Raw genomic sequence first — 115,343 nt, 5'->3', positions numbered from 1 at the left:
TACCGGATCCGTAAATACATCGGTGCCTATGCGGCGGTGCTGGGCCATGTCGACGCCATTGTCTTTACCGGTGGGATTGGCGAGCACTCGGCTTACCTGCGTGAGCGCATTTGTGTTGGCCTGGCAGAGAGTCTGGGCTTGCTGGTGGATATGGAAAAAGATAACTGGGATCAGCAGAGCATTCGTTCGGTGCATCTGCCGGAAAGCAAGATCCAGCTGTTGGTGGTGCCAACCTATGAGGAGCTGGAGATTGCCGAGCAGACGCTGGGGGTGATTCAGGGCCAGCTGCTCTAACAGGCTGTTAATGTGTAGTTTGTAAGCAGGCAATAGTAATAATGTGTCAGATATCGTACTTATATCTGACACATTAACGTCACCGACAGCTCCTAAGCTCGCCACCGTTTGACTCTTTTTTGTCCAGGCAGGGATGCCTGACCAGGGTATTCGTTGTCGGGAATCTGTTTTCTCTGCGCTACCGGTTGGGCTTCCCGCCCTTCCATAATAAGCAAGGAAACATGATGTCCCCGCAAAAGAGCCTGCTGGCTACCCTGATGACTGCTGCCATCCTGACTGGTTGTGGCAGCGACGATAATAACAAGTCTGCAACACAGCACTTTGTTGAAGACTTCCCCGCCGAAGGCGTATTCCTGCCTTACAGCGTGCTGAGCAATGATCTGATCGATCATAATACCGGTTCGACCTTTGAAGTTCGCAATGGCGGTTATGGCTCAGCGATGTTCCGTGATCCAAAGAATCCCAACCGTTTTTACGCCATCACTGACCGTGGCCCGAATGCGGTTTTCAGCGGCGATTATGGTTCCGGCAAAAAATTCCCGGTGCCGGATTACACCCCTCGACTGGGTCTGTTTGAAATCAGCTCCGCAGGTGCCATTACGCTGGTGAGTGAAACCCTGATGAAACGCCCGGACGGCACTGCCATCACGGGTTTGCCAAACAGTTCCGACCTGGGTGGCACTGGTGAAACCCCATACCATGCAGACGGCAGCCCGATTCTGGAAGATGATAGCCTGCCCTATGACGCTGACACTAACCCGCTCAAACTGGATGACTATGGCCTCGACCCTGAAGGTCTGGTGGTATTGAGCGACGGCAGTTTCTGGGTATCGGACGAATACGGCCCGCACATGGTGCACTTCAACTCCGAAGGCGTTGAAATTGGCCGTATCAACCCATTCGCCAACGACGACCGCAATAGCTACACCCTGCCAGCCGAGTTTGCCTATCGCCGTGCCAACCGTGGTATGGAAGGCCTGGCCATTACACCGGATGAAAAGACCCTGTTCGGTATCATGCAGTCGACCATGGACCTGCCAACCAAAGCGGTTCGCAGCCTCGACATCACCCGGATTGTCAGCGTTAACCTGGAAACCGGTGCGGTCAGCCAGTATCTCTACCAGCAGGAAAAGAACGCCAACTCCAACTCCGAGCTGATGGCGTTAAGCGCTCATGAATTTATCCTGATCGAACGTGATGGCAGCTTCCTCTATGGCGGCCCGAACGGCACTGAAGGCGCCACTCCGGATGCCATGAAACATGTCTACCGGATTGATATCAGCGCGGCGACCGACCTTGAAGCAATAGATACCAGTGATGCGGCGCTGACTCAGGATGCTGACCTCGGTCTGCTGATTAACGGCAACACCCTGGAACAGCAGGTACTGGCCGATGGCGACTGGAGCACGCTGACCGGGTACGGCATTGTGCCGGTAACCAAGTCACTGGTGGTGGATATGGTCGCTGAGGTGAACTACCCGCACGACAAGATGGAAGGTCTGTGGGTGATTGATGAAAACACCCTCGGCGTACTCAACGACGATGACTTTGCTACCTGGTCAACCGATGGTGAGCTGGAGCAGAAGATGCTCGACAGCAACACCATTGACGGCGACCGCCTGTACGTGGTGCCTGCGGATCTGTCTGTGACTGAATAAGCTGGAGTCTGGACACAAAAAAGCCCGGTTATTACCGGGCTTTTTCAGTCATCCAACAGCGTGGGGCGATCAGGCCTTTTTCGGCTTGGAACGCTTACGCTCGTTTTCAGTCAGCAGTTTCTTGCGCAGACGGATGCTGGTAGGTGTTACTTCCACCAGTTCGTCGTCTTCGATGAATTCCAGTGCCTGTTCCAGCGTGTGACGTACTGGCGGAGTCAGTACGATCGCTTCGTCAGTACCGGAAGCACGTACGTTGGTCAGCTGCTTGGCCTTGGTTGGGTTTACCACCAGGTCGTTGTCGCGGCTGTGCAGACCGACGATCATGCCTTCGTACACTTCAGTCTGAGGACCGATAAACAGACGACCACGTTCCTGCAGGGTGAACAGGGCGTAGCCCAGTGCCTTGCCAGCCACCATGGAAACCAGTACGCCGTTGTGGCGGGTTGCGCCCAGGCTGGTCTGGATTGGACCGTAGTGGTCGAACACGTTGGTCAGGATGCCGGAACCGGAAGTCAGGGTCAGGAACAGGCCACGGAAGCCGATCAGACCACGTGCAGGAGCGATAAACTCCAGACGTACACGGCCTTTGCCATCCGGTACCATGTTGGTCATCTCGGCGCGACGGTTACCCATCTCTTCCATGATGGAACCCTGGTGCTCTTCTTCAACGTCGATCACCACCTGCTCGTAAGGTTCTTGCAGCACGCCGTCGATTTCACGCTGAACAACTTCAGGCTTGCCGATGGCCATTTCGAAGCCTTCGCGACGCATGGTCTCGATCAGCACAGACAAGTGCAGTTCACCACGACCGGAAACCTTGAATTTCTCAGGGCTGTCACCTGGCTCAACACGCAGGGCCACGTTGTGGATCAGTTCCTGATCCAGACGGTCCTTGATGTTGCGGGAAGTAACGTACTTGCCTTCCTTACCAGCGAATGGCGAGTCGTTGACCTGGAAGGTCATGGAAACGGTTGGCTCATCCACAGACAGTGGTGGCAGGGCTTCAACATTACCAACAGCACACAGGGTGTCAGAGATGTTCAGGCCGTCAACACCGGAGATACAAACGATGTCACCAGCAGTCGCTTCTTCTACATCCACACGGTTGAGGCCGTGGAAGCCCTTAACCTGCTGGATACGACCCTTGCGAATCTTGCCTTCGAGGTCGATCAGCTGGATATCAGTACCTGGCTTCAGCTTGCCGCGGGTGATACGGCCAACACCGATAACACCAACGAAGCTGTCGTAGTCCAGTGCCGAAACCTGCATCTGGAACGGGCCGTCCAGCTCAACGGCTGGTGGCTGAACGTGATCAACGATCATCTGGAACAGCGGTGACATGTCGTCAGCCATGGCTTCAGGATCCAGACCGGCAATACCGTTCAGGGCAGAAGCGTAAACAACCGGGAAGTCGAGCTGTTCTTCAGTGGCACCAAGGCGGTCGAACAGGTCGAAAATTTCGTCCATTACCCAGTCTGGACGAGCACCCGGACGGTCGATCTTGTTGATAACAACGATCGGACGCAGGCCGCGCTCAAAGGCTTTCTGGGTTACGAAACGGGTTTGTGGCATTGGGCCATCAACCGCATCAACCAACAGACAAACCGAGTCAACCATGGACATTACACGTTCAACTTCGCCACCGAAGTCAGCGTGTCCAGGGGTGTCGACGATGTTGATACGGTAGTCGTTCCATTTGATGGCGGTGTTTTTCGCCAGAATGGTAATACCACGTTCTTTTTCCTGGTCGTTCGAGTCCATGACTCGCTCGCCACCCTGGTTGCGCTCAAGCGTACCGGACTGTTCCAGCAGCTTGTCGACCAGGGTAGTTTTACCATGGTCAACGTGGGCAATGATGGCGATGTTTCTGAGATTGTCGATCACACTGAATGCCTTGGTTAAAGTTTGTACAAATTGGCGGGCGATTATACCTGAAGTATCGTGAATGGGGGATGTCAATTTGGCATACCTGTCGGCGCTATTTTTGTGCTGGCCCATTCCTGAAATGAAGCACTTGAACCTATAATGGGCACGCTGCCTAACGGTAGTCGGATAGCAAGGAATTGACGCACTAATATGGCGCCTTTTTAGCGATCTGGCACTATTATTGTGCAAATTGATGATTGGGGCCGCTTTTATAGCTTGATTTTCCTAGGCTGCAAGGCGGTGCACTGCTGGCACAGCTCTTGCTCCCTTTTCGGGCAAGGTAAGCCGGGGTAGGACCCCATTTATCGGAATTGAACCTGCATCTGGAGAAAATACAATGTCAGAGAACACTCTGAACCTGATCAAAGAAAATGATGTGAAGTGGGTTGACCTGCGCTTCACTGACACCAAGGGTAAAGAACAGCACGTTACCATTCCTGCTTCTTACGTGAATGAAGACTTCTTCGAAACCGGACAAATGTTCGACGGTTCTTCTATCGCTGGTTGGAAAGGCATTAACGAGTCTGACATGATCCTGATGCCAGATGACACCACCGCTTTCCTGGATCCGTTCACTGAAGACGCTACCCTGATTTTGCGTTGTGACATCATCGAACCTAGCACCATGCAGGGTTACGAGCGTGACCCACGTTCTGTTGCCAAGCGTGCTGAAGCGTTCCTGCAGTCCACTGGTCTGGGCGACACTGCTTTCTTCGGTCCTGAGCCAGAATTCTTCATGTTCGACGACGTACGTTGGGGTCAGGACATGCAGGGTTCTTTCAGCAAGATCAACTCTTCAGAAGGTGCCTGGGCAACTGAAGAAGTGATGGAAGGTGGCAACCTGGGTCACCGTCCACGCGTTAAAGGCGGTTACTTCCCGGTTCCACCAGTTGACTCTCACCACGACATCCGTGCTGCCATGTGTAACACCCTGATGGCAATCGGTCTGGATGTTGAAGTTCACCACCACGAAGTGGCTAACGCTGGTCAGAACGAAATCGGCGTCAAGTTCAACACTCTGGTCAAGAAGGCTGACGAAGTGCAGATGCTGAAGTACGTTGTTCACAACGTTGCTGCTGCCTACGGCAAAACTGCTACCTTCATGCCTAAGCCAATCGTTGGTGACAACGGTTCTGGTATGCACGTTCACCAGTCTTTCTGGAAAGACGGCGAAAACCAGTTCGCTGGCGATGGCTATGCTGGTCTGTCTGAAACTGCCCTGTACTACATTGGCGGTATCATCAAGCACGCTAAAGCTCTGAACGCGTTCACCAACCCATCCACTAACAGCTACAAGCGTCTGATCCCAGGCTTCGAAGCTCCAGTGATGCTGGCATACTCTGCCCGTAACCGTTCTGCTTCTATCCGTATTCCTTACGTTGCTTCTCCTAAGGGCAAGCGTATCGAAGCTCGCTTCCCGGATCCAATGGCCAACCCATACCTGGCTTTCGCAGCAATGCTGATGGCTGGTATCGACGGCGTTAAGAACAAGATCCACCCTGGCGATGCAGCTGATAAAGACCTGTACGATCTGGAGCCAGAAGAAGCTGCGCTGATTCCACAGGTTTGTGGTTCTCTGCGTGAAGCTCTGGACAGCCTGAAAGCTGATAGCGCCTTCCTGACCGAAGGTGGCGTGTTCACTCAGGACATGATCGATGCTTACATCGATCTGAAGATGGAAGACGTTTATCGCATGGAACACACTACTTGCCCAGTAGAGTTCGACATGTACTACTCTCTGTAATCTCCGGATTACTCAAGAGTATGGAAAAGGACGCTTCGGCGTCCTTTTTTATTGCTCTGGCTTTAACCGGGTTGTGTGTTCCAGGAACACAGCAGCTCTGGCCCAGTAGAGTTCGAGATGGTCTACTCTCTGTAATCTTTGGATTTTTCGTAGGGACAAGGCATGCCTTGCCAGCGGCACTAGGTGGTAATTCCGGTCCTGTTCAGTTCGATGGTGTTAGATGATAAAGCTGCTTCGGTCGGCCGCCGGTATTGTAGTCCAGCGTCATTCTGACCATGCCTTGCTGTTCCAGATATTCCAGATAACGGCGGGCGGTAATGCGGCTGAGTTCCAGCTGATCACCGATTTCCTGGGCTGAAAATGGTGCACGGCGTTGCTGGATATCGTCGATCAGGCGTTGCAAGGTGTTGGCGTCGATGCCTTTGGGAGTGCTGCGCTGCTTCTCCTGTGACCTGTTTTTGCGCATCAATTCATCAATTTGCAGCTGGTCAACCTGACTGGCGGAGCCCAGCTGTGACCTGAAATCGGCCAGATCATCGAGGGCCTGATGTACCCGCGACAGTCGCAGCGGCTTGACCAGATAGTCATTGACGCCAAACTGGATGGCCTGGGCGACGGTGGCAGAATCCCGTTCGGCGGTCGTGATAATCACGGCTGTATTCAAATCGAGCTGGCGAATCTCACGCAAAAAAGTCATGCCACTGCCATCCGGCAGGCTGATATCGAGAAACACCAGATCCGGTTGAAGGCTCAGCAATTGCTGCGCTTCGGTGACGGATTCAGCCGCTGCTACCACCCGAAAGAGCGGATGCTGATTGATGGTTTGCTCAAGGGTGTAGCTCGCTTGCGAGTCGTCTTCAACGATCAGTACGGAATATTGGCTCATAGCGGTAGCTCGTGCTTGTCCAGATACACGCTGAAGACCGTGGTGTTGTCACCACGCTCCCAGTCGATGCTGCCATTGTAGCTATGGACGACACGGCTCACCAAATAGAGGCCGACGCCGTGTTCGGCGGCGGCGCTTTTGGCGCTGACACCAAGGTCGTAGATACGGTTGGCGATTTTTTCATCAACGCCGCTGCCGCTGTCTTCAACGGTTATCATGATGAAGTTGGTGCGGTCGCTGATAAACACACCGATATGCGGCTTGCAGGCAGGGTTGTTGAGCGCGGCGTCGAAGGCATTGTCGATCAGGTTGCCTAACAGAGTGATCAGGTCATCGTTGATGCTTTGGCTGTAGTGGCCGAGCTGGCTGTCTTCATCCAGAACAAAACCGATTTGCTGCTCTTGCGCGGTGTTGTACTTGGCCAGCAACATGGCTGCCACCGGACTGTTTTCAATGCTTTTGACCAGCGCACCAAGCAGATGCTGGTGCTGGTCACTTTCGCGTTGCAGGTACTCAATTGCCGCTGTGGTGTTATCCGCTTGCAACAGCCCGGACAACACATTGAGCTTGTTGATATGTTCGTGGGTACGGGTGCGTAACTGGCGGGCGTACGCCGTGGTGGTGGCCAGCTTGTGCTCGAGTTCGGACATATCCTGCTGGTGATTCAGCACAATCAGAAAGCCGGAGCCAGCGGCCTGGCGCTTGAGCGGATACAGGGTCACGGCAAAGCTCTGGTCGCCCAGTGAGATGGCATGTTTGTGCTGGTTGCTGAGGCTGGCGACCAATAACAACGACAAGCCTTGCGACAGCTCCTGCAGCGGTTTGCCAATCAGTTGCGGGTGACTTTGCTCCGGTGCCAGCCAATAACCGGCAGCATCGTTAATGGCGGTAATCCGGTGCTCACGGTCGATCGCGATAATGCCTTCACGAATGCTGTTAAGCAGCAGGCTGTATTCCTTGAAGCGCTGAACAATGTCCTCTGGTTCGTATTGCAGAAAGGTGCGTTTGAGCTTGCTCAGCAGCAGCAGGGTCAGCATGACCGCCAACAGGTAGACCAGCCCGAGCCAGATAACGGCTTCAAGGTAATAGTTGAACAACAGCTCGGCCACGGACTGTTCAAGGTAACCAATACTGACCGCGCCAATAATATCGGCCGGCAAGCGGGCCGAGTCCGCAGCGTAGACAGGAGCGAAGTTGCGAATCGCCGAGCCCAGTGAGCCGGTGGCTTCGGTGGTGCGGGTCAGGCCCTGTTGCAGCGTTGGCCAGATGTCGGCGCCGATAAATTGTCGGCCGATCCGTTCCGGCATGGGATGGCTGAGGCGGATGCCCTGGCGATTGGTCACCACAATATAGGAAGCGTTGGTCGTTGCACGAATGGCTTCGATGTAGTCCTGCAGGGAGACCGGTTTACTGGTCTTGCTGCTGTCGGATGTCTTGCCGGACAAGGCGTTGGACGCGGTGATGGCATTAATCACCTGACGATCATTAGCCAGAACTTGGGCCAACTCGATACCGCGTTGACTGACGCCGTCGAGATAGGTCTGCTTGGTAACCACCACCAGCAACCCGCCAGAGATCAGCATCACCAGGGTGATGGTGAGCAGGATAATGGCTGTCAGATAGGATTTCAGGGTCATGGTATTGGCGGCCACGGGCGAATACCAGCCAGTATAGAGGAGCTGGGCTCTCAGCGAGAGCCCACGGCGCCAGCAGGGGCTGAATCAGGCCAGCAACTGGATTGCGAAGGTGGCCAGAATCAGCATAAAGGCCCCGCCGATACGCGAGGAAATCTGGGCGAAAGGCATCAGCTTCATGCGCTTGCTGGCAGCCAGTACGGCAACGTCGCCAGTGCCGCCCATATTGGCCATGCAGAGGCCACCGGTAATAGCCGATTCAATCGGGTAGAACCCCATCAGGCGGCCAACAATACCGGCTCCCAGTGCAGCACCAATCACAGTGGCAAATACCATCACAAAATACATTGGCGACAGTGCATCCATGATCTGGTTGAGGTCGGTGTAGGCGACGCCAATACCAACCAGCAGTGCCGGAGTCAGGTTGCCAACCACAAAGCTGTACCAGGCATGGGCCGCTTGCTCCAGTCGCTCAGGCATCAGGCCGGAAACCTTGATCAGCGCAATCGACAGAATCATCAGCGCATAAGCGTGCATGCTGATCACGTTGGACAGCAGGGTGCCGAGGAAAAACATGCTGATAGCAATCAGGGCACCAATGCCCAGCTTGTTGACGTCGAGACGATCCTTGTGGGCATCTTCGGTTGCAACCGCGGCTTCACCACGAATCAGGTCACCGTTACCGGTCCATTCTGGTTTCAGCTGTCCCAGTTTGTGCAGCAAACCGGCGACCACAATGGCAATGGCGTTGGCTATCGCCAGGGCTGGCACCATCTGCGACATCAGGCTGGCTGCGTCCATACCGGTGCGACCCGACATGATCTCGACCAATGGCACTGCACCGGCACCCATGCCGCCACCCATGATTGGCAGGGCAATCAGCATCAGGGATTCAAACAGGTTCTTGCCGAAAAACAGGCCGATGACACCGGCAAACAGGAATGAAATAGCGACGGCACCAAGGATAACCGGGATGTACTTCAGCGCCGCTTTTTTCAGCGTGGCCGTGCTCATTCCCAGAATTGAGCCAGTGACCAGGCTGGCGACATAGAACGACAGGAAACCACCGCTTTTGGTGAAGGTCGTGATCTGCTTTTCGATACCGCCTTCGATCAGGCCGCTGTGGAATAACCAGGACGAACCAAAAATAACCACGATGGCACCACCGCCAAAGAACTGGTTGATGATCGGCGTACGGTCACCGAGATAATTCAGAATAAAACCCACAATAACCATGGCACCCAGAGCGCCAATCATGCCGCCTGGCAGCTGGTTAAAGAAAGTCGCCATCAGGATAACGAACGCAGCCATCAAAAGAACGATTTTGACTTCGCGTTGATCGTGCAGGACTACGGCTTCGGAAGTATTCATAAAGACGCTCGACAGGTTGTGATTATTATGGGCCGGGCAGTCTATCAATCTGTTGGCTGTGCTGAAGTCTTGCGCCGGTTATGAAACTAAACGCTGCTTTTGAAACTTTTGTAATCGGGGTTTTTATGGCTTGAATTATGTAAAGCGGAATACTGATATAACGAATTTGGTCTCTGACCGCCGAATTCTATCAAGTGTTCGATCTTGGTGAAGAAACCAGATTTGAATTTTACGATCTATATCAGAGCCATTCCTGTGCGGCTTTGCTGCTGCATTCAGGTTGAGTTCACCGCGGCCCGGCCGCACAATTATTTCGTCCCCCTGATTCTGGATGTTGGCTGGTGTCTGATTCTTCTGTTGGCTGGATGGCCACTTCACTCAAAAACAGTCTGCTGGCATTGGCTGATCCGGTGACCGCCGATTCAGCCAGCTTGCTGGCAGAATATCGCCGATTTTATCGCTTGCCAGAAATCACAGCCGGGCGGCAGCATCAGATGTATCGACTGGATGTTGAAGGCTATCAACTGGCGGTTCAGCAGTGGCGCGTTGAGGGTGCCAGAGGCAACCTGTTAATGGTGCATGGCTATTACGATCACGTCGGGCTGTATGGCAGTCTGATCGACTTTGCCCTGCAGCAGCGCCTGAATGTGCTGGCGTTTGATTTGCCTGGCCATGGCCTGTCATCCGGTGAGCAGGCTTCGATTGATGATTTTGATACCTACCGCAAGGTCTTCGTACAGCTGTTCGAACACGGCCAGCAGCAACTTCCTGAATTGCCCTGGATCGTTGTCGGGCAAAGTACTGGTGGTGCGACACTGGCGACCTGGTTGCTGCATGACCGTCCTCAGGCGAACAGCTGTCCGGTGAAGGATGTCTGGTTATTGGCGCCACTGCTGAGGCCGCGTGGCTGGAGTACCGGCCGCTGGCTACACACGGTGGCGCATCCGTTTCTGAAACGACTGAAGCGGCATTTTTCTCTCAATGGTAATAACCCGGAATTTTCCCGCTTTCTGGCGACCATGGATCCATTGCAGGCTAGATATCTGAGCGTCCGTTGGGTAACGGCTCTGAAACGCTGGATCGGCTGGATTGAACGCCAGCCACCGATGGCATTTCCGGTTTTGCTGGTGCAGGGCAGCGCTGATGAAACCGTCGACTGGCAACACAATCTGCCGTGTTATCAATCCCTGTTCAGAGACCTGGAAGTCATGATGCTGGAAGGCGGCCATCATCATTTGGTCAATGAAGAACCGGTCAAGCGCCAGCGTCTGTATCAACATCTGGCCAAACGCCTGACGACCATATTGGCGCCTGCTTCTTCAGAGAAGTGATTCAGAATGGTGCTATGTAAAGAACTTTAAATCGGCACCAAAGCAGCGCGCAGACCTCCATATTTATTGATCTGTGACCCGAAATTGCACTTGTAGCAATGGGTTAGGATATTTAATCTGGCCTGCGTCAGATATTTGTCTGGCTTCTCTGTGAGACGATGGATCGAAGTTGCGGTTTAGTGGTCTCAATTGAGGCGTATACGCGGCTGTTTTCGTCCCGCTTTGGTGCGATTGGCAAGGTTTAATCCAGCTGTCACGAATTGTGATCAGGATGGCAGAAAACTTGCTCAGGCTGAGTACACAATAAGCCTCGTTGGCTATGAGCCACGAAAGCAAGAGTAGAGCCTAGCTGGAGTCACTTTTAGAATGAAAAAGCCGGATTTACTGGTCTTTGTTAGTTTGATTGTTATTTTGGGTGCCGCGATTACCGGCATGACAGTCAACGAGAATCCAAGACCATCAACATCACTGGCTTCCGAGAATACAATTCGCTGAATCTGATTAATGCTCCTGCTGGAGCATCAGAATATTCGCAGGGTTACATCGGTAGCAATTGCGGATAAAGGAATATCCCAGCTCTCTGCAGGAATCGCAGATAACTTTTGAAATTCATGAGCACAACCTGTCAGTCGTGGTTTATGACCGGCGTTACGGGTGAATGCCAGGGTTCGGTCGTAAAAACCGCCACCCATGCCAAGACGGTGTCCGGCTTCATCAAAGGCTACCAGTGGCATAAAGATATGACTGATAAAAGCCGCTGACAGGCGTTTGCCATAACGGAAATCCGGTTCCGGAATACCAAAACGGTTTTGCCGCATACGGGTATTGCGGTGATATTCGATAAATACCAGATGACCGGCTTTTAACGGGTGTAAGACAGGCAGGTAAACACGTTTACCCATCGACTGAATTTGTCGGATCAGTGGGCGGGTATCGATTTCGCCGTCATTGACCAGATACAGGGCAGCACTGTTGCCACGCAACAGCAGACCGGAACGCAGCACGCTGTTACGCAAACCGCTGGCTGCCTGAAGTCGTTGCCGACGGCTTAGCTGCCGACGTTGTTGGCGCATTTGCTGACGGATTTGCTGTTTGTTCATGTCAGGTTCCGGGAAGGAGCCCCGCTGCACCGCTGTCGGAGAAAGCCCTTGAACCCAATGGTTCAAGGTGGAGCACCTGTCACTGAATAAGGCTTTCCGTAAACGGACATGCGCACATCAGCGAGAGGAGTGCCCCTGGGTAAAATGCATCGGCTCGAGGTCTTTATCGACTGGCTAATGCAGCAGGGAGTTTGGCTATAGTAACAAAGTTATAGGCAAGTTGAAAAACTCAAAGCTCTCTTTGCATGGTTTCATTGAGCGCTTGTTCAATTAACTGGTTGAGCTGACTGACAACCTGCTCCTGTTTTTGCAGGTCACTCTGCAGTTCCAGCAACTGGTGAGCGATGTTGAGCGCTGCAATCACCGCAATCCGGTCGATACCCGGAACCTTGCCCGACGCCGTACTGGCATTCTTTATTTCCGTCATCTTTTCATCCAGCAAGCGGGCAGCCGCTTTCAGTTGCGGTTCGGCACCGGCTGGACAATTGATACGGTAATCCCGCTCCAGAATGTTGAGGTTCAGGGTTGTGGATTCATTGGCCACAGTTGCGCTCCAGGACTTGCAGTTTCTGAATCATTTCATGAACCTTGCGGCGAGCAATCTCATTTTGCTGGACGAGCTGGGCCCGTTCAGCCTGCCACTCGGCCTCTTCGGCGCGCATTCGCTGATTTTCTTCCCTGAGTTCTTTCTGAACTTCAAGCAACTTCAGAATCTTGTTCTGAAGGCTGAGCAAGTCATTTGCAGCCATGATGAGACAGTCAGGTACGTCTATAAGGGACGCCTACTATAAAAGTCTGCTATCAGCATGGTCAATTGGCTACCGCACAAGTTTTAAACGCAGCCAGGACAGGTTGGACGATGTTAGACTAGCGGTTCAGATTATCTTGGGGTTGCTATGAAAATTGATTTTGCCAATACGGCAGATCTCTGGCTGGAAAGCCGTTGCTATCAGTCACCGTCGGCCTTGCACGGCTGGCTCAGTGGTTATCTGTCGAGTGGTGCTCGACTGACCCAGAACCAGTGGATGAACGAAGCGCTGGATTATCTGGAGCTGGAAGAAGAGCCATCCGAGCAACTGGTGCAAACCTTGCGTTATTTTTACGACGACGTGCTGGCAACGATTTCAGCTGAAGAAATGGCTTATGCGCCATTGCTGCCAAAAGACGACGAGTCTGACGTGGTTGAACAGGTCGAATGTCTGGCCGAGTGGAGCAAGGGCTTCCTCGATGGCTTTGGTGCTTCTGAACGTGCTGCTGGCCAGTTGCCAAAAGACGTGTTGGAAGTGCTCAACGATCTGGATGCTTTCTCGCAGGCGCAGCTGGAAGACGAAAATGATCCGTCTAACGAAGCCATGTATCTGGAACTGGCTGAGCATGCCCGCATTGCTGCACTGACCGTGTTCTACAGCATGAATCGTTCTGCCTCAGGCACCAACACCACCCTGCATTGAGTTTACGCTGGAGACAGCCATGAAACTGGACCCGTCCGAATATCCGCGTCGCCGTCAACAACTGATGGCACAGCTGAATGACAACAGCATTGCCATTATTCCGTCGTCGCCGACCCATGTGCGTAACCGCGACGTGGAATACCTCTACCGTCAGGATAGCGACTTCTATTACCTCACCGGCTTTGATGAAGAGCACGCGGTGCTGGTACTGATCCCTGGTCGTGAGCACGGCGAATACGTGCTGTTCTGTCAGGAAAAGATCAAGGAACAGGAAATCTGGACGGGCCGTCGGGTGGGGCCGGAAGCCGCACCGGCAGTGCTGGGTTGTGACGATGCTTTCCCGATTACCGACATCGACGACATTCTGCCAGGGTTAATCGAAGGCAAGGATCGCATCTACGCCAATCTCGGCACCAGCCCGGAATTTGATGGCCAGCTGATGGGCTGGGTGAACCACATCCGCAAGCAGGTACGTAATGGCTCGCAGCCACCACGGGAATTCTGTGGTCTCGACCATATTCTGCATGAAATGCGGCTGATCAAGTCCGATGCTGAAATCGACGTAATGCAACGGGCGGCAGACATCAGTGCTGAAGCCCATTGTCGCGCCATGCAGCTGGTCAAACCCGGCATGTATGAATATCAGCTCGACGCCGAACTGACCCGCACCTTTATGGCCGCAGGCAGCCGCTGGCCTGCCTATCCGTCGATTGTGGGGGCCGGTGAAAACGCCTGTATTTTGCATTACACCCGCAACGATGCGCAGATTCAGGACGGTGACCTGATTCTGATCGACGCCGGTTGTGAGCTCGACTTCTACGCCTCTGACATTACCCGGACTTTCCCGGCTAACGGCCGCTTCAGCCCGGAACAGAAGGCGCTCTATCAGCTGGTGCTGGATTCCCAATATGCCGCCATGGAGCATATCTATGCTGGCAAACACTGGAATGAATTCCACGACGCGGCGCTGAAAGTACTGGTTACCGGTCTGGTTGAACTGGGCCTGTTGCAAGGTGAAGTGGATGCCATCATTGAAGCCGGTGACTATCGTCGCTTCTATATGCACAAGACCGGTCACTGGCTCGGTATGGACGTCCATGACGTCGGTGAATACCGCGTTGATGGCCAGCCGCGCATGCTGGAATGTGGCATGGTGCTGACAGTTGAGCCGGGTCTGTACGTCGCACCGGACGATGAAACGGTGGAAGCCCGCTGGCGTGGCATTGGTATTCGTATCGAAGATGACGTCGTGGTGCGCGAAGACGGCTGTGAAGTGTTGACCCGAGCGGTACCCAAAAGCGTCGAGGAAATCGAAGCCCTCTGTCAGCAGCAGCTGTAGGCAGGAAACTTGATCCAGAGCGCTGGCGGTTGCAGCTGCAGCGTCCTCTGGCTTGACCCGGCCGCCATTGGAATTCACATTGGCGGCCTTGTTCGATAAAAGCTGTAACCCACGCTGTTGTAGTGAGCCGCATGTCAGAATCTGAATCCCTCTTTGATGTAGTCATTATTGGTGCCGGTATGGCCGGTGCCAGTCTGGTGCACATGCTGCTGCCAGCCATGCAGGCTGGCATGAAAGTCGCTCTGCTTGACCGTCAGCAAATTGCCTGGGATGCCGAAGCCCATACCCGTCCGCCCAGTTTTGATGGCCGTGCCACCGCGCTGGCGTGGGGCTCGCGTTTGTTGCTGGAACAAATGGGGTGTTGGGACGCTCTGGCTGAGCGGGCTTGCGCGATTGAACATATCCAGGTGTCTGATCGTGGCCGTTTTGGCCAGACTCATTTGCATCATCATGAACAGGGCACCGTAGCGCTTGGCTATATCGTCGAAAATGCCGTGCTTGGGCGCGCCTTGCTGCAGCAGCTCGGCAGTTTTGAAGGACTGACCCTGTTGCCGGAAACGGATGTGACCAGTGTCAAAATGACCACTGAAGGCAGTTGCCTGACTCTGGCGGACGGCACTGTGTTACACAGCCGTTTACTGGTGATGGCCGATGGTGCCCGCTCCGGTCTGGCCGAACAGCTGGGCATTCGTCATATCCGTAAAGATTACGGCAGCCATGCCATTGTCACCCAGGTCGAGATGGATCGTGACCACGGCCACTGGGCTTACGAGCGTTTCAGTGACCATGGTCCGGTGGCGTTTCTGCCCTTGCATCAACGCCACTTTGCGGTGGTTTGGACGCTTGATCCTGAACGCGCCGACGCCATGCTGAATGCCCCTGACGAGGTTTTCATGCAGCAGTTGCAGTCGCAGATTGGTTACCGTTGTGGCCGTATTCAGCGAGTCGGCAGCCGTCAGAGTTATCCACTGGCACTGGTTCGCAGTACTGAACAGGTGCGGCGTGGGCTGGTACTGCTGGGCAATGCAGCCCACAGCTTGCATCCGGTTGCCGGTCAGGGCTTTAACCTGGCGCTGCGTGACACTGCAGCGCTGGCCGAACGACTGTTGGACAGCTGGTTTGCGGCACGGCCGTTAGGTGATATTGCCACGCTCAGCCGTTATCTGGAGCACCAGCAAGGTGACCAGAGCAATACCGTGGTGGCGAGTGACTTACTGCCACGGATTTTTGCCGGACAGGGTCATCTGGTGGCTGCCGGACGTGCGTTTGGCTTGCTGGGACTGGCGACCCTGACTATGCCGCGGCGGTTATTGACCCTTCATGCGATGGGACTGGGCCAGCGCGCTGCGCGTCTGGGTACTCGCAAGCAGGAGAAGATTGATGCAGTTTGATATTGCAATTGTTGGTGCTGGTCTGGTTGGTCAGGCGCTGGCAGCGACGTTGGCGGTGGCTGATTCGCAGCTGCGAATTGCGCTGATTGATCCGGCGCTGGCCTGTTCGCTGGATTTACCGGATGGCGGGCAAACGGCGGTGGCTGACTATGATCTGCGTGTCAGTGCCCTGACCGCCCGCAGTCAGGCGTTGCTGGAGCGGGCCGGAGCCTGGTCTGGCATTCGTCCACAACGCTTGCAGCCCTATCAGCATATGACGGTATGGGATGGCGAAGGCACTGGTCAGGTGGAGTTTGATGCCGCCGATCTGCATGCTCCCTGTCTGGGTCATATCGTTGAGAATCGCGAAACCCTCGCCGGCCTGGCTGCGGCGGTTGCCCTGCACCGCAACATCCAGCCGTTTGCGTTGGCACTGCAGTCGATTGATCATCGCGATGCCAATGGTTGGCTGCCGTTGCAACTGGCCGATGGTCAGCAGCTGCAGGCGCAATTAGTGGTCGGGGCCGATGGCGCTCATTCCCGCGTGCGTCAGTGGGTGGGCATTCCAACCCGTGAATGGGATTATCAGCATCACGCCATTGTGGCGACGATTCGTACTGAACAGCCAATGCAGCAAACGGCCTGGCAGCGTTTCCGCTCTGAGGGGCCGCTGGCATTGCTGCCGCTGGCCGGAGATGATCATCTGGCCTCCATTGTCTGGTCGACGGTGCCGGCGGAAGCCGAAGCCATGATGGCCTTGCCGGATGATCAATTCTGTCAGGCGTTAGGGGACGCATTTGAGCGGCGGCTGGGACAGATTCTTGAGGTGTCTGAACGTCAGTGCATTCCGTTGCGTCAGCGTCACGCCAAACACTACTGGAATGCCGGAGTGGTATTGGCGGGTGATGCCGCCCATACCATTCACCCGTTAGCGGGTCAGGGGGTGAATCTGGGCTTCAAGGATGTCGAAGTACTGGCGGAAGAAATTCTCAAAGCCGTGGCTCGTGGTATTTCACCGGGCCACGATCAGGTGTTGGCGCGTTACCAGCGTCGGCGTCAGAGCGATAACCTCACCACCATGGCGGCGATGGAAAGCTTCAAGCGTTTGTTCGCTTCCGATCTGCCAGCCGTGCGCTTACTGCGTAATATCGGCATGAGCCAGTTCGATCGCCTGCTGCCGGTCAAGCAACACGCGATGATGGCAGCGATGGGGCTCTAACCCAGCTGAGGGCAGAGTTACCAGCGATAGTTGCGGAAGCCGATGCCCATTTCCTCAAAGTTGGCTTCCATCTGTTCGAGGTCGTAGCTGCCCAGTCCCAGGTAGGTCAGCACTTCCTCGCCAATCATTTCCCATTCCCGATCTTCCTGCTGCTTGCCCAGAATCCGGTAGTTACCGCACACGTGTTCGGCCATTTTCAGGATTGCCAGCAGGGTCTTGGCTTCGGAATCTTTCTGGTGGCCAGCGTTAAAGTAGCGGCTGGCACTGTGGTGCTCGGCGATGACATCACAGAGTATTTTCGGCAGATGCCACGACTTGGCGGTGTAATAGCCGATCACCGCATGGTTGGTGTCGAGTTCGGCATTTTCAACATCAACGACCCGATGGTCCGGGTGGGCGTAGGAACGCTCCATAATGTCGAGGTAGTTGTCGAAGCGGCTCATCAGCAGCGGGATACCGGCGTTGTGGAACAGTCCCAGCAAATAAGCCATATCCGGGTTTGGGTAACCGACCTGCTTGGCAATCTGGGTGGCGACCTGGGCGATGTCGGTGGCGGTGTCCCAGAAGCGGTTCATGTTAACGATGGTTTCATCCGACATCTGGCTTTTGATCGACAGGCCGTTAACCAGGTTAATAACGCTGGACATGCCGATCAGATTAACCGCCTGGTTGATTGAGGTGATGCGGTTTTTGAGACCAAAAAACGATGAGTTAACAACTTTCAGAATGGTGCCGGAGAGTCCCACGTCTTGTTGAATCAGCTCGGCGATACGCTGCAGATCAGGCTCTGGCATGATCTGTTCTATTTGCAAATCCACCAGAATCTGTGGCTGTGGTGGAATCTTGATACCTTGAAGGATCCGCTGAATCTGATCATCAGTCAGGGGTTGGGACATGGGTCTTACCTTAATACGTGGAAGATAATCTGACAATTCACTCAGTCTAGTTAAGAATCTGTAACTGGTAGCCGATAACGTCCAATTTGTTGGTCAGCGTCGCCGACCCCGGCGGATGTCGATATAATCGCCGGTTTGCAGTGTTATCCGCTGTTTCTATTTGCCCACCCGAGGTTGCCCATGTCTGCCACTCTTTCCACCATCCGGCTCAAGGCCAAGTGCGAGCGCCGTCTCAAGTCCGGCCATTTATGGGTTTACAGCAATGAAGTTGATATTGCCCAGACACCACTGAAGCAGCTGACGGCCGGTCAGCAAGTGGTGGTCGAGGCGGCTAATGGCAAGGCGCTGGGGACTGCCGTCGTGAGCCCGGAACAACTGATCTGCGCACGTCTGATCAGCCGTGACAGCAGCCAGTTGCTGGATTCCTCGCTGATTGTGCATCGTCTCAAGGTTGCCATGGGCGGCCGTGAAGCCTGGTATCCGCACAGCTGTTACCGTTGGGTGTATGGCGACAGCGATGGTCTGCCAGGGCTGGTGGTTGATCGTTTTGGTGCCATTGTGGTGGTGCAGATTTCCAGTGTGCTGATGGAAACCCTCAAGCAGGAAATCGTTGATGCTATTCTCAAGGTCGCCAAGCCGGATTGTGTGGTACTGAAAAACGACGGCAAGTTGCGGGCGGTTGAAGGTCTGCCGGAATACGTTGAAGTGGTTCATGGTGGTCTGGAAGACAACTGCGCGCCGCTGGTGGAAAACGATACCCGTTTTATGGCGCCAGTGATTGAAGGCCAGAAAACCGGCTGGTTCTACGACCACCGGGAAAACCGTGCGGTGCTGAATCGTTTGGTTGCAGGCAAGCGAGTGCTTGACGTGTTCAGCTACATCGGTGGCTGGGGCGTGCAGGCTGCCCGTCATGGTGCCGCCGAAGTGCATTGTATTGATGCCTCGGCGCAGGCGCTCGACTGGGTTGAGCAGAACGCGGCCTTGAACGGTGTGGCCGACAAGATGCATTGCTGGGAAGGCGATGCCTTCCAGGCGCTGCGTAATCTCAAGGACGAAGGTGAAAAATTCGATATCGTGGTGGTTGATCCGCCAGCGCTGATTCCGCGTCGCAAGGACATCAAGGCTGGTGAACAGGCCTATCACCGCCTCAACCAGCTGGCGATGCGCTTGCTCAATCGTGAAGGTTTGCTGGTGGCCGGTTCCTGCTCCATGCATCTGGGCGAAGACCGCTTGCCGGACATCCTGCGTTCACTGGGCCGCGAGCTGGACCGTGATGTGGTGATCCAGCACGTTGGTGGCCAGGGCGCTGACCACCCTGTGGTGCCAGCGATTCCGGAAACCCGTTATCTCAAGGCGGTGTTTGGCCGGGTGCTGCCAACCCGCTGATAAGCCGCGCCAATCCCGTTAATGCGGCAGTTGCAACTTCAGTTGGGCTGCCGTCTGTCGCATCAGTTGCAGCAGCTCATCGAGCTGCTGCAGCGAGGCATTGGTGATCGCCTCATCGGCCAGTTGCTGTTGCCACTGCGCCAGTAATTCCGGCTGCTGCTGCAAGATCGTTGGCAGCACGCCCTGATCCTGTGGTTCTCCCAGCAGCCACAACTGCAAACCTTGTAACAGCGCCTGACGGTCGCTTTCCGAACTGTGGCTGAACTCGCTGCGCTGATTGCCGACACTGTCTTTTTCGCGTTCGTTATGCAGCAGCTGATATGCGGCGATCAGCCCGGCATTGACGGCGGCAGTGGAACTGGTGTCGGCCAGCAGGCGGGCGTAATAACCATCGCTGGTTTGCCAGCGTTGCTGTAATTCACCCAGTTGCTGACGCAGAATCTCGACTACCAGTTGCAGGTATTGGCGGCGGCGTTGCTGGTTGCGCACCAGGGTGGTGTCGGTGGTGGCTGCGGCTGGTTGGCTCAGTGTCAGGAAGTCACTGGCCTGACGACTGTCGTCAGCGCCCCACAGCAGGAACTCAACCACGTGAAAACCGAGGCTGGCGGCCGATGGATCCGACAAGCCGTGCTGATCGAGCAAGGTCTGACGACTGATATTGATGGTCAGGTCGTTGACGATACCGGTATTGGGATAGTCTGGCAGGTAGTCGATGTAACCACCTTCGATGGGCCAGCTGTCGATCTGCATCAGCAGGGTCTGGTAGCCCTGTCCTGCGCGTTGCCATTCAACCGGATCGGTAATCGGCAGATAGCCGTAAAGGCGACTGCGGAGCCAGGCAGAATAGGCTTCGCGCCAGGCCTGACGGGCATTTGCCAGGGCAATCGGATCCGGGCTGTCGAGCAACTGATTGACCGAACCGGCCAGTACTTCGAGGCTGGCATCGGCCTGGGAATAGCTGTCGGCAGCACTGTGCAGCAGGTGATCGTTCAACTGCTCCAGCTGGCTGTCCAGCCTGGCCAACGCCGGGCTGACCTCGGTCGGAGCCACCAGTTTGGGAGGTTCCGGCTGGTCTTCTCCACAGCTGGCCAGCGTGACTGACAGCACCAGCAATCCGGCAATACGCAACGACATAGGAACTCCGCAATCAGCCCTGCAGCGAAATAACCGGCCAGCCCAGCCGTTTGGCTTCCGCCGCCAGTTTGGGGTCCGGATCAACGGCCACCGGGTTGCTGACCAGTCGCAGCAGCGGCAGGTCGTTGTGGGAGTCGCTGTAGAACCAAGCGTTTTTCATGCCGATGCCGTGTTCGCCGAGCCACTCGATCAGGCGGGTTACCTTGCCTTCCTGGAAGCTCGGGATGCCAACAATACCGCCCGTATACTGGCCGTTGATGACTTCCGGATGGGGTGCAATGATGTGCTCAATACCCAGTTCTTCGGCAATCGGATAGGTGATAAAACCGTTGGTGGCGGTGATGATCAGCAAGGTGTCGCCCTGATCCTTGTGCAGTTGCACCAGCTCTCGGGCTTGCTGGGAAATCAGCGGCCGGATGCGTTCTGACAGGAAACGTTCACGGTGCTCCAGCATCTGTTCGAGTGAGTTGTCGAGCAGTGGCTGCAGGGCAAATTTCAGGTACTCATGAATGTTCAGCGTACCGGCCTTGTACTGCTCGTAGAAAACGTCGTTGCGGTACTTGTGGGTCTGCGGATCAACGATGCCCTGATCGACAAGATACTGACCCCAGGCGTGGTCACTGTCGTCAGACAAGAGGGTGTGATCCAGGTCGAAGATTGCCAGTGCCAAGTGATTCTCCCGAGCGGTTTACAGAAAAGAACAGTATTCTATGCTGAATAAAATCGCCTTTCCTTATAAATTCAGGATCAGTTGGGCGCTTTCCGTCGGCTTGTGGTCCAGTGCCGGTTGCGGCCTCCAGAAAGCACCAGCGGCGACCATGGTATTCCAGCACCAGCGTGCTGGCAGAAGAGCGGGCCGATGCGTTGCCGACGCTTGACGTTTGCAGCGAAATGGGCAAGTTTTGCACTTCTGTAATATTTCTCGGAAAACGTTGTGATTGATGATCAGGGTTACCGCCCAAATGTCGGTATCATTCTCTGTAATGATCTGGGCCAGGTGCTGTGGGCCAGACGCATAGGACAGGATGCCTGGCAGTTTCCCCAAGGGGGAATCAAGCAGGGTGAATCCCCGGAGCATGCGTTGTACCGTGAGCTGATGGAAGAAGTCGGGCTGGCCGCCAGCGACGTTCAGATCCTCGGCTGTACCCGTGGCTGGCTGCGTTATCGCTTGCCCAAGCGCATGATCCGGCAAGGCAAACAGCCGGTCTGTGTCGGCCAGAAACAGAAATGGTATCTGTTGAAACTTGTGTCTGAAGATCACCGGATCAATCTGGGAATGTCAGACAAACCGGAATTTGATGGCTGGAACTGGGTCAGTTACTGGTTCCCGCTGGGTGAAGTGGTAGCCTTTAAACGGGATGTCTATCGCCGCGCCATGACCGAGCTGGCACCGAAAATTGCCCGCTTGCAACGCAAACTCAACGTTTGAGGTTATATGCTCGACATACTTCGCCGCATCGTCCAGGAAGTCAGTATTGCTACCGACCTGTCGCACGCACTGCGGGTGGTGGTTGCTCGCATCCGCGAAGCCATGGCGACCGAAGTATGTTCAGTTTATCTGCTTGATGCCGATTCCGGCCGTTATGTGCTGATGGCTACCGAAGGTCTGAAGCAGGAAGCGGTTGGCCGCGTCAGCCTCAGTTCTTCCCAGGGTCTGGTTGGCCTGGTGGGTTCGCGTGCCGAGCCCATCAACATCAACGATGCCCCCTCGCACCCGAAATTCCATTTTCTCTCCGAGACGGGCGAAGACCCGTTTCAGTCGTTTCTGGGCGTGCCGATTATCCACAACAAGCGTCTGATGGGCGTATTGGTGGTGCAGCAGCGTGACAGCCGGCAATTTGATGCCGGTGAAGAAGCTTTTCTGGTGACCATGTCGGCGCAGCTGGCCGGGGTAATTGCCCATGCCGAAGCCACCGGCAATATTCTCGAACTGTCGCCGGCTAAAACCGAGCGCAAGACCACCCGCTTTAATGGTGCCCCTGGTGCCGCCGGGGTGGGTTTGGGTACCGGTTACGTGATGATGCCGGCGGCTGATCTGGCGTCGGTGGTCGACAAGCAAATTGACGATATTGACGCCGAATTGGAGCGTTTCGAGTGCGCGCTGGAAGGAGCACGCACGGAAATCCGCCGCCTGGGCGCCCAGCTCAGCAGTGAACTGCGGCCCGAGGAAATGGCGCTGTTCGACGTCTATATCAACATGCTCGATGACAACGCCCTCGGCGCTGAAGTGTCGGCGCGCATTCGTGACGGCCAGTGGGCACCGGGTGCATTGCGTCAGGTGGTGATGCAGTACGTTGGCCACTTCCAGCTGATGGAAGATGTTTACCTGCGCGAGCGGGCAACCGACATCCTGGATCTTGGCGCCCGTATTCTGGCGCAGCTGCAGGGCGTTGGTGAACGTTCGGAAGATGATATTCCGGACGACTGTATTCTGGTCAGCGAAGAGCTGACGCCGGGCATGCTTGGCGAAGTGCCGCCGAACAAGTTGCGCGGCCTGGTATCGGTGAAAGGTTCTTCCAACTCCCACGTAGCGATTCTGGCCCGTGCCATGGGCATTCCTACGGTGATGGGGGTGGTTGATCTGCCTTACACCCAGGTCAACGGCAAGGATTTGATTGTTGATGGATATCGGGGCCTGCTGATATCCAGCCCGGATCAGGAAATCCGCGAGCAGTATCAGGACATCTACGAAGAAGAACTGGCGTTGCAAGAAGACCTGGAAGTGTTGCGGGATGAACCGGCAGTGACCACTGATGGCCACCGCATTCCGCTATGGGTTAATACCGGTTTGTTGACCGATGCCCTGCGCAGCCTCGATCGTGGTGCTGAAGGGGTTGGTCTGTATCGTACCGAAGTGCCCTTCATGATGAAGGATCGCTTCCCCAGTGAAAGCGAGCAGCAGCAGATTTATCGTCAGCAGCTGGAAATGTTTGCCCCGGCGCCGGTGACCATGCGCACCCTCGACGTCGGTGGTGACAAGGCGCTGACCTACTTCCCGATTAACGAAGCCAACCCGTTTCTGGGCTGGCGCGGCGTGCGGGTAACCCTCGACCACCCGGAAATCTTCCTGGTGCAGGTGCGGGCCATGATGAAGGCCAGCCAGGGTCTGAATAACCTTCGCATCATGCTGCCGATGATCAGCAGCGTGAACGAAGTCGATGAAGCCCTGCATCTGATCTATCGGGCTCATGCCGAAGTGATCGAAGAAGGTTTCGACGTTGAAATGCCGCAGGTCGGGGTGATGATCGAAGTGCCGTCGGCGGTGTTCCAGATCCGCGATCTGGGACTGCGGGTCGATTTCCTGTCTGTCGGCAGTAACGACCTGACCCAATATCTGCTGGCGGTCGATCGTAACAACCCGCGTGTTGCCGAGTTGTATCAGGCGTTCCATCCAGCGGTGCTGACCGCTCTCAAGCTGATTGCTGACGGAGCCCACGAAGTTGGCAAGCCAGTCAGTGTCTGTGGTGAGCTGGCCGGTAACCCGCTTGGCAGCGTGCTGCTGATGGCGATGGGGTACGACATGCTGTCGATGAACGCCACCAACCTGCCGAAGGTAAAGTCGATTATCCGTGGTGTCAGCCGCGAATGGGCCCAGCGCTTGCTGGATCAGGTGATGCAGATCGAAAGTGCCCATGTGATAGCTGCGATGGTACAGCTGGCACTGGAAAAAGAAGGTTTTGGCCGGATCATTGGTCCGGCTTCCGGTCGCGGCTGAGGTCTCAGCCGCTGTTCCACAGCAACAGGTGCTGCCTGTCCTTACGCTGTCCAGCGCCGGGTACGGCCCGTATCCAGATGAATAAAACCACTGTTCGGATAATAGCCGACACCGCCCTCACCAATCGCCAGCGCCGCTTCGTGTAAATCCCGGTGCGAGACGCCGGGAATACGAATATCCACGGCACGTCCCTGCATATGCAAGCTGCCACGGGCGACGCCGTTGCTGGTCTGCCGCAATTGCTGGTTGCTGGCGGCTGAACGATAGCCGGAAATAATGTACACCGGCTCGCGGGCGTTGAAGGTTTGTTGCAGATGGTGGATGCGATCATAAAGCGAACGATGAATGGCATTGACGCCGCCGCTGCGATGGTCACGCAGCAGGTAGTCCAGTCGCTGCAGCTCATCAGCCTGATAATGGCCATCGACCCAATAAGTGGATTTCAGCCGCTCGCCGGTATGGATGTTGTACAGACGCAGCGTTCGCTCGGCTGCGGCGCTTTGGGCTGCCAGAAGCTGTTGGCTGGTGCCTGCCAACATAAGCCCCGAAGTCATCTGTACTGCTGAACGCAGAAAACCCCGTCGCTGCATGATCAATGATGTCCTGAAACCTGTAACAAAATGTATCGCCAGTATGCACGGTTCGTTGGCAGGATTAAGGAAGTGGTTTGATCAAAAGACTGGAGTGGCATGCAAGACAGTTTCGCCAAAGCCGCCGAAATGGCTTTTTACACAGCTTTGCAGGGTGGTGTGCGTTTGATCGGGATCAGAAGCTCAGATCACGCGGGCCGGTGGCTATCCCGGCAACACTGTCGCGGCGGTAGATATCATCACGGATTTGCAGCTTGCCGGAGTGATCCACCCAGGCGGTCCAGTACATCAGGTAGACAGGCACCGGATTGCTCAACGACAGCCGGGTCGTACGGTTCTGGGCGATGGTTTCCTCGACCCGGGCGCGGCTCCAACCGAGCTGACCCTTGAGCAGGACTTCAGCCAGTTCCATCGGTTTTTCGACTCGTACACAGCCAGAACTGAGCGCCCGTTTGTCGAGCGCAAACAGTTGCGGCTGGGAGGTATCGTGCAGATAAATTGATTGCGGGTTCGGGAACAGGAACTTCACCGAACCCAGCGCGTTGTCATCGCCGGAACGCTGGATAATGCGGTAGGGGAAATTACGTGAAGAAACCTGTTTCCAGTCAATCTCATCCGGGTTGATAAAGCGGTCTTCACCGTCCACCCGTTCGACAATCTGGAAGCCGTGTTCCCGGGCGTAGCCCGGCTTGCGGCGGAATTTCGGCAGCAGATACTGGGTCGCGATGCGGTAAGGCACTACCCAGGTCGGTGCCAGCTCTATCTGACTGATCTTGTGGGTCATTACCGGGGTGCGGCGACTGAGTTTGCCGATGATGACTTTCATCTCCAGCTCAACATCGCCGTCATCAACGTATTCGAGTTTGTAGTCGGCCATGTTAACCATCACATAACGCTTGCCAAGATCACCGGGCAGATGGCGCCAGCGTTTCATATTGAGGGCGATTTTCTGTGCCACCTGATACGGCGTCAGGTTCAGCCAGCTGAGGGTTTCAGCATCAACCACACCGCTGGGTTTGAGACCATAACGACGCTGGAAGTTTTTCAGGCCTTCTGCCAGCTGGTCATCAAACACCTGTGCCTGTTTGTTATCGGGTTGCGGCTGAGCCTGGGGGTTATCACTTTTGAACAGCCATTTGAAGGCAGATTCCGGCAGGTCGCCATACTGCGCCAGCATCTGTCGCAAGCGTGGTACGGCTGCATGATGGTCACCGGGTTGCAGGCTGAGGTCATTGGGCAATGGCTGCCAGTCGCCACGGTTGGCCAGCTCCAGGTAATGATTGAGCTCCTTGCGCATCGCCAGATAGCCTGGCTGACGTGGCACCAACTCAGCCATCAGGTCATTGAGCTGGTGTTGCTGCAAAGCGTTGTCGAGCAGCGCCAGAATGGATTCGTCGGTGATCAGTGGCGCTGGATCGGTAGCCGCGACCTTCACCACCGGGTGATCGTTTTCATTGGTATCGGGCAGCAGCTGATGATTCAGCACCTGACGGGCGTAAGTCAGGAAGGCATCGGTCAGCAGCACTTCGATGGCGGTTGCCTGTTCCGGCAGATTGCCGAGTTGCGCCACTTCGCGGCTTAGTGCACTGAGAGCGTAATCATAGCGTTGCCAGTCGTCGGCCGAGGTTTCCTTGAGTGCCTGCATCAGCTCTTTGGCGGCCGGAGTCAGCTCGTAGTTATGCATCCATAACGGCTGATAGTCGCGCTGCAGGTAGAAGGGTTCAAGACTGCGAATATGTTTGAGCGAGACATCACCGGCAACCCGGCGAGCGTCCTCGATCAGCCAGCGTTCCATATGCTCGCGCGCAACCGCCGGTGGCATTACCGGTTTGGTATAACTACTGGCCAGCAAGGCAGCAAACAGCAATACCACACAGACGCCGCCGATCAGGGCGGCGGTCATGGCCGGATTGTGTTTGGGGCGCTGCCTGGGCGCGCGACGGGGAAGGTCAGGCTGTCTCATGCATGCAGTATGGACAGCGATTGGCGATTGGCCTGGCCAGCGTTCAGGCATTTTTGTAACGGCTTTGGGGCTGGAAATCAGCGTCAGAAAAAAACTTCAGCCAAATCGAGTGGCTAGCGGATCTGTTCTGTAACTGTCAGAAATATGACGAAAAAAATCAGCGATTCAAACAAGCTGTCATTTGTGACTCTGGTGCTGGCAAGCGCTCATTCCTCATCCTCATCGGGAGGTGGCTTGGCCTGCTCCTGGCCAGCCAGGAACCGGGGTTATCTGTCCCTGCTGAATCTGCCAGTGACTCACACCCTCTATCTGGCCATCGGCTTGCCAGCTGATTTCCATCAGCTGCAAATCCTGCTGTCTGGCAATCAGGCCGCTGCTGCAACGACTGCCGTAGTGTTCTGAATGAATCCGCTGGGCTGACAACAGCCGTTCCCATTCCAGCGGCACCTGGGTATCCGGCAGTTCGGCGTCTGGCCAGGGACTGGTGCGGTCGAGCAATTGGCTCAGGTGTTCGATATTGTTGGGCTCGTTCTCCAACCAACGCTGCAACTGTTGTAACGCCAGCTGGGCTTTCGGCCAGGGCGTATTGAGGCTGGCATTGCTGAGCACGTGCCTGCCTGCGGGTACCGCAAAGGCTTGCAGCGTTGGACTGTTGCTGAGAAACCAGAGTGACTCTGGTGTCGCGACCAGCAGGTTAAAGGGACCGTAGTCTCTGGCCTGTGGCAGCAACTGCTGGCAGAAATCCTCTGGTGTCAGGTCGCTGTTGAGAAAGGCACTGACCAGTTCGCCACGGCTGCGTTTATCGGTTACCGGGATGCCGCGGCGGACATTGGTGACGGCGGCAATGCGCAGCCTGGCGCTGGCACCGAGCCAGCTACCGCCTTGCAGCAGATCACGACCGGCCAGAATGTGCGGCTGGTCTTGCCAGGGCTGTAGCGGGCTGGCTGGACGCTCGAAAAATTCATCACGGTTGGCACTGAGGCTGAGCCAGCGCGGCTGGTCAGGCTGCCAGTCGAATACGATCAGACACATAAGCGTTTGCATTCCTGCTGCGGTAAGGTCAGCTGCCAGCCTAACGGCTTTGCTGGCAAATAGCTGCCAATACCAGCTCGGGCAGGGCGGTCGCGTATCGGTCGCGGCTGGTTCATAATGCCGCCCGGTTAAATTGATTGAGAGGACGCCTGTGGCCTCACTGTTATTGTATCTGGTGGTTGGCGCTGTGGCCGGCACCCTGGCGGGTCTGTTCGGCATTGGTGGCGGTACCGTGATTGTGCCTGCGCTGCTGTTCACGCTGGCGGCCCAGGGCGTCAGCCCGGAAGTGATGACCCATATGGCGGTGGCGACTTCGCTGGCGACCATTACTTTCACGTCGCTCAGCTCGATCCGTACGCATCATCAGAAAGGTGCTGTACTGTGGCCGGTGGTCGGCCGCATGACCATGGGCATTGTGGTTGGCACCACCGCTGGCGCGATGCTGATTTCGTCGATCCCGGGGCCGATACTGCTGAAGATTATCGGCGTGTTTACGGCACTGCTTGGCATCCAGATGTTTTTTGGCTTGCAGCCGAAAGCCAGTGATACCCGCCCGGGAGCAAAAGAGCTGATGGGTTCGGGGGCCGCGATTGGTTTTGCGTCGTCCTGGTTCGGGATTGGCGGCGGCAGTTTTGCGGTGCCCTATCTGACCTGGCGTAATCTGGAAATGCGCCAGGCTGTCGCCGTTGCCGCTGCCTGTGGTTTTCCGATCGCGCTGACTGCGGCGCTGACCAATATTTTTGAAGGCTGGGGCCATGATGATTTGCCTGCCTGGAGTACTGGCTATGTGTATTGGCCTGCGGTGCTGGGGATTGTGCTGACCAGTGTGCCGTTCGCCCGGATCGGGGCCAAACTGGCGCATCAGCTGGATCAGAAGAAACTCAAGAAAGCCTTTGCGGTGATGCTGTTGCTGGTGGCGGCCAAGTTTCTCACTACCTGATCCGGCACTGTCATTGAGGTGTCCTGAACGCGAGCCAGAATGGTCCGCCAATGAACTTGTGGTAATAACCCGGCTCTGACCGGCACTGTTGCTTCCAGATAATCTGCAAGGATGTTTGCATGCTGTCCTATCCTGATATTGATCCGATTGCGGTGGCGATTGGCCCATTAAAAGTCCACTGGTACGGGCTGATGTATCTGCTGGCGTTTGGTACTGCCTATGCCTTGTCGACCTATCGGGCCCGCAAGCCGAATTCCGGCTGGACCGATCAGCAGGTATCGGATCTGGTGTTTTTCGGCGCCATGGGGGTGATTCTTGGTGGCCGCTTCGGCTATGTGCTGTTCTACAACTTTGGCCAGTTCCTTGATGATCCGTTGTGGCTGTTTCGGGTCTGGGAAGGTGGCATGTCTTTCCACGGCGGTTTGCTCGGTGTGATGACGGCGATGGGCTGGTTCGGCATCAAGTACAAGAAGAACTACTTCGACGTCGCCGATTTTGTCGCGCCGTTTGTTCCCATCGGCCTGATGTTCGGCCGCATCGGCAACTTTATTGGTGGCGAGCTGTGGGGCAGGGTAGCGGACCCGGCGGTGGTGCCGTGGGCGATGGTGTTCCCGCGGGCCGACGATCTGCCACGCCATCCGTCGCAGCTGTATCAGGCCGGTCTGGAAGGCCTGCTGCTGTTTGTGGTGCTGTGGTTCTATTCCAGCAAGCCGCGTCCGCGGATGGCAGTAGGGGCTGCATTCCTGCTCGGATACGGTATCCTGCGCACCTTTGCCGAGTTCTTCCGCGAACCGGATGCGCAGATCGGTTTTGACCTGTTCGGCTGGATGAGCCGTGGTCAGCTGCTGAGTATTCCGATGATTGTGGTGGGGCTGGTGCTGCTGGTAGTGGCCTACCGGCGTAATAAAATGGCTCCGACCAGCGCCTGAGCCGGTGGTTGGAGCGTTCGAGTGAATGATTAAAGGTAAGTTATGAAACAGTATCTGGATCTGATGCGTCATGTACGCGCAAACGGGGTTTTCAAGGAAGACCGCACAGGCACAGGTACCTACAGCTGTTTTGGTTACCAGATGCGCTTCGATCTCAGCGAAGGCTTTCCGCTGGTCACCACCAAAAAGCTGCATCTGCGTTCAATCATTCACGAGCTGCTGTGGTTCCTCAGTGGCGACACCAACATCCGTTATCTGAAAGAAAACGGCGTATCGATCTGGGACGAGTGGGCTGACGAAGACGGTAATCTGGGCCCGGTTTATGGTTCCCAATGGCGCTCCTGGCCAACCGCCAGCGGTGAACACGTTGACCAGATCACCCAGCTGGTGCAACAGATCAAAAACAACCCGGATTCCCGCCGGCTGATCGTCAGCGCCTGGAACGTTGGTGAAATCCAGAACATGGCACTGCCGCCGTGTCATGCGTTTTTCCAGTTCTACGTCGCCGATGGCAAGCTGTCCTGTCAGCTGTATCAGCGCAGTGCCGATATTTTCCTGGGCGTGCCGTTCAACATCGCCAGCTACGCATTGCTGGTGCATATGATGGCGCAGCAGTGTGACCTGCAAGTGGGCGATTTCGTCTGGACCGGTGGCGACGTGCATTTGTACGCCAACCACCTGGAACAGACCGACGAACAGCTGTCGCGTGAGCCACTGCCGTTGCCGCAGCTGGTGATCAAACGCAAGCCGGAAAGCATCTTCGACTACCGCTTTGACGACTTCGAAATTGAAGGCTATCAGAGCCATGCGCACATCAAGGCGCCGGTCGCCATCTGATCCCCGTTCTCCACGCCAGCGGCCAGCGCTGGCCTTCTGAATAATTTTGTCAGTCTGCCGGTGAAATATTCGCCAGTGTCTATACTCAGTTTTCATGAGCTATTTGAAATCGAGAGTTATGGATTCAGGCGCGCCGTTTCCCCAATGCACGACGCTGCTGGTGTTCTCGACAGGTTCCGAGGAAGGAATCCCTGTGAACAACCTGCGGCTCGAAACCATGCACCATCTGGAGCAGATCTGCGATCGCTGGCGCAGTGCCAGCGAGGTGGTGTGCCTGCTTGGCAAACAGTTCGACGATAGCCTCAGGAACACTCTTGAACGGCTGCGGCTGAAGCTGCCGTCGGCACCCTTGATGGTTGGTTTGCAGGACGTCGGCGATGAAGTCCAGCTGTTGGAACTGGGCGTGCAGGAAGTCTTTGCGCTGGGGCGCGCGAGCCCGGATGCCCGCCAGCTGGAACGGCTGGCCAATATCACTATTGCCCGCATGGATTATGAGCTGGCATTGCGCAGTCTGACCCATTTTGATCCGCTTACCGGGTTGGCCAATCGCAGCCTGTTCCAGGATCGCCTCGAACAAAGCCTGATTCAGGCCCGTCGTAATTCCCTCAACGTTGGACTGCTGTTTATTGATGTCGACCGCTTCCGGGTGGTTAACGATATTTATGGCCATTCGCTTGGCGACCAGCTGTTGCTGGCCTGTTCCCATCGCTTGCAAAAATCCTTACGACGCTCTGATACGGTGGCCCGGCTGGGCGGTAACACCTTCGCGGTGATTCTGGATTCGGTGCGGGGAACCGAGGTGGTGACAGCGGTGGCACAGAAGCTGGCGGATGCACTGAAAGCCCCGTTCAAGCTTGAAAGCCATGAGATTTTTGTCACTGTCAGTATTGGTATCGAGATTTCCTGCGAGGCCAATTACGATGCCGGCCAGATGGTGCGGCGAGCCGAACTGGCGCTGCATCAGGTCAAACGCGATGGCCGCAATGACTGCCAGATTTATTCGCCGCAGTCGGCACCCATCGACAAGATCCGGGTGGGGCTGGAAAGCGCGCTCCATCATGCGATGGAGCGAGACGAGCTGCGGCTGGTGTATCAGCCACAGATTTCTGTGGTGGGTAACCATTTTGTGGGTGCTGAAGTGCTGCTGCGCTGGCAGCACCCGGTGCTGGGACTGGTGTCGCCAGCGGTGTTTATTCCGGTATTGGAAGATACCGGTCTGATCGAGCCCTTCGGAGAATGGGTGTTACGGCAGGCCTGCAAACAATACAAGTACTGGCTCGACCAAAAGCTGGTGACGGCCAATTCGAAGATCTCGGTGAACCTGTCACCACGGCAGTTCCGCCAGCGTGATCTGGGCGAACGAATCCAGCAGATCCTGCAGGAAACCGGCTTGCCAACCGCCAACCTGACGCTGGAAATTACCGAAAGCACACTGATGTATAACCTCGAGCAGGGCGCTGCCATGCTCAGTGAACTGCGCGCGCTGGGCGTGCGGGTGGCGATTGACGACTTCGGTACCGGCTATTCCTCACTGGCCTATCTGAAAGATTTGCCAATCGACTTTCTCAAGATTGACCGCAGCTTCGTCAAGGACATCGTTGATGATCGTAACGACGCCGCGATTGCCAACTCCATCATCGCGCTGGCCCATAACCTTGGCTTGCAGGTCATCGCCGAAGGGGTTGAAAGCAGCGATATTCTGGCGGCGCTGGAAAGTTTTGGCTGCGATCATTATCAGGGCTTTTTCTTTGCCAAACCGGTGGAGGCTGAGGATATTCCTGAACTGGTCAGCCGCTGTGCCTGATACGGTCATCCAGTTCAGCTTTTGTCGTTGCTGCTATCACCGCTAGCCTCTTGGGAGAGAACTTCTCTCTCCCGGCGGCGGCCATCCCTCTCTGCTTTGCGCTACCGATTCGCGGATCGATTTTCGCTGCGAACTCATCACGAGCATGCCCGCTCTTTACCATGAAAAAGGGCATCCATGCCTCAGTCCGGCTACCTGGCCATCCATGGCCGCAGTGCTCTGTTCGTTCTTGCTTAAATCGGCTCATCTTGATGCGCAGAAAGCGGACGCGACTCCGTATTCCATACGTAATACGAACAGACACAAATAGTCTACAAGCCCATCGCTAGAGTGAATCCGGCCGCAGGGGTATGATCGGGGTTTTGATTGCCGAAGTTCCCACCATGAAGCTTGCTCTGATTGTTGCCATGGCGCGCAACCACACGATTGGAATCAACAACCAACTGCCCTGGCATTTGCCCGGCGACCTCAAATTCTTCCGTGACACTACCATGGGCAAGCCGGTGGTGATGGGTCGTAAAACCCATCAGAGCATTGGCCGCCCGCTGCCTGGCCGCCCCAATATCGTGATTACCCGACAGGTCGATTTTGAAGCCGAAGGCGTGGCTGTGGTTGCCAGTCTGGAGCAGGCAATCGAACAGGCGGCGCGGTTGGCGCTACAGTCTGGTGTTGATGAAGCCATGATCATGGGTGGTGAAGATATTTACCGGCAGGTGCTGCCGCTGGTGGATCGGATGTACATCACCGAAGTGGCTGCCGACGTCGAAGGCGATGCCTTTTTCCCCGAATTCGATGTTGCCCAATGGCGTGAAGTTTCGCGTGAATCCCACCAGCCATGCGACAAGAATCCGTATCCCTACAGCTTTGTGGTGTACGAGCGGATTCGTTCCTGAATCTGTAAACGCGAGGGAATTGCAACACAGAGTGCCAGCCGCTGAACCTGCCTTGCATATAGATTGGTCATCCGAGTCTGGTATATCTGTGGCGGAATGACGATAGGGAAGTAATACGGATGGCGAATTTGCCGCTGAAAGTCTTTGCCGGGGCGGAAGCCCTGCAACACATTCGTGATCACGGCCTGCAGCCGGATGACATCAAGATGATCCTGGGAGCTTCCGGTGGGCCCAAGTGGCTCAGTCTGGCGTCGATGGACCGTTATCTGTTGTCGGAATGGTTTGCCGACCGCACGGAACCGCTGCACTTGCTCGGCACATCCGCCGGCGGCTGGCGCATGTCCTGCTATGCCCAGCAAGATCCGCTGGCGGCTCATGCGCGCTTTCAGGAAGCCTATGTCGAGCAGCAATATTCCGCCAAACCGACCCCGGGTGAAGTTGCCGCTGAATGTCGCCGGATACTGGAAATCCTGCTTGGCGACACCGGCCTCGATGAAATCCTGCATAACCCGGTGATGCGCTACAACACGCTGGTGACCCGTTGTCGGGGTCTGACCGGCAGTGATACCAAATGGGTTCAAACCGCCGGTTGGCTGGGTGCGATTGGCGCTAACCTGATTTCCCGCAAGGCAATGCGGCCTTGGGTTGACCGGGTGTTATTCCATCATCCGCACAAGCCACCGATTGATCATTTCCCGCATTTACCGGCCCAGCATGTGGCGCTGACCAAAGAGAACCTGCATCAGGCGATTCTGGCGACGGGGGCAATTCCGCTGGTGATTTCCGGCATTCGCGATATTCACGGCGCGCCGCAGGGCACTTATCGTGATGGTGGTATTACCGACTACCAGTTCGACCTGCCAGTGCTGCCGGAAGACGGTTTTGTGCTGTACCCGCACTATTTTGCCAAGGCCCCGAAAGGCGGCTGGTTCGACAAAAAACTGCATTGGCGGACGGTATCGCGCGAGCATTACCGCAAGACCATCATCATTGCACCTTCCTGGGAGTTTGCGGCCACCTTGCCGGGCGGGCGCATTCCTGATCTCGACGACTTCTACGATTTTGATACCCAGACCCGTAAGCAACGCTGGCGTACCGCACTGGCCAGTTGTGAAGTGCTGGGCGACGCCCTCGATCATATCCACAGCCAGCAGCGCTGGGCGGATGTCGCTGAACCTCTGCCCTGGTAAGCGGTCGTTTATAGCGTCAAAGCAGCCGCTGGTCGGATCGCCAGTGGCTGACCTGATTCTTTCACTGTCACAGCCTACAATCCGTCCATTCAAGATCAGCCACGGGAAACACGCATGCACAAGCTATGGGAAGTCTGGCGCGCCTTCTGGATTCTGGGGCTGACCTCCTTTGGTGGGCCGGTCGCGCACCTTGGTTATTTTCGAGCTGAATTCGTGGAAAAACGCCGCTGGCTGTCGGATCAGGCCTATGCCGAGCTGGTGACCCTGTGTCAGTTTTTACCAGGCCCGGCCAGCTCCCAGGTCGGTTTTGGGCTGGGTTTTCTGCGTGCCGGTTTGCCCGGAGCGCTGCTGGCCTGGCTGGCGTTTACCGCACCGTCCGCGATCGTCCTGATACTCTTTGCTGGCTGGCTACAAAGCAGTGACTCAGCCTTGTTGGGCGACCTGTTGCACGGCCTCAAGGTGGTGGCGGTCGCGATTGTTGCCCATGCAGTGATGGGCATGGCGAAAAACCTTTGCCCGGATCGCCAGCGCGCTTCGCTGGCAATACTGGCATTGGCGCTGGTGTTGCTGCTGGGCGGTATTGAAGGTCAGTTGCTGGCGATACTGGCCGGTGCGGTGGGAGGCTGGTGGTGGTGCCAACAGCCGCTGGATCAGAGTACTGGCAAGGATGGTCTGGCGTTTGAAATTTCCCGCTCGCAGGGACTGGTGATCCTGGCACTGTTTCTGGCCTTGCTGTTGTTGTTGCCGCTGCTGGCAGCTGGCGCTGACGCCGCCCCGGGTTTGCAGGTGCTCGACAGTTTCTACCGTGCCGGAGCGCTGGTGTTTGGCGGTGGCCATGTGGTGCTGCCGTTGCTGGATGCCGAAACCGTGCAGATGGGGCGGGTAACAGCTGATAGTTTCCTGGCCGGTTATGGCGCGACGCAGGCGATGCCGGGGCCGGTGTTTACCTTTGCCGGTTTCCTGGGCGCCGAGTGGGCCCAGAGTCTGGCGGGTAATGGTCTGCTGGTGATCCAGCTGGCTATCCTGGCTTTGATTGCAGTGTTCCTTCCGGGCTTTTTGCTGCTGCTGGGCGTATTGCCATTCTGGCAGGCGTTAGGTCAGCGGCCGGGGATTCGGGCCGCGATGGCGGGTGCCAATGCGGCAGTGGTGGGGTTGCTGGGGGCGGCGCTGTATCAGCCGGTGTTTGTCAGCAGCGTGACTTCTGTTCATGAACTGGTGCTGGCATTGCTGTGTCTGTTGTTGCTGACGAGCTGGAAGGCACCGTCCTGGCTGGTGGTGCTGGTTGGCGCTGCTGGCGGCCTGTTATTGGGTCAACTTGCCTGAGCCTGATACACGAGCCTGATACAAGATCCTGGTACCAGGGCATCGGACAGCCATTCCCTGCTGCAATATTGGCTGACATTGGTTGACGATCTGGCGGACAATCCAGAGTCAAATCGTCGGATCTGGGCCGGTTCGTTAACCGTTTGTTAACCCGCTGATCGGGATAATCTGGTTATATTCGTGGTCATTGGCTCATTCCCGCGTTTAGCCATACCGTGTTATCGCCTCCCCTGACAGTGTTCAGCCACCTTCCATCGAGGACAATCCGTTGATCAAGTCTTCTGCCCGTACGCTCGGCCATCTTTGTGCCAGTCTTGCTGTTGTTGTGCTGCTTGCCGGTTGCCAGTCTGAATCAGACGGCAATGCTTCTGCTGCTGGCCAGCAGCGCCCTGCTCCTGAAGTCAGTTATATCGAAGTGCAGCCACAGGCCGTCACTCTGACCAGTGAATTAAAAGGCCGTACCGTGGCTTCCATGAGTTCGGAAATTCGTCCGCAAGTTGGCGGTATCGTGCGCAAGCGGTTGTTTGAAGAAGGTTCGGCCGTGAAAGCAGGAGAGGTGCTGTATCAGATTGATCCAGCCAGTTATGAAGCGGCTGTTCGACAGGCCAAAGCCGATTTGAACAGTGCTGAGGCCTCGGTGCAATCAACCCGCCTGACGGCTGAACGCTACGCCGAGCTGGTGAAAATTGAAGGTGTTTCACAACAGGACGCTGACGATGCCAAAGCCGCCTGGCTGCAAGCCAGGGCCAGTGTCGAAAGTGCCAAAGCCGCGCTGGAAACCGCCCGCATCAACCTCGGTTACACCAGGGTCACAGCACCGATTGCTGGTCGAATCGGGCTGTCATCGGTGACCCCGGGGGCGCTGGTCTCCGCTTCGCAGGATACGGCGCTGGCGACCATCAATACCCTTGATCCCATGTATGTCGATATGACCCAGAGCAGCAGCGATTTGCTCAAGCTGCGCAAGATGATCGACCGCAATGGTCTTAGCATGGGCGGTGCTGACGTCAGCCTGCTGCTGGAAGATGGTTCTACCTATGAGCAAACCGGTACGCTGAAAGTCCGCGAAGTGGCGGTTGATTCTGACACGGGTTCAGTCACCCTGCGGGCGGAATTCCCCAACCCGGATGGCATCTTGCTGCCAGGCATGTTTGTGCGGGCAGTGATCAGTGATGCCGAAGATGATCAGGCGATTGTGGTGCCGCAGCAAGGCATTGCCCGCGACATCAAAGGCAATGCGGTGGCCATGGTGCTGAGCGCCGACAACAAGGTGGAGCAGCGTATTGTCACCACCGAACGGGCGATCAAAAACCAGTGGCTGGTGAGTAACGGCCTGCAGGCTGGTGATCGGCTGATCGTTGAAGGTACCAGCAAAATCAGTGTTGGTATGGCGGTGCGGCCGGTGGCGGCAACCGTGAAAGACGATGGTTCTGTGCAGCTGGGTCTGAGTGGCAAGCAGCCATCGAACGGCAACACTGACGACCACAACGCCGAACTGGCCAGCGAATAACCCGGAGGCCGGTTCATCATGATTGCGCAGTTTTTTATCAATCGCCCGGTGTTTGCCTGGGTGATTTCCATCATCATCATGCTGTTTGGCTTGCAGTCGATTGTGTCGCTGCCGATTGCCCAGTATCCCGACGTTGCGCCACCGACCGTGCGTATCAGTGCCACTTATACCGGTGCTTCGGCGGAAACCGTTGAAAACAGTGTGACCCAGATTATCGAGCAGCAACTCACAGGTCTTGATGGCCTGCTGTATTTCAGCTCATCCAGTTCTTCCTCTGGTTCTGCCAGCATCAATGTCACCTTTGAGCAGGGCACCGACCCGGATATCGCTCAGGTACAGGTACAGAACAAGGTCTCGCAGATCACCAGCCGGTTACCGGAATCGGTGCAAAGCAACGGCGTCACGGTTGAGTCATCGCAGACTTCCTTCCTGTTGATCGCCGCTTTCTTTGATACCAAAGACGAAGCCGCGGGCTACGATATTTCTGACTACATCGTGGCGAATATTCAGGACTCGGTTGCGCGTATCGAAGGGGTCGGTAGTACCCAGGTATTTGGCGCCGAATATGCAATGCGGATCTGGCTCGACCCGGTCAAGCTGGCGTCCTACGACCTCATGACCTCCGATGTGACCTCTGCGATTCAGGCCCAGAACACCCAGATTGCTGCCGGTAATATTGGTGCCCAGCCAGCGCCAGCCTGGCAGGAACTGAACGCCACCGTTACTGCCCAGTCGATGCTGCAGACACCGGAGCAGTTTCGCGAAATTATCCTCAAGAGCGACAGCTCCGGCGCGCTGGTGAAGCTGAGTGATGTCGCCACCGTTGAACGCGGCAGCGAAAGCTACAGCTATGAAGCCCGTCTGAATGGCCATCCGGCTTCCGGTATGGCGGTGATGCTGGCACCGGGTGCCAACGCACTGGATACCGCCACGGCCGTCAAAACGGCGCTGGCCGACATCAAAACCAGCCTGCCAGATGGCTGGGACATCGCCTACCCAAAAGACTCCACCGACTTCATCAAGATCTCCATCGAAGAAGTGGAGCACACGCTGTTTGAAGCCATCATCCTGGTGATTGCCGTGATCTACCTGTTCCTCGGCAACTGGCGGGCGACACTGGTGCCTGCGGTGGCGGTGCCCGTGGTGTTACTGGGTACGTTCGGGGTGCTGGAACTGTTCGATTATTCGATCAACACCCTCACCATGCTGGCGCTGGTGTTGTCGATTGGCCTGCTGGTGGACGACGCCATTGTGGTGGTCGAAAACGTCGAGCGGGTGATGACGGAGAAAGGTCTGTCGCCACGCAAGGCGACCATTGAATCAATGAAAGAGATCAGCTCGGCGCTGGTTGGTATCGCGGTGGTGTTGTCGGCGGTATTCCTGCCAATGGCGTTTTTTGGTGGCTCCACCGGGGTTATTTATCGGCAGTTCTCGGTGACCATTGTGTCGTCGATGATTCTGTCGGTGGTAGTGGCGCTGACGTTGACGCCTACCCTTTGTGCGACCTTGCTGAAACCAACTGATCACGACGCCCTGCAGCGCGGTTTCTTTGGCTGGTTTAACCGCAAGTTCGACGCCATGACCAACCGTTATCACGGCGGTGTTGCCGGGCTGGTACGCAAGCCGCTGCGCTGGATGTTGAGCTACGGCGTGATTGTTGGTGTATTGGCCTTTGCACTGTTACGCCTGCCTACCGGCTTCCTGCCGGAAGAAGACCAGGCCGAAACCATGGCCATGTTCAGCCTGCCAACCGGTGCCTCGATGAATCGTTCGTCGGCGGTAGCGCGGCAGATTGAGGACTATTACCTGACCCAGGAAAAGGACAACGTCGAAAACATCTTTACCATTTCCGGCTTCAGCTTTTCAGGCAGCGGCCAGAATACCGGTATGGCGTTTGTGGGTCTGAAAGACTGGTCTGAACGGACAGCAGCAGAAGATTCTGCCTCAGCGATTTCAATGCGGGCGACCATGAACCTGTCGTCGATTCGTGATGCCAGCTTTTTCGCCATGTCGCCACCGGCGATTCAGGGTCTGGGCCAGAGCAATGGCTTTACCTACGAGTTGCAGGCCACGGCGGGCACCAGCCGCGATGAGCTGGTCAGTCTGAAAAATGAGCTGCTGCAGAAAGCCAACAGCAGTGACTTGCTAACGGGTGTACGGGAAGGCTCACTCAGTGATACTCCGCAGCTGAAGCTGGATATTGATCAGCCGAAAGCAGTGTCGCTGGGTGTTTCGTTGTCGGATATTTCTAGCACGCTCAGCACCGCCTGGGCCGGTTCCTACGTCAATGACTTTATCGACGACGGCCGGGTCAAGAAAGTGTATGTGCAGGGCGCTGGCGAATACCGCTCCAGCCCGGAAGACCTGCAGTACTGGTATGTACGTGGCAGCAATGACGAAATGACCCCCTTCTCGGCCTTTGCCAGCAGCCACTGGACCTCTGGCCCGCAGACGCTCAGCCGTTATAACGGTCTGGCTTCCTACGAAATTCAGGGTGCCGGTAATGGCGTCAGCTCAGGTGCCGCGATGGACGAAATGGAAGCCCTGACGGCGCAACTGGGCAGCGGGGTCACCTCTTCATGGAGTGGCCTGTCTTATCAGGAACGACTGGCCAGCGGTCAGTCGGTGATGCTCTACAGCATTTCGATTCTGGTGGTATTCCTGGCGCTGGCAGCGCTGTATGAAAGCTGGACGGTGCCGTTTGCGGTGATTCTGGTGGTGCCACTGGGGGTTCTGGGTGCGGTTCTGGCAGCGACGTTCCGGGGTCTGGAAAACGATATATATTTCCAGGTGGCACTGCTGACCACCATAGGTCTGTCGGCCAAGAACGCCATTCTGATTGTGGAATTTGCTGAAGACTTCTACATGAAGGGCAAGACCCTGATGGAAGCTGCGGTGGAGGCCGCTTACCTGCGTCTGCGGCCGATTCTGATGACCTCGCTAGCGTTTATTTTCGGCACCTTGCCACTGGCGCTGTCGACCGGCGCGGGTGCCAACAGCCGGATGTCGATTGGTACCGGTATTGTTGGTGGTACCTTCACCGCGACCGTGCTGGCGATCTTCTTTGTACCGCTGTTCTTTGTGCTGGTACGTGGCTGGTTCCCCAAACGCAAACGCCACGATATGGACGACGATGAACAGCCGGTGTTGCTGACGGATGCCGTCGTTGAAAGTCCTGCACACGATTCTGACAAGCCACAGCGAGGAGCCTGATATGAGCCTGTTTTGTTCCGCTTCTTCCTCTGCGGCTTATTCCAGGTCGGGGGCTGTGGATAACTCTGCCGGCCGTCAGCCTGCCCGCTCGCTGCCCTTTATTAGTGTGCTGCTTGGCAGCCTGCTGATGGCCGGTTGTGCCAGTATGGCCCCGGACTACCGTCGGCCGGATGCACCGGTGCCTGACAAGCTGGCGACTGACCCGGTTTATGCATTAAACGATAGTGCCAATGCGCTGGCCGCCAGTGAGCTGCCATGGCAACAATTTATCAAGGACGCCCGGCTGCAGCAGGTGATCGAACTGGCGTTAGCCAACAACCGCGACCTGCGTTCAACCCTGGCCGATGTGGAAGCGGCGCGGGCGACCTATCGGGTGCAGTCGGCGAGCCAGTATCCGACCGTCAGTGCCGGTATCAGTGGCAGCCGCAGCAGCACGGATGGCAGTGTCAGCAGTAGCTGGCAGGCTACCGGTGGCCTGAGTTCCTATGAAATCGACCTGTTTGGCAAGAACCGTGACGCCACCAGCGTTGAGCTGGAAAGCTTCCTGTCGACGGCTGAAACTGCCCGGGCAGCACAGATCAGCCTGATTGCTGAAACTGCCAACGCCTGGCTGACGCTGGCGTCGGATCAGAACCTGCTGGTCTTGGCGCAGGAAACAGCCGCCAATGCTGAAAAGGCGATGGAAATCACCAGCAAGCGTAAGCAGTTGGGGGTGGATTCTGCAGTGGATCTGGTTTCAGCCCAGACCACCTACCATCAGGCGCGGGCGGATATCGCCAGTTACCAGAATCAGGTTGCGCAGGATAAAAATGCCCTCTGGTTACTGGCTGGCCATAGCCTCGACGACAGCCTGTTGCCGAATGAACTGCCAACCACCGCACAGCTGGTAGCGGATATTCCGGTGGGATTGTCTTCTGATGTGTTACTGCAACGGCCGGACGTCCTGGCTGCCGAGCATGATCTGAAATCGGCCAACGCCAATATCGGTGTGGCGCGCAGCGCCTACTTCCCGTCACTGACGCTGACAGCGACCGGAGGACTGGCCAGCACCGCGCTGTCGAACCTGTTTACCGGTGGTGCTTCCACCATCTGGACGTTGGCACCCAGCCTGACGGTGGATATCTTTGACTGGGGCAGCAACAACGCCCAGCTCGACTACGCCAAAGCCAGCCAGCAAAAAATGCTGGCGACCTACGAATACACCATTCAAACGGCATTTCAGGAAGTTGCCGATGCGCTGGCGCGGCGCGGCACCATCCAGCAGCAGCTGGCCGCTGAAAATGACTATGTCGACGCCGCTGCTCGCAGCTACGAGCTGACCTTCAAGCGTTACAAGGCGGGCGTCGACAGCTTCCAGGACGCCCTCACCAGCCAACGCACGCTGTACTCCGCCCGTCAGGGATTGATCAGCTCACAGCTGGAAGAACTCAGCAACCGGATTACCCTCTATCGGGTGTTGGGTGGCGGACTGGCGGAGCAGTCCGGGGGCGCGGACGGCTCGTCCGCAGGGCAGGATGCAGGCGAGACGCCTGCACTCCCGTAGGGGCAAGGCATGCCTTGCCAAAGCGCTCGTTAGAGCGCTTTCTCCCTGCTTACCCCAACTTCAACCAGGTGGTCTTCAGCTGGGTAAACTTGTCATAGGCATGCAATGACAGATCGCGGCCAAAACCGGACTGCTTGTAGCCACCAAACGGCACACTGTAGTCGATGGCGTCCATGGTGTTGATTGATACAGTACCGGCACGCAGTTTTCTGGACACCCGATAGGCGCAGTTGATATTGCTGGTCCAGACCGAAGCCGCGAGGCCATAAACGGAATCGTTGGCCAGTGCCACAGCTTCCGCTTCGCTGTCGAAACGCAGAATCGCCGCTACCGGCCCAAACACTTCTTCGCGGGCAATGGTCATGGCCGGATTCACGCCGGTCAGAATCGTTGGTGGCACCTGACAGCCGTCCGTTTCACCGAGGCCGCCACAGGCAACCACGGCACCTTCGTCGATGGCTTGCTGAATAAAGCCACGTACCCGGCCAGCGTGCTGGCTGTCGATCAACATACCGACCTCGGTCGCCGCTTCAAGTGGATCTCCGACCACCATGGCGTTGGCTTTGGCGACAAACTTTTCCACAAAGGCATCATAAATGCTGCTTGCAACCAGAATGCGGGAGTTGGCGGAGCAGACTTCGCCTTGGTTAAAGAAAATCCCCAGTGCCGCGTGTTCGACCGCTGCGTCGAGGTCGCAGTCAGCAAAGATCAGGTTAGGGCTTTTGCCGCCAGTTTCCGGCCAAACCTGCTTCATGTTGGAGTCGGCGCTGTAACGCATAAAGAGTTTGCCGACGGCGGTTGAGCCGGTGAAGGTCAGGCAATCCACGTCCATATGCAGGCCCAGCGCCTGACCAACCACTTCGCCGTAGCCAGTGACCACGTTGAATACGCCGTCTGGCAAGCCCGCCTGTTTGGCCAGTCCGGCCAGTCGCAAGGCGGTCAGTGGCGACTGTTCAGCCGGTTTCAGTACCACCGAGTTACCGGCCATCAAAGCCGGAGCCAGTTTCCAGGCGGCGATATCAAGCGGGAAGTTCCATGGAATGACCGCGGCCACAACGCCGACCGGTTCGCGAGTGATGGTGGCGACGCTGTTACGGTCGGTAGGAGCGACTTCGCCGTAGAGCTTGTCGATTGATTCGGCATACCACTCGAAGCAGCCCGCAGCACCGGGAATGTCGAGGTTGTAGCAGTCCATCACCGGCTTGCCGACGTTGAGCGATTCCAGCAACGCCAGTTCTTCACGATGTTCCATCATCAGCGCCGCCAGCTTGCGGATTACCGCCTTGCGTTGGGCTGGTGCCTGATCAGCCCAGACGCCGGCTTCAAAAGTCTGGCGGGCAGCCGCAACGGCAAGATCGACATCTGCCGTGGTACAGGCGGCAGTCGCTACCAGCAATTCGCCGGTGGCCGGGTTGATGGTGTCGTAGCAAGCAGCGTCACTGGCATCCAGATACTGGCCGTTGATCCAGGCCTGGTTGGGCAGCCGGGTGGTCGCCTTGAGCGTGAGCCAGTGGTCTTTGCTGAATGAGGTCATGATGTTATCCGGGAAGTAAAACAGATTAAAAACAGGCTAATTCAGCGGCCTGCTGTCTTAAATATGTTTTTGATTGGCAATGTATTGTTTTTTTTAATATAGCCATGGCAGTGGCCGTTATATCGGCCCTTTAATGGCTGTATAAGGTTTCCCAATGCAGCCCAGCAAATAAAAATATTTTAAGCGATGTGAAAATCTTTCTAGCCTGAATTTCATTGGCAGTGACCACTGAGGATATATATCCACCGGTCGTTACTGGCGCATTTATTGGTATTGCGAAATAGATAACAGGCGATGAAATGACCATGAATAACACGGAAATCGATACCCTGATTGTGGGTGGCGGACAGGCCGGTATTGCTGTCAGCGAACATCTGGGCAAATTGAAAGTGCCGCACGTGCTGCTGGAACGTGATCGTCTGGCCGAACGCTGGCGCACCCAGCGCTGGGATTCCCTGGTTACCAATGGTCCGGTCTGGCATGACCGTTTTCCCGGCTTGCTGTTTGAAGGTCTGAAGGGTGATGAATTTGCCGCCAAGGATCGTGTTGCCGATTACCTGGCCGAATACGCCGACCTCTACAACAGCCCCTACAAAACCGGTGTTGAAGTGCAGCAGGTGGTGCGTAACCAGGGCAAGGCCGGTTTTACCGTCACCACCAGCGATGGCACTTATGACGTCAAACGTGTGGTGGTCGCGACCGGGCCGTTCCAGATTCCGGCCATTCCGCCTATCGCGCCAACCGACAGTGACCTGACCCAGATGCATTCAGCGGAATACAAGAATCCGCAACAACTGCCAGACGGAGCTGTGCTGGTGGTCGGTGCCGGTTCTTCCGGGGTGCAGATTGCCGATGAGCTGAACCGCGCAGGCAAGCAGGTTTACCTGTCGGTTGGCCCGCACGATCGTCCACCGCGTCGTTACCGTGATCGTGACTTCGTCTGGTGGCTGGGAGTGCTGGGTTTGTGGGACAAGGAAGAAGTGACCCCGGGCCGTGAGCACGTCACCATCGCCGTCAGTGGTGCCCGTGGCGGTGAAACCATTGATTTCCGTCGTCTCGCCAATGAAGGCATCCAGCTGGTGGGTGTCACCGCCGGTTTCGCCGACGGCAAGGTGACCTTTAACGACGATCTGGTGCGCAACATTGCCGAAGGCGATGCCAACTACCTGTCGGTACTGGATGCTGCTGATCGTTACATCGAACGTAATGGTCTGGAGCTGCCAGAAGAGCCGCAGGCGCGTGAACAGCTGGCCGACCCTGAGTGCATGCAGCAACCATTACGCGAGCTGGATCTGGCGGCGGCTGGCATCAGCACCATCATCTGGGCTACCGGTTTCCGTCAGGATTTCAGCTGGCTGCAGGTTGATGCGTTTGACGAGCAGGGCAAACCCAAACATGCCCGTGGCGTGTCGTCCGAGCCGGGTGTGTATTTTGTTGGCCTGCCGTGGTTGTCCCGCCGTGGTTCCAGCTTTATCTGGGGCGCCTGGCACGATGCCAAGCACGTCGCCGATCACATTGTTACCCAACGCAAATACAGCGATTACCGTTCCGGCTCTGAGGCCTGATTGAACGCTGATCGCAACGACTGAATAAACGATCGAAGGAGCATTTCGGTGCCAACACACACTCGTATTCGTATGTTTAACACCCGCGACACCTACCCGAACCAGACGCTGGACAACGATCTGTGTCAGGCGGTGCGGGCCGGTAACACGGTTTATGTGCGCGGCCAGGTCGGCACAGATTTCGACGGCAATCTGGTGGGGCTGGGCGATCCGGCCGCGCAGGCAGAGCAGGCGATGAAAAACGTCAGCCAACTGCTGCAAGAAGCCGGTTCTGACATGTCCCACATTGTCAAAACCACCACCTACATTACGGATCCGCGTTTCCGCGAGCCGGTTTACCGGGAAGTCGGCAAGTGGCTGAAAGGGGTATTCCCGATCTCCACCGGGCTGGTGGTTGCTGGTCTGGCGCAGCCGGAATGGCTGATGGAAATCGACGTGATTGCGGTGATCCCGGACGAGGAGGCAGGCCAGTGACCTTTTCAGTGGCAGGCATCTGCCCGGATACCGGCATGGTCGGCTGTGTGATTACCTCATCCAGCATTTGTGTGGCCAGCCGTTGTGCCTACACCCGCGATGACGTCGGCGTGGCACTGACCCAGAACGTGACCAACCCCTTGCTGGGGCCGCTGGCGCTGGATCTGCTGGAGCAAGGCCAGACACCGGCAAACATTTTGCCGCTGCTGAGCAATGCCGATACCAATATCCAGTACCGCCAGCTGGGCTTGCTGGCGGCCAATGGCGAAGCCATGACTTTCAGTGGCTCGGAAGCACTGGGGATCCATGCCACGGCCACCGGCAAGAACTGTCTGGCGCTGGGCAACCTGCTGGCCAACGATACGATTCCGGCAGCCATGGTGGCAGCCTTTGAAGCTGCTGAGGGGCCGCTGGCGGAACGTCTGCTGACGGCACTGGAAGCCGGTCTGGCGGCCGGTGGTGAAATGGGTCCGCTGCATTCTGCCGGCTTGAAGGTCAGTGCGGCGTCGGGTTGGCCGGTGGTCGATCTGCGGGTCGACTGGCACATCGCGCCACTGACGGAATTACGGATGATCTGGCAAGCCTACAAACCGCAGCTGAATGACTACGTCACCCGGGCGGTGCAGCCGGATGCGGCAGCATCGTTCGGGGTGCCGGGCGACGAATAAATCGTCTGTGCAGCTGCTGTCCTGTCTGCTGTGGATTGTTGTTATTCGGGGCCGGTCTGGTTAACACCAGACCGGTTTTGTTGTTTTCGGCAGACAGGACTTTGAATTGTTACCTGTGATTTTTTGAAGAGAAACCGTTGATATGCCATCGCCACGTACTCGCGAGATTCTGCAACAGCTGATTGGTTTTGATACCACCAGCGTGAATTCCAACCTGCAACTGCTGGACTACATCCGTTCGCTGCTGCAGCAAGAGGGCGTCGACTGCCAGCTGGTGTACGACGAGCAGGGCCAGAAAGCCAACCTTTACGCCACCATCGGGCCACAGGACAAACCCGGCGTGATGCTGTCGGGCCATACCGATACCGTGCCGGTTAGCGGTCAGGCCTGGACGCTGCCGCCGCATCAGCTGACGGAACAAATTCAGGCGGATGGCTCAAGCCGCTGGTACGGCCGTGGCACCACGGACATGAAGGGGTTTATCGCGGTGGTGCTGGCGGCGGTGCCGGAGATGCTGGCGCAGCCATTACATACACCGATTCACCTGGCGTTTTCCTATGATGAGGAAATCGGCTGTATCGGTGTGCGTCGCCTGATCGACACCCTCAAAAGCCTGCCGGTCAAACCGGCGATGGGCATTATTGGCGAGCCGACCCGAATGAAAGTGGTGACGGCCCACAAGGGCAAGTTGGCCGCCAGGGTCACCGTCACCGGCAAGGAATGCCATTCCGGCATGGCGCCGCTGGGCGTTAACGCCATCAACTACGCCGCCCGGCTGATCGTCTGGCTGGAACAGCTGGCACGCCAGAAGCGTTTGTCGGGGCCGTTTGAAGAAGGCTATGAAATCCCCTACACCACGGTGCACACCGGAGTGGTGAAGGGTGGTCAGGCGCTCAATATCGTGCCGAACCACTGTGAGTTTGTGTTTGAATTCCGCAATGTCGCCGCCGAGTCACCACGGGATCTGCTGGCGGCTTTCCGCGCCTATGCTGCAGAAGTGGAAGCAGAAATGCGCCAGCAGCACGCTGACTGTGCAATCGCTATCGACATCACCTCGGAATACGCCGGTCTGGCGACCGCTGAAGACGAAGACGTGGTGGCCTTTGTGCAGCAACTGACGGGCGAACAGGACACCGCCACCATCAACTTTGGCACCGAAGGCGGCTTGTTCAGTCAGGTGCTGGGAGTGCCCAACGTGGTGTGCGGGCCGGGCAGCATGGATCAGGGCCACAAGCCGGATGAGTATATTGAAACGGCCGAGCTGGAGCGTTGCGAAGCCATGCTGCAGCGGCTGATCCAGCGTTTGTCGCAGGTCTGTTAATGCTTGATCGGCTTGTCAGGGAGCCGCCCGGCTCCCAATACCAGGCTGTATGGATCCTGAAGCAGTTTCAGCATGACTTGGGTTTTCCAAAGTCGTCATCCCGGACGCGAAGCAGATCCGGGATCCATGTGGCGGCGAATTAAATCGAGTCTGTATGGATCCTGAAGCAAGTTCAGGATGACACGGGTTTTCCAAAGTCGTCATCCCGGAGGCGAAGCCGATCCGGGATCCATGAGGCGGTGAATCAATACGAGACTGTATGGATCCTGAAGCAAGTTCAGGATGACGATAGTTTTCCAAAGTCGTCATCCCGGACGCGAAGCAGATTCGGGATCCATACGGCGGTGAATTAAATCAAGTCTGTATGGATCCTGAAGCAAGTTCAGGATGACGCGGGTTTTATCAGGCCTCAGGCTGGCTCTGCGGCTTGGCTTGAGCTGTTTGCCATCTCGGCCGCTATCGCCGTCGTTGAGCGACTGCCATTCAGAATCAGATCCGCTGCTTTTTCACCAATCATGATGCAGGGCGCATTGGTATTGCCGCTTACCAATGTCGGCATAATGGAAGCGTCGGCGACCCGCAACCCCTCAATACCGTGAACCTTCAGCTGCGGACTGACCACTGCCATGGCGTCCGTGCCCATCTTGCAGGTGCCGACCGGGTGGAACACGGTCGCAGCGTAGTCGCGGATGTTGGCCAGCATCTGCTCGTCAGTCTGCACCTGTGCGCCGGGCAGCATTTCCTGGCCGCGACTGTCGTCATAAGCCGGGTCGGCCAGTACCTTGCGCGCCAGTCGCATGCCTTCCATCAACACTTTGGCGTCGTCCATATCGGCAAGGAAGTTGTAGTCCAGCTGCAGCTCGCGCTGTGGCCCCAGACGTAATTCACCAATGCTTTTCGGCCGCAATACACAAACGTGGATAGCGTAGCCGTGGCCCCATTCAAACAACCGACCACGATGGCTGCGGTAACCCGGTACATAGTGGAATTGCACGTCGGGAATATCGTCCTTGCCTGCCAGCGGGGTTTTGAAGAAGCCACCGGCTTCAACATAGTTGGTGGTCAGCCAACCCTTGCGACTGGCGAAGTAGCGGAACGGGGAAGCCAGTATCTGTGGCAGCGAACCGAGCGAAAAGCCCAGCGTGCTGCAGTTGCCGGAGCGTACGGTGACCAGACCATCGAGGTGATCCTGCAGGTTCTGGCCGACGCCGGGCAGGTTGGCCTTGATGTCGATGCCTGCTGCCATCAGCTGGTCAGCCGGGCCAATGCCGGACTTCATCAGAATATGTGGTGAGCCCAGCGAACCGGCGCAAAGGATGACTTCCTTGCGGGCCAGCAGGGTTTGCTGGTTGGCCAGCTCAAGACCCGTAACACGCTTGCCCGCCATGACCAGCCGCTCCACTTCGACGCCGGTGCGGACGCTGAGGTTACTGCGCTGCGCCAGTACCGGGGCGACAAAAGCCTGGTAGCTCGACAGCCGTTTGCCATCTTTTTGGGTCAGGTTGTAGATGCCGCAGCCTTCCATTTCGGCGCCGTTGAAGTCGCTGTTCTCCTTGACGCCCAGCGCGCTTTGCGCGGCTTTGAGGAATCGCTGACTGAACGGATTGGGATCTTTCGGCCGGTCGACCAGCAATTCGCCGTTCTGGCCGTGCAGGGACGGGTCCTGACCGAGCAGGTTGCGTTCGGACTTGCGGAACATCGGCAACACGTCGTTCCAGCCCCAGCCGGGGCAACCGGCGGCTTCCCATTTGTCGTAGTCACTGGCGTGGCCACGAATGTAGATCATGCTGTTCATCGACGCCGAGCCGCCCAGCACCTTGCCGCGCGGGCAGTGCAACTGCCGGTTGTTGAGGCGGCTTTGCGGCACGGAAAAGTAATTCCAGCTGTACGTCGGGCTTTTGTAGAGGGTGATGGTGCCGGCCGGAATCCGGATGCGCGGGTTGTTGTCGCTGCCACCGGCTTCCAGCAGCAGCACCCGGCAGTCGGGGTCGGCGCTGAGGCGGTTGGCGAGTACGGAACCGGCCGAGCCAGCTCCTACAATGATGTAATCGAATGCTTCTGGCTGGCTCATATTGGCTGGTTCTCACTGAAGGCTTAGTGCATGGCTTCGAGGTCGTCGTGCAGCAGGTTCATAACCCGCCGTTTGAGCGCGATAAACTCGGGTTCCATGGCCATTTCAAGGGTACGTGGATGGCTGATGTCGACGTCGATGATCTCGCGGATATGACCCGGGCGAGCGCCCATCACAAACACGCGGTCACCCAGCAGGATGGCTTCGTCAATGTCGTGGGTAACGAACACCACGGTTTTTTTGCTGTGCTCCCACACCCGCAACAGCAGCTGTTGCATCTGCAAGCGGGTCTGGCTGTCGAGGGCGCCAAACGGCTCGTCCATCAGCAGGATTTGCGGGTCGTTGGCCAGCGCCCGGGCAATTGCCACGCGCTGTTTCATGCCGCCAGAGAGCTGCTTGGGATAGTTATCGGCGAAGTTTTCCAGCCCGACTTCCTTGAGATAGTGGGCAACGATGTCCTGGCGCTCAGCCGCACCGACTTTCTTGCGCTTGAGGCCAAACTCAATGTTTTCGCGCACCGTCAGCCAGGGGAACAGGGTGTAGCCCTGGAATACCATGCCACGATCAGGGCCCGGTGCAGTGACGGTTTTACCGGCCACTTCGATCGAGCCTTCGGTGGGATGATTGAGTCCGGCGGTCAGGTACAGCAGGCTGGATTTACCGCAGCCGGAAGGCCCAACGATCACCGCGAATTCCTGCTCGCGAACTTCCATACAGATGTTTTCCAGCGCGGTGAACTCGCCACCGTCCGGTTTCGGGAAACGCAGGGAAACATTGTTGATCGCCAGCTGCACCGGCCGTTGCTCAACGGCAGCGTCTGCTGCCGCCGGAGCCACTGCGTGGAGGGTTTTCAGTTGGCCCATGCGCCTAACCTCGTACGTAAAAAGCGGAAGAACTGATCCGTCACCAGACCCAGCAGGCCAATGATGACGATGGCAAGGAAGATGACGTCGACCTGGAAGCCGCGCATCGCCTTGAGGCTGATGTAACCCAGGCCACTGGAAGCAGCGACCAGTTCGGCCACCACCAGATAGGTCCAGGCCCAGCCAATGGTAACGCGCAGGGTGTCGAGGACGCCGGGCAGCGAGGCTGGCGCAATCACATGCACCATCACATCACGACGGTTGGAGCCGAGGGTGTAGGCTGCCTGCATCAGGTCTTTGGAAACACCACGGGCGATATCCGCGACCATCACCAGCTGCTGGAAGAACACGCCGAAAATAATCACGGTAATGCGCTGTTCCAGACCAATGCCGATCCACAGAATAAACAGCGGTACAAACGAGGTTACCGGCAGGTAGCGAACGAAGTTCACCAGCGGTTCGAGGAAGGCCTGCACGATGCGGAAACTGCCCATCATCAAACCCAGTGGCACCGCCACCACCGAGGAAATTACAAAACCAATTACCACCACTTCAAAGCTGGCCCAGATGTGGTTCATCAGGGTGCCATCGGCCGCCAGTCGCTGACCGGCCTGAAACACTTCCCAGGGGGAAGGCAAAAACATATCCGGGACGACGTCGGCCGCCGCCAGCACTACCCAGGCGAGGATTACCAGTGCCCAGCCAATTACGCCAGTCGACAGAATGAGCTGCCGGGGCAGCTCCTCCCGTGGAGACAGACAGGCGCTTAATACGCCACGTTTCTGTGCCATCGTGCCAAACCTCAGTCGATAAAATCAGTAGTGACCAGCTGGTCATAGGTGACGTTGAGTTCGGTGCCCTGCAAGGCGCTCCAGGTCTCGTTGGCGGTGCTGATCAGGCTCTTGATATCGCCGCCCATCAGCTTTTCGTTCATGGCCTTGTCGTAGAAACGGACGTTGGCAGCGGCTTCGGCGAAGTCTTTCGGGTCCGCCAGGTAACCACCAACCCCCTTGGCCATGATCTTGTAGGCTTCCTGTGGGTGCTCTTTGGTGTATTCCACGGCACGGTAGATGCCTTCAACCAGCGCGGTAACGTCGGCTGGCTGGTTCTGGATCACGTCACAGCTGAGTGCCACGACGTCAACGATCACGCCCGGCGTGGCAGCACTGTCGATCAACACCTTGCCGGTGTTGCTGGCCTTGGCCATTGACAGGTTTGGTTCCCAGGTCACGGCTGCCGGGATACGGCCGGCCATAAAGGCACTGGCGGCATCGTCAGCAGTCATGTTCTGGATCTTCAGATCTGCCATCGACATGCCGTTCTGCTTCAGCAGGTACGACAGCCAGAACTGCGATACCGAGCCTTCGTTAACCGCAACCTGCATGCCTTTGAGGTCTTTGATGGAATTAACGCCGTTGCCCACCAGAATGCCGTCACCACCGTAGCTTTCATCCAGTGCGACCACGGACTGGAAGCAGAACTTGGAACGGTACTTGAGGATTTCATCAACCGTCGAGGCGGAACCACTGAGGTGGCCAGAGGCCTGCGCAGCCATGTACATGGAGGCTTCTTCGATGGTCTTGAGGTTAACGGTCAGACCCTTTTCCTCGAAGTAACCGAGATCACGCGCCAGATACAGGGTGCCGTAGCCGACCCAGGTGGTGTGGCCAATCGACAGTTCGCCAGCGTTGGTGACATTGGCTGCAGTACCGGCCAGCATGGCGATACCGGCAGTCAGTAAGGTGTTGGTGCCTTGCTGACGAACATGGGATATGACGTTTTTGATCTTCATGCGTGAGTGCCCCATCAGGTGAATAAATCAATTCATAGGTGATGTTTAAAAGTTAATCGTCTGGGGCGGGTGTTCATCAATTATCTTTTTCCTTACGCCTGAATCATATTTTATTATCCAGTGAATGAATGAACCTTAATTGTGCAGGCATAAAAAAAGCGCCTCATATGTGGGCGCTTTTGTGGTCTGAAATAGCAGAATATAACGAATAATCGAGCCATTAATGGGTCGGTAATACCCTGTTATTGGTATTTCCGGGTGGCACGGAAAGCGCCATCGAATAGCCATTATTGTCATTCATAAATTCGGCTACATATTGTTTTATATCGTCGATAAAGGCCGCCGCCGCCGGAGTGCTGATGGTGTCCTGCAAGCGGGCAACCCCGAGTGCCAGCGGCACCAGTGGCTCCTCGATTGGCAGCGCTACCAGATGGTCCGAACTGCTGTCGCCGGACATCGGCATGTTCAGCAGTGAATAACCCAGACCGTTGGCCACCATGCCACGGGCCATGCTCAGTGAGTGGGTGCGGAAGGCGCAGTTGGGTTTCAGCCCCAGCGAGATAAACAGCGACATAAAGTACTGGCGGCTGACCGGCCAGTCGAGCATCACCAGTGGTTGTTCGGCCAGTTCAGCCATCGATACCGAACGCCGGTTGGCGAGCGGATGATCCGTGCTGACCACGGCGTAGGGCGGCAGTGACACCAGTGGTTCGAAGCTGATGCTGGCGGGCAATTCCATATCGTAGGTGATGCCCAGCTCGTAGTCGCAGTTCTGGATGCCTTCGATCAGGTTCTTCTGGTGCAGCTCGCGGCAATCAACGTACACCGACGGGTACTTGTCCATAAAGCCTTTCAGAATCCGTGGCAGTACCGCGCCCGTGACGGTCGGGAAGCCCGCCACCTTGAGGGTGCCGGTGATTTCAGTACTCAGGCTGCTGGCAAACTGGGCCAGACTTTCGGCTTCCTGCAGCAGGTTTCTGGCCTTGCGATAGAACTCTACCCCTTGCGGCGTCAGGCTCAGCCCCTGGGCATGATGGCGGACAAACAGCTTCAGCCCGGTGACGTCTTCCAGATGCAGAATGGCAGACGAAATCGACGGCTGCGAAACGTACAGCAGCTCGGCGGCCTTGGTGACACTCTGGTGTTCACCGGCAACGGCAAAATAGCGCAATTGTTTGAGGGTAAAGTTCATCGGTTTCATGGCTGGGAATCCTGCTGGTTTGCTGCCGTTCTTTGGTGCCGTTTTTCGGTGTCGTGGCAGTGAAACCACGCTTAGGAAAAACTGATGCAAATTTGATTTTGCTTATTTTTTTCTTAAGCATGGTTCAGGCCAGACTGCGATGCCAGTGAAAAATGCTGAATAGATTTTTTTGATGCAGTGCTTCTGAACACGCGATCAAGCAAGCCGGACTTCTTTGCTATGTTGTTGCCAGTCAATTCTGAAATAACCAAACCGGCTGTTTGCCAGCAGCACAACAGCCGTAGCTGGAGCACGTGATGGATACCATTATCTACCCGATCACCAACCTCAAAACCGGTGCCGAGATGAGCATCGTCCGTGGTGACGGCATCTATGTTTATGACGATCAGGGCAAGCGTTACCTCGAAGGTATGTCTGGCCTCTGGTGTACGTCGCTGGGTTATGGCAACCGTGAGCTGGTGGAAGCGGCCTGCCGCCAGATGACCGAGCTGTCCTATTCCTCGATGTTTTTCGGCAAAAGCCACCCGATGGGTGAAGCGCTGGCAGAAAAGCTGAAAGCACTGGTGCCGGTTGAAAACGCCCACATGTTTTTTGGTAACTCCGGCAGTGACGCCAACGACACCCAGCTGAAGATCCTGCGTTATTACTTCAACGCCATCGGCAAGCCGGAAAAGAAAAAGATCATCGCCCGTCAGCGTTCCTACCATGGCATCACCGTGGGAGCCGCCTGTCTGACCGGGCTGGAAGTGAATCATACCAACTTTGACCTGCCGATTGATGCGCTGGGTGTGCTGCGTACCGACGCGCCCTTCTATTACCGCGACAAGCTGGAAGGCGAAACCGAAGTCCAGTTTGTAGACCGTATTGTTGGCAACCTCGAAGCCATGATCCTGCGGGAAGACCCGGCCACCATCGCCGCCTTTATCGCGGAGCCAATTACCGGTGCCAGTGGTGTGATCGTGGCACCAGACGGTTATTACGAAAAAGTGCGGGCGCTGCTGGCGAAGTACGACATCTTCTTTATTGCTGACGAAGTGATTACCGGCTTCGGTCGTACCGGCAAGGCATTTGGTAGCGATACCATGAACATCGGCAAGCCAGACATGATGAGCGTGGCGAAGCAGTTGTCGTCTGCCTATCAGCCGATCAGTGCGGCGATTGTGAAAGGCGATATCTACGATGCGCTGGTGGAGCCGAGTAACCAGATCGGCGTATTTGGCCACGGTTACACCTACTCCTGTCACCCGGTTGCAGCAGCGGTGGCGCTGAAGACTCTGGAAATCTATGAGCGTGACAACATCTTTGGTCAGGCGGCGGAAACCGGTGCCTATCTGCAGCAGCAACTGCAACGCTACCGCGCCCACCCGCTGGTCGGTGAGGTACGTGGCCACGGCCTGATGGCGGCGGTTGAACTGCAGAATCATGCTCGCAACGAAGCCTTCCCGCTAACCGTATCGGAATTCCTCCGTCGTGCCTGTCAGGCAGAAGGTCTGATTCTGCGCGATGTCGGCACTGCGATGGCTTTCTGTCCACCACTGATCATCACCAAGGCTCAGATCGACGAGCTGCTGGCAATGTTCGACCGTGCGTTAGAGAAAACCAGCCAGTTTGTTCAGCAAGCTGGACTGGTTTGATTGCAAAGTCTGGACAGGCGTCAGCGCGGGCCGCGCTGACGATTGCGATAGAAGGGTTTGGCGGCTTGCCAGAGGTTGAATTTGGCGGCTGTGGATAACTCTTTGGCCTGCTGGCGGAGGGTTTTCTCGCTCAGCAGCAGCGGCTCGGCGGCGTCTTCAAGCAGTGGTTTCTGTGCCCACAGAATCCAGTTGCCGTCTTTGGTGGTGGCGTGCAGCACTTCCGGGAAGCGCTGCTTCAGCTGCCATAACCACAGCGGTTCGTCCCTGTGTTCACGCCAGAAATTCAGCACCAGCCAGCCGCCCGGTGCCAGGTGGCGGTAACAGCGTTCGATAAACTGCTGCTGCAACTGTTGCTGGTCGAGTCCATCGGCCAGAAACAGATCACTCATCAGCCACTGGCATTGGCCAGCCTCAGCCTGATCCAGCCACTCTCCGGCTTCTTCAATATGAATCTGCAACCGGCCATTACGTGGCAGGTAAAAGAACTGGCGGGCGATATCGGCAACCGCCTTGCGCAGCTCAACAATGGCGATTTCAGCTTCCGGTAACAGGTGATGCATCACCCGCGGCAGCGAGCCGCCACCCAATCCCAGCATGGTGATGTGGGCGGGCGACTGGTCGGCGAACATCAGCAAGGACGCCAGCATGGCGCGACTGTAGTCGTGCTGCAGCTGTAACGGGTCCTGTTTCAGCATGCAGCTTTGTTCGTCGGCGGTGCCAAAGCTGAGGTAGCGTTTGTTGCCGTCATCAAATACCTGGATCAGACCCAGTTCATCAATACGGCGGTGGATCTCAAAGTTCAGCAGGAACCATTCGCTGGCGGTCATTAACTACTCAGTTTTGCAGGCTTTTCAGGAATACCTTGGAATTGCGCTGGAAGTTGTACAGCTTCTGGCGTTCTTCCGGCAGGTCGGTCACCGCACCGGCGACAAAGCCGTGCTCAACAAACCAGTGGGCGGTACGGGTGGTCAGCACAAACAGCTGTTTGTACTGCCGCCGCCGGGCTTCCTGCTCGATCTGTTCCAGTAGCTGGCGACCACGGCTGCTGCCACGGTAGTCCGGATGCACGGCAACGCACGCCAGTTCGGCACGGTCGTCGGAGTACGGATACAGGGCCGAGCAGGCGGTGATCATGCCGTCGCGTTCAATCACGTAAAAACGGTTCAGCTCGGTTTCCAACAGCTCGCGCGAACGCCGCACCAGAATGCCGGCTTCTTCCAATGGCCGCAGCAGTTCCAGAATACCGCCTACGTCTTCTATACGGGCTGGCCGCAGGTGATCGTATGGGTCCTGACTGATCATGGTGCCCATGCCTTCACGGGTGAACAGCTCTTCCAGCAGTGCGCCATCGTTCTGGTAGCTGACCAGATGCGCCCGTGGCACGCCGTGACTAACGGCTTTCAGAGCAGCTTCCGAGTGGTTCCGGGCCTCACCCTGATAACTGTGCAACACCTGTTCGAGCAGGCCGCAGGTGACTTCCGGCAGGCTGTTGCCGTCACTGTCGACCAGCCCGTCGTAGCCGCCCATCAGGATCAGTTTGTCAGCCCGCAGGCTGACGGCGGTGTGTTGGGCGACGTCTTCGACCGCGAGGTTAAAAACTTCACCGGATGGTGAATAGCCCAGGCAGCTCAGCAGTACCACGTTGCCACCCGCCAGCAGATCACTGATGGCGCTGTGGTCAACCCGCCGCACTTCACCGGTGTGCTGGAAGTCGATGCCGTCAATGACGCCCAGCGGCCGGGCAATCACAAAGTTACCGCTGACGACCCGCATGCGAGCACCGTACATCGGCGTGTTCGGCAAGCCGACCGACATCTTCGATTCGATGTCAGCCTTGACGTAACCGACCGCGGCTTTTACCGCCGTGAGGGCCTGATCATCGGTGATGCGTAGATCCCGGTGAAACGCGCTTTTGGCTCCCAATCGTCGCAGTGCCGTGTCGATTTGTGGACGGGCGCCGTGTACCAGTACCAGTCGAACGCCAAGGCTGTTAAGCAGGGCGATATCCTGAACGACATTGGTAAAGTTGGGATGGACAATGGCGTCGCCTTCAAACATCACCACAAAGGTTTTGCCGCGATGGGCATTGATGTATGGCGAAGACTGACGGAACCATTGCACATAAGCGGTGGTATCCGGGTTCAATGCAATTCCTCTGTTTGGTCGGGGTGGAATGGTTGCCGATGGTCTGAACGGGTTCAGACCATCGGCAAGGCAGATTTAATCACGCGCGTCGGCAGCGTCAACGCAAAACTGCCGGATTAGTGAACGCAGCAGGCTGACGCAGGGGTCAATCTGATCGAACGCCAGAAATTCATCGACCTGGTGGGCCTGATCGATGCTGCCAGGGCCCATCACGATGGTTTCAAAGCCGAGCTCCTGCAGGAAGGGGGCTTCGGTGGCAAAGGCAACCGCTTCGCTACGATAACCCGTCAGGCGTTCAGCCGCTTGTACCAGTGGGCTCTGCTCTGAAGTTGAGAAGGGCTCAATACCGGGGAACAGGGTTTCCAGTTCAAATTGCACCTGATTCTGGGCAGCGATGGGGCTCAGTCGACGACGGATTTCCTCACGCAGGTCGTCGTTGCTCATGCCGGGCAGGGCACGCAGGTCGAACGCCAGCTCACAGCTGCCACAGATACGGTTGGGGTTGTCACCACCGTGGATACAGCCCAGGTTGAGGGTCGGCGTTGAGACGGCAAAATGGGCGTTGTGGTATTGGGCGCTGAGATCACGACGGATATTTTTCAGTTCACCAATCACATCGTGCATGGCATCAATGCTGTTGATACCCAGATCCGGATTGGAGGAGTGGCCGGCCTTGCCGGTCAGCCGCACGGTTTCCATGATGATGCCCTTGTGCATGCGGATTGGCCGCAGGCTGGTGGGTTCGCCAATCACCGCATAACGCCCCTTGAGGTTGCCCTGCCGCGCCAGGGCACGCGCACCAACCATCGAGCTTTCCTCATCGGCAGTTGCCAGCACCATTAAGGGCTGTTTGAAATCCGCCGCCCTGAACACCTGTACGGCTTCGAGAATCATCGAGAAGAAGCCTTTCATGTCGCAAGTGCCGAGACCGTAATAACGGTTATCCCGCTCCGTCAGCACGAACGGATCGCTGCGCCACAATTCCGGGTTGCACGGCACGGTATCGGTATGGCCGCTGAGTACCAGGCCGCCGTCGCCCTTACCCAGTGTCGCCAGCAGGTTGGCCTTGCCTGGTGCGCCAGCAATGGGCAGCACTTCGATGGCAAAACCCAGGCTTTCAAACCAGCCTGCAAGGGTGTCTATGACTGCCAGGTTGCTCTGGTCGTATTGCGGCAAAACCGAGCTGATACTGTTGATACCAATCAGACTGGTCAGCGATTCAACAATTGATGGGACTTTATTGACAGAACTGGACATGCTGCACGGACCTTGCGCTTGCGCTGGCTGATGCGGGTCACGACAATAGCGCCATGACCCATGAAATCGAACTCAAATTGCGTTTTGATCCAGCCGCCGCCGACCGTCTGGCAAACCTGCTTGACCAGCTGACTGGCAAGGGCGATCAATTCACGCTGAATAATCGTTACTATGACACGCCTGACGCGCGCTTGTCGCGTGCTGCCTGTGCGCTGCGGGTACGGCAAAAAGGGCCAGCTTTTGAGCAGACCCTGAAGACCCGTGGCAGCCATCAGGGCGGCTTGTCAGTGCGGCGTGAATGGAACTGGCCACTGGTCTCTGCCGAGCTGGATGAACAGCTGTTGCAGAGTGGTGAGGTGCCGCAATTCTGGCCCGCTGAGGTGGCCGTGGCGGATTTGGTTGCCCTCTTCTCGACCAATTTTGAACGTCGTCGCTGGCTCTGGTCAGCCGCCGACCAGCAGGTCGAAATTGTAATGGATCGTGGTGCTGTCGAAGCCGCAGGCCAGCAACAACCTCTGTGCGAGCTGGAACTGGAACTACTGCAGGGCGAACCGCAGTGCCTGTGGCAGCTGGCGCAATCGCTGTGTGGCCAGGTACCGCTGTGGATCAGTGACATCAGCAAGGCTGAACGTGGCTTCAAGCTGGTTGGAATGGGCCGCAGCTGGACCCCCTCCAGCCTGGTCTTGCCTGCCGAGCCCAATGAATCTGAATGGCTGGCGGCACTGGAGCAATGTGACGAAGGCCTGCAACGGGCGCTCGAAGCCTGTCTCTGGGATCAGGGCGCTGAGGCTGCCGCGGCTCGGCCACGGCTGGCTCACTATCTGTTGCTGCTGCAGGGACTGTTGGCCCAGCGTGTGCTTCCAGCAGAGCTGGAGGTCGTGGTTGCCGCACTGGATAGCGGTGTGAAGACGCTGCTGGTCAGCGCGGCTGCTTTGTCTGACGATTGTTCGATTGAGCTGTCAGCTGCACTGCTGGCGCTGGGTGGCTGGTTGTACGACTGTCATCAGCAGGCGCCACAATTACCTGTCTTGACCCACAGTCGTGACGCACATCTAGCAACCGCGAATCAATTTGCGGTGCAATACTACCGGCTGATTCAGCAGCAGCCACTAACCGCTGGCGAACCATGGCCAGCAGTATTATTGGACTGGCTACAGGAACACGGCTCAGTCACTCACTAAATTCACCCTGCCTATACAATCCCGGGAGTTTGCTCATGCACGCTGGTTCTGACCGTTACCTCACGCTTGGTGGTTTGCTGGAGGACTTGCGACGGGATGCGGTATTACAGCCAGCGGATTATGAAGCGGCACTGGGTATTCGGCGGCCTGCCGGCGACACCACTACCCACCCGCTGACGTTGCTGGCCAAGCAGAGTTTTGAAGATGGACGACGGCCCGGTCGCAAACTCAATGAAGACGTCTTGTGCGAGTGGTTGGCCGGACGTTTCAAACTGGGTTTTTTCCCCATAGATCCGCTCGAAATTGATGTCACGGCGGTCACTGATGTGATGTCCTACGCCTTTGCTGAACGGCATCGGATTCTGGCAGTCAAGGTGACCCGTGATGAAGTCTGGGTCGCTACTGCGGAACCAGAGGTCACAGGCTGGATCAGTGACGTCGAACACGTGTCCCGGCGGATGGTGAAACGGGTGATCAGTACGCCGTCGGCGCTGGAGCGTTTCCGGGTCGAATTCTATCAGCTGGCCAATTCGGTCAGCCGGGCCCGTGGCGATCATTCCGGTGTCAGCTCGGTGCAGAACCTTGAATCCATGCTTGAACTGGGTAAGGCCAAGGCACCGGACGCCAACGATGAGCACATCGTCAATATCGTTGACTGGCTGCTGCAATACGCCTTCGACCAGCGTGCCTCGGATATTCACCTCGAACCACGCCGTGAAGTTGGCCACGTGCGCTTCCGCATCGACGGTGTGTTGCACAACGTTTATGAGCTGCCGGGCCAGGTCAGTAACGCGGTGATCGCCCGTTTCAAATCGCTCGGACGAATGAACATCGCCGAGAAGCGCAAACCCCAGGACAGTCGTTTGAAGACCCGTACGCCAGCAGGCCAGGAAGTGGAGTTGCGTCTGTCGACGCTGCCAACGGCCTTTGGTGAAAAAATGGTGATGCGGATCTTTGACCCCTCGGTGCTGGTACGCAGCTTTAATGAACTGGGGTTTGGCAAGGAAGACCAGCGTCGCTGGGAACACATGGTCGCCAACAACCATGGCATTGTGTTTGTGACCGGGCCAACCGGTTCCGGTAAAACCACCACGCTGTATTCGACCCTGAAGCAGCTGGCGACGCCGGAAGTGAATGTCTGCACCATCGAAGATCCGATCGAGATGGTCGAATCCTCATTCAACCAGATGCAGGTGCATCCCGGCATTGAACTAACGTTCGCCAGTGGTGTGCGGGCACTGTTGCGGCAGGACCCGGATATCATCATGGTGGGTGAGGTGCGTGACCTCGAAACTGCCGAAATTGCCGTGCAGGCGGCGTTGACCGGCCACCTGGTGTTATCGACCCTGCACACCAATGATGCGCCTTCCGCCTTTACCCGCCTGCAGGAGCTGGGTTTGCCAGCCTACCTGATTCGTTCCAGCGTATTGGGGGTGATGGCCCAGCGTCTGATCCGCACACTTTGTCCGCATTGCAAACAAAAACATCCGACCGATGACGCTGCCTGGAAACAGCTGACCGCGCCCTGGCTGGTGAAAACGCCGGAGTTTGTCTACACCGCCAAAGGCTGCCTGGAATGCCGCAATACCGGCTATATGGGACGTATGGGTATCTATGAAGTGATGCCGATGACCGAGTCGCTGGAAGGGCTGATTCACGATTCCACCGACCAGACCAAACTGCGTCAGGCGGCCATGAAAGAAGGCATGCACAGCTTGCGTTTGAGTGGCGCCCACAAAGTTGCCGCAGGCTTGACTACAATGGAAGAGGTTATGCGGGTTGCGCCGCTGGGACGGCATACGAACTAGCGGCTGCTGACTGGCAGGGCACCAGAGCGTGGTTTGAGCTGCGCACTAATGCCAATTAGCTCGCACTAGCCTTGCAAGTCCGTAGTGCCGGCGTGTAACTATCGTTACAATACCGTCCCTTGATTCACTACCGTCGTAAACAGGTAACCGTTGTGCAAATAGTCGTCCCGCCCATCATCGATCTGGAAGCATCAGGCTTCGGCTCGGGCAGTTATCCGATTGAGATCGGATACGCGCTGGAGGATCGGGTCGTGCACAGCTGCCTGGTAAAACCGGCGGAGCGCTGGACGCACTGGAGTGAGGAAGCGGAAAGCATGCATGGTATCTCCCGTGAGATGCTGCAGCAGGAAGGCCGCAGCATTCGCGAAGTGGCTATGTTCCTCAACGACCAGTTGCGTGGCAAAACGCTGTATTCCGATGCCTGGAGTTATGACAGCAGCTGGCTCGGACGCCTGTTCGATGAAGCTGAGCTGGTGCAACGCTTCCGTCTTGAAACCATCAACCGGCTGCTGACGCCGGAACAGATGGAAGCCTGGCATAACACCAAAAAATCACTCTGGAACGAAATGGCGATTGATCGCCATCGGGCTGCCAATGACGTGCGGGTGTTACAGGAAACCTATCTGCGGGTTAGCTCCCGCAACTAGCTCCCGCAGCCAGCCTTCCGCTGCGCGGTTGCCAGTCGATTTGGCAGGTGTCAGAAAAGACCGCTTTTGCGGCCAGACATTAGCTGTATGCTGGTTTTGGCATGCGATTCGGGATACATTGAGCGCTTTCTGGCCAACCGGACCCTGTCATTCGCCCCGCTGGCAGTTATTCGATTTCTGGAGATCAATATGGACATTAGCCAGTTGCAACTGCCATTGGTTCTGCAGGTAGTCACCCTGTTGCTTGTCTCAGCCATATTGGTCGTGGCACTGATTCGTATGGCATCGCTACAGAAGCAAATCAATCAGCTGAGCCAGCATCAGCGTCAGCAAGGCGACAGCAACTCCGAAAACCTTGATTCCGCGGTCAATGAAATCAAGGATCATTTTGAAATCAATCTATCGAATCTGGCTCGTGATGCCGACGATATTCGTCAAAACATGATCGTTAACGGTGAGCAAACCCAGCGGGCGCTGGAGTTGCAGGAACTGGCCTTCAGTGAAGCCACTACCGGCAATACCCGTATTCAGGATGTGATGTCGGAAAACTACCGTCGTCAGCACAAGTTGATCGAATCCCTTATGCAGGGTTCTGTGAATGCCTTTCGCGAACTGACTGACAAGGTTCGCTCGGAAATTCATACGGATCTGGAAAAGCACGACGCTGCCTTGCATACCATGAGCCATTCAGCGCAGCGCATGTCAGCCAATATGAGTGCGCATTTCAGTGAGGTCAGCCAGGATGTGCTGATCCTGAAAAAGGCCGTCGCGACCATCATCAAAAGTCTCAATGCCCAGGAAGTTGCCTTGTCAGGAATGCTGCAGCAGGAGCTGAGGCCCATCGATCAGCAACAGCAGGCACAACAACAGCAGCTGTTAAAAGCCCTCGACAAGATTCAGCTCAGCCTTGACATGGCCGACTCGGCCGCGCTGGCGCTGACTGATATTCAGCGTAGCCAACAGGCCCAGCGCCAGCAATTGCTGGACATTGCGGATACTACCAGCAGCACCCAGGAAGCTGCCGATGTGGCGCTGCGTAACCAGGTTGATATGGGTACCTTTGAGCGCCGGATTGAATCACTCGGCCAGGAGATGGCCGAGCTGTCGGTGGTGATGCAGCCAATGCTGGAGTCCGTCAGTGAAAACCAGGGCAAGGTTGCCGCGGCGGTTGATCTGACGGAACTGACCGAAGAATTGCGTGAGTGGTCGCAGGCGCTGACGGACGAATGGCAAAAGGCGCTGGAGCAACAGGCCGATGCTTCCCGCCGTCGGCAGTCTGAACTGACCCAGTATATCGACCAGTTGCAATCCAACCTGTCATCCGAGCTGGATGCCCTGCGCAATAATCAGCGACAGTCGAACGAAGAGCTGCAGCGGCTGCAAAATCTGCTCACACTGCTACAGGCTGAACGTACCAAGGTCGGCCAGCCCGCTGCGCCAACGGAATTACGGCTCGGCTGAACAGCAACTCATCCGGTTTAACCCGCCCACCTAACGGTAGAAGGATTGCTTGGATTCGCTCCGGTCCGGGCGGGTCTTGAAGCGCCGGTGTAGCCACAAATATTGCGACGGATGCTGGCGCAGCTGCTGCTCAATAAAGGCATTGGCCATACGGGCATCTTCCACATCATCGCCACTCGGGATTGGCAGTGGATCATGAATGGTGATGTCGTAGCTGTTATCGGCAGCACGGAAGTAGGTCATTGGCATGACCAGCGCATTACCGGCCTTGGCGATGCGTGAAGTGGCGGTGATGGTGGCTGCGGGGACACCAAAGAAGTCGACAAAAATGCTGTTCTTGCGACCAAAATCCTGATCCTGGGCATACCAGAGAATCTCGCCGTTTTTCAGACAACGGATAAACGAACGAATATCCTTGCGGGTAAAACAGCCGCGATAGAGTTTGTTGCGACGGCGCTCCATCAGCCAGTTCATCACCGGGTTATCTTGCGGCCGATAACTGATATTGGCAGGCAACTGGGTAATAAACAGCGCACCAGCCAGATCCAGCATGGAATAATGCGCCCCCAGTAACAGCACGCCCTTGCCTTCAGCTTGCGCCTGCCGCAGTTTGTCGAAACCGTGAAAACGGGTCCGGCTGGCGAGGTAGTCCGGTGCCCGAAACCAGCCAATCAGGGTCTCCATCAGGCCAATGCCGTTGTCGATAAAGACCTGTCGCACCAGCTCGGCACGTTGCTGCTCGGACTTTTCCGGGAAACACACCCGGATATTCACTTCGGCGATCTTGCGGCGACTTTTGCCAAACTTGTGCAGTAGCAGACCCAGCCGTTTGCCAATCGCCAATTGCCAGCTGAATGGCAAATGCGTCATGGCGATCAGCAGACCGATACCGATCCAGTTGAGCCAGAATCTGGGGTGTAACAGATGTTTCGGGGGCATGGAAATTCCTGGGAAATGAACGTGGAGCCCGGCTTTGAAGCGGGCTCCGGAGGAATTACTGGTTCAGCCATTCCATGTATTGATAGACGCCGGTTTTGACATCGGCAAATTCATCGCTGTAGCCAGCTGCACGCAGCGCGGAAATATCCGCTTCTGTGAAGCTCTGGTAGGCGCCCTTGAGCTTGTCCGGAAATTCGACATATTGCTTGCTGGCGGCTGTTCCCTGTTCGCCGTGCCAGCTGATGACCGCATCAGCGACTTCGTTGAAGCTCTGGCAGCGGCCGGTGCCGAGGTTGAAAATGCCGCTTTGGTCCGGGTTGTTCCAGAACCACAGGTTGACCTTCACCACGTCACCAACAAACACGAAGTCGCGACGCTGTTCGCCATCGGCGTAACCATCGTAGCCACCGAACAGCTTGCAGACGCCAGTGTCCTTGATCTGGTTGTTGAAGTGGAAGGCGACTGAAGCCATGCCGCCCTTGTGCTGTTCACGTGGGCCGTATACGTTGAAGTAACGGAACCCCACTACCTGGCTCTGGAACCGTTCTGGCTGACGGGCACGCAGCTGGCGTACGTATTGGTCGAACTGCCACTTGGAATAGCCGTAAACATTGAGAGGCTGCTCGTGCTCTCGCTCTTCACGGAACACCGCGCTGCCGCCATACACGGCAGCACTGGAGGCGTACAGATACGGAATCTTGTGGTCCAGACAGGCGTGCAGCAGGGCTTTGGAGTATTCGTAGTTGTTGGCCATCATGTAACGGCCGTCCCACTCGGTGGTATCGGAACAGGCACCCTCGTGGAAGATGACTTCAACGTCGTCGAGGATGCCGTCGTCCATCTCAACCCGCTGGATAAAATCGTCCTTGTCGAGGTAATCGAAAATATCGCAATCGTTGAGGTTGTAGAACTGGCGGCCGTTGCTGAGGTCGTCGACCACAATGATGTCGGTGCGGCCCATCTGGTTGAGAGTCTTGACGATGTTGGCGCCGATAAAACCGGCCGCTCCGGTGACAATGATCATAAATTAGTCCTCAGCCTGCTGGATTCGTTGAACAATGGCGGTGGTGGAACAGTTGTCCTTGAAGCTCAGTACGATGACTTCACCGCCATTTTGTTGCACACATTCGCCACCGGCGATCTGTTCGATGGTGTAGTCGCCACCTTTCACCAGAATATCTGGCAACAAGCGGCAGATCAGTCGTTGTGGGGTGTCTTCGCCAAACGGTACGACCCAATCGACGCTTTCGAGCCCGGCCAGTACCGCCATGCGGTGATCAAGCGGGTTGATTGGCCGACTTGGGCCTTTCAGGCGGGCGACGGATTCATCCGAATTCACCGCCACCAATAAACGATCTCCCAGTGCCTTGGCTTCTTTCAGGTACTGCACATGGCCCGGATGAATGATGTCGAAACAGCCGTTGGTCATCACCAGTTTTTCGCCACGGGCACGGGCGTCTTCAACCAGCAGTGCCAGACTTTCCTCATCAAATACACCGGCACCCTGATGGCTTTCGCTGCGCAATTCGCTACGCAGTTCTTCGGTGGTGACGGTGGCTGTGCCAAGCTTGCCAACCACGATTCCGGCACCGGTATTGGCCAATGCGGTGGCCTGCTCCAGCGAACAACCGGCTGCCAGCGAGGCCGCCAGCACTGAGATCACGGTATCACCTGCACCGGTAACGTCGTAGACCTCACGGGCACGGGTTGGCAGGTGGAAGGGTGTGACATCCTTGCGAATCAGCGTCATGCCCTTTTCGCTGCGGGTAACCAGCACGGCTTGCAGGTCAAACTGCTCGATCAGTCGCTGGCCGTTGGCGACCAGGCTTTCGTCGTCCGGGCAAGCACCGACCACGGCTTCAAATTCGCTCAGGTTCGGCGTGATCAGGGTGGCACCGCGATAGCGTTCGAAATCAGTGCCTTTGGGATCAACCAGCACCGGCACCTTGTGGGCGCGAGCGGCCTGGATCAGGCGCTGGGGATCGTTGAGGGAGCCCTTGCCGTAATCCGACAGAATCACCACGCCGGTATTGGCCAGTTGTTCATCGAACGACTGATACAGTGGGCTTAGATCGGTGGCATCAAACGCTTCTTCAAAGTCCAGCCGGATCAACTGTTGCTGGCGGCTGATAATCCGCAGCTTGGTGATGGTCGGATGGTTCGGATGCTGCAGAAACTGACAGTTGACCCCGGCATCGGCCAGCAGCTGTTGCAACTGACGACCGTTATCGTCCTGGCCGGTAATTCCCAGCAGCTGGATATTGGCGCCCAGGGTGGCAATATTCAGCGCTACGTTACCGGCGCCACCGGCGCGGTTTTCGCTGTCGCGGATACGGACCACCGGAACCGGTGCTTCAGGGGAAATTCTCGAGGTGGGACCGTGCCAGTAACGATCCAGCATGACGTCGCCATACACCAGCACATTGGCGCTGTGATAATTGGGGACCTGTACTTCCATCGGCGGATTCTGCAGCTCAAAAAATGGAGCGCCGAGTCTAGCACAGGCGGGGCTTGTGCTACCATTCGCCCGCTCTCGTAACCGGACCTGCTGCCCATGGCCAGACTGTTGTATTCCCTGCTGATGACCCTGTTATTGCCGCTGTTGCTGGGGCGGCTGTGGTGGCGTGGCCGCAAGAATCCCGGCTATCGCAGCCAGGTCTGGCAACGACTGGGATTGATTGCGCGTCAGCCGCAACCAGGCAGCATCTGGATTCATGCGGTTTCGGTGGGCGAGACGATTGCCGCCGCGCCCTTGATAGAAGCCCTGTTACAGACTTATCCACAACGCCGTCTCTGGATTACCAGTACTACTCCGACCGGTGCGGCCCAGGTGCAACGGCTGTTTGGTGATCGGGTTGGCAACAGCTTTATGCCGTACGACATTCCGCTGTTCTGGCGTTGGTTTGGTGGCCGTCTGCAACCGGCCTGTCTGATAGTGATGGAAACCGAACTCTGGCCCAATTTGTTGGCCTGGACTTCACGTCATCAGATTCCCAGCCTGCTGGCCAATGCCCGGCTATCGGCCAAATCTGCCCGTGGTTATCAGAAATTTGCGGCGCTGACCCGGCCGATGCTGCAACGGCTTGACTGGGTGGCGGCGCAGAACCCGGTTGATGGCCAGCGTTTTGTCGAGTTGGGATTGCCTGAGGAGCGGCTACAGATTACTGGCAGCATCAAGTTTGATGTCGCCATTCCGGCGGATATTCAGCGTCAGGCTCAGCAGCTGCGACAGCAATGGGGTAGTGAGCGGCCGGTATTGTTGCTGGCATCCAGTCATGCCGGAGAAGATGAGTTGTTGTTGGCAGCCTGGCAGCAGTTGCGCCAGCAATGGCCGGAATTATTGCTGCTGTTGGTGCCTCGTCACCCGGAACGTTTCGACGCTGTTGCAGCGTTGGCGCAGCAAGCAGGCTGTACTGTAGCGCGCCGTTCTGATGTCAGCGCTGGCGACCAGCCGCAGCTGTTTGTTGGTGACAGTATGGGCGAAATGTTGCTGTATCTGGCGGCGGCTGATCTGGTGGTGATGGGCGGCTCTCTGGTCGAGCGTGGTGGACATAACCCGATTGAACCGGCGGCGCTCGGCAAGCCAGTGCTGATGGGGCCACACTATTTTAACTTCCAGCTGATTGTTGATCAGATGGTCGCGGCGGGTGCGCTGCAATTAACGGCTGTTGAAACGCTGGCGGCGGATCTGGCGGCGCTGTTGGAAAACCCTCAGCAAGCCCGGCAGATGGGCCAGCACGGGCTGCAGTTGGTAGAGCAAAGCCGTGGCGTGGTCGAGCGGCTGGTGAAGATAACGGATCGCTTGTTGTCGTCGGGCCCCTGCATGCGGGGGTAACAAATCACCTGTATCTGTTACGTCCGATCCGTAGGGTCCCGGCATGCCGGAACAACAGACAAAACAAAAAAGCGCCCATTACAGGCGCCTTTTTGTTGAGCAGGATTTGAACGAGAGTCGCTGAAAACTCAGCTTTCCAGCCAGCTGTTGAGCAACTGGATATCCTGTTCGTTGAGGGTACCGGCGTAGAACTTGAGGTTCAGCAGGTTGATGATGTAGTCGAAACGCGCGTTGGCGTAGTTGCTCTGGGCAGAGAACAGCTGGCGCTGGGCGTCGAGCACTTCAACGATGTTACGGGTGCCCACTTCATAACCGGTTTGGGTGGCTTTCAGGGCCGTCTCTGCCGAAGTGATCGACTGACGACGGGCATCAATGTTCTGCACACTGGTTTGCAGCTGACGGTAGAGGCTGCGGACGTTCTGTTTTACTGAACGACGCTGGCTTTCCAGCTGGTAATCAGCCACCGCCAGGTTGCTGGCAGACTGTTTGGTCTGGGCGTACAACGAGCCACCAGTGAACAGCGGTACCGAGACGTTCAGACCAATGGTCTTGGAGTTGGCATCGGTTGGATAGCTGTTCAGTGACGGTGCGCTGTCGCCACGGGTATAGGCGGCGCTCAACGTCACGGTTGGCAGGTGATTGGAACGGGTCGCATCACGCTGCAGCCGAGCTGCATCTTTCTGGGCTTCTGCCATCTGGATACCGGCGTATTTGTCGAGACCGGAATCGACCCATTGCTGTACGTCTGCCGGCATTGGCATCTGCATGGCAACGTTCTGACGCAGTGACGCCAGATCGTCATAACGCTGGCCGGTGAGGGTTTCCAGTGCTTCGTAGCTGACGTCCAGCGCCGCTTGCTGTGACAGCAGGTTTACATAAGTGAGGTCGTAGGTCGCCTGGGCTTCCTGAACGTCGGTGATGGCAATCAAACCCACTTCATAACGCTGACGGGTTTGTTCCAGCGATTGCTTGACCGCTTTTTCTTCAGCTTCGGCAGTGGCGAGGTTTTCGGCCGCACGCAGCACGTCAAAATAGGCCTGGGCGGTACGCAGCAACAGGTTCTGCTCAGACAATTGCAGTTGGGCGGCGTAGGCGTCATCGACACTGGCAGCAGCCTTGTAGGTATACCAGCTGTTGAGGTTGAACAGCGCCTGGGAGGCCGATACCTGGAATTGCTGCATCACATAGTCACTGGAATAGGACTGTGGTGAGCTATCGCCATTGAGGATGTAGTTGGCAACACTGGCACTTTCACCTTCAACATCGTAGCGAGTAACGCTGTAGGAAGCCTGTGCTTGTGGCAGGATAGCACCGCGGGCAATATCGACGTTATAGCCATTGGCTTCACGGCTGGCGCGTGCAGCGGCGATTTCGGCGTCGTTGCTGGCTGCCTGTTGGTAAATGGTGCTAAGGTCAGTTGCGTTTACGCCACTGGTCGCCAGGACCAGGAATGTCAGTGGGATCATTTTTTTCATTGGAAACCCGTGCTGGCTGCGGTTAAAAATTGCTGTCGAGTTTATCAGAAATAACCGTCGGCCAGCGTTTGCATTGTGCATCCGGTCAGAACAGTGAGTGTAACAAATGCATGCCTGTATTCTTGAATGGATATATAGATAGGTCAAGTATGAATCAGAGCCAGATCAATTTTGGACACGAAGACTGGCAGCTGGAAAAGCGGGAAACCGTTTTTCAGGGCTTTTTCCGGATGGACCGCCTGAGCCTTCGCCATCGTACCTTCGCCGGTGACTGGACGCCGGTATTTGAACGTGAGCTGTTTGAACGCGGTGAAGCGGTTTGTGTGATGTTGTTTGACCCGGCCCGGGATCGACTGATTTTTACCGAGCAATTTCGCATTGGTGCGCTGGCTGATGGTCATTCGCCCTGGTTGATCGAACTGGTGGCCGGCATGGTGGAAGACGGTGAAAGCTGGGAAGCGGTGGCTGAACGGGAAACCCTTGAAGAGGCAGGATGCCGCTTTCAACAGCTGATCCCAATTCACCATTACTGGGCGTCGCCGGGTGGTTGCAGCGAAAAGATTCATCTCTATTGCGGCTTGCTGGACAGCGATGGTGTGGGTGGCCTGCATGGTCTGGAAGACGAGCATGAGGATATTCGGCTGGTGGTTATGAGCTTTGACGAAGCCTGGCAGTTGCTGGAGTCTGGCCGCATCAATAACGCCGCCAGCATCATTGCCCTGCAATGGCTGAAAATTCATCACAGTGAGCTGCTGGCCCCGGCTGACTGAACAAGCACACTGGTAGTGGCATGATTAATCGTAAAAACAAACGCTATGTACCGGATTTGACTATCCTTTCATCATTGGGGCAGGCGAACTATGCCCGGCTCCAGAAACTGGTGAAAGATGACCGGGTGGGCGTTGATCATACTTACAGGGTGAGTAATGGCTCCCACTCTGGTCAGCGAATATCCGTTAAAATTGAGGCAAATCACCGTTATACAACGATGGTGAGGGTAGCCCAACAGGATGACAGCAGTCAGTGGAGCATGCCGCCGGTTATGCAGGTGCGGATGTATCACGACGCCCGACTGGCAGAAGTGGTTGGCTATCAGAATGAAACTGTGCGTGAAGGCCGCTACGACTACCCTAACGAAAAAATGCGCTTGCCGGATGAGAAAACCCAATTAAATCGATTTCTGGCAGACTGGCTGGAACATTGTCTAAAATTTGGGCATCTGGACCATCCCGTGGATGCGGCGTTTGAGCAGCAGGAGACACCCCGGCAACATTGACCGGACATCTGGCTGTTATTGAAAGGGTGAATCCTGATTCACCGATGGTATGAACTGGCAACGTAGTGGCACATCCGCAAGGAGTGGTGTTTGGTTTATCTGGATTACAAAGATTGCATCAGGTTGCTGCAGTTATCCGACACGCATCTGAATGCCCCTGAAAATGGCCACCTGCTGGGCATGAAGACGCTCGACAGCCTGCGTTCCGTATTGGATGTGGTTGACCTTGAGCATCCTGTCATTGACCTGGTGCTGGTGACTGGCGATCTTTCCCAGGATGGTTCGGTTGAGTCCTATCGCCACTTGCGGCGGGAGCTGGACCGCTTCGAGTCGCCATGCTACTGGCTGCCTGGTAATCACGATAACCAGACCAACATGGATCTGGTGGCAGCTGACAAACAGCTGCGTAACCGCGTTATCAAAACTCCGCATTGGCAAATCATCCTGCTTGATACTCAGGTCGAGGGCCAGGTTTATGGAGAGCTGGCTGAAGCTGAACTCTGGATGCTGCAGCAACAACTGCAGGCTGAGCCGGATTTACATACCCTGATTGCTTTCCATCATCACCCGATTGCAATGGGCAGCCGCTGGATCGATACCATTGGTATTCGCAATTCCGAAGCCCTGCTGGCGCTGGTAAACGCCTATGATAATGTTCGCTGTCTGATCTGGGGTCATGTCCACCAGGCCAGTGATCAGCTGATTGACGGCGTTCGTTATTTGTCGACACCGTCGACTTGTGTGCAGTTTGAACCGCACAGCAAGGACTTTTCCGTCGACCGTCGCTCACCGGGTTACCGTTGGCTGGAGCTGTATCCAGACGGTCGTATTGAAACCAGTGTCAGCCGGGTTGACCATATTGAGTTTGAAGTAGATTACTCTGTTAAAGGATACTGAAACCTTTTCTGCGGAGTTTGCCCTTGTCTGCCAATCAAACTGTTGCCTGTCTTTATCTGCATGGTTTTCTGAGCTCTCCGGCGTCGGCCAAGGCCCAGCAAACACTGGAGTATTTCCAGCGTGAGCTGCCGGGTTGTCTGATCAAGGCACCGGTTTTACCTTTCAGTCCCTTTGAAGCGATCCAGCTGGCGCGTCAAACCCTTGATGAGCTGGCACAGCAGTGCCCGCAGGTTTTTGTAATCGGCAGTTCGCTGGGCGGTTTCTACGCCACCCGACTGGCGCAGGATCTCGGGGTTCCGGCGGTCCTGGTGAATCCGGCTGTACGTCCTCACGAATTGTTCCGGCATTATCTTGGGCCGGTAACCCACTACCACACGGGTGAGGTTCATCAGCTGGAAGAGCGCCATCTGCAAATGCTGGCAGATATTGCGGTTGAATCGATAGCCCAGCCCAACAAGCTGCTGGTACTGCTGCAAACCGGTGACGCGACACTGGATTACCGCCACGCCGAACAACTCTATGAACGCTGCCAGCTGGTGATTGAAGCGGGTGGTGATCACGCCTTTCAGGGCTATGACCAGCATTTGCCCGCTATTGTCGCCTTTGCCCGCCAGCACTATTACCCGCAGTAAGGATGCCAGCCTGACGGTCGCTCGTTATACTCGGGCTGCCGATCATGGGCCGAGGATGTTAAAGAGGTAGCTATGTCCGAAAATCGCAGCAGCCAGGCGCGTGCTGGTGAATACAATGCATCATCGATTGAGGTGCTCAGTGGTCTGGATCCGGTGCGCAAACGCCCCGGTATGTACACAGATACCACCCGCCCCAATCACCTCGCCCAGGAAGTGATTGATAACTCGGTGGACGAAGCGCTGGCAGGTCATGCCAGCTCCATCGAAGTGGTATTACACGACGACGGCTCGATGACCGTAACGGACGATGGTCGTGGGATGCCTACCGATATTCACCCGGAGCACGGCGTTTCCGGCGTCGAACTGATCCTCACCAAGCTGCATGCCGGTGGCAAGTTCTCCAACGACAATTACCAGTTCTCCGGTGGTCTTCACGGGGTCGGTGTATCCGTAGTGAATGCGCTGTCGCAACTGCTGGAAGTAACCATCTGGCGTAATGGCGAAGTACATCGCATCGGCTTCCGTGACGGTGAAAAGGCAGTTGATCTGCAAGTGGTCGACAGTTGTGGCAAGAAACGCACGGGTACCAGCGTACGCTTTCTGCCGGATCCAAAATATTTCGACAGCCCACGTTTTTCCGTAGTGCGACTGAAGCACATCCTGCGGGCCAAGGCGGTGTTGTGCCCAGGGTTGAAGATCAGCTTCAAGGGCGTTGACAATGCTGACAACGAAGAATGGTTCTATCAGGATGGTCTGAAAGACTATCTGGCCGCTGCCAGCAAGGGTTACGAAGTGCTGCCTGCCGAGCCATTTACCGGCTCTTTCGCTGGTAAGACCGAAGCGGCCGACTGGGCAGTGCACTGGTTGCCGGAGGGCGGTGAACTGCTGCAGGAAAGCTACGTCAACCTGATTCCGACGGCACAGGGCGGTACTCACGTTAATGGTTTCCGCTCCGGTCTGCTGGATGCCCTGCGGGAGTTTTGTGAATTCCGTAATCTGTTGCCGCGAGGCGTCAAACTGACTCCGGACGACATCTGGGAGCGCTGTGGCTACGTCTTGTCAGCCAAGCTGGCCGATCCGCAGTTTGCCGGTCAAACCAAGGAACGGCTGTCGTCCCGCGAAGCATCAGCCTTTATCTCAGGCATTGTGAAGGATGCCTTTGCGCTGTGGCTGAATGACAACATCATTGATGCTGAAAAGCTTGCCGAGCTGGCGATCAGCAGCGCCCAGAGCCGTCTGCGCAAGGCCAAAAAGGTGGCTCGCAAAAAAATCACCCAGGGCCCGGCATTACCCGGCAAGCTGGCGGACTGCACTGGTCAGGACAGTGAGCGCACCGAACTGTTTCTGGTGGAGGGTGACTCGGCGGGTGGTTCCGCCAAGCAGGCCCGTGACCGCGAATTCCAGGCCATCATGCCGCTGCGCGGTAAAATCCTGAATACCTGGGAAGTCGATTCCGACCAGATTCTGGCGTCTCAGGAAGTGCATGATATTGCGGTGGCGCTGGGGATTGATCCGGCCTCGGATGACCTCAGCGGACTGCGTTATGGCAAGGTTTGTATCCTTGCTGATGCCGACTCGGACGGCCTGCACATTGCAACGCTGCTGTGCGCGCTGTTCGTACGCCATTTCCCGGCGCTGGTGGCGGGTGGTCATGTCTATGTGGCGATGCCGCCGCTGTACCGGATCGATATTGGCAAGGATGTTTATTATGCATTGGATGAAGCCGAGCGGGCGGGCATTCTCGAACGTATCGAAGCCGAGAAAAAACGGGGCAAGGTCAATGTCCAGCGCTTCAAGGGGCTGGGGGAAATGAACCCGATCCAGCTACGCGAAACCACCATGGATCCGAATACCCGTCGGTTGGTGCAACTGGTGCTGGAAGATGAGCGTGAGGCTGTGGATAACTCCGACGAAGAAGCATCAGAAGGCTCGGCCAACTATGCCGAAACCATGGAACTAATGGATATGTTGCTGGCCAAGAAGCGTTCTGGTGATCGCAAAAACTGGCTCGAACAGCGAGGTAACGAGGCTGAGCTAGCCTGATAATCCGAAGCCTGCCAGCGGCAGGTTTAACTAACGCTGAAAAACAAAAAGGGCTGCCCGAAGGCAGCCCTTTTTGTTGGCCGAAGCCTGGATCAAGGCACAAAGTTGATGGGGAATTCAACGTTGGCTTTATCCACTTCCGGACGGTTCTTGAACTCCATACGGCGACAGAAAGACACAAGACGCTTGTGCAGGTCGTCGTTGTTCAGCTCACTGCTACCGATTTCACAGGACTCAACTGAACCATTCGGCAGAATGGTGACGTCGAGTACCACGGTACCAGCCAGTGTCGGATCATCACGCTGGGCGCGACGGTAGGCACTGAAGAAACGCTGTTTGTTGGATTCAAACACCAGTCGCAGCTCTTCCTGGGTACGCTTGGTAGCGGCTTCCTTGGTCTTGCGGACCTCTTCTGCCGATACTGCAACCGCAGTGGTGCTGCGCTCACCTAGCGCTTCGCCGGAGGTAGCTGCTGTCAGGGTCGATTCATCGATACCTGCCAGTGAAACCACGGCATTCTTGTCAACAATACTGCCAGCACCGACTGCGGCACTGCCGTTGTTGCTCAAGGCTGCGCTGCTGGTATCCAGCTTGGCGCTCGGGATTGCAGAAGCCAGTGCGGCGAGGGAGTTAAGTGCATCGGCACCCAATGCTTCCTTCACTTTTTCCTGGGCTTTCTTGCGCTCCTCTGGCTTGGCTTCTACCTTTGGAACCGGTTTGGGTTTCGGTTTCGTTTTTTCCTCAGGTTTTGGCATTTCCGGCTTTGGCTCTTCTTTCTTCTCTTCCTTTGGTGGAGGAGGTGGTGGAGGAGGCGGTACCGGCTTTTTCTGTTCCAGCAACTTGGCCAGTGTTGGCGGCACTTTTTCCAGCTCACTACGGTCCGGTTCCGGCACGTTGATAAACGGGATGATGACGCCAACAATCACAGTGAACAGCAGCAAGCCGACCAGAATCGGGATGTAGCGTTTTTCACTGCTGTCAGACCATGGCAACACAGGCTGGTGACGCATGATTTGCTCACTCATTACGCACCTCCCGCATCGACTTTGTTAACCGCCAGCGAGATATTGCTGTAGGTTGCTTCGGAACAGGTACTCATGACCCGCTTCAGCAACTGATACGGCGTATCCTTGTCGCCTACGATGGTGATGAAGCGTCCGGCCTGCAGGGCTTCCGGCGACAGCGGGTCACGTTCGGCCTGGTATTGCAGTTCTGCCAGCAACGGCTCAATCACTTCTTTCTCGTTGTCCGTTTCGTTCAGGTTTGCCAGTGCGATGATTGAACGACCCTGTACCAGGATGTCGTTTTTGTTCACCATCACTACCAGTTGTTCTTCCGGCATGTTCTCGGCAATCGAGGCAGGCAGTTCAATCTGGTCGGCATCTTCAACCCGGACATCGTTCTGGTTGACCATCAGGAAGAACACCAGAATGGTGAAGATATCCATCAGGGCAGTTAGGTTCAGCGTACCGCCGCCGCGATTACGCTTGTGGTTGCGCTCCATTCGTTTGGCGCGACGAGACGTCTTCTTCATTGTGAAGCCTCCGTTGTGTTCGCCTGTTCTTCTGGAGCTGCACCCAGGGAAATGTCCGGGAACAGTTGGGCATCAACCACGGATGTCACTACAACAGCCGGGTAAACTCGTACGCTATCCATCACGTTGACCAGAGTCTGGTAATCAATACCGGGCTCAGGCAGCAGGTTGATTGCGCTCTTGTCTGCAAAAACCGGATCTTTCTTCAGTTCCTGCAGGGCAGCAGACAGCCCCTTGAAGTCGTGTTCCTCACCGATATTCGGCAGGTTGGCTACCACGCTGGTTTGCAGCATGTAGCTGTAAGACACTTCCAGGCTGTCCTTACGGATGATGACCTCGAGCGTCACATCTTTTGGATCCACCACAGTGGGTGAATCACCCGTGGGTAACTTGAGATCGAGAACCGAAATCTGCGAGAACACCATGTTCAGCAGCAGTACCGGTACCAGCACGATCATCAGGTTCATAAAGGATGTAACGTTGAGCTCCGCCGTTTCTTGGTTACGTTGGCGTCTCATGGGTGGTTACATCTCACTTGTTGTCGGTGGAGGACGGCTTGCGTTCAGTGATGATGTTCAGGAATTTGACGCCAGCCATTTCGATGCTGTCGACAATTTCGTTGGTCTTGGTTTGCAGGTAGGTGTGCAGCAGCAGCAATGGAATCGCCGCCATCAGACCGAATGCCGTGGTGTTCATGGCCACGGAAATGGATTGTGACAGCAGGGTGGCTTTTTCAGCTGGAGCAGCGTTGGCTACGGCGGTAAAGGCCGCGATCAGACCCATAATGGTACCCAACAGACCCAGCAGGGTAGCAATGTTGGCCAGGGTAGAGACGTATTGGGTACGTTTTTCCAGTTGAGGAACTGCTTCCATCAGACCTTCTTCCATGGCGTATTCAATTTCTTCACGACGCTGGCTACCCGGAATGCGGGCAATGGCCACGGAGAAAATGTCGCCCAGCTTGGTGCCGGACTCATTGGCGTAGTTCAGTGCTGCACGCATATCGCGTTTTTCCAGCATTGGCAGGATTTCTTCGAAAGCCTTGCGGTTAGATGACTTTTCCTTGGTCAGGTACAGCAGACGTTCGATGGCAATCGCCAGACCGATGGCCATGACGATGGCGATCGGGTACATGAAGGCGCCACCTTCTTGAAAGAAGCGAACGATGGATTCCATAGGAGTTCCCCCAAAAGTTATTGCGTAATCAGTAGTTGTTGATAAATGTTTGTGAATCCGGATTTAAGCGGATTCAGGTTTCAAATACGTGCAGCTATGCGGCATTTGGTCGACTATTTCCCGCTTTGGTGTTGTTCGGCCAGATTGTCGCCAAAGCCGGTTTTGAACCGCTGTGAATATTCCACTTCACGATAGAAGCTGCGGGGTTCCAGGGGTTCAAATCGTTCCTCTTCATAGCCGGTAACAGCTTCCAGTTCGATTTCCTGGTCGGATGGCGTTTTCCAGGAAGTAATCGTCAGGATGCCGGCGTCTTCTGCACTGCCCATGATGTCGATACCTTCCAGTTGAATGGAGTCGGCAGCATGGCTACTGGCGGACAAACCCAACAGCAGCAGGGCAAGGGATTTAGCCAGGTGTTTCATTCGCTAATCTCCTCAGGTGCGGTGTCGGGCTGGCTTGATTCCGCTGCTGCGTCAGTCGCAGAGGTTGCTTCTGCCGGTTCGGCCGGAGCTGGTTCAGCAGCGGGGGGAGTTTGGGGTTGGCTGGCCTCAAGGCGTTTGCTGAGGTCCGTAATCCAGATATCCAGTTGCGGGTCGTCTTCTGCATAAGCACGCTGGGCAGCCTTGTACTGCACCAGAGCCCGGGCCTGGTCGTTCATATAAAGGTCGTAAAGGATGCCGAGGTTGTAATGAAGGTCGGCGCTGTTATTTCCGGAGCAGGCGATGGCCTGTTTATAGTTATCTTCCGCCAGGCTGAATTCACCCAGTTCGCGAGCAATCGGTCCCATGGTTGCCAGAGCCGGACAAAAGCCGGGCTTCAACTGTAAGGCGGTTTCGACCGAACCTTTGGCCGCTTCAAATTCACCGTTGTGATATTGCGACAGCGCCAGATTGACCCATACTCCCGGGAAATCCGGGTTGCGCTCAGACATCATTTGCCAGTGCTGTTCAGCCTGTTTGAAATTCTTGCTTTTCAGCAAAATCAGGCCGTGTTTGTAGATACTCTGGGTATCTGCATCAATACCGGCATTGGGGTCTTCGACCTGTTCTGCCGGCTGATTGGCCTCATCTGCGGTCGGGGCTTCGTCAGGTTCGTTGTCCTTGACTCCCAGAGTACCGCAGCCACCAAGGGCCAGCAGGACGATAAAACTAGCGAATCTGACTAACATAGCCTGGTGCCTTTTCTTCCTTGCGATATTGGGTTGGCTTCAGCTCTGACATAACTTCAAAGCTTTTCTTGACCCATTCATCGTAAATACCGTCGTAGGTGCGGTTGATGTTTTTCATCTGGATATCCATCGCCGCCTGTTCAAACGGGTAGGCCTGGTCTTCCAGCAGGAATTGGTACTCTTCCAGCTCCAGATCATCCATACCGGCCGGCCGTTCGGAGTTCAGCAAAGCCTTGCTGAGCTGGGTATAGAGCTGGCCAATGCGGTAGGTCGAGGCCGTGGTGTACTCCTGCACGCCAGACTGCACGGTATCGGTATACATTTGCTGGGCCTTTTCCAGTGCCTTGTTTTTCTTCGGAATACTCTTGTTCAGCGGCAGGCTGAGCGGAATCTTCTCGTAGTCAGTGCGGGCCATTTCGGCCAGTTCATAAGTGGCACCGGCTGCCAGGAAACGCGAGCGTGGCGTGGCCTTGGCACCAGCGTCGTTGTTCAGCTGGATCACTTTCTTGAGCCAGTAGAGGCGTTTGCCCATGGCTTCTTCGGTACCCTCTGCGGCGTACAGTTGCTCCAGCTTGGCGTGTGCTTCAACCAGTGGGTCGAATGGCTTCTCATAGCTGTTGGCGTAACGTCTGTACATGATGATGGCACTTTCCGGATCACCGGCTTTTTCGTAGTACTCGGCGGCCTGGAAGCAGGCAATACGCTGCTGTTTAACATCGGTACTGGTACGCCATACGTTGGTCAGGATCTTGGCGGCAGGGCCCCATTTTTCCTGCTGTTCGTAGATGTACACCAGCTTCTGCGGAATATCCTTGCTGAGCTTGTTGTCAGGGTATTTCTTCTGCAGAGTCAGATAAGCCTGTTCGGCTTCGTCGTACTTCTTGACTTCCAGCAACAAGGTCGCAGCGTCGAATTCAGCCACAACCGAGTTTTCACTGCCCGGCGTTACGTCGCCAATACGGTTCCAGTTGGAGGCTGCCAGTTCGTAATTGCCCTGTTCGCGAGCCTGTTCACCCTGTTTGTAAATCGCAGCGGCAACTTTTTCGCGCAGATCCTTGCGGGTCTTGCGATCAATCTTGTTGTATTTGAGCGCTTCCCGGAGGGATTCTTCGGCCTCCTGATAATTGCCCAGCTCATAAGAGGCGTGGCCTCGTACCAACGCAGCACCGTAGCGATGCTGGGCAGAAAGGCTGTCGCGAATTTCCCAGGCCATACGGGAAACGGCAAGCGCTTCTTCGTAGTTGTCGTCTTCCAGGAACAGCTCGGCGGTGGCAACCAGTACCTGGCCACGTTTTTCGTGATCCGGGAAAGCGCGTACAAATCGCATGGCATTTTCAGCACCTTGCTGACGCCACTCGTAGGCCTGCTGTTCGTCGGTTGGCTTGTACTTGCCGTAGGTCAGTACGGTTGCATAGCCAGCTTCGGCGGCTTTTTCATAGTCCGGATACTGGTAGGCGACGATTTCGTAGTGATCCCGAGCCAATGGGTAGTTGCCGATCTCATAGGCGATTTCAGCCAACAGGAAATGGGCTTCGGCAATATCGGCAGCATCGGGTACGCTGCGGATATAAATCTCATACCACTTGGCGGCCTGGGCATAACGCTCAGCTTTTTCGCTGTCGTTTTTGGCTTGCTGGGCCCAACCGTGGTTGAACTTGGCCAGATCCAACAGATAGCTGGCCAGTGGCTCCTTGATGGTTTCCCGTACTTCGTCGCTGTGGGCCAGCCAATATGGCGTATCGATGCCAAAACGGTCGATGTATTCGCCTTCATACTGGCGCTTGAGAACCGGGTAGTTGGCATCGTTGTACAGCGTAATCATCTGCTGCATGGCTGCCGGAGCACGGTCATCATCAGGATAACGGGCAACAAAGGCAGATAACGTCGACGCAGCACTCTGGTAGTACTTCTGCTCGACATAGACTTCAGCGAGACGCTGATAGACCAGGTATTCGTAGTGACGATGGCCATGGCGGTCAAAGAAATCACCGATTTCTTCCCACTCACCACGGAAGCTGAAAGTAACAGCCATGTTGTAGAGGCTGTCTTTCAGGATTGCCAGATCGCCACTGGAAGCGACATCAATGCTGGCGGCAGTCGGGAACATTTCATCCAGCAGGTTGGCAAAAATATCCAGACTGTCGTCGTAACGGCTTTGCTTGAATACGGACCAGCCTTTTTTATAGACGGCGTCGTTGTAGTACTTGTTGCCGGGCTTGCCGTACGCCTGAATGGCGCCAAAGGCGGTTTCCGCCGCGGTGTAGTCACCCATTACGTATCGCAGTTCGCCCAGTCGGAACTGGGCGTCAAGGTAATAGGCAGAATCCGGGTAGTGCTCAACCAGGCTATCCAGTACCCGTACGGTATCTTCTGGCTGGGCGGCAATGCTGTAAGCCTTGGCCAGCTGATACAGAATCTGGTCACTGCCTTCGCCAAACTGCTGGTCGGCCAGATTGGCTTCCAGGGAACGAATCGATTCCGCCAGCTCGGCCGGAGAAATCTGCTTTTCTTCTTCACTGACGAAGTCGCTTTCCATCATCGCAATCTGGCTATTGAGGCTCAGGGCTGCAACGCGCTGGGAAGCAATCAGCAGATATTTCTGGTCATCCGGAGCGACCTGAAGATACGCCTGATAACGTTTGACCACGTCTTCGCTGGTGACGATTAACGGTTCCTTGGTTGGTTGCTTCAATGAGTGATAACTCATCTCGGCGATGGTGTTCTGGGGTTCCGTCTGGTGGGTGACGCAGCCGGAAGTCAGCAGCATGAGGGTGCACACAGCTGACCATAATGGAAGGCGCTGGTCAGTCATGGTCAGTCGAGCCTCCTGCTGCGGCGTTATTGCGTCGGAATTCCTGGTCATAAATACGGGCAATAGCCAGACGGGTGGTGGCCAGATAGTGTTTGAGGCGGTCTGTCAGGTTCGTCAGATGTTGCTGGGCAACGGCGACAACCTGTTGGCCTTGTTGCTGTTCAAGCTGATCCAAGGAACTGCGGAAATCGTTCAAACGACTGCCGTAGTCGCTGAGATAGCTGTCCTGTTCCGCAGTTTCAGCCATAAACTCAGTATTCTGGACCGCCAATTGACGCTGACTCAGTAGCTGGTTGCGTAACTGGCGATGCTGGGCCTGCAACTGCAGCAGCTGTTTTTGCTGCTGCCATTGGCGCGCGGGAACGGCTTTGGCGGCTTGCCACAGCTGTACCCCCGAAAGAAATTCAGCCTGGGCGCGGAGCTGGTTTTCCAGTGGCGTATCGCCATTGGCTGCTGCATGGACTGTGGCCAATTTTTCCAGACGAGCATTTTCATTGGCATTGGCAAACGGTACCAGCGCCAGCTGTTGTTGCTGAATTGTCAGCTGCTGTTGTTCTACCTTGGCCTGCAGCGCGGTGACCTGTTCTGCCATGGCGTCGAGCTCGCTGCTATCGGCCCAGCTTTGCTGATTGGCCAGACGCTGCTGCTGAACCTTCTCCAAACGGCTGGACGCTGTGGCTGTCCATTGTTGCAACAGCTTGATGTCAGCCAGTTGCTGACGTGCTTCGATAAAGTCGCTGCTGGACAGCAAGCCTTCCAGCTCGCGGTTTAGACGGGAAGCGGTCAGGCTGCCGGTGGTGGCGGTCAGATATTGCTGGTTATTGTCATCGGCAATCAGGTTGCCAGACCAGCTGGTGACCCATTTTTGCAGCAGTTCCGGCTGGCTCAACTGACCAAGACGTTGTAATACCTTGCTGAGGCGGCGCTCGGAATATTCATAAACTGGCAAGGATTCAACGCTGCCCTGTAACAGCTCTGCGATGTAGGACGTCGCCATCAGGGATTCCAGGACGTGGACATCCAGTGGCTCGAAGTTTTCCTGCAGCACTCGCCAGGGCTGTAATGCCTGGTCATATTGCCAGCGCTTGCTCAGCGTCCAGCCATATTGCAGCAGGGCATCTGCGGTGTATGGACTGTCTTTGGATATGACTCGCAGCAGTTCAATGGCACTGTCGTAACGCTTGTTGCGCAATTCGTATTTGGCAGCGGTCAGATTGAGGCGGTCGTTGAAGGCAATTTGATCCGGGGTGCCCGGATTGGCCCAGCGATAATCGTCAACCCACGCCAGCAGCTCGGCGGATTCAAGGCCCTTGCGCATTTGGGCCAGCATCAGGTTGTAGGCGGCAAAATGGGACCAGTCTGAATCTGTATCAATCTGTGCCAATTGCTCCGTCGCCGACTCGATCTGGTTCTGATTGGCTGCTGCGGTGGCTGCAATAAAATGGCCTTCAGCAACAGACTCGGCAGTAAGGTGGGCGGTTGGTGCCAGTGCTCGGGCAACCAGCTGACCAGCCAGGCTCCAGTGATTTTGTTCACTGGCACGCTTGGCCAGCATCAGCCAGGAGTCACCCAGGCCTTCCATCTTGTTGAGACGGGAATCTGCCAGCATGGCTGCAGCAAACTGCTCCATGCCTACATCAAGAAAGCCTTCTGGCAAGGTGTAGGAGACATCGTCATCCGCCAGTACCTGACCGCTGTCGCTGCCGGAAATGGCGTCGAGTGGCTGGCCGGTCATAAAACGATAGAAATAAACCCGTTTGGCCAGTTCATAATCAAGCAACTCAGCCCCTCTGGCCGGTTGTGGCTGAGTGGCTGACAAGCGATCAAGAATGCCATTTCCTGTATCGCCGCTGGCGGAGGCGGTCATTACAGCTGCCGCCAGGCCAAGGACAAGAATTCCCTGTCTACGCATGACTACCAAGCCTTGAGTGTCGCTGACGCGCTGTGCAGGGCGCTGTTGTCAGAAATGGTCAGCAGCAATTTCAGGTGTTGATCAGTTTTCCTGAAAGTACCTTCATAGACCAGGTTACGAATTTGCTGATTGCCATCCTTACCCTTGAACACCGCGCGCAATTTATGGAAACCGGGGCTGACGACAAAGTCTGCCAGTGGCTGGATCGCACCCGCTGACAGCGCCTGAACTTCCTTTTCCGTATAGGTGTAGGTGATCGGGGCAATGCCTGCGCCGCTCAGTTCAACAGACATTGGCTTGAAAAACTGGCCATCTGCCAGCGCAATATAAACGGCAGCCTTGCTGACAATCGGGCTGGTCAGCTGCTTTTCTATGGTTATCAGCTCATTGTTGAGCTCGATAACACTGCGTTTGGCCTGTTCAACGTTCAGCGCACTGTCGTCCGCTGCCAGCGCCAGAGATGTTGTAAGCCAGAGCATCCCTGCAACCCAAAATTTCATAACCACCTCAATTCATGGAATCCGCGTTTGCTTGTTCTGACACCATTTGTTGCAGTGCTCGGTCTGCCAAACTCTGGTTACGGGATAATCTGCCAGTAAATGTGTAAGCCAGCAGGCCATCCCGATTAATCAGCATTACCGCTGGCTGGGGCTCAACGCTCCAGGCATTGGTCAGGCTGCGGCTGTATACCAGCAGCGGCAGCGTTGTTTTTGGTACCTGGCCCTGCAAGGATTCTTCTGCCGTCCAGATAACCCGGCTGACCAAACCACTGGCAGCATATTTCTGCAACAGCTGTTCGTAGGCCGGTAGGTCCTTGTCGCAGGACTCGCAGGAGCCAACCCACAGCAACATTACCGGGTGACCAAGCTGTTCCTCGATATTGAAACCAAAGCCGCTACGCAAGGCTGGCAGTGTCAGACCGGTGACTGGCTGACCAGGTTGCAGGTTCACTGCGCCTGTTTCGGCGTGAGTCGTAAAACCGGCTGCTGCAAGCAATATCAGTAGTAGAAGCCGAACTCGATGCCCCATTGCAAACCTCGATGCGTACCTGCTTTATTCAGGACTGAGTCGTCCACATAGAAATATCGGGTTGTGGTGCCCAGCCAGTATTCGTCCAGCATGAAGTGGAGCGAGGTACCAACACTGCTGTAGAGACCGTTGCTGCCACCGGTGAACTGTTCACCGACCATGCCTTCCAGGTTCAACTGCCATGGGATAAAGGTCTTGCCATTGGTGCTGGCAATGCCATTCAGCAGTGAATAACCAATACCGGTGCTGATGGTGCGGAAGGACGCATTCTTCTTCATCGCTTCGCTGCCATCACTGTTGTAGATGGTTGGATTGCCAAATGAAGACATGCCCAGCTCAATGTTCAGCAAGGCATCAAAGCGGTCGGTCAGGTGGTAGCGCAGGTTGCCGCCAAACACCAGCTGGTCGCCAAAGGTAGCGGAGGTCTGCTGGGTCAGTGACATACCAATCATGCCCAGCTGTTCTGGCAATGAATCGTCGAAATTGAGTGTGTGCGGAACCGGCTCAAAAATTTCGGCTGGCTGCTCAACCACAGTGCCAGCTACCAAAGGCAACAGGCCTTGCATAACACTAGGATCATCCAGGGCATTGGTGGCTACTGTTGTCGCAGAAGCCGTTGTTTCTGAAGTCTTCATGGTGCCCAACAGCTTCGCCATCATGGCCGGATCTTCGAAAGCATTTGCTTCCGGTTGCTTGCTGACCTTGATGGTCTGCAACAGCTTTTCCATTACTGCGGGGTCGTTCATCACTTCCGTGGTATCAACCGGCAGGGACTGTTGCTGATTGGCAGCGGATTGCTGGGCCATCACTTGCAACAGCTTTTGCATCACCTCTGGATCATTCAGTGCTTCGCTGTCGACCACGGGAGAACTTTTCGCCACTGCCTGCTTGTTGATCATTTGCAACAGCTTTTGCAATACGGTCGGATCGTCCAGCGCTGACGCAGGTGCTTCTGCCTGAACCAGTGGTGAAATACTCAGGAGTAAACCCAGTGCCAGACTGGATTTTTTCAGAAACGAATTTTCCATACTAGGGCTAACGCTCCATGGTTTGCACTATTGCCAGAGAGGGCTTGCTGGACTTGCACGCGTCCGCCAAAACTGACGTTGTAAGCTAGGTTCCAATTCAGGTCGGCTGAGGCCTCGATGTAGGGAACCGTGGCGGAGTCGCCGTCGTCATCCCAGCGACGGGAACCGTCCGAGTTTTTGCTCAAGCCACCGCCAAGATAGGCATCCCAGCTCCATGACTCACTTTCCTCGAGCATGAAACGCTTGCCGAAAGAGGCTGAGTACCAGGGGTCTTCGTGGTCAACCGAGCGGGACAACCGGACGGTGAGATCTTCTTCCCAGGCGCGGAAATTAATCCCCAACGCGAGGGCTGATTCAGACGTGACAGCCATGTCTAACTGAATATGGTTTTCATCACTCTGGTCGCGGAACTGTAAGGGTTCCGGGCGACGCAGGGTGTCAGGGTTGAGCATCAGCTCATCAACGCTGATCCAGCCTTCATATTCGCCGGATTTGACGTATAGCCAGTCAAGTTGACGCTTCAGCGGGATCAGATTGGAGTCGGATGGCAGATCGGTAATAACCGGATAGTTGGCAGCAGGTCCCAGACGCAGTTGCAGGGGCGCGGCCTGGCAGGCAGCAGACATGAGCAGACCTGCAGTCAAACCGGTAAGTGCAAAGCTACGAGCCTTGGTGGCGAGCGATGCCTGTCGCAGTTGTTCCAATGTTGCCTTCATAGCGGCACAGGTTCCTTGTAAAAATACCAATTGGCGCTCAGTTGCTGGCTGCGAAGTATGGTGAGGTGAATGCGGCACGTCAATCGTTCGCAGTAACAATGTATCCATCGTGTAATAACTGGAGGGTCTAAGGGGACGCCATTGCCAACTTACAAGACACATACAGTTGGTTATGGTACGGCATTAAAAGGACGGTTTTATGTCACCAGGATAATGAATTGACGACGCATACTTACCAATCGTGACGGAATGTCAGGGCTTTTATCACCGGATCATCTTGCAATAAACGATGATTGTAAAAGCGGATGTCGATAAATCCGTGTACCAAGGAGCGACCGTAACAGAAAGAAATGCTTTGTAAGCACGACTGGTTCACGTTTGTCATGTAGAACAGGTCTTATTTTTGCCCCTCTGGGAATGTTGGCAATGTCCGCTTTGATTGTCGTGACATTGCCGTGGGGCGGAGGCTGGTTCACAATCGGCCGAATTATTCACTGACGTATTCGAATATTCATGACGCAAACCAGTTATACCGACGATGGCGTAGAACGTCAGTCGTTGCGCCAGTATACCGAGAACGCCTATCTCAACTATTCCATGTACGTGATTCTGGACCGTGCCTTGCCACACGTAGGCGATGGTCTGAAACCGGTACAGCGACGCATCATTTATGCGATGAGTGAGTTGGGCCTCAAGTCTTCGGCCAAATACAAGAAGTCAGCCCGTACGGTCGGCGACGTTCTGGGTAAATATCACCCGCACGGTGACAGCGCCTGTTATGAAGCCATGGTGTTGATGGCGCAGCCTTTTTCCTACCGCTATCCGCTGATTGATGGCCAGGGCAACTGGGGCGCGCCGGACGATCCCAAATCGTTCGCTGCGATGCGTTATACCGAAGCCAAGCTATCACCGTTTGCCGATGTCTTGCTGGGTGAGCTGGGTCAGGGCACGGTCAGCTGGCAGCCTAACTTTGATGGCACGATGGATGAACCGACGACGCTGCCAGCGCGGCTGCCGCACGTGATGTTGAATGGCACGACCGGTATTGCGGTGGGCATGGCGACGGATATTCCACCGCACAATGTGCGCGAAATCGCCAGCGCCTGTATCCATTTACTGGATAACCCGGCAGCGACATTGGATGAGCTGTGCGAGCTGGTGCCAGGGCCTGACTTCCCGACGGACGCGGAAATCATCACACCTCGGGACGAATTGCGGAAGATTTACGCCAGTGGCCGTGGTGGCTTCAAGATGCGGGCGGTTTACGCCATTGAAGATGGCGATATCGTCATCACGGCATTGCCGCACCAGACCTCTGGTGCCAAGGTGATGGAGCAGATTGCTGCCCAGATGCAGGCCAAAAAGCTGCCGTTGGTAACGGACCTGCGCGATGAATCCGATCATGAAAACCCGACCCGGCTGGTGATTGTGCCGCGTTCCCGCAAGGTCGACGCTGATGCCATTATGGCGCACCTGTTTGCCACCACGGATCTCGAACGCAACTACCGCGTCAACATGAACGTGATTGGTCTGGATGGCCGTCCGCAGGTGAAAAATCTGCCGACCATGTTGAGTGAGTGGCTCAGCTACCGAACCGAAACCGTTCGCCGCCGGTTGCAGTATCGGCTAGACAAGGTGCTGGCACGACTGCATATCCTCGAGGGTTTACTGGTTGCCTTCCTCAATATTGATGAAGTGATCGAAATTATTCGTGCCGAAGATCAGCCCAAGCCGGTGTTGATGGAACGGTTTGGCATTTCCGACCTGCAGGCCGAAGCGATTCTGGAACTCAAGCTGCGCCATCTGGCCAAGCTCGAGGAAATGAAGATTCGCGGCGAGCAGGATGAACTCGAAAAAGAGCGCGATTACCTGGAAAAAACCCTCGGTTCCGAGCGCCGTCTGAAAACCCTGATCAAGAAGGAAATTTCAGCGGATGCGGAAAAATACGGCGATGACCGCCGCACACCGTTGGTGATTCGTGGCGAAGCACGGGCTCTGACTGAAGCCGAACTGGTGTCGTCCGAGCCAGTCACCGTGGTGCTGTCGAACAAGGGCTGGATCCGCGCCGCCAAAGGCCACGATATGGACGGCGAAAAACTCAGCTACAAGGCCGGTGATGGTTTTCTGGCTGCCTGCATGGGGCGTAGCAACGATCCATTGATTCTGATCGACGACAGTGGCCGCAGTTATAGCCTGGCGGCTCATAGCTTGCCGAGTGCCCGTGGCCAGGGCGAACCTCTGACCGGGCGTTTGAACCCGCCGGCCGGAGCCAGCTTCCGCCATATGCTGATGGGGCTGGAAAAGGAAGACTACCTGCTCTGCAGTGATGCCGGTTACGGCTTTATCTGCAACATTGCCGACATGCAAAGCAAGAACAAGGCGGGCAAGGCGCTGGTTAGTTTGTCAGAAAATGCCAGGTTGATGGCGCCGGTGCGGCTGACAGCCGTGGATAACCACTGGATTGCGGCGGTCACCAATGAAGGCCGGCTGTTGATGTTCCCGGCTGAAGACTTGCCGCGACTGGCGAAAGGCAAGGGCAACAAGCTGATCAACATCAGCACGGCGCGGGCGTCTGCGCGTGAAGAATGGCTGGTGGCGGTGGTGGCGCTCAATCCGGCCGACCAAATGGTGGTCTATTCCGGTAAGCGTCATATGACGCTGAAGTTCAGCGATCTGGAACACTATCAGGGCGAACGAGGTCGCCGAGGCAACAAGTTGCCACGAGGCTTCCAGAACGTTGACCGCCTTGAAGTAGTGGGAACCGCAAGCGAGTCTGACTAAGCAGCCGGTCAGGCTCTTTTAAATCAGAACCTTGTGGCAAGGCTGGCCCGTTCGGGTCAGCCAGCTTCAACCTGAAACAGTCGGAAGCAGAACTCCTTGGTCTGCTTTTGTTTCAGCTCCTGCCAGTTGGGCGGTAGTTGCAGCTGCAGGCCGGTTTCATGTTCGACATACACCAGAGCACCCGGTAACAGGGTGAGCGAATCAATCGCCGGTTGCAGCAGCTTGAGGCCAAACGGCGGATCCAGAAACACCAGATCATAAGGTTCCGGGTTCTGCTTCAGCCAGTTCAGTGCGTCGCCCGCCCAGATCTGGGCATTACGGGCTCCCAGAGTTTGCAGGTTTTCTTTCAGCTGCACCGCCGCGCTGGGGTTTTTTTCCAGAAACACTACTTCTTTGGCTCCGCGTGACAGGGCTTCAAAGCCCAGGGCGCCACTGCCAGCAAAAGCATCCAGCACCCGCGCGCCCTCGACATCAAACTGCAGCCAGTTGAACAGGGTTTCACGAACCCGGTCGAGGGTTGGCCGCAAGCCATCAATGGCCGGGAAGCGCAGTCGGCGGGAGCGCCATTGACCGCCAATGATACGTAACTGCTGGGAAGCGGGTTTTGCCAAGGGAATAACCGTTTTCAAAAATGGGACGAATCGCCATGGTATCAATTCGATTTCGGCAGCCAAAGCAGATAGTCAGTTGCTGCACACAAAATCTACTGCAAATAGTGGTAGCATAGCGCGATTATTTTTCCGGTCTTTTCGACCAGCCAAACAGTCAGATTCATCACCATGTTCAATTTTTTCAAGCGTAAAAACAAAGCTCAGGAAGAAGCGGCCAAGGCTGCTGACGTTGCTGCAGCCGAGACTGAAGCGACCCCGGCGGAAGTTGCGGCCGCTGCACAGCCTTCTGAGCCAGCGGAAACGGCTGGAACAGCCCCTGTCGATACTGTGATTGAAACAGCATCAGCGGCAGCAGAATCCGAGCAAGAACAGACAGACGTTGTAGCCGCCGAGCCAGCGACTCAGGTTGAATCTGCACCGGCGATTGAGCCAGAGCCGATTATTGAGGCTGAGCCTGTTGTTGAGCCAGAGCCTGCAGCGGTCGTTGCTGCTGAACCAGAAGCTGTAGCGGTTGCTACCGAAATGCCGGCAGAAAAACCCAAACGCGGTTTTTTTGCCCGTATCCGAGAAGGCCTGAGCCGTACCCGAAGTGGTTTGACCGATGGCCTGGCAAATCTGTTGCTGGGTAAAAAAGCCATCGATGACGACCTGCTGGAGGAACTTGAAACCCAGCTGTTGATGGCCGACGTGGGGGTTGAGGCCACCGGCGAGATCATGGCACGCCTCACAGAACGGGTATCCCGCAAGGAACTGGGGGATTCTGATGCGCTCTACAAGGCGCTGATTGAAGAACTCAAAACCTCGTTACAGGCGGTGGAAGCGCCGCTGCAAACCAGTGTGGGCAAAAAGCCGTTTGTGATCCTGATGGTGGGTATCAATGGCGTTGGCAAAACCACCACCATTGGCAAACTGGCACGTCAGTACCAGAGTCAGGGCAAAAGCGTGATGCTGGCTGCCGGTGATACCTTCCGCGCCGCCGCCGTAGAACAGCTGCAGGTATGGGGCGAACGCAACAAGGTGCCGGTGATTGCCCAGCACACAGGTGCTGACTCGGCCTCTGTGCTGTTTGATGCCTTGCAAGCGGCCCAAAGCCGTAATGTCGACGTCTTGATTGCCGATACTGCTGGTCGTCTGCATAACAAGGACAACCTGATGCAGGAGCTGGAAAAGGTGGTGCGGGTGATGAAAAAACTCGATCCCGAAGCGCCTCATGAAGTCATGTTGGTGCTGGATGCCGGTACCGGTCAGAACGCCATCAACCAGACCCGCCAGTTCCTGCAGGCCGTTGGTGTGACCGGCCTGACGCTGACCAAGCTGGATGGCACCGCCAAGGGTGGGGTGATCTTTGCGCTGGCCAAGCAATTCGGAATTCCGGTACGTTTTATCGGTGTCGGTGAAGGTATTGAAGACTTGCGTCCATTCCAGGCTGACCAGTTTATTGAGGCTCTGTTTCAGCGCGAAAACGAATAAGGCACAGAACGGAGCTGATTGATGAGCATGGTGCGGTTTGAACAGGTCAGTAAGCGTTATGGCGCTGCTGGCAGGGATGCCCTCAATGGTGTGAGTTTTGAACTGGATCGCGGTGAATTGGCGTTCCTCACAGGCCACAGTGGTGCGGGTAAAAGCACCCTGTTGAAGCTGATGATGATGATGGAACGGCCAACCCGTGGGCAATTGTTTGTTGATGACCAGAACCTCAACAAACTGCGCGCCAGTCAGGTGCCTTATCACCGCCGCAAGGTCGGCGTGGTATTCCAGAATCACCAGCTGCTGTTTGATCGCAGCGTTTACGACAACGTTGCACTACCGCTGCAAATAGCCGGTTATTCACCGGTCGACTGTGCCCGCCGGGTGCGGGCGGCGCTGGACTCCGTTGGTCTGTTGCAGCTCGAACGACGTAACCCGATTGAGCTTTCCGGTGGTGAACAGCAGCGGGTCGGTATTGCCCGCGCGGTGGTCAACAAGCCGCCGCTGCTGCTGGCAGACGAACCGACCGGTAACCTCGACCCCGAGTTGTCCGCCGAAATCATGGATCTGTTTGTGCGTTTCCAGCAGGTTGGCGTGACCGTCTTGATTGCCACCCACGATATCGCCCTGATCGAACGTATGGGCAAGCGGCGACTGATTCTTGATCACGGCCGTATGATGGGAGACACCCATGTCAGCGCCTGAACATCGCAGCGGTGCTGAATACACCCAGCGCAAAGTGGTGCGTAATGACACTCCGCCACCCACCCGAAAACCCTCCTCTGGCGCTTCTGCCCAGAACCTCGGTTTCACGGCCCGACTGATTGCCTGGCTGGGCCATCACCAGTTGGTGGCAGTGGAAACCCTGCTCAAGCTGCTGGCCAAACCGGCTGCCAGCCTGCTGACCTGGCTGGTGATTGCGATCGCGCTGACCTTGCCGGGCGGCCTCTGGATGGCGGTCAGCAACCTTGAACAACTCAGTGGCAGTGTGCAGCAATCGGGTCGTATGAGTGTTTATCTCAAGCCCGAGTTGTCGGTGACGGCCGCAACGACCTTGAAGCAGCGGATCGATCAGTTGCCGGGCGTGGCGAAAACCTCGCTGGTGGATGCCGATGCGGCGCTGGCGCAGTTTCGTGAAAATACCGGTTTGGCCGATGTGCTGGATATGTTGGATGGCAATCCGCTACCAGCAGTGATTCTGGTCGAGCCACCACTGGATCTATCCCGCGATGCCTTGCTGGCGTTACAGCAAAAGCTCGCTGACCTGGCGGGCGTTGAGTCCGTTGAACTGGATCTGGCCTGGCTTGAACGGCTTAACAGCTTGCTGGCATTGGCGCAGCGGATTGTACTGATTCTCGGCATTCTGCTGGCGCTGGCGATTCTGCTGGTGGTGGGCAATACCATTCGATTGGCAATTGCGGCGCGGGTTGATGAAATCCGGGTGGTCAAGCTGGTAGGCGGCACCAATGCCTATGTACGTCGGCCGTTTCTCTATACCGGCCTCTGGTACGGTATGGTCGGTGGTGTGTTGAGCTGGATTCTGTTGATCATATGCTGGGCGGTATTACATGGCCCAGTAGCTGAATTGGCCAGTTTGTACGGTTCCGGCTTTGAATTGCAGCCGCTCTCAGCTTCGGCGGCGCTGACACTCTTGCTGGTTGGCATGGGACTTGGCTGGTTTGGTGCCTGGTGGTCGGTTAGTCGTCATCTGGATGAAATTGAACCATAGTGTAATATTTTTATGGCAGATTGTTCTGGAAAAGGAACCATTTGCCGTCTTGGCGGTCTTTATTTTACGGTGCTACACTGCGTTGCGAGTTTCGTGTGTGTACCCTTGATGGGTCTACCCGACCAATACAGTGTTTGATTAACTGTTCACTAATTGGAGTGTTCAATGAACAAAGGTTTGCAAGCCGTTGATGCCTTGTCTCCGGGAGCCAATCTCGAAGCCTACCTTTCTACGGTCAATGCGATTCCTGTCCTGAGCGTCGAAGAAGAGCGTGAGCTGGCTGAGCGTCTGCATTATCAGGACGATCTCGATGCTGCCCGTCGTCTGGTTATGTCGCATCTGCGTTTTGTTGTTCACATTGCCCGCAGCTACTCTGGCTACGGTCTTAACCAGTCTGACCTGATTCAGGAAGGCAACGTCGGTCTGATGAAAGCGGTCAAACGCTTCAATCCGGAAGTTGGTGTACGCCTGGTATCCTTCGCTGTGCACTGGATCAAGGCCGAGATTCACGAATACATCCTGCGCAACTGGCGTATCGTCAAGGTTGCGACCACCAAGGCCCAGCGCAAGTTGTTCTTTAACCTGCGCAGTCAGAAAAAACGTCTGGGCTGGTTGAGCCAGGAAGAAGCTGCATCGATTGCTGATGATCTGGGTGTTGAAACCAAAACCGTATTCGAGATGGAAGGCCGTCTGAATTCCTATGACGCCGCGTTTGACGCCGGTGTTGATGACGATGACGAAACTGCCTATCAGGCACCGGCCTACTATCTGGAAGACAAGAGTGCCGACCCGGCGCTGATGGTTGAGACTGAGAACTTCGAACAGGATGCCAATGAACGTCTGGCGGTTGCGCTGGGTGATCTGGACGAGCGCAGCCGGGCGATTCTGCAGCAGCGCTGGCTTAATGAAGAGAAGTCCACTTTGCACGAACTGGCGGCCATGTATAACGTTTCCGCTGAACGTATTCGCCAGCTGGAAAAGAACGCCATGAAGAAACTCAAGGATGCGATGGGCGGGGCTTTGATGCCAGCCTGATGCTTTGGGAAGCTTCGATACAAATCAGCCACCTTCGGGTGGCTTTTTTGTTTCTTAAGCGTAGGTAATTCGCCAGACGCCAGCCAATAAAAAACCGCCCGAAGGCGGTTTCAAATCATTCAGCGATTCACGGCAGGGCTTATTTGCCACCACGCATGGAGTCGAAGAATTCGTCGTTGGTCTTGGTCTGGCTCAGCTTGCCCAGCAGGAATTCGATCGCCTGGATATCTTCCATTTCGCTCAGCAGTTTGCGCAGGATCCACAGACGTTGCAGATCGGCTTCCGGGAACATCATGTCTTCACGACGGGTGCCGGAACGACGGATGTTGATGGCCGGGTAGATGCGTTTTTCTGCGATCTTGCGATCCAGATGCAGTTCCTGGTTACCGGTACCCTTGAATTCTTCGTAGATCACTTCGTCCATCTTCGAACCGGTATCAACCAGTGCGGTGGCGATGATCGTCAGTGAGCCACCTTCTTCAACGTTACGGGCAGCACCAAAGAAACGCTTTGGTTTTTCCAGTGCGTTGGCGTCCACACCACCGGTCAGTACCTTGCCGGAGCTTGGGATTACGGTGTTGTAGGCACGTGCCAGACGGGTGATGGAGTCGAGCAGGATTACCACATCGCGCTTGTGTTCAACCAGACGCTTGGCTTTTTCGATGACCATTTCGGCAACCTGCACGTGGCGGGCGGGTGGCTCATCGAAGGTAGAGGCAACCACTTCGCCGCGCACGGAACGCTTCATTTCGGTTACTTCTTCCGGACGTTCGTCGATCAACAGCACGATCAGATCGCTTTCCGGATTGTTGCGGGTAATCGACTGGGCGATGGTCTGCAGCAGCATGGTTTTACCAGCTTTTGGCGGTGCTACAATCAGACCACGCTGACCTTTACCGATTGGTGCTACCAGGTCCAGAACACGGGAAGACAGGTCTTCTGTTGAACCGTTGCCTTGTTCCAGGATGAATTTTTCATTCGGGAACAGCGGCGTCAGGTTTTCAAACAGAACCTTGTTCTTGGCGTTTTCTGGCTTGTCGTCATTAATGTCTGCCACTTTCAGCATGGCAAAGTAGCGTTCACCGTCTTTTGGCGGACGGATCTTGCCGGAAATCTTGTCGCCCTTACGCAGGTTGAAGCGACGGATCTGGCTTGGCGATACATAAATATCGTCAGGGCCGGCCAGGTAGGAGCTGTTCGCGCTTCTCAGGAAGCCGAAGCCGTCCTGCAGAATTTCCAGTACCCCATCACCATAGATATCTTCCCCGCTTTTGGCGTGATGCTTGAGAATTGCGAAGATAATATCCTGCTTGCGAGTACGGCTAACGTTCTCCAGGTTCATCTCCCGAGCAATGTCGAGCAGCTCAGGAACGGATTTCAATTTCAGATCGGAAAGATTCATAGGGAAGATAGGTTGTGTTGTTTGGATATTGGGGTAGAGCTTGATATGGATATCAAGGCGAGGGCGCGTCAGAGAACCCGACTGCGTTTTGAACTATAGACCCAATGATATTGGGTGTCCAGCCCTCGAAAGCAAGGTTTTTCAAGGGCTGGATATAAATCAATTTTCTATCAGAGAGCTTGCTGGATGAAAGCTGTCAGCTCGGACTTGCTCATGGCACCAATCTTGGTGGCTTCGACGTTACCGTTCTTGAACAGAATCAGGGTCGGGATGCTGCGGATGCCGTATTTAGGGGCAGTCGCTTCGTTCTGATCGATGTTCAGCTTGGCGATTTTCAGCTTGCCAGCGAACTCTTCAGCGATTTCTTCCAGTACCGGAGCAATCATTTTGCATGGACCGCACCATTCAGCCCAGAAGTCGACCAGCACAGGCAAATCGCTGCCCAGCACATCGGATTCAAAAGTGTCGTCACTAGTCGAGATGATGAGATCGCTCATGGTTTCCCCTTGAAGGTTAAGGTCATAATTGCCTTCATTGTACGCGCGCTCCGGCTGGAATCAATCTCCAGAAAGCTCCGAACAGAGGATGGACATCGCCGGAGACGGGTTGCATATTTGGGTTTTTGCAGAATAAAGCGTCAGGATAGCAACCTATGTCAGATACTCCGGCCCAGCCAGGTGAATTGATTGCCGCGGTAGATCTGGGCTCCAACAGCTTCCATATGGTTATCGCCAGGGAATTTCACGGCGAATTCCAGACTCTCGAACGGCGTGGCCAGAAAGTCCAGCTGGCCGCTGGTCTGGATGAGCATTTTCATTTATCGGAAGAAGCGCAGCAGCGCGGCCTTGATTGCCTGCGTGAATTTGCCCAACGCTTGCAAGGCATGGACCCCGCACGGGTCAGTGTATTGGCTACCAACGCGCTGCGGGCCGCCCGCAACCGCCAGGAATTTATTGAACGTGCCGAAGCCGTACTGGGTTATCCCATTGAGGTGATTGCCGGGCGTGAAGAAGCCCGCCTGATTTATCTTGGTGTTGCCCATACGCTGGCGGACGATATGGGTAAACGGCTGGTGGTCGACATCGGCGGTGGCAGTACCGAATTTATCGTTGGTGAACGGTTTGAACCGAAGGCGCTGGAAAGCCTGCATATGGGCTGTGTGTCCTTCACCCAACGCTTTTTTGCCGATGGCAAAATCAACGAAGCCAATTTTGAACGGGCGGTGGCTGCTGCCCGGCAGGAATTGCAGAACATTGAATCCCAGTACAAGCAACTGGGCTGGCAAAGTGTGGTGGGCTCCTCCGGCACTATCCGGGCGGTGGAACAGACCCTGGTCGAGTTCGGCTGGACGACTGAAGGCATCAGCAAGCAGGCGCTGAAAAAGCTGCGCAAGCAAACCCTGCAGTTTGAAACCCTTGATGATGTGGTGCTGCCGGGTGTGAAAGTTGAACGTCGGCAGGTCTTTATTGGCGGTCTGGCAATTCTGACGGCGGTGTTTGATACCTTCGGTATTGAAAACATGGTCTATTCCGACGGTGCCTTGCGTGAAGGTGCCTTGTGGGATTTGTTTGGTCGTTCGGATCACGAAGACGTCCGCCAGCGCACGGTGCGTTCGTTAAAAGAACGTTTTTATGTCGATGAGGAACAGGCTGAACGGGTCAAGACCACCGCACTGGCGCTGTTTGCCCAGCTGCGTGACAGCTGGCAAATGACCGAGGCCTCGGCGTCGCTGTTGGGCTGGGCGGCGGATCTGCATGAAATCGGTTTGAGTCTGTCCCACAGCGGTTTCCACAAGCACGGCGCTTACCTGCTGCAACACGCGGATATGCTCGGTTTTACCCGCCAGGGGCAGGCCAAGCTGGCTGCCATGGTGCGCTGTCATCGGCGTAAATTTGCTACCGGTGAGTTTGATAGCGTGACCTCGACGCGGCGTAAACAGACGATTCAGCTGGCGCGTTTGCTGCGGTTGGCGGTGATTCTCAACCATGGCCGTGGTGCCCATCCGGTGCCGGTCCCGGTGGCGACGTGTAACGGCGATGATCTGAGGTTACAGCTGCCAGACGGCTGGCTGCAGGAACATCCGCTGACGGCCGGTGATCTGGCGGCGGAAGTGGATTGCCAGCAAGCGGCTGGCATGAAACTGGAAGTGCTCTGACAGCGGCTGGTTCCGCCCGACTGGAGAGTGGGGCGGAACAGCCGTTTGGGATCAGCTGGAAGTGGCAGCCAGGTTGGCCAGCAGAATCGACTGGGCGCGGATCACTTCTTCCCCTTCGGCAGGCTGGCTGCGGACGTAGGAGCCATCGGACTGCAGAATCCAGGCCTGGCTGTTGTCGTCCATATATACCTGCAGTTCGGCTTTTACCCGTTCCTTGAGCTTGTTGTTCTCAATCGGGAAGGCGGTTTCCACCCGGTTCAGCAGGTTACGCTCCATCAGATCGGCAGAACCCGCATATACTTCGTCCTTGCCATCATTCTGGAAGTAATACACCCGCGTATGTTCGAGGAAACGGCCGATGATGGAACGTACCTGAATGTTCTCGGATACTCCCGGCACGCCCGGCCGCAGGCTGCACATACCACGAATGATCAGTTCGACCTTCACGCCAGCCTGGGACGCGCGATAGAGCGCCTTGATAAACTTGGGTTCGGTCAGACCATTGGCTTTCAGACGAATCAGCGCTGGCTTGCCCGCTTCGGCGTGGGCTCGTTCACGATCGACCAGTTCAATCAGCTTTTTGTGCAGGGTGAACGGCGCGTGGAACAGCTTCTTGATCTTCAGTGCTGCTCCCATGCCGGTGAGTTGCTGGAATACGGCAGCAACGTCTTCACCAATCACGTCGTTGCTGGTGAGGAAACTGTAGTCGGTGTAGGCGCGGGCGTTACCGGCGTGGTAGTTACCGGTGCCGAGATGCACGTAGCGTTTGTAGCGATCGCCTTCCTTGCGCACGATCAGCATCATTTTGGCGTGGGTCTTGTAGCCCACCACACCGTAAACGACCACCGCACCGGCTTCCTGCAGACGGTTGGCCAGATAGAGGTTTTCCTCTTCATCAAAGCGCGCCCGCAGCTCGATCACGACGGTGACTTCCTTACCATTACGGGCGGCATCAACCAGCGCGTTAACGATCTCGGATTTGGCACCGGTTCGATAGAGGGTTTGTTTGATCGCCCGCACGCCCGGGTCCTTGGCCGCTTCACGCAGCAGGTCGACCACCGGGGTAAAGGATTCGAACGGGTGTAACAGCAGCGTGTCTTTTTCACGCATGCTCTCGAAGATGCTTTTCTTGAACTTGACGTTCTTTGGCAAACCCGGCGTAAACGGCGTGTATTTCAGGTCTGGCCGGTTGATCTGGCCAATCACTTCCATCATGCGACCGAGGTTGACCGGGCCGTTGACCATATAGAGGTCGTTTTCTTCCAGACTGAATTTGCGCAGCAGGAACTGCACCAGCTCCATCGGGCAGTTGTCGGCCACTTCAAGGCGCATCTCCTCACCGAAGTTACGAGAGTGCAGTTCGTCTTCCAGCGCGGAAGCCAGGTCGTTGGTGCCGTCTTCGTCGATTTCGAGGTCGGCATTGCGGGTTACCCGGAACTGGTAACAGCCTTTGACTTCCATGCCGGGGAACAGCTCGGCGGCGTGCTCGTGAATGACTGACGACAGGAAAACAAAGTGATCGCCACCGGCGGTCAGTTGATCCGGAAAGCGGATAATACGCGGCAATGAACGTGGCGCCGGAATGATCGCCAGACCGGTTTCGCGGCCAAACGCATCCTTGCCTTCCAGCTCAACAATAAAGTTGAGGCTCTTGTTAACCAGTCGTGGGAATGGATGCGAAGGGTCAAGACCAATCGGGCTGACCAGCGGCTGGACGTTGTCGCGGAAATATTCCTCGATCCACAGGCGTTGTTCTTCGGTCCAGTCGCGGCGGCGCTGGAAGTGGATATTTTCCGCTTCCAGGGCTGGCAGGATGGTTTCGTTGAGAATGCGGTACTGGCGCTCAACCGTGATGCTGCAGCGATCGTGAACTTCCCGCAGTACCTGTTGCGGATGCATGCCGTCAGCACCGGCCTGTTCGCGTGCAAAGGTCAGCTGCTGGGTCAGGTTGGCGACCCGCACTTCGTAGAACTCATCAAGGTTCTTGCTGAAGATGCAGAGGAAGAACAAACGATCCAACAGTGGGTGACTCTCATCGAGCGCCTGCTCGAGTACCCGGATGTTGAACTGCAAATGACTCAGTTCGCGATTGATGTAGTACTCGCTGCTGTTGAGATCAATTACGGTCTCTGGGGCTTGTTCTTCGCTCATGCTGGTCCTTTCTGATTAACGGTTAAGCCATTCTGCATATTGTTTGGCGTAGTAGGTCAGGATGCCATCGGCACCGGCGCGTTTGATGCAGGTAAGTGACTCCACCATGATGGCTTCGTCGTCCAGCCAGCCATTCATGGCAGCGGCTTTCTGCATGGCGTATTCGCCGCTCACCTGATACACAAAGGTTGGTGCCTTGAACTCACCCTTGACCCGGCGAACGATGTCGAGATACGGCATGCCGGGTTTGACCATCACCATGTCGGCGCCTTCAGCGAGATCCAGTGCAACTTCATGCAGGGCTTCATCGCTGTTGGCCGGGTCCATCTGATAGTTGTACTTGTTGCCTTTGCCGAGGTTACCGGAAGAGCCAATGGCGTCCCGGAAGGGGCCGTAAAACGCCGACGCATACTTGGCAGAATAGGCCATGATGCGGGTGTTGACGAAGCTTTCTTCTTCCAGCGCAGCACGGATATCACCAATACGGCCATCCATCATATCGGATGGTGAAACGATGTCGGCACCGGCTTCGGCATGGGACAACGCCTGCTTTACCAGGATTTCGACAGTGATGTCGTTGAGCACATAACCTTCTTTATCAATGATGCCATCCTGACCGTGGGTGGTGAACGGGTCCAGCGCCACGTCAGTCATCACACCCATTTCCGGCACGGCATCCTTGATCGCCCGAATAGCACGCTGGATCAGACCATTGGGATTAAAGGACTCTTCGGCCATTTCTGACTTGGCATCCGCCGGGGTGTAAGGGAACAGGTCGATACAGGGAATGCCCAGCTGATAGAGGTATTTGACTTCTTTTACCAGCTCGTCAATGGACAGTCGTTCGATACCTGGCATTGAACGAATCGGTTCACGTTCCTGATGGCCTTCCATCACGAACATCGGGTAAATCAGGTCGTTGGTGGTGAGCACCGTTTCGCGCATCATACGGCGGCTGAAGTCATCCCGGCGCATGCGACGCATGCGGGTTTCCGGAAACATTCGCTGAGAATCGTTAAAGGCCATGATGTGCTCCTGGGTTACCCGTTAAAAACTGCGGGGATTGTAGCTCTGTTTGCAGCGGAAAGGTTGATTTTGTCCGGCTTGCAACAGTGATTTTGGTGCCGCGGTGTAAAACTTCGACGATCCGGAGGCAAGGTCATTGGTGCGCCAGTGTGGCACGGCTTGATGACGGTTTAGCGCTGGCCGTTGTATTTGTTTTCCAGCCTGGCGATCAGATCATCGGCAACCCGCAGGCTGGCCAGCAGATCAAGCAGGTTGTAGTCGAGATTGACGTTCAGGTGGGTGGCCTGGCCATCAAAAAAATCCGGATTATGGCCTTCAAATTTGAGCCCGAGGTTGAGTGAGCCGTCCGGCTGATAACTGACGTCGGAACTCAATTGCTTGAACTGGAAATTTTCCAGTGCCTTCATGGCCAGGCCAACGGTCGGATCGGTCTGGGCGAGAGCAATGCTGGCCTGGCTCTGATAACGAATCACGCCACCGGGCGAGCGGGCATACAGGGTTCCCTGTGGAATGCTGGGGCCGTCAGGGCCAAGGATAATCGGCAAGGCGCCATCTAACGCCCCTTCAGCCTTGATCTCGGCAGACGGCTCCAGGGCCGCCAGATGACCCAGCTGCAGCGCATCAACCTTGATGGCAAAGGCATTTTCCGGTTTGCGACTGTCGTAGCGTACGGCCGGGATATAAATCTGGCCGCCAAGCAGACGCAGATTCATTTCGTTGAGATCGGCGGTGAACCAGCTGAAGTCTCGGGCCAGAGTGATGTCGGCGCGGGCGGCCGGATCGGAAATTTCAATACCACTGTTGAGGCTGCGGGCACTCAGCTGGCCGTTGATATTGTAGCCTTCGGCAGCCGGTCGTAAGGCCAGCAACCAGTTCAGCGACTCGGCGGTGAAACGGTTGTCATAGACCAGGCTGAGGTTGTCGCTACGTAACATCAGATTGGGTTCAAAGGTTTGCTGGTTCAGGTTCCAGTCGATCCAGCCCTGACCGGCGAGACTGCCGGACAACACGTTAAGACCCGTGAGGTCTGCCAGATTGCTAATGCCCAGGCCGCTGAACGCCAGTTCGCCTCGGCGAATTCGGAACTGGGCGTCACCGCTGCCGGATGACAGATCATGTTGCAGTCGGGTGACCAGATCGATCTGGCTGTTAGCCAGTTTGAGGTCGGCATTGGCGAGCAGTTTTTGTTCGGCAAGACTGACGATGGCATCGGCATTCAAGCGGGCGTCAGGCACTGGCCACTGTTGCCACTGTGACGACCGCAAGCGCATCGACAGCCGACAGGACGGCTGTTCGATCAGCGGATCGCAGTTGATCTGACTGGCACCCAGTATCAGCCGGGTCTTGCGGTGCAAGGGCGTCGTTTCGATCTGGCTGGCGGTTGGCTGCAGCGTCAGGCTTTGCAGCGCCAGTTGCAGCTGGCCTGCCTCCAGCTGGCGTGGCGAATCACCGGAAATATCCCACTGTTGTTGCAGTTCAGCTGTTTGGTCGAATTGCAGTGGGGTGGTTTGCCAGCCTGCCAACGCTGCGGGTTCAATTTTCAGACTGGCCTGGCTGAGGTTTAGCTGCAGTCGACCTGGCGCTTCGGCAGGCAGCCTGATGCTACTGTTGAATCCCAGCGAGGCATTGGCTTGTAAATCCCCTTGTTGCAGCTGGCTGCTGGCAGCCGCTGTCAGCTGCAGGTTGAAGCCATCTTGCTCGCTCCAGTTGAGAGTCAGCGGCAGGCTCAGATCCCCTTTGGCCGCAAGACCATCACCGCTGAGCTGATAAGGCAGCTGAAGCGAGCTGCTGAGCTGGCACTGTTGCAGTGGCTGATCACAGCTGGCTTTGAGCAGCGGGGTTGTTTGGCCAAGGCTGCTGGCCAGCCGGGTTTGCCAGCGCAGTGGTTCGGCTTGGGTTGCAGGGCTGGTTTCGTTACTGGTATCGGTCTGGCTGCCCCGGATTTGCAATTGCGCCAGCTGTAATTGCAGCTGCCAGTTCTCAGCTGGCGAGTGTTGCAGTGACAGTCGGGCCAGCTGTTGCTGGGCATTGGGTTGTAACGTCAGGCTGGCCTTGCCGCTGTCGTTGTTAAACAGCAGGCTGACCGCCTTGTTCTGTTGGCTGTCGACTTGGCTAACGAGTGCAAGATCAACATCATCGGGCCAGCGCAGATGGTTCGGCATTTGTAGCTGTAACTGGCTGTCAAACTTGTTGAGTTGTTGCAGTGGCGCCAGTTGCTTGCGTTGTGTTTCGGTGAGTTGCGGCAGCTCATCGGCCAGTTGCAGCAGCGCTGGCAAGACCACCACCTGACGCAGGTTCAGGCGCGTCAGGCTGTCATCCTGTTGAATACTGGCAAACCAGTGTGCCAGCAAGGTTTGATCGTCTTTCAGCTGGCCAAGTATCTGGCCCTGTGAGGTTGATGAGTCCGTCGTGGCCGGGTTGAGCAGCTGCAATTCCAGCTGCCAGGATTTGTCGAGTTGCTGTGGCAGCGGTTGCAAGGTACCGGCGATGCGCCAATGTTGTGGCTCGATGGCAACCAGCAGACTGGCATTCATCAGCGGGTGTACAAACTGCAGCTGGTCGATACGAATTTGATCAATCGGTAGCTGCAGCAGCGATTGGAATGCTGGCAGATCAATCCATTCCTGCTCCAGCTGGGCGGCAACCTGTTCGCTGCGCTGGCGCGCGTCGGCGGCAGCCAATTGGCTGCTGGTCTGGCCCGGCTCTATGGTCAGGCTGGTGATGCTGAGTTGTTGCAGCTGGCCGCGTAACAGCCCTAACGAGTCGTAGTGCAGTTCGGCCTGTTGCAGCTGAATACGGCTGCCATCCGGCAGTTCGGTATCGAATTGGTCGAGCGTCAGCTGGTGGAAGTCGAGTTGGCTGACGCGCCAGTCGAGCGGGAAGCCGAGTACCGAGCTGGCAATCGGCGGCAGCTGGTTTATAGCGCCGAGCAATAATGACGGAAACAGCGCCAGCGTCAGCAGCAGGCCTGTGATGGTCAGCAAGCCGATCAGGGCGAAGCTCAGAATCAGGCCCTTGAAGGCTGCCATCAGCAGCCTTGGCCTTCCTGGCGGGGCGGTTGCCGTCATGCGTTGTTAACTCACTTGGCGGTGAGGGTCTTCACGCCTTCGCTGGTGCCCAGCAACAGGGTGTCGGCCGGCCGCAGCGCGAACAGGCCGTTGGTGATGACGCCAGTGATCTGGTTGATCTTGCTTTCCAGTTCGGTGGCCGCGGTGATGCTGAGGTTATGCACATCCAGAATGTGGCCGCCGTTATCGGTAACAACGCCGTTACGGTAAACCGGATCGCCACCCAGCTTGACGATTTCGCGGGCAACGTGGGAGCGCGCCATCGGGATCACTTCTACCGGCAGCGGGAAGGCTCCCATGGTTTCCACCAGTTTGCTGGCGTCGGCAATACAAACGAAATGACGGGCCACCGCCGCAACAATCTTTTCGCGAGTCAGGGCGGCACCGCCCCCTTTGATCATTTCCAGTTTGTGGTTAACTTCGTCGGCACCATCAATGTAGAACTCCAGCATGTCGACGCTGTTGAGGTCGTAGACAGCAATGCCATGATCACGCAGACGCTGGGCCGAGGCTTCGGAGCTGGCAACCGTGCCGTCGAACAGGTGTTTGTGTTTGGCCAGGGCATCGATAAAACAGTTGGCGGTTGAGCCGGTGCCAACGCCAATAATCGATTCTTCTTCCAGCTTTGGCAGAATCAACTGCACGGCGGCTTCGCCAACCGCTTGCTTGAGTTCGTCTTGAGTCATAGTGCTTCACTGTCTGGGTGCTGTTTGCCGCACATTATAGGGTGACGTGCGTTACAATGCTGGAAAAATTGGCTGTAAAATCCGGGTTTGAAGAGTGTTTGCTTTGGGCATCAACGGGTCTCCCGGTTCTCTCCAACAGACTTATCCATACCATCTGAAGTTCAATCGCTTTAATGCAAGGTAACCAGAAATCATCATGCTGAACGAGTATCTGCGCAAAATCCTCACGTCACGGGTTTACGATGTTGCTATCGAGACGCCGCTGCACATTGCCCCGTTTTTGTCGGAGCGTTTGGGGAACCAGATCTGGATCAAGCGTGAAGATGAGCAGCCGGTTTATTCCTTCAAGATTCGTGGCGCCTACAACAAGGTGGCGCAGCTGACCGAAGAAGAAAAAGCCCGTGGCGTGGTCGCCGCTTCGGCTGGTAACCATGCCCAGGGTCTGGCTCTGGCGGCCAAGGAGCTGGGCATCAAGGCAGTGATCGTGATGCCGCGTACCACACCGGATATCAAGGTGCGCTCGGTCAAGGCTCGTGGTGCCCGGGTGGTGCTGCACGGCGATGCTTTTGATGAAGCTTTTGCCTACTCGCAGAAGCTGGTGGCGGAAAAGGGCATGACCTATATCCACCCCTACGATGACCCGGAAGTGATTGCCGGTCAGGGCACCATCGGGATGGAAATCCTCCGACAGATGAAACAGCCGGTCGATGCGGTATTTGTACCGGTTGGTGGCGGTGGTCTGGTGGCTGGTGTTGCGGCCTACATCAAGGCGCTGAAGCCGGAGATCAAGGTGATCGGCGTGGAAAGTACCGAATCTGCCTGTCTGGCGGCGGCTCTGGAAGCCGGTCAGCGGGTGACGCTGCCAGAAGTCGGGATCTTTGCTGACGGTGTGGCAGTGGCTACCATTGGCGAGGAAACATGGCGGATTGCCAGCGAATGTGTCGATGAAGTGATCACGGTTACGCCGGATGAAATCTGTGCGGCGCTGAAAGACATCTTCGACGACACCCGTGCCGTCGCCGAACCGGCCGGTGCGCTGGCGGTGGCCGGAGTGAAAAAATACGTCGAGCGTTACGCCTGTGAAGAGCAGAACCTGATTGCAGTATTGAGCGGTGCCAACGTCAACTTCGATCGTCTGCGTTATGTATCCGAAGTGGCCGAAATCGGTGAAGGCCGCGAAGTGATTTTGGCGGTCACCATTCCGGAAGAGCCGGGCAGCTTCCAGCGTTTTTGCTCACTGCTGGGCAAGCGGCCGATTACCGAATTCAACTACCGTTTCGGCGACAGCGAGCACGCACAGATTTACGTGGGTGTGAAAGTCGGCCCTGAGCCGGGCGCACGGGCTGAACTGATCAGCGAGCTGCGGGCAGAAAGCTATCCGGTCATGGACCTGAGTGACAACGAAGTGGCGAAATACCATATTCGTCATATGGTGGGTGGTCTGGCGCCCGCCAGCGTCACCAATGAACGCCTGTACCGGTTTGAATTCCCGGAACGTCCGGGGGCGCTGCTGAAATTCCTCCGCACGCTGGGCAAGCGTTTCAATATATCGCTGTTCCACTACCGCAACCACGGTGCTGCCAGTGGCCGCACGCTGGTGGGCTTGCAGGTCAGCGACGACAAGATCGAACAGCTGCAGGGATACCTGCTTGAGCTGGGTTATCCGTATTGGGATGAAACCGAAAACACCGCCTACCAGCTGTTTTTGCGTTAACCGGCCTGTCGAGATCACTGGGTAACGACTGTTTCAGAGGGCAGTTGCAAACGCTGCCCCTGATTCAGGTGGGTGGTGCAGGCCACTCGTAACAAGGATGTGAAATTACCGGGTTCGCCGCGTCGTGCTACAACTTCGCGGTGAATTCGGGTCATAAAGGTCCCCAGCGTCAAATCGGCTTCCGCCGCAATCTGTTCCAGCAAGTGCCAGAACACAGCTTCCAGCCGGATGCTGGTCACCACACCGTCGATACGGATGGAGCGGGTTTTCAGTTCGAATAATTCGGGTTCTGCACCGGAATAAATCTCACACATACAAACCTCCTGACGATCCCGTTAGTCTGCGTCAATGGATCACAGCACAATACCCCGGCGTCGATGGAGCCACCAACTGCGGAGCTTCCAACCGCAGAGCTACCAGCCACAGAGCCATCAGCCGCAGCCGGGGTAAACGGGATTGTAGGGAATTGGCGCTCAGATGTTTGCCAACAGTTGGTTGAATTGAGCCAACCATGCGGGGTGAGCCGGCCAGGCTGGCGCAGTCACCAGATTGCCGTCGGTCACTGCCGAGGTGACTTCAATGTCAGCGTAGAGGCCGCCAGCCAGCGTTACTTCCGGCGCACAGGCAGGGTAGGCAGATACCCGCCGTTCACGAATCACATCGGCAGCTGCCAATAATTGGGCACCATGGCACACAGCCGCAATCGGTTTGTTGCTGCTGTGGAAGTGTTTGACCATCTCAATTACGGTAGCGTTGAGGCGCAGATATTCCGGCGCACGGCCGCCTGGAATCAGCAGTGCATCGTATTGGCTGGCGTCAGTGTCGGCAAAACTGGCGTTGAGAATAAAGTTATGGCCGGGCTTTTCGCTGTAGGTCTGGTCGCCTTCAAAGTCGTGAATGGCGGTGCGGACAGCCTCACCGGTTTGCTTGTCCGGGCAGATCACATCAACGCTGTGGCCAACCATTTGCAGTGCCTGAAACGGCACCATCAGTTCGTAGTCCTCAACGTAATCGCCAGCAATAATTAATACCTTGGCCATGGTGTGCTCCTTACTCGTGTTATCAGATTGGGTTCCCGAAGACTCGGGGGAGTGACCTGAAACAGTGTGAAAGGCGGGCGCAGGTTATGGGTAACAGCGGGTTACTACATGTTGGCAGGGCAGGATGCTGGCAGGGAATGTGGCAGCACCATCTGGCTGGCGGGTTAGTCAGATGGGTTGGAATGTCTGGAGCGTGGAATAGCCGGGGAGTGGAACCGCAGCCGTTTTACAAACGGCCCTTGCTGAATTGCTCGCGAGCTTCCTGCTTCTTGCGCTCGCTTTTGCGTAGCAGCACATAAAAAGCACCAGCGCCGCCATGTTGAGGCTGCGCCGTATGGTAAGCCTGGACTTCATCCAGCTGCTCCAGCCAGTGCACCAAATAACTCTTGATCACCGCCGGGTCGCCTTCGTTACGGTCGCCCTTGCCGGGCAGTACCATCACGCTGCGGATATCATGTTCCATACAGTCATGCACAAAGCGAAACAGCTGGCGGCGGGCTTCTTCCACGGTGCGGCGGTGCAGGTCAAGACGTGCTTCCATGGCGTATTTGCCGAGTCGCAGCTTGCGGAATACACCGTCCTGAATCCCCGGCCGCTTGAAACCTACCACATCGTGGGGGCCAATGCGTTTGACCTCTGTGGTGTGCAGATGGTTGGGGTCTACGCGAGGTGTGTCATCTGTGGCTGCCAGGCGTCGAGCCTCTTGTGAGGCCAGTCGAATATCTCCTTTCCGAAGGGCGACTGTCGACCTGGTCTGCAGCGGCTTGACGTCCTGCATCTCCTGATAAAAATCGTCTTCGAAATCACTCATCACTAACATCTCATCATTCACCGGCTGACTATGATAACCAGCTTGCCGGTTTGAAAGAAAATTCCGCCGCTCACCCGATCAGGTGATGCCGGACACTTCTTTGCTGACTATAACGAATATAGCAATGAGAGGTCAGCTGCTTTGCGCTACAGTCCTCGCTGACAAAAACCATCCCTGACAGGGGTTTTATGAAACGAATCAAGTTGGTCCTGGTATGCCTCTGCTGCTTGTTCAGCCTTGAGGTCATGGCGTTTGAAGGACGCCCCAGGGTTATGGACTGGACTGAACTGTTGCAGTTGAGCAAAAGTCAGCAGACCCGCATTGAGCGGATTGAAACCGACTATCAGCAGCGCTTCGTGAAGCTGCGGGAAAACCTTGGCCCAGGCTGGGGCGAAAGTTTTGATGAACAGCGCTGGCTGAAAGAACGCACCGCCACCCGTGATTTATCTGCTTCCATGCGGATCGAGCTGCAATCGGTGCTGACAACAGAGCAACGTCAGCAAGCAGATCAGATTGTGCAGGATTTCCACAGTCGGGCCACCGCTGACCTGATTGCCCGTATGGTGCGGGGCGTGAATCTTTCGCCAGACCAGCAGCAGCAGTTGCAGGGACTTTCTGACGAACTGATCAAGCAGTTCAGCTGGCCGGTTGACCACAGCCAGATTGAAGCAGGCCGGGTTGGGGTTGAGAGGGCCTTGAGCGAAGTGCTGACCAGTGAACAGCTGGCACAGGTACAGCAGCGTAAACAGCAGCAACGACGCAGCTGGCCCAAACTCGACGACATGATGGGCTCACCTTTCCATGGCAGCGATATGCCTCCGCCTCCGGACGATCGTGACGGCAACCCCGGACGCCCGCCGGAGGATTGTGGTCCACCAGATGACCCGGATTCTCCCTGTCGGCCACCGGAATTCCAGCAGCAGGGTGAATAACGCCACCCTGTTGTGTGCGGCAATAGAACCCAATAAAAAACCAGCCATCAGGCTGGTTTTTTATTGGCCGTCTTTTTACTTTTTAATGGTGTAGCGCGCTGCAAGCGGCTATCAAAAGCTGTAGACCAGAGTCACACCGAATTCGGTATCGGTGGTTTTGTTGCCTTCCGGTACCTTGTCGACGTAGCTGACGGTATAGGTCAATTTGGTCGCCAATGAGCCGTTAAGCTGGCTTTTGAGACCGGTCTCGCTGGTGTAGGTACTGTTCTCCTGACCCAGTTCAGCGGTCAGGTTTTGCATGAAAAAGGTGCCCTTGTTTATATTCCAGTGGTAATCGGCCACCAGGCGGGCAATCCCTTCATCCTCAATCACATTGGTGTCTTCCACTTTGTTGCGGCTGTAACCAGGGCCAGCCTCGAGCGACAACTCGTGCTTTTCATTCTTGATGAGGCGGTAGCCATAACCAACCGAGGCGCTGCTTTGGTAGACAAAACCGGAAAAGCGGGCGCGCTCTTGCTGGGCGTGAATGGCGATATAGGAACGCTCACTGAGCTTGCGGTCAAACTGCATTGAGGCAAAGTAGGTTTCCTTTGAAGCGTCGCCGTCTTCGCGGCTGGTGAGTGCGGTCAGCTTGTAATTTGAATCCCACTGGATGCCCTTGCGGGCAGCGCCAAATTTGGCATTGAGGCTGCTGGTGTCGGTATTGCCTGAGGTTGCAATAGTGCCCAGCTCGGCAAAGCCTTGCCAGAACGGTGGCTGTTTGGGGGCTTCATCAGATGCCTGTGCGGCTGCCGCAGCGGTGAGCAGGGATACCAACAGAACCTGGTGTTTCATGACTGTCTCCATCAAGTAGGGCTGAGTATGACCAGACTACATGCGTAAATCGGGCCAAATAGTTGCAAGTATGAGTTCGTTGACCGCTAGCTGCAAAAGTTCGCGCCCGATGGTGGCGGATTAATATGGCAGCCGTTAGCGCGACAGCCGTTGTGCCAGCTTGAGGATGGCTGGGCCAGTGCTGAATGCGATTACAAACGCTGGTGGCCAGGCGAGGCTCCAGGCTTTCATCCACAAACCAAAGAAGTGGCTGCTGTAGCCCAGATTGATGTAGGTGATCCAGCAGGTCATCAGCAGACTGAGAATGCCGGACATCAGTGCGCTGTGGATAAGTCTCAGTTTCAAATGCATGGTGACTCCACATGGGGGCTGAAAAAACGCGCAGAATAGCCAGTTTGGCAGTCAGTGATAACGGAGCATCAGTAGACGGACTGTTGCGGTTTGGCTGCAGAAGCCTGATGTCTTGTTATGAATAGCGGGCTAATTTTCAATTCAACGGATTTGTCCACTTTTTATACGATTTAGACCTAAAGTGGCCTCATACAGCCAATCCTTAATCTGTTAGGCTTATTTATCCAGACAGCCAAGGTGAAAGCGAGGGATCACTATCATGCTGTACAACATCAATGCGCAAATTATGGAATCGCTCCGTCCGGTTCATGTGATGGCACGCATGACCCGGCAGTTTCTTTATCAGCCAACCAACCCGCTCAACTACAGCTGGACCTATCGCACCATGCGGGCGTCGATGGAGCTGGTCGAGCGTATTACCGATTTCTATGAAGAACCGGCCTGGGGGCTTGATTCCACTGAGATCGATGGCCGTGAAGTGGCCATCAGCTATGAAGTTATCCAAAGCAAACCCTACTGCAACCTGCTGCATTTCAAACGTGAAAAGGCTGGTTTGCTGCAGCCGAAAGTACTGATGATTGCGCCCATGTCTGGCCACTTTGCCACGCTGCTGCGCGGTACGGTGAATGAATTCCTGCCCGATCATGAGGTGTACATTACCGACTGGAAAAACGCTCGTGATGTGCCAATGGCCGATGGCACCTTCCATTTTGACGACTATGTCGACTATTTGATTGATTTCCTCCAGACCCTGGGGCCGGATGTTCATGTGATGGCGGTTTGCCAGCCCTGTGTACCGGCACTGGTCGCCGCAGCCCTGATGGCCATGCATAACGACCCCTGTTTGCCAGCCAGCATGACCCTGATGGGCGGCCCGATTGATGTTCGTATCAACCCGACCGGTGTCAATGACTACGCTTCCGGCAAGGATCTGGAATGGTTTGAGGACAACGTCATCATGCGGGTGCCGCGTGGCTTTGCTGGCCGTGGTCAGCTGGTCTATCCGGGTTTTATCCAGCTCTCCGGCTTTATGTCGATGAACTGGGATACTCACATGAGCAAGCACTTCAAGTTCTTCACCGACCTGGTCAAGGGGGATGGCGAAAGCGCCGAAGGTCATCGCTTGTTCTACAACGAATACCTGGCTGTGATGGACATGCCAGCACATTATTACCTCGACACCATTCGCAAGGTATTCCTGGAACAGGCTCTGCCAAAAGGTGAAATGGAACATCGTGGTCACCCGGTTGATCTGACCGCGATCACGGATATGTCGATCATGACCATCGAAGGCGAACTGGACGACATCACTGGTCGTGGCCAGACTGCTTGCGCGCTGGATATCTGCTCCGGTATTCCTGCCGACCGCAAACGCCATCTGGAAGCCGAGGGTGTGGGTCACTACGGTATCTTTAACGGTCGCCGTTTCCGCGAAATGATTGCACCGCAAATCAAGGAGTTTATGGCGGCTGCGCCCGTGTCCGGCCATGAGAGTAAAATAGCGCTTCCAGCGGTCGTTGCCGCTCCAGCAGAGCCAAAGAAAGCCGCTGTAAGTCCTCCGGAGCCGGTGTCTGCGCTGGTGAAACCCGGCCAGCCTGCGGCCCCGGCTCCTCGAAAACGCAGTAGTCGGGCAACCAAGGGCGCGGCATCAACCCCGGCAACAGACAAGGATACGCCCTCCTGATTCGCTCGCCAGCAGGATCTGCATTGATGGTTGATCCTGCTGGTCTCCGGCTGCCCTGATACTCAGCTTTTTGTTTTTCAATCCGCTATGCAAGATTCCAGAGACCTATCCGATAACAGCCCGGCAGTAAGCCGAAATTTTATCGTGCTCTTGCTCGCCCGATGCTTCACTTTGCTCGGCGATGCCCTTATCAACCCCAAGGTTACCCTGCCATGGATATTGTCATCACTGGGTGCTCCGGCCGTTTTCAGTGGCTGGTTGTCGCCGCTGCGAGAATCCGGCTCACTGTTACCACAGGTCTTTATCGCTGCCTGGGTTCGCCGCTACACCTTGCGTCGAGGCCTCTGGATTCTTGGTAGCCTGTTGCAAGCCGCCTGTGTGATCGCGTTGTTGGTGATTGTGCTGCTATTGGAAGGAGCTCAGGCAGGTTGGGCTATGCTGCTGACCATGGTTACCTTCAGTCTGGCACGAGGCTTGTGTTCGGTCATTTCCAAGGATGTGGTGGGCAAGGTGATTCCAGTCGAGCGACGAGGTTCCCTGAATGGCTGGTCGGCTTCTCTGGCGGGTTTTATGACCTTGCTACTGGCATTTCTATTGTGGTTTCTGCCTGCCAGCCAATCGGTTTATTTAACGGGCCTGGGGTTGGCAATCGCCTGTTGGGTGCTGGCTGCGGTGATTTTCCATCAGGTTGATGAACCCGTCGGTGAGGCGGATCAAACGGATACCCGGTTATCGACGTTATTTCGGCCGTTGTCTTTTATTTGGCGTGATGCGTTGCTGCGGCGTTTTGTACTGGCTCGCACGTTGTTGTTGTGTTCCGCCTTGTCGACACCCTTTTACGTGATGCTGGCTCAGCAGCTGGACAGCTCTGGGGGGCTTACCTTGTTGGCGCTGCTGATGGCGGGCAGTGGTCTCGCGAGCCTGTTGTCTGGCTACCTTTGGGGAGAGCTGGCAAACAATTCGAGTCGTCGGGTAATGATGATTGCTACCTTGCTGGTATCTGTTACCGGTTTGTTTCTGGGAGTGGTGAGCTGGCTGCATCACACGTGGCTGTCGGTCGGCTGGTTTGTTCCGCTGCTCTATTTTGTGGTTTGTCTGGCTCATGAAGGCGTGCGCACCGGCCGTAAAACCTATCTGGTCAATATGGCGACAGGTAATCGTCGAACGGATTATGTATCGGCCTCCAATAGCTGGATCGGCCTAATGTTACTGCTGGTTGGCAGTGTCGGAGGTTTGGTCGGTTGGATTGGACTGGAGGGGGTAATTGTCGTGCTGTCGTTTTTGGGGCTGGCGGGTGTGGCGGTGAGTTGGACCTTGCCTGAGGTCGAGGCTGGCTGACAATTCAATAATGATCAGAAAGCCAACCCGAAAGTTGGCTTTCTGTATCCAGGGTTTGGCCAGGGCAAATCAGCGTTCAATTGCCAGCGCAACACCCATGCCGCCACCGATACACAGGGTGGCCAGGCCTTTCTTGGCATCCTGGCGGATCATTTCGTGCAGCAGGGTTACCAGAATACGCGCGCCGGACGCACCAATCGGGTGACCCAGAGCAATCGCACCGCCATTGACGTTGATCTTGTCGACATCCCAGCCCAGGCCCTTGTTAACCGACAGCGCCTGTACTGCGAAGGCTTCGTTGGCTTCGACCAGATCCAGATCAGAGATTTCCCAACCGGCTTTTTCCAGACACAGTTTGGTGGCCGGGATTGGACCAGTACCCATGATTTTTGGGCTCACACCCGCGTTGGCGTAGGCCTTGATGGTCGCCAGAATCGGCAGACCCAGTTCCTCAGCTTTGGCACGGCTGGCCAGCATCACAGCTGCTGCACCATCGTTGAGGGAAGAAGCGTTACCAGCGGTCACGGTACCGTCGCGCTTGAAGGCGGCGCGCATGGCTGCCAGTTTTTCAACTGTGATACCGGCGCGCGGGTTTTCGTCGGTGTCGAAAACGATTGGGTCGCCCTTGCGCTGTGGGATTTCAACCGCTGTGATTTCGTCCTTGAACTTGCCGGACTCAATCGCGGCAATGGCCTTGGCCTGGGAAGCAGCGGCGAATGCATCCTGCTCTTCGCGGGTAATGCCGTACTCTTCTGCGATGTTTTCTGCCGTGATACCCATGTGGTAATCGTTGAAGGCATCCCACAGACCGTCCTTGACCATGGTGTCGACCATGCTCCAGTCACCCATACGCTGACCGTTACGGGAGTTTGGCAATACGTGAGGAGCGTTGGACATGGATTCCTGACCACCGGCGATGATCAGCTGGGCATCACCACAGGCAATTGCCTGAGCGGCCAGGTGCAGTGCCTTGAGGCCTGAACCACAAACCTTGTTGATGGTCATGGCCGGGGTGGTTTCAGCCAGACCGGCCTTGATAACCGATTGACGGGCCGGGTTCTGACCACAGCCTGCGGCCAGTACCTGACCGAGAATAACTTCATCTACCTGATCCGCAGCGACACCGGTTTTTTCCATCAAGGCCTGAATTACCTTGGTGCCGAGCTCTACCGCCTGAAGACTTGCCAGTGAGCCACCAAAAGTGCCAATGGCGGTTCGGGTTGCTGCAACAATTACTACTTCGGTCATGGATTCTCTCCGTCCTGGGTTGGTTCATCCGCACCGAAAGGAGTAACACAGCAGGCGTGACAAGTGTATGACCAAGCGCACTATGTTACACATCTGCACGACAATCCGATCAGTGCTGTCCCGTTATGATGCGTTGTGTAAATCAGGGTTCACTCGGTCCGTGGCTGAAGTCTGTTCAGCTGTCACTATTGTCGACAGTCGGTGTGCTGTTGGCACGATCAAGGGCGCCGACGTCGAGTACCGGGGAAGCATCAATATGCTGGGCATCCATCATCTGGGCGACTCGTTCCAGCGAGCTGAGAATCATGGTCTGTTCCCATTCCTGCAGATCCTGAAACTGGCGGATAAAGCTTTCCTGCAACGGTCGCGGGGCGCTCTTTAATACTTCATAGGCTTCGTCTGTCAGTCGCAGGTAAACCTTGCGTTTGTCCAAGGTGCCGCGTTCCCGCAATACGTAGTGACGTTTTTCCAGCCGATCAATAATGGTGGTGACGGTGGCCTGTGACAGGCTGACTTTTTTGGCGACTTCGCCAACCGTCATGTCGTCGTTGTGTCGCAGGGTTTGCAGGATCAGCAGCTGCGGGGCGGTCAGCCCGGAGGTTTTGCTCAGCTGCTTGGAGTGAAGGTCGGTAGCGCGAATGATGCGGCGCAGTGCTACCAGTACCTCGTCGTAGCGTTTCATTGTATCTGTTTGGCCTGCTGAAAAGTTCGTCACCATTTTACTGCCTGGAGCATCGTTAGAGTAGTAATCAATTTGGACGAGAGCTGGTATCGGCTAACACTTGCCTGGTTCTGATATCAGGCTGGCTTTACTGTCTGGTTCACATTTTCTTTGTCTTGAATGTCCAAAATAGTATTTAGGGTTGTAATTAAATTTCGAGCTTGTTAATTTATTTAGTGTACTAACTAAATGACTGGGACGTAATGGTGCCTGCAGGTTTTCATGCTGCTTTTGATCGTGCATG

General features: G+C 56.0%; 99 protein-coding genes and 1 other RNA gene (1 of these 100 only partly in view). 47 read left to right on the top strand and 53 right to left on the bottom strand.

Translation table 11 applies throughout. The features are described 5' to 3' along the window. Together K6123_RS00730 and K6123_RS00725 are read left to right on the top strand one after the other, a co-directional pair. On the top strand, window positions 1-294 hold the 3' portion of the coding sequence (locus tag K6123_RS00730) for an acetate/propionate family kinase (protein ID WP_221793143.1). 909 nt of this gene lie to the left of the window's left edge; 294 of the gene's 1,203 nt are visible here — the last part of the coding sequence; the start codon falls outside the window, past its left edge; its stop codon occupies window positions 292-294. 221 nt (window positions 295-515) lie between these two features. Beyond that, window positions 516-1,952, top strand: coding sequence for an esterase-like activity of phytase family protein (locus tag K6123_RS00725; protein ID WP_246624546.1), 1,437 nt, complete (start codon window positions 516-518; stop codon window positions 1,950-1,952). 69 nt (window positions 1,953-2,021) lie between these two features. On the opposite strand, the gene typA is transcribed toward K6123_RS00725, so the two are convergent. Then, entirely contained in the window at window positions 2,022-3,836 is a 1,815-nt protein-coding gene (gene typA / locus K6123_RS00720) for a translational GTPase TypA (protein WP_221793141.1), read from the bottom strand. 379 nt (window positions 3,837-4,215) lie between these two features. On the opposite strand from typA, the gene glnA reads away from it, so the two are divergent. Continuing rightward, window positions 4,216-5,622, top strand: a complete 1,407-nt coding sequence (glnA, locus tag K6123_RS00715; protein ID WP_221793139.1) for a glutamate--ammonia ligase — start codon at window positions 4,216-4,218, stop codon at window positions 5,620-5,622. Window positions 5,623-5,824: 202 nt separating this feature from the next. On the opposite strand, the gene K6123_RS00710 is transcribed toward glnA, so the two are convergent. The 3 genes from K6123_RS00710 to K6123_RS00700 all read right to left on the bottom strand — a co-directional run bounded on the left by K6123_RS00710 (window position 5,825) and on the right by K6123_RS00700 (window position 9,513). Further along, window positions 5,825-6,508: a response regulator gene (locus K6123_RS00710; protein ID WP_221793136.1), complete on the bottom strand. Its 684-nt coding sequence runs from the start codon at window positions 6,506-6,508 to the stop codon at window positions 5,825-5,827. Beyond that, on the bottom strand, window positions 6,505-8,160 hold the full coding sequence (locus K6123_RS00705) for a sensor histidine kinase (RefSeq protein WP_343223936.1): 1,656 nt from the start codon (window positions 8,158-8,160) through the stop codon (window positions 6,505-6,507). The genes K6123_RS00710 and K6123_RS00705 overlap by 4 nt, the downstream gene beginning before the upstream one ends. A gap of 69 nt (window positions 8,161-8,229) precedes the next feature. Next, window positions 8,230-9,513 (bottom strand): 2-hydroxycarboxylate transporter family protein, encoded by a 1,284-nt coding sequence (locus tag K6123_RS00700; protein WP_221793134.1) that lies wholly within the window; start codon window positions 9,511-9,513, stop codon window positions 8,230-8,232. A 341-nt stretch (window positions 9,514-9,854) separates the two neighbouring features. Here K6123_RS00700 and K6123_RS00695 point away from each other — a divergent pair, with 341 nt between their 5' ends. Both K6123_RS00695 and K6123_RS23350 read left to right on the top strand, forming a co-directional pair. After that, window positions 9,855-10,844, top strand: a complete 990-nt coding sequence (locus K6123_RS00695; RefSeq protein ID WP_221793132.1) for an alpha/beta hydrolase — start codon at window positions 9,855-9,857, stop codon at window positions 10,842-10,844. Between the two features lie 366 nt (window positions 10,845-11,210). Then, window positions 11,211-11,339 carry a hypothetical protein gene (locus K6123_RS23350; RefSeq protein ID WP_281423876.1) on the top strand — a complete coding sequence of 43 codons (129 nt, stop codon included), beginning with the start codon at window positions 11,211-11,213 and terminating at the stop codon, window positions 11,337-11,339. Between the two features lie 26 nt (window positions 11,340-11,365). Here K6123_RS23350 and K6123_RS00690 read toward each other — a convergent pair whose 3' ends face one another. The 4 genes from K6123_RS00690 to K6123_RS00675 all read right to left on the bottom strand — a co-directional run bounded on the left by K6123_RS00690 (window position 11,366) and on the right by K6123_RS00675 (window position 12,693). Then, window positions 11,366-11,944 carry a 5-formyltetrahydrofolate cyclo-ligase gene (locus tag K6123_RS00690; protein ID WP_221793130.1) on the bottom strand — a complete coding sequence of 193 codons (579 nt, stop codon included), beginning with the start codon at window positions 11,942-11,944 and terminating at the stop codon, window positions 11,366-11,368. Window positions 11,945-11,958: 14 nt separating this feature from the next. Continuing rightward, window positions 11,959-12,136: non-coding RNA, 6S RNA (gene ssrS, locus K6123_RS00685), on the bottom strand. Window positions 12,137-12,173: 37 nt separating this feature from the next. Further along, window positions 12,174-12,488: a cell division protein ZapA gene (locus K6123_RS00680; RefSeq protein WP_221793128.1), complete on the bottom strand. Its 315-nt coding sequence runs from the start codon at window positions 12,486-12,488 to the stop codon at window positions 12,174-12,176. Then, the gene (locus tag K6123_RS00675) at window positions 12,478-12,693 is read right to left on the bottom strand and encodes a DUF904 domain-containing protein (protein WP_221793126.1); all 216 of its coding nucleotides are present in this window, start codon (window positions 12,691-12,693) and stop codon (window positions 12,478-12,480) included. Before K6123_RS00675 ends, K6123_RS00680 begins: the two co-directional genes overlap by 11 nt. Before the next feature lie 147 nt (window positions 12,694-12,840). Between K6123_RS00675 and K6123_RS00670 the strand changes: the two genes are divergently transcribed. From K6123_RS00670 to K6123_RS00655, 4 genes are all read left to right on the top strand, one after another. After that, window positions 12,841-13,395 carry a UPF0149 family protein gene (locus K6123_RS00670; protein WP_221793124.1) on the top strand — a complete coding sequence of 185 codons (555 nt, stop codon included), beginning with the start codon at window positions 12,841-12,843 and terminating at the stop codon, window positions 13,393-13,395. Window positions 13,396-13,414: 19 nt separating this feature from the next. Continuing rightward, on the top strand, window positions 13,415-14,734 hold the full coding sequence (gene pepP / locus K6123_RS00665; RefSeq protein WP_221793122.1) for a Xaa-Pro aminopeptidase: 1,320 nt from the start codon (window positions 13,415-13,417) through the stop codon (window positions 14,732-14,734). Between the two features lie 131 nt (window positions 14,735-14,865). Next, window positions 14,866-16,125 (top strand): 2-octaprenyl-6-methoxyphenyl hydroxylase, encoded by a 1,260-nt coding sequence (gene ubiH, locus K6123_RS00660; protein WP_221793120.1) that lies wholly within the window; start codon window positions 14,866-14,868, stop codon window positions 16,123-16,125. After that, window positions 16,115-17,323 (top strand): UbiH/UbiF/VisC/COQ6 family ubiquinone biosynthesis hydroxylase, encoded by a 1,209-nt coding sequence (locus K6123_RS00655; protein WP_221793119.1) that lies wholly within the window; start codon window positions 16,115-16,117, stop codon window positions 17,321-17,323. Before ubiH ends, K6123_RS00655 begins: the two co-directional genes overlap by 11 nt. 17 nt (window positions 17,324-17,340) lie before the next feature. Here K6123_RS00655 and K6123_RS00650 read toward each other — a convergent pair whose 3' ends face one another. Beyond that, window positions 17,341-18,219, bottom strand: coding sequence for an HDOD domain-containing protein (locus tag K6123_RS00650; protein WP_221793117.1), 879 nt, complete (start codon window positions 18,217-18,219; stop codon window positions 17,341-17,343). Window positions 18,220-18,399: 180 nt separating this feature from the next. On the opposite strand from K6123_RS00650, the gene K6123_RS00645 reads away from it, so the two are divergent. Beyond that, entirely contained in the window at window positions 18,400-19,605 is a 1,206-nt protein-coding gene (locus tag K6123_RS00645) for a class I SAM-dependent rRNA methyltransferase (RefSeq protein ID WP_221793116.1), read from the top strand. 18 nt (window positions 19,606-19,623) lie between these two features. Here K6123_RS00645 and K6123_RS00640 read toward each other — a convergent pair whose 3' ends face one another. Together K6123_RS00640 and K6123_RS00635 are read right to left on the bottom strand one after the other, a co-directional pair. Beyond that, a complete protein-coding gene (locus K6123_RS00640) occupies window positions 19,624-20,739 on the bottom strand; it encodes an imelysin family protein (protein WP_221793114.1) in 1,116 nt (371 codons plus the stop codon). A 13-nt stretch (window positions 20,740-20,752) separates the two neighbouring features. Continuing rightward, window positions 20,753-21,409 carry a histidinol-phosphatase gene (locus K6123_RS00635; RefSeq protein WP_221793112.1) on the bottom strand — a complete coding sequence of 219 codons (657 nt, stop codon included), beginning with the start codon at window positions 21,407-21,409 and terminating at the stop codon, window positions 20,753-20,755. 264 nt (window positions 21,410-21,673) lie between these two features. Here K6123_RS00635 and rppH point away from each other — a divergent pair, with 264 nt between their 5' ends. After that, window positions 21,674-22,168, top strand: coding sequence for an RNA pyrophosphohydrolase (rppH, locus tag K6123_RS00630; protein WP_221793110.1), 495 nt, complete (start codon window positions 21,674-21,676; stop codon window positions 22,166-22,168). Window positions 22,169-22,174: 6 nt separating this feature from the next. Continuing rightward, window positions 22,175-24,454 (top strand): phosphoenolpyruvate--protein phosphotransferase, encoded by a 2,280-nt coding sequence (ptsP, locus tag K6123_RS00625; RefSeq protein ID WP_221793108.1) that lies wholly within the window; start codon window positions 22,175-22,177, stop codon window positions 24,452-24,454. A 41-nt stretch (window positions 24,455-24,495) separates the two neighbouring features. On the opposite strand, the gene mepK is transcribed toward ptsP, so the two are convergent. The 3 genes from mepK to K6123_RS00610 all read right to left on the bottom strand — a co-directional run bounded on the left by mepK (window position 24,496) and on the right by K6123_RS00610 (window position 28,039). Further along, entirely contained in the window at window positions 24,496-25,044 is a 549-nt protein-coding gene (gene mepK / locus K6123_RS00620; RefSeq protein ID WP_485020563.1) for a peptidoglycan L,D-endopeptidase MepK, read from the bottom strand. Window positions 25,045-25,219: 175 nt separating this feature from the next. Continuing rightward, the gene (locus K6123_RS00615) at window positions 25,220-26,947 is read right to left on the bottom strand and encodes a L,D-transpeptidase family protein (RefSeq protein WP_221793107.1); all 1,728 of its coding nucleotides are present in this window, start codon (window positions 26,945-26,947) and stop codon (window positions 25,220-25,222) included. Between the two features lie 279 nt (window positions 26,948-27,226). Continuing rightward, window positions 27,227-28,039, bottom strand: a complete 813-nt coding sequence (locus tag K6123_RS00610) for an NRDE family protein (protein ID WP_221793105.1) — start codon at window positions 28,037-28,039, stop codon at window positions 27,227-27,229. A gap of 151 nt (window positions 28,040-28,190) precedes the next feature. Here K6123_RS00610 and K6123_RS00605 point away from each other — a divergent pair, with 151 nt between their 5' ends. From K6123_RS00605 to K6123_RS00560, 10 genes are all read left to right on the top strand, one after another. After that, window positions 28,191-28,979: a sulfite exporter TauE/SafE family protein gene (locus K6123_RS00605; protein WP_343223935.1), complete on the top strand. Its 789-nt coding sequence runs from the start codon at window positions 28,191-28,193 to the stop codon at window positions 28,977-28,979. Between the two features lie 119 nt (window positions 28,980-29,098). Next, a complete protein-coding gene (gene lgt / locus K6123_RS00600; protein WP_221793103.1) occupies window positions 29,099-29,908 on the top strand; it encodes a prolipoprotein diacylglyceryl transferase in 810 nt (269 codons plus the stop codon). A 42-nt stretch (window positions 29,909-29,950) separates the two neighbouring features. Continuing rightward, on the top strand, window positions 29,951-30,745 hold the full coding sequence (gene thyA / locus K6123_RS00595; protein ID WP_221793101.1) for a thymidylate synthase: 795 nt from the start codon (window positions 29,951-29,953) through the stop codon (window positions 30,743-30,745). Window positions 30,746-30,938: 193 nt separating this feature from the next. Next, on the top strand, window positions 30,939-32,549 hold the full coding sequence (locus K6123_RS00590; RefSeq protein ID WP_221793099.1) for a putative bifunctional diguanylate cyclase/phosphodiesterase: 1,611 nt from the start codon (window positions 30,939-30,941) through the stop codon (window positions 32,547-32,549). Between the two features lie 383 nt (window positions 32,550-32,932). After that, window positions 32,933-33,442 carry a dihydrofolate reductase gene (locus K6123_RS00585; RefSeq protein ID WP_221793097.1) on the top strand — a complete coding sequence of 170 codons (510 nt, stop codon included), beginning with the start codon at window positions 32,933-32,935 and terminating at the stop codon, window positions 33,440-33,442. A gap of 119 nt (window positions 33,443-33,561) precedes the next feature. Next, window positions 33,562-34,632, top strand: a complete 1,071-nt coding sequence (locus K6123_RS00580; RefSeq protein ID WP_221793095.1) for a patatin-like phospholipase family protein — start codon at window positions 33,562-33,564, stop codon at window positions 34,630-34,632. Between the two features lie 114 nt (window positions 34,633-34,746). Continuing rightward, the gene (gene chrA, locus K6123_RS00575; protein WP_221793094.1) at window positions 34,747-35,955 is read left to right on the top strand and encodes a chromate efflux transporter; all 1,209 of its coding nucleotides are present in this window, start codon (window positions 34,747-34,749) and stop codon (window positions 35,953-35,955) included. Between the two features lie 268 nt (window positions 35,956-36,223). Further along, on the top strand, window positions 36,224-37,465 hold the full coding sequence (locus K6123_RS00570) for an efflux RND transporter periplasmic adaptor subunit (RefSeq protein WP_281423875.1): 1,242 nt from the start codon (window positions 36,224-36,226) through the stop codon (window positions 37,463-37,465). Window positions 37,466-37,483: 18 nt separating this feature from the next. After that, window positions 37,484-40,678: an efflux RND transporter permease subunit gene (locus tag K6123_RS00565; protein WP_246624544.1), complete on the top strand. Its 3,195-nt coding sequence runs from the start codon at window positions 37,484-37,486 to the stop codon at window positions 40,676-40,678. A gap of 1 nt (window position 40,679) precedes the next feature. Continuing rightward, window positions 40,680-42,221: an efflux transporter outer membrane subunit gene (locus tag K6123_RS00560; protein WP_221793092.1), complete on the top strand. Its 1,542-nt coding sequence runs from the start codon at window positions 40,680-40,682 to the stop codon at window positions 42,219-42,221. 49 nt (window positions 42,222-42,270) lie between these two features. Here K6123_RS00560 and K6123_RS00555 read toward each other — a convergent pair whose 3' ends face one another. Next, window positions 42,271-43,755, bottom strand: a complete 1,485-nt coding sequence (locus K6123_RS00555; protein WP_221793090.1) for an aldehyde dehydrogenase — start codon at window positions 43,753-43,755, stop codon at window positions 42,271-42,273. Window positions 43,756-44,054: 299 nt separating this feature from the next. Between K6123_RS00555 and K6123_RS00550 the strand changes: the two genes are divergently transcribed. From K6123_RS00550 to argE (K6123_RS00535), 4 genes are all read left to right on the top strand, one after another. Continuing rightward, window positions 44,055-45,320 (top strand): flavin-containing monooxygenase, encoded by a 1,266-nt coding sequence (locus K6123_RS00550; RefSeq protein ID WP_221793089.1) that lies wholly within the window; start codon window positions 44,055-44,057, stop codon window positions 45,318-45,320. A 48-nt stretch (window positions 45,321-45,368) separates the two neighbouring features. Beyond that, window positions 45,369-45,794, top strand: coding sequence for a RidA family protein (locus tag K6123_RS00545; protein WP_221793087.1), 426 nt, complete (start codon window positions 45,369-45,371; stop codon window positions 45,792-45,794). Continuing rightward, window positions 45,791-46,462, top strand: coding sequence for a DUF1028 domain-containing protein (locus K6123_RS00540; protein ID WP_221793085.1), 672 nt, complete (start codon window positions 45,791-45,793; stop codon window positions 46,460-46,462). Before K6123_RS00545 ends, K6123_RS00540 begins: the two co-directional genes overlap by 4 nt. Before the next feature lie 142 nt (window positions 46,463-46,604). Beyond that, a complete protein-coding gene (gene argE, locus K6123_RS00535; protein ID WP_221793083.1) occupies window positions 46,605-47,783 on the top strand; it encodes an acetylornithine deacetylase in 1,179 nt (392 codons plus the stop codon). A 409-nt stretch (window positions 47,784-48,192) separates the two neighbouring features. Here the strand turns inward: argE (K6123_RS00535) and K6123_RS00530 are convergent, their stop codons facing one another. The 5 genes from K6123_RS00530 to K6123_RS00510 all read right to left on the bottom strand — a co-directional run bounded on the left by K6123_RS00530 (window position 48,193) and on the right by K6123_RS00510 (window position 53,710). Continuing rightward, window positions 48,193-49,854, bottom strand: coding sequence for a GMC family oxidoreductase (locus tag K6123_RS00530; protein WP_221793082.1), 1,662 nt, complete (start codon window positions 49,852-49,854; stop codon window positions 48,193-48,195). A gap of 23 nt (window positions 49,855-49,877) precedes the next feature. Continuing rightward, window positions 49,878-50,717, bottom strand: coding sequence for an ABC transporter ATP-binding protein (locus tag K6123_RS00525; RefSeq protein WP_221793080.1), 840 nt, complete (start codon window positions 50,715-50,717; stop codon window positions 49,878-49,880). Next, a complete protein-coding gene (locus tag K6123_RS00520; protein WP_221793078.1) occupies window positions 50,705-51,508 on the bottom strand; it encodes an ABC transporter permease in 804 nt (267 codons plus the stop codon). The genes K6123_RS00525 and K6123_RS00520 overlap by 13 nt, the downstream gene beginning before the upstream one ends. 11 nt (window positions 51,509-51,519) lie before the next feature. Then, entirely contained in the window at window positions 51,520-52,509 is a 990-nt protein-coding gene (locus K6123_RS00515) for an ABC transporter substrate-binding protein (protein WP_221793076.1), read from the bottom strand. 220 nt (window positions 52,510-52,729) lie between these two features. Next, window positions 52,730-53,710, bottom strand: coding sequence for a LysR family transcriptional regulator (locus K6123_RS00510; RefSeq protein ID WP_246624542.1), 981 nt, complete (start codon window positions 53,708-53,710; stop codon window positions 52,730-52,732). Window positions 53,711-54,006: 296 nt separating this feature from the next. Here K6123_RS00510 and K6123_RS00505 point away from each other — a divergent pair, with 296 nt between their 5' ends. Further along, a complete protein-coding gene (locus K6123_RS00505) occupies window positions 54,007-55,344 on the top strand; it encodes an aminotransferase (protein WP_221793074.1) in 1,338 nt (445 codons plus the stop codon). Window positions 55,345-55,364: 20 nt separating this feature from the next. Here the strand turns inward: K6123_RS00505 and K6123_RS00500 are convergent, their stop codons facing one another. From K6123_RS00500 to argE (K6123_RS00490), 3 genes are all read right to left on the bottom strand, one after another. Further along, window positions 55,365-56,171, bottom strand: a complete 807-nt coding sequence (locus K6123_RS00500; RefSeq protein WP_221793072.1) for a spermidine synthase — start codon at window positions 56,169-56,171, stop codon at window positions 55,365-55,367. A 7-nt stretch (window positions 56,172-56,178) separates the two neighbouring features. Beyond that, on the bottom strand, window positions 56,179-57,489 hold the full coding sequence (argA, locus tag K6123_RS00495; protein ID WP_221793070.1) for an amino-acid N-acetyltransferase: 1,311 nt from the start codon (window positions 57,487-57,489) through the stop codon (window positions 56,179-56,181). Between the two features lie 75 nt (window positions 57,490-57,564). Then, entirely contained in the window at window positions 57,565-58,746 is a 1,182-nt protein-coding gene (argE, locus tag K6123_RS00490) for an acetylornithine deacetylase (RefSeq protein ID WP_221793068.1), read from the bottom strand. 53 nt (window positions 58,747-58,799) lie between these two features. Here argE (K6123_RS00490) and K6123_RS00485 point away from each other — a divergent pair, with 53 nt between their 5' ends. From K6123_RS00485 to K6123_RS00470, 4 genes are all read left to right on the top strand, one after another. Next, window positions 58,800-59,927, top strand: coding sequence for a CYTH domain-containing protein (locus K6123_RS00485; RefSeq protein ID WP_221793066.1), 1,128 nt, complete (start codon window positions 58,800-58,802; stop codon window positions 59,925-59,927). A gap of 35 nt (window positions 59,928-59,962) precedes the next feature. Beyond that, complete coding sequence (gene tfpB / locus K6123_RS00480) at window positions 59,963-61,735, top strand: type IV pilus assembly ATPase TfpB (protein ID WP_221793064.1); 1,773 nt, start codon at window positions 59,963-59,965, stop codon at window positions 61,733-61,735. A gap of 152 nt (window positions 61,736-61,887) precedes the next feature. Further along, on the top strand, window positions 61,888-62,382 hold the full coding sequence (locus K6123_RS00475; protein ID WP_221793062.1) for a 3'-5' exonuclease: 495 nt from the start codon (window positions 61,888-61,890) through the stop codon (window positions 62,380-62,382). A gap of 189 nt (window positions 62,383-62,571) precedes the next feature. Then, window positions 62,572-63,843, top strand: coding sequence for an intermediate filament family protein (locus tag K6123_RS00470; RefSeq protein ID WP_221793060.1), 1,272 nt, complete (start codon window positions 62,572-62,574; stop codon window positions 63,841-63,843). Between the two features lie 30 nt (window positions 63,844-63,873). On the opposite strand, the gene lpxL is transcribed toward K6123_RS00470, so the two are convergent. The 3 genes from lpxL to hldE are packed head-to-tail and all read right to left on the bottom strand — an operon-like array spanning window position 63,874 to window position 67,240. Continuing rightward, window positions 63,874-64,782, bottom strand: coding sequence for an LpxL/LpxP family Kdo(2)-lipid IV(A) lauroyl/palmitoleoyl acyltransferase (lpxL, locus tag K6123_RS00465; protein WP_221793058.1), 909 nt, complete (start codon window positions 64,780-64,782; stop codon window positions 63,874-63,876). Between the two features lie 55 nt (window positions 64,783-64,837). Beyond that, a complete protein-coding gene (gene rfaD / locus K6123_RS00460; protein WP_221793056.1) occupies window positions 64,838-65,806 on the bottom strand; it encodes an ADP-glyceromanno-heptose 6-epimerase in 969 nt (322 codons plus the stop codon). A gap of 3 nt (window positions 65,807-65,809) precedes the next feature. Further along, complete coding sequence (gene hldE / locus K6123_RS00455) at window positions 65,810-67,240, bottom strand: bifunctional D-glycero-beta-D-manno-heptose-7-phosphate kinase/D-glycero-beta-D-manno-heptose 1-phosphate adenylyltransferase HldE (RefSeq protein ID WP_221793054.1); 1,431 nt, start codon at window positions 67,238-67,240, stop codon at window positions 65,810-65,812. 96 nt (window positions 67,241-67,336) lie between these two features. Here hldE and waaA point away from each other — a divergent pair, with 96 nt between their 5' ends. Beyond that, window positions 67,337-68,617 (top strand): lipid IV(A) 3-deoxy-D-manno-octulosonic acid transferase, encoded by a 1,281-nt coding sequence (gene waaA / locus K6123_RS00450; RefSeq protein ID WP_221793052.1) that lies wholly within the window; start codon window positions 67,337-67,339, stop codon window positions 68,615-68,617. A 128-nt stretch (window positions 68,618-68,745) separates the two neighbouring features. Here waaA and K6123_RS00445 read toward each other — a convergent pair whose 3' ends face one another. Then, on the bottom strand, window positions 68,746-70,092 hold the full coding sequence (locus K6123_RS00445; protein WP_221793050.1) for a TolC family outer membrane protein: 1,347 nt from the start codon (window positions 70,090-70,092) through the stop codon (window positions 68,746-68,748). A 149-nt stretch (window positions 70,093-70,241) separates the two neighbouring features. Here K6123_RS00445 and K6123_RS00440 point away from each other — a divergent pair, with 149 nt between their 5' ends. The 5 genes from K6123_RS00440 to parE all read left to right on the top strand — a co-directional run bounded on the left by K6123_RS00440 (window position 70,242) and on the right by parE (window position 74,940). Next, window positions 70,242-70,862, top strand: a complete 621-nt coding sequence (locus K6123_RS00440) for an NUDIX domain-containing protein (protein WP_221793048.1) — start codon at window positions 70,242-70,244, stop codon at window positions 70,860-70,862. Window positions 70,863-70,882: 20 nt separating this feature from the next. Further along, entirely contained in the window at window positions 70,883-71,368 is a 486-nt protein-coding gene (locus K6123_RS00435; protein WP_221793046.1) for a DUF1249 domain-containing protein, read from the top strand. Between the two features lie 90 nt (window positions 71,369-71,458). Next, the gene (gene cpdA, locus K6123_RS00430) at window positions 71,459-72,265 is read left to right on the top strand and encodes a 3',5'-cyclic-AMP phosphodiesterase (RefSeq protein ID WP_221793045.1); all 807 of its coding nucleotides are present in this window, start codon (window positions 71,459-71,461) and stop codon (window positions 72,263-72,265) included. 23 nt (window positions 72,266-72,288) lie between these two features. Further along, complete coding sequence (locus tag K6123_RS00425; protein WP_221793043.1) at window positions 72,289-72,897, top strand: YqiA/YcfP family alpha/beta fold hydrolase; 609 nt, start codon at window positions 72,289-72,291, stop codon at window positions 72,895-72,897. Between the two features lie 72 nt (window positions 72,898-72,969). Beyond that, on the top strand, window positions 72,970-74,940 hold the full coding sequence (parE, locus tag K6123_RS00420; RefSeq protein ID WP_221793041.1) for a DNA topoisomerase IV subunit B: 1,971 nt from the start codon (window positions 72,970-72,972) through the stop codon (window positions 74,938-74,940). Between the two features lie 92 nt (window positions 74,941-75,032). Here the strand turns inward: parE and K6123_RS00415 are convergent, their stop codons facing one another. From K6123_RS00415 to K6123_RS00360, 12 genes are all read right to left on the bottom strand, one after another. Further along, window positions 75,033-75,965, bottom strand: a complete 933-nt coding sequence (locus K6123_RS00415) for a TonB family protein (RefSeq protein WP_221793039.1) — start codon at window positions 75,963-75,965, stop codon at window positions 75,033-75,035. Next, the gene (locus tag K6123_RS00410; RefSeq protein WP_221793037.1) at window positions 75,965-76,474 is read right to left on the bottom strand and encodes an ExbD/TolR family protein; all 510 of its coding nucleotides are present in this window, start codon (window positions 76,472-76,474) and stop codon (window positions 75,965-75,967) included. The genes K6123_RS00415 and K6123_RS00410 overlap by 1 nt, the downstream gene beginning before the upstream one ends. Next, on the bottom strand, window positions 76,471-76,992 hold the full coding sequence (locus K6123_RS00405; RefSeq protein ID WP_221793036.1) for an ExbD/TolR family protein: 522 nt from the start codon (window positions 76,990-76,992) through the stop codon (window positions 76,471-76,473). Before K6123_RS00405 ends, K6123_RS00410 begins: the two co-directional genes overlap by 4 nt. Window positions 76,993-77,005: 13 nt before the next feature. After that, window positions 77,006-77,650: a MotA/TolQ/ExbB proton channel family protein gene (locus K6123_RS00400; RefSeq protein ID WP_221793034.1), complete on the bottom strand. Its 645-nt coding sequence runs from the start codon at window positions 77,648-77,650 to the stop codon at window positions 77,006-77,008. A 113-nt stretch (window positions 77,651-77,763) separates the two neighbouring features. After that, window positions 77,764-78,072 (bottom strand): hypothetical protein, encoded by a 309-nt coding sequence (locus tag K6123_RS00395; protein ID WP_221793032.1) that lies wholly within the window; start codon window positions 78,070-78,072, stop codon window positions 77,764-77,766. Next, the gene (locus tag K6123_RS00390) at window positions 78,069-78,818 is read right to left on the bottom strand and encodes a tetratricopeptide repeat protein (protein WP_221793030.1); all 750 of its coding nucleotides are present in this window, start codon (window positions 78,816-78,818) and stop codon (window positions 78,069-78,071) included. The genes K6123_RS00395 and K6123_RS00390 overlap by 4 nt, the downstream gene beginning before the upstream one ends. Further along, entirely contained in the window at window positions 78,799-81,630 is a 2,832-nt protein-coding gene (locus tag K6123_RS00385; RefSeq protein WP_221793028.1) for a tetratricopeptide repeat protein, read from the bottom strand. The genes K6123_RS00390 and K6123_RS00385 overlap by 20 nt, the downstream gene beginning before the upstream one ends. Then, window positions 81,623-83,542 carry a tetratricopeptide repeat protein gene (locus K6123_RS00380; RefSeq protein WP_221793026.1) on the bottom strand — a complete coding sequence of 640 codons (1,920 nt, stop codon included), beginning with the start codon at window positions 83,540-83,542 and terminating at the stop codon, window positions 81,623-81,625. Before K6123_RS00380 ends, K6123_RS00385 begins: the two co-directional genes overlap by 8 nt. A gap of 2 nt (window positions 83,543-83,544) precedes the next feature. Then, window positions 83,545-84,042: a hypothetical protein gene (locus K6123_RS00375; RefSeq protein WP_221793024.1), complete on the bottom strand. Its 498-nt coding sequence runs from the start codon at window positions 84,040-84,042 to the stop codon at window positions 83,545-83,547. Window positions 84,043-84,049: 7 nt separating this feature from the next. Beyond that, entirely contained in the window at window positions 84,050-84,493 is a 444-nt protein-coding gene (locus K6123_RS00370) for a peroxiredoxin family protein (RefSeq protein ID WP_221793022.1), read from the bottom strand. A 47-nt stretch (window positions 84,494-84,540) separates the two neighbouring features. Beyond that, a complete protein-coding gene (locus K6123_RS00365; protein ID WP_221793020.1) occupies window positions 84,541-85,599 on the bottom strand; it encodes a hypothetical protein in 1,059 nt (352 codons plus the stop codon). Then, window positions 85,581-86,315: an SH3 domain-containing protein gene (locus K6123_RS00360; RefSeq protein ID WP_221793018.1), complete on the bottom strand. Its 735-nt coding sequence runs from the start codon at window positions 86,313-86,315 to the stop codon at window positions 85,581-85,583. Before K6123_RS00360 ends, K6123_RS00365 begins: the two co-directional genes overlap by 19 nt. Window positions 86,316-86,828: 513 nt before the next feature. Here K6123_RS00360 and parC point away from each other — a divergent pair. Then, window positions 86,829-89,096, top strand: a complete 2,268-nt coding sequence (gene parC, locus K6123_RS00355) for a DNA topoisomerase IV subunit A (RefSeq protein ID WP_221793016.1) — start codon at window positions 86,829-86,831, stop codon at window positions 89,094-89,096. Window positions 89,097-89,152: 56 nt separating this feature from the next. Here the strand turns inward: parC and rsmD are convergent, their stop codons facing one another. Then, entirely contained in the window at window positions 89,153-89,707 is a 555-nt protein-coding gene (gene rsmD / locus K6123_RS00350; RefSeq protein WP_221793013.1) for a 16S rRNA (guanine(966)-N(2))-methyltransferase RsmD, read from the bottom strand. A 168-nt stretch (window positions 89,708-89,875) separates the two neighbouring features. On the opposite strand from rsmD, the gene ftsY reads away from it, so the two are divergent. From ftsY to rpoH, 4 genes are all read left to right on the top strand, one after another. After that, window positions 89,876-91,177, top strand: a complete 1,302-nt coding sequence (ftsY, locus tag K6123_RS00345; protein ID WP_221793010.1) for a signal recognition particle-docking protein FtsY — start codon at window positions 89,876-89,878, stop codon at window positions 91,175-91,177. Between the two features lie 27 nt (window positions 91,178-91,204). Continuing rightward, entirely contained in the window at window positions 91,205-91,879 is a 675-nt protein-coding gene (gene ftsE / locus K6123_RS00340; RefSeq protein WP_221794374.1) for a cell division ATP-binding protein FtsE, read from the top strand. After that, window positions 91,866-92,903, top strand: coding sequence for a permease-like cell division protein FtsX (ftsX, locus tag K6123_RS00335; RefSeq protein WP_221793008.1), 1,038 nt, complete (start codon window positions 91,866-91,868; stop codon window positions 92,901-92,903). The genes ftsE and ftsX overlap by 14 nt, the downstream gene beginning before the upstream one ends. A 165-nt stretch (window positions 92,904-93,068) precedes the next feature. Further along, on the top strand, window positions 93,069-93,938 hold the full coding sequence (gene rpoH, locus K6123_RS00330; protein WP_221793006.1) for an RNA polymerase sigma factor RpoH: 870 nt from the start codon (window positions 93,069-93,071) through the stop codon (window positions 93,936-93,938). A gap of 139 nt (window positions 93,939-94,077) precedes the next feature. Here rpoH and rho read toward each other — a convergent pair whose 3' ends face one another. Then, window positions 94,078-95,340, bottom strand: a complete 1,263-nt coding sequence (gene rho / locus K6123_RS00325) for a transcription termination factor Rho (RefSeq protein ID WP_221793004.1) — start codon at window positions 95,338-95,340, stop codon at window positions 94,078-94,080. A 170-nt stretch (window positions 95,341-95,510) separates the two neighbouring features. Continuing rightward, a complete protein-coding gene (trxA, locus tag K6123_RS00320; RefSeq protein WP_221793002.1) occupies window positions 95,511-95,837 on the bottom strand; it encodes a thioredoxin TrxA in 327 nt (108 codons plus the stop codon). Window positions 95,838-95,992: 155 nt separating this feature from the next. Between trxA and ppx the strand changes: the two genes are divergently transcribed. Further along, window positions 95,993-97,495, top strand: a complete 1,503-nt coding sequence (ppx, locus tag K6123_RS00315; protein ID WP_221793000.1) for an exopolyphosphatase — start codon at window positions 95,993-95,995, stop codon at window positions 97,493-97,495. Between the two features lie 51 nt (window positions 97,496-97,546). On the opposite strand, the gene ppk1 is transcribed toward ppx, so the two are convergent. The 4 genes from ppk1 to rpiA form a co-directional block, all read right to left on the bottom strand. Further along, entirely contained in the window at window positions 97,547-99,646 is a 2,100-nt protein-coding gene (ppk1, locus tag K6123_RS00310; RefSeq protein WP_221792998.1) for a polyphosphate kinase 1, read from the bottom strand. A gap of 15 nt (window positions 99,647-99,661) precedes the next feature. After that, window positions 99,662-100,672: a porphobilinogen synthase gene (gene hemB, locus K6123_RS00305; RefSeq protein ID WP_221792996.1), complete on the bottom strand. Its 1,011-nt coding sequence runs from the start codon at window positions 100,670-100,672 to the stop codon at window positions 99,662-99,664. Window positions 100,673-100,842: 170 nt separating this feature from the next. After that, entirely contained in the window at window positions 100,843-103,701 is a 2,859-nt protein-coding gene (locus K6123_RS00300; RefSeq protein ID WP_221792995.1) for an intermembrane phospholipid transport protein YdbH family protein, read from the bottom strand. Between the two features lie 50 nt (window positions 103,702-103,751). Further along, window positions 103,752-104,426: a ribose-5-phosphate isomerase RpiA gene (gene rpiA, locus K6123_RS00295; protein ID WP_221792992.1), complete on the bottom strand. Its 675-nt coding sequence runs from the start codon at window positions 104,424-104,426 to the stop codon at window positions 103,752-103,754. A gap of 196 nt (window positions 104,427-104,622) precedes the next feature. Here rpiA and ilvA point away from each other — a divergent pair, with 196 nt between their 5' ends. Further along, window positions 104,623-106,140, top strand: coding sequence for a threonine ammonia-lyase, biosynthetic (ilvA, locus tag K6123_RS00290; RefSeq protein ID WP_221792990.1), 1,518 nt, complete (start codon window positions 104,623-104,625; stop codon window positions 106,138-106,140). A gap of 14 nt (window positions 106,141-106,154) precedes the next feature. Here the strand turns inward: ilvA and K6123_RS00285 are convergent, their stop codons facing one another. The 3 genes from K6123_RS00285 to smrA all read right to left on the bottom strand — a co-directional run bounded on the left by K6123_RS00285 (window position 106,155) and on the right by smrA (window position 107,991). Next, window positions 106,155-106,454, bottom strand: a complete 300-nt coding sequence (locus tag K6123_RS00285; protein WP_221792988.1) for a ribbon-helix-helix domain-containing protein — start codon at window positions 106,452-106,454, stop codon at window positions 106,155-106,157. Window positions 106,455-106,613: 159 nt separating this feature from the next. Continuing rightward, a complete protein-coding gene (locus K6123_RS00280) occupies window positions 106,614-107,180 on the bottom strand; it encodes a DJ-1/PfpI family protein (RefSeq protein WP_221792986.1) in 567 nt (188 codons plus the stop codon). Window positions 107,181-107,406: 226 nt separating this feature from the next. Continuing rightward, window positions 107,407-107,991, bottom strand: coding sequence for a DNA endonuclease SmrA (smrA, locus tag K6123_RS00275; protein WP_221792984.1), 585 nt, complete (start codon window positions 107,989-107,991; stop codon window positions 107,407-107,409). 272 nt (window positions 107,992-108,263) lie between these two features. On the opposite strand from smrA, the gene K6123_RS00270 reads away from it, so the two are divergent. Next, window positions 108,264-108,923: a hypothetical protein gene (locus K6123_RS00270; protein WP_221792983.1), complete on the top strand. Its 660-nt coding sequence runs from the start codon at window positions 108,264-108,266 to the stop codon at window positions 108,921-108,923. A gap of 111 nt (window positions 108,924-109,034) precedes the next feature. Here K6123_RS00270 and K6123_RS00265 read toward each other — a convergent pair whose 3' ends face one another. Together K6123_RS00265 and K6123_RS00260 are read right to left on the bottom strand one after the other, a co-directional pair. After that, window positions 109,035-109,757 (bottom strand): DUF481 domain-containing protein, encoded by a 723-nt coding sequence (locus K6123_RS00265; RefSeq protein WP_221792980.1) that lies wholly within the window; start codon window positions 109,755-109,757, stop codon window positions 109,035-109,037. 135 nt (window positions 109,758-109,892) lie between these two features. Beyond that, a complete protein-coding gene (locus K6123_RS00260) occupies window positions 109,893-110,108 on the bottom strand; it encodes a DUF2798 domain-containing protein (RefSeq protein WP_343223933.1) in 216 nt (71 codons plus the stop codon). Between the two features lie 259 nt (window positions 110,109-110,367). On the opposite strand from K6123_RS00260, the gene K6123_RS00255 reads away from it, so the two are divergent. After that, window positions 110,368-111,792: a polyhydroxyalkanoate depolymerase gene (locus tag K6123_RS00255; protein WP_221792978.1), complete on the top strand. Its 1,425-nt coding sequence runs from the start codon at window positions 110,368-110,370 to the stop codon at window positions 111,790-111,792. Between the two features lie 144 nt (window positions 111,793-111,936). Beyond that, window positions 111,937-113,130, top strand: coding sequence for an MFS transporter (locus K6123_RS00250; protein ID WP_221792976.1), 1,194 nt, complete (start codon window positions 111,937-111,939; stop codon window positions 113,128-113,130). 69 nt (window positions 113,131-113,199) lie between these two features. Here K6123_RS00250 and K6123_RS00245 read toward each other — a convergent pair whose 3' ends face one another. Then, window positions 113,200-114,378 carry an acetyl-CoA C-acetyltransferase gene (locus K6123_RS00245; protein WP_221792974.1) on the bottom strand — a complete coding sequence of 393 codons (1,179 nt, stop codon included), beginning with the start codon at window positions 114,376-114,378 and terminating at the stop codon, window positions 113,200-113,202. Between the two features lie 175 nt (window positions 114,379-114,553). Then, window positions 114,554-115,060 carry a MarR family winged helix-turn-helix transcriptional regulator gene (locus tag K6123_RS00240; protein WP_221792972.1) on the bottom strand — a complete coding sequence of 169 codons (507 nt, stop codon included), beginning with the start codon at window positions 115,058-115,060 and terminating at the stop codon, window positions 114,554-114,556. Between the last annotated feature and the right edge of the window lie 283 nt (window positions 115,061-115,343).

Origin of the sequence: Oceanobacter mangrovi (assembly GCF_019740315.1) — a bacterium.
In the GTDB taxonomy this organism is placed as follows: Bacteria; Pseudomonadota; Gammaproteobacteria; order Pseudomonadales; family Oceanobacteraceae; genus Oceanobacter; species Oceanobacter mangrovi.
This window is presented reverse-complemented; position numbering and strand designations above follow the sequence as displayed.

What these genes read in the sequence shown, in the direction of transcription:
- ilvA (WP_221792990.1), top strand. Translation starts at nt 104,623, where the DNA reads ATGCTGAACGAGTATCTGCGCAAAATCCTCACGTCACGGGTTTACGAT.
- K6123_RS00515 (WP_221793076.1), bottom strand. Translation starts at nt 52,509, where the DNA reads ATGAAGATCAAAAACGTCATATCCCATGTTCGTCAGCAAGGCACCAAC.
- rpiA (WP_221792992.1), bottom strand. Translation starts at nt 104,426, where the DNA reads ATGACTCAAGACGAACTCAAGCAAGCGGTTGGCGAAGCCGCCGTGCAG.
- K6123_RS00615 (WP_221793107.1), bottom strand. Translation starts at nt 26,947, where the DNA reads ATGACCGCCGCCCTGATCGGCGGCGTCTGTGTGGTATTGCTGTTTGCT.
- K6123_RS00485 (WP_221793066.1), top strand. Translation starts at nt 58,800, where the DNA reads ATGACCCATGAAATCGAACTCAAATTGCGTTTTGATCCAGCCGCCGCC.
- K6123_RS00675 (WP_221793126.1), bottom strand. Translation starts at nt 12,693, where the DNA reads ATGGCTGCAAATGACTTGCTCAGCCTTCAGAACAAGATTCTGAAGTTG.
- parE (WP_221793041.1), top strand. Translation starts at nt 72,970, where the DNA reads ATGTCCGAAAATCGCAGCAGCCAGGCGCGTGCTGGTGAATACAATGCA.
- K6123_RS00245 (WP_221792974.1), bottom strand. Translation starts at nt 114,378, where the DNA reads ATGACCGAAGTAGTAATTGTTGCAGCAACCCGAACCGCCATTGGCACT.
- K6123_RS00405 (WP_221793036.1), bottom strand. Translation starts at nt 76,992, where the DNA reads ATGAGACGCCAACGTAACCAAGAAACGGCGGAGCTCAACGTTACATCC.
- K6123_RS00520 (WP_221793078.1), bottom strand. Translation starts at nt 51,508, where the DNA reads ATGGCACAGAAACGTGGCGTATTAAGCGCCTGTCTGTCTCCACGGGAG.
- smrA (WP_221792984.1), bottom strand. Translation starts at nt 107,991, where the DNA reads ATGAGTGATTTCGAAGACGATTTTTATCAGGAGATGCAGGACGTCAAG.
- argE (WP_221793068.1), bottom strand. Translation starts at nt 58,746, where the DNA reads ATGTCCAGTTCTGTCAATAAAGTCCCATCAATTGTTGAATCGCTGACC.
- tfpB (WP_221793064.1), top strand. Translation starts at nt 59,963, where the DNA reads ATGCACGCTGGTTCTGACCGTTACCTCACGCTTGGTGGTTTGCTGGAG.
- K6123_RS00440 (WP_221793048.1), top strand. Translation starts at nt 70,242, where the DNA reads ATGAATCAGAGCCAGATCAATTTTGGACACGAAGACTGGCAGCTGGAA.
- ftsX (WP_221793008.1), top strand. Translation starts at nt 91,866, where the DNA reads ATGTCAGCGCCTGAACATCGCAGCGGTGCTGAATACACCCAGCGCAAA.
- K6123_RS00400 (WP_221793034.1), bottom strand. Translation starts at nt 77,650, where the DNA reads ATGGAATCCATCGTTCGCTTCTTTCAAGAAGGTGGCGCCTTCATGTAC.
- rfaD (WP_221793056.1), bottom strand. Translation starts at nt 65,806, where the DNA reads ATGATCATTGTCACCGGAGCGGCCGGTTTTATCGGCGCCAACATCGTC.
- K6123_RS00395 (WP_221793032.1), bottom strand. Translation starts at nt 78,072, where the DNA reads ATGAAACACCTGGCTAAATCCCTTGCCCTGCTGCTGTTGGGTTTGTCC.
- K6123_RS00360 (WP_221793018.1), bottom strand. Translation starts at nt 86,315, where the DNA reads ATGAAGGCAACATTGGAACAACTGCGACAGGCATCGCTCGCCACCAAG.
- K6123_RS00655 (WP_221793119.1), top strand. Translation starts at nt 16,115, where the DNA reads ATGCAGTTTGATATTGCAATTGTTGGTGCTGGTCTGGTTGGTCAGGCG.
- K6123_RS00415 (WP_221793039.1), bottom strand. Translation starts at nt 75,965, where the DNA reads ATGAGTGAGCAAATCATGCGTCACCAGCCTGTGTTGCCATGGTCTGAC.
- K6123_RS00525 (WP_221793080.1), bottom strand. Translation starts at nt 50,717, where the DNA reads ATGGGCCAACTGAAAACCCTCCACGCAGTGGCTCCGGCGGCAGCAGAC.
- K6123_RS00610 (WP_221793105.1), bottom strand. Translation starts at nt 28,039, where the DNA reads ATGTGTCTGATCGTATTCGACTGGCAGCCTGACCAGCCGCGCTGGCTC.
- K6123_RS00690 (WP_221793130.1), bottom strand. Translation starts at nt 11,944, where the DNA reads ATGAACAAACAGCAAATCCGTCAGCAAATGCGCCAACAACGTCGGCAG.
- K6123_RS00445 (WP_221793050.1), bottom strand. Translation starts at nt 70,092, where the DNA reads ATGAAAAAAATGATCCCACTGACATTCCTGGTCCTGGCGACCAGTGGC.
- K6123_RS00530 (WP_221793082.1), bottom strand. Translation starts at nt 49,854, where the DNA reads ATGAGCCAGCCAGAAGCATTCGATTACATCATTGTAGGAGCTGGCTCG.
- K6123_RS00725 (WP_246624546.1), top strand. Translation starts at nt 516, where the DNA reads ATGATGTCCCCGCAAAAGAGCCTGCTGGCTACCCTGATGACTGCTGCC.
- K6123_RS00500 (WP_221793072.1), bottom strand. Translation starts at nt 56,171, where the DNA reads ATGACCGCCAGCGAATGGTTCCTGCTGAACTTTGAGATCCACCGCCGT.
- pepP (WP_221793122.1), top strand. Translation starts at nt 13,415, where the DNA reads ATGAAACTGGACCCGTCCGAATATCCGCGTCGCCGTCAACAACTGATG.
- K6123_RS00260 (WP_343223933.1), bottom strand. Translation starts at nt 110,108, where the DNA reads ATGCATTTGAAACTGAGACTTATCCACAGCGCACTGATGTCCGGCATT.
- rho (WP_221793004.1), bottom strand. Translation starts at nt 95,340, where the DNA reads ATGAATCTTTCCGATCTGAAATTGAAATCCGTTCCTGAGCTGCTCGAC.
- K6123_RS00565 (WP_246624544.1), top strand. Translation starts at nt 37,484, where the DNA reads ATGATTGCGCAGTTTTTTATCAATCGCCCGGTGTTTGCCTGGGTGATT.
- ftsE (WP_221794374.1), top strand. Translation starts at nt 91,205, where the DNA reads ATGGTGCGGTTTGAACAGGTCAGTAAGCGTTATGGCGCTGCTGGCAGG.
- ppk1 (WP_221792998.1), bottom strand. Translation starts at nt 99,646, where the DNA reads ATGAGCGAAGAACAAGCCCCAGAGACCGTAATTGATCTCAACAGCAGC.
- chrA (WP_221793094.1), top strand. Translation starts at nt 34,747, where the DNA reads ATGCACAAGCTATGGGAAGTCTGGCGCGCCTTCTGGATTCTGGGGCTG.
- K6123_RS00240 (WP_221792972.1), bottom strand. Translation starts at nt 115,060, where the DNA reads ATGAAACGCTACGACGAGGTACTGGTAGCACTGCGCCGCATCATTCGC.
- argE (WP_221793083.1), top strand. Translation starts at nt 46,605, where the DNA reads ATGCCATCGCCACGTACTCGCGAGATTCTGCAACAGCTGATTGGTTTT.
- ftsY (WP_221793010.1), top strand. Translation starts at nt 89,876, where the DNA reads ATGTTCAATTTTTTCAAGCGTAAAAACAAAGCTCAGGAAGAAGCGGCC.
- lgt (WP_221793103.1), top strand. Translation starts at nt 29,099, where the DNA reads ATGCTGTCCTATCCTGATATTGATCCGATTGCGGTGGCGATTGGCCCA.
- hldE (WP_221793054.1), bottom strand. Translation starts at nt 67,240, where the DNA reads ATGGAAGTACAGGTCCCCAATTATCACAGCGCCAATGTGCTGGTGTAT.
- K6123_RS00375 (WP_221793024.1), bottom strand. Translation starts at nt 84,042, where the DNA reads ATGAAATTTTGGGTTGCAGGGATGCTCTGGCTTACAACATCTCTGGCG.
- K6123_RS00700 (WP_221793134.1), bottom strand. Translation starts at nt 9,513, where the DNA reads ATGAATACTTCCGAAGCCGTAGTCCTGCACGATCAACGCGAAGTCAAA.
- K6123_RS00560 (WP_221793092.1), top strand. Translation starts at nt 40,680, where the DNA reads ATGAGCCTGTTTTGTTCCGCTTCTTCCTCTGCGGCTTATTCCAGGTCG.
- waaA (WP_221793052.1), top strand. Translation starts at nt 67,337, where the DNA reads ATGGCCAGACTGTTGTATTCCCTGCTGATGACCCTGTTATTGCCGCTG.
- K6123_RS00550 (WP_221793089.1), top strand. Translation starts at nt 44,055, where the DNA reads ATGACCATGAATAACACGGAAATCGATACCCTGATTGTGGGTGGCGGA.
- K6123_RS00270 (WP_221792983.1), top strand. Translation starts at nt 108,264, where the DNA reads ATGGACTGGACTGAACTGTTGCAGTTGAGCAAAAGTCAGCAGACCCGC.
- K6123_RS00470 (WP_221793060.1), top strand. Translation starts at nt 62,572, where the DNA reads ATGGACATTAGCCAGTTGCAACTGCCATTGGTTCTGCAGGTAGTCACC.
- thyA (WP_221793101.1), top strand. Translation starts at nt 29,951, where the DNA reads ATGAAACAGTATCTGGATCTGATGCGTCATGTACGCGCAAACGGGGTT.
- K6123_RS00255 (WP_221792978.1), top strand. Translation starts at nt 110,368, where the DNA reads ATGCTGTACAACATCAATGCGCAAATTATGGAATCGCTCCGTCCGGTT.
- ptsP (WP_221793108.1), top strand. Translation starts at nt 22,175, where the DNA reads ATGCTCGACATACTTCGCCGCATCGTCCAGGAAGTCAGTATTGCTACC.
- rpoH (WP_221793006.1), top strand. Translation starts at nt 93,069, where the DNA reads ATGAACAAAGGTTTGCAAGCCGTTGATGCCTTGTCTCCGGGAGCCAAT.
- K6123_RS00280 (WP_221792986.1), bottom strand. Translation starts at nt 107,180, where the DNA reads ATGGCCAAGGTATTAATTATTGCTGGCGATTACGTTGAGGACTACGAA.
- hemB (WP_221792996.1), bottom strand. Translation starts at nt 100,672, where the DNA reads ATGGCCTTTAACGATTCTCAGCGAATGTTTCCGGAAACCCGCATGCGT.
- K6123_RS00640 (WP_221793114.1), bottom strand. Translation starts at nt 20,739, where the DNA reads ATGTCGTTGCGTATTGCCGGATTGCTGGTGCTGTCAGTCACGCTGGCC.
- K6123_RS00380 (WP_221793026.1), bottom strand. Translation starts at nt 83,542, where the DNA reads ATGCGTAGACAGGGAATTCTTGTCCTTGGCCTGGCGGCAGCTGTAATG.
- K6123_RS00435 (WP_221793046.1), top strand. Translation starts at nt 70,883, where the DNA reads ATGATTAATCGTAAAAACAAACGCTATGTACCGGATTTGACTATCCTT.
- K6123_RS00365 (WP_221793020.1), bottom strand. Translation starts at nt 85,599, where the DNA reads ATGGAAAATTCGTTTCTGAAAAAATCCAGTCTGGCACTGGGTTTACTC.
- K6123_RS00585 (WP_221793097.1), top strand. Translation starts at nt 32,933, where the DNA reads ATGAAGCTTGCTCTGATTGTTGCCATGGCGCGCAACCACACGATTGGA.
- K6123_RS00650 (WP_221793117.1), bottom strand. Translation starts at nt 18,219, where the DNA reads ATGTCCCAACCCCTGACTGATGATCAGATTCAGCGGATCCTTCAAGGT.
- K6123_RS00265 (WP_221792980.1), bottom strand. Translation starts at nt 109,757, where the DNA reads ATGAAACACCAGGTTCTGTTGGTATCCCTGCTCACCGCTGCGGCAGCC.
- K6123_RS00670 (WP_221793124.1), top strand. Translation starts at nt 12,841, where the DNA reads ATGAAAATTGATTTTGCCAATACGGCAGATCTCTGGCTGGAAAGCCGT.
- lpxL (WP_221793058.1), bottom strand. Translation starts at nt 64,782, where the DNA reads ATGCCCCCGAAACATCTGTTACACCCCAGATTCTGGCTCAACTGGATC.
- K6123_RS00410 (WP_221793037.1), bottom strand. Translation starts at nt 76,474, where the DNA reads ATGAAGAAGACGTCTCGTCGCGCCAAACGAATGGAGCGCAACCACAAG.
- mepK (WP_485020563.1), bottom strand. Translation starts at nt 25,044, where the DNA reads ATGCAGCGACGGGGTTTTCTGCGTTCAGCAGTACAGATGACTTCGGGG.
- K6123_RS00505 (WP_221793074.1), top strand. Translation starts at nt 54,007, where the DNA reads ATGGATACCATTATCTACCCGATCACCAACCTCAAAACCGGTGCCGAG.
- glnA (WP_221793139.1), top strand. Translation starts at nt 4,216, where the DNA reads ATGTCAGAGAACACTCTGAACCTGATCAAAGAAAATGATGTGAAGTGG.
- K6123_RS00300 (WP_221792995.1), bottom strand. Translation starts at nt 103,701, where the DNA reads ATGGCAGCCTTCAAGGGCCTGATTCTGAGCTTCGCCCTGATCGGCTTG.
- parC (WP_221793016.1), top strand. Translation starts at nt 86,829, where the DNA reads ATGACGCAAACCAGTTATACCGACGATGGCGTAGAACGTCAGTCGTTG.
- trxA (WP_221793002.1), bottom strand. Translation starts at nt 95,837, where the DNA reads ATGAGCGATCTCATCATCTCGACTAGTGACGACACTTTTGAATCCGAT.
- K6123_RS00385 (WP_221793028.1), bottom strand. Translation starts at nt 81,630, where the DNA reads ATGACTGACCAGCGCCTTCCATTATGGTCAGCTGTGTGCACCCTCATG.
- K6123_RS00580 (WP_221793095.1), top strand. Translation starts at nt 33,562, where the DNA reads ATGGCGAATTTGCCGCTGAAAGTCTTTGCCGGGGCGGAAGCCCTGCAA.
- K6123_RS00510 (WP_246624542.1), bottom strand. Translation starts at nt 53,710, where the DNA reads ATGAAACCGATGAACTTTACCCTCAAACAATTGCGCTATTTTGCCGTT.
- ubiH (WP_221793120.1), top strand. Translation starts at nt 14,866, where the DNA reads ATGTCAGAATCTGAATCCCTCTTTGATGTAGTCATTATTGGTGCCGGT.
- K6123_RS00285 (WP_221792988.1), bottom strand. Translation starts at nt 106,454, where the DNA reads ATGTGTGAGATTTATTCCGGTGCAGAACCCGAATTATTCGAACTGAAA.
- K6123_RS00390 (WP_221793030.1), bottom strand. Translation starts at nt 78,818, where the DNA reads ATGTTAGTCAGATTCGCTAGTTTTATCGTCCTGCTGGCCCTTGGTGGC.
- K6123_RS00645 (WP_221793116.1), top strand. Translation starts at nt 18,400, where the DNA reads ATGTCTGCCACTCTTTCCACCATCCGGCTCAAGGCCAAGTGCGAGCGC.
- ppx (WP_221793000.1), top strand. Translation starts at nt 95,993, where the DNA reads ATGTCAGATACTCCGGCCCAGCCAGGTGAATTGATTGCCGCGGTAGAT.
- K6123_RS00555 (WP_221793090.1), bottom strand. Translation starts at nt 43,755, where the DNA reads ATGACCTCATTCAGCAAAGACCACTGGCTCACGCTCAAGGCGACCACC.
- K6123_RS23350 (WP_281423876.1), top strand. Translation starts at nt 11,211, where the DNA reads ATGAAAAAGCCGGATTTACTGGTCTTTGTTAGTTTGATTGTTATTTTG.
- K6123_RS00710 (WP_221793136.1), bottom strand. Translation starts at nt 6,508, where the DNA reads ATGAGCCAATATTCCGTACTGATCGTTGAAGACGACTCGCAAGCGAGC.